This window comes from Kitasatospora sp. NPDC057965 (genome assembly GCF_042887135.1).
Lineage (GTDB): Bacteria > Actinomycetota > Actinomycetes > Streptomycetales > Streptomycetaceae > Kitasatospora.
This window is the reverse complement of the sequence record NZ_JBHVPZ010000026.1, coordinates 1-113,609: the sequence shown is the minus strand read 5'-3', so window position 1 is coordinate 113,609 and position 113,609 is coordinate 1. Positions and strand designations below refer to the sequence as shown.

The 113,609-nt window shown below is 73.9% G+C and carries 95 protein-coding genes, 1 tRNA gene, 1 other RNA gene, 2 pseudogenes and 1 riboswitch (1 of these 100 running past the window's edge); of the genes and pseudogenes, 54 read left to right on the top strand and 45 right to left on the bottom strand.

Annotated features, from left to right (window positions below; all coding sequences use genetic code 11):
• The 3 genes from ACFVVU_RS29190 to ACFVVU_RS29180 form a co-directional block, all read left to right on the top strand.
• A protein-coding gene (locus ACFVVU_RS29190) for a TerD family protein (protein ID WP_355371002.1) crosses the window boundary here: on the top strand, window positions 1-70 show its final stretch. It extends 506 nt beyond the left edge of the window; 70 of the gene's 576 nt are visible here — the last part of the coding sequence; the start codon falls outside the window, past its left edge; its stop codon occupies window positions 68-70.
• A 217-nt stretch (window positions 71-287) separates the two neighbouring features.
• Entirely contained in the window at window positions 288-863 is a 576-nt protein-coding gene (locus tag ACFVVU_RS29185) for a TerD family protein (RefSeq protein WP_380690177.1), read from the top strand.
• A 54-nt stretch (window positions 864-917) separates the two neighbouring features.
• Entirely contained in the window at window positions 918-2,027 is a 1,110-nt protein-coding gene (locus tag ACFVVU_RS29180) for a DUF475 domain-containing protein (RefSeq protein WP_380690179.1), read from the top strand.
• Between the two features lie 85 nt (window positions 2,028-2,112).
• Here the strand turns inward: ACFVVU_RS29180 and ACFVVU_RS29175 are convergent, their stop codons facing one another.
• Window positions 2,113-3,231 carry a DUF2637 domain-containing protein gene (locus ACFVVU_RS29175; RefSeq protein ID WP_387793239.1) on the bottom strand — a complete coding sequence of 373 codons (1,119 nt, stop codon included), beginning with the start codon at window positions 3,229-3,231 and terminating at the stop codon, window positions 2,113-2,115.
• A 345-nt stretch (window positions 3,232-3,576) separates the two neighbouring features.
• Here ACFVVU_RS29175 and ACFVVU_RS29170 point away from each other — a divergent pair, with 345 nt between their 5' ends.
• The gene (locus ACFVVU_RS29170; RefSeq protein WP_380681807.1) at window positions 3,577-4,305 is read left to right on the top strand and encodes a Tellurium resistance; all 729 of its coding nucleotides are present in this window, start codon (window positions 3,577-3,579) and stop codon (window positions 4,303-4,305) included.
• Window positions 4,306-4,371: 66 nt separating this feature from the next.
• On the opposite strand, the gene ACFVVU_RS29165 is transcribed toward ACFVVU_RS29170, so the two are convergent.
• Window positions 4,372-5,427 (bottom strand): TerD family protein, encoded by a 1,056-nt coding sequence (locus ACFVVU_RS29165; RefSeq protein WP_387793237.1) that lies wholly within the window; start codon window positions 5,425-5,427, stop codon window positions 4,372-4,374.
• A gap of 321 nt (window positions 5,428-5,748) precedes the next feature.
• Here ACFVVU_RS29165 and ACFVVU_RS29160 point away from each other — a divergent pair, with 321 nt between their 5' ends.
• The 3 genes from ACFVVU_RS29160 to ACFVVU_RS29150 all read left to right on the top strand — a co-directional run bounded on the left by ACFVVU_RS29160 (window position 5,749) and on the right by ACFVVU_RS29150 (window position 10,459).
• Window positions 5,749-6,960 carry an HpcH/HpaI aldolase/citrate lyase family protein gene (locus ACFVVU_RS29160; RefSeq protein WP_380681805.1) on the top strand — a complete coding sequence of 404 codons (1,212 nt, stop codon included), beginning with the start codon at window positions 5,749-5,751 and terminating at the stop codon, window positions 6,958-6,960.
• Between the two features lie 64 nt (window positions 6,961-7,024).
• Window positions 7,025-9,538, top strand: coding sequence for a phosphoribosyltransferase (locus ACFVVU_RS29155; RefSeq protein ID WP_387793235.1), 2,514 nt, complete (start codon window positions 7,025-7,027; stop codon window positions 9,536-9,538).
• A 6-nt stretch (window positions 9,539-9,544) separates the two neighbouring features.
• Window positions 9,545-10,459, top strand: a complete 915-nt coding sequence (locus ACFVVU_RS29150) for an HAD family hydrolase (RefSeq protein WP_387793233.1) — start codon at window positions 9,545-9,547, stop codon at window positions 10,457-10,459.
• 69 nt (window positions 10,460-10,528) lie between these two features.
• On the opposite strand, the gene ACFVVU_RS29145 is transcribed toward ACFVVU_RS29150, so the two are convergent.
• Together ACFVVU_RS29145 and ACFVVU_RS29140 are read right to left on the bottom strand one after the other, a co-directional pair.
• A complete protein-coding gene (locus ACFVVU_RS29145; RefSeq protein ID WP_387793231.1) occupies window positions 10,529-10,756 on the bottom strand; it encodes a zinc ribbon domain-containing protein in 228 nt (75 codons plus the stop codon).
• 70 nt (window positions 10,757-10,826) lie between these two features.
• Complete coding sequence (locus ACFVVU_RS29140; RefSeq protein ID WP_380681802.1) at window positions 10,827-12,239, bottom strand: hypothetical protein; 1,413 nt, start codon at window positions 12,237-12,239, stop codon at window positions 10,827-10,829.
• A gap of 126 nt (window positions 12,240-12,365) precedes the next feature.
• Between ACFVVU_RS29140 and ACFVVU_RS29135 the strand changes: the two genes are divergently transcribed.
• Window positions 12,366-12,440: transfer RNA gene (locus ACFVVU_RS29135), tRNA-Val, on the top strand.
• A gap of 68 nt (window positions 12,441-12,508) precedes the next feature.
• Here ACFVVU_RS29135 and ACFVVU_RS29130 read toward each other — a convergent pair.
• A pseudogene (locus ACFVVU_RS29130) lies at window positions 12,509-13,119 on the bottom strand (site-specific integrase); the annotation flags it as partial.
• 572 nt (window positions 13,120-13,691) lie between these two features.
• On the opposite strand from ACFVVU_RS29130, the gene ACFVVU_RS29125 reads away from it, so the two are divergent.
• The 3 genes from ACFVVU_RS29125 to ACFVVU_RS29115 all read left to right on the top strand — a co-directional run bounded on the left by ACFVVU_RS29125 (window position 13,692) and on the right by ACFVVU_RS29115 (window position 18,001).
• On the top strand, window positions 13,692-14,975 hold the full coding sequence (locus tag ACFVVU_RS29125; protein WP_387793228.1) for a restriction endonuclease: 1,284 nt from the start codon (window positions 13,692-13,694) through the stop codon (window positions 14,973-14,975).
• A 241-nt stretch (window positions 14,976-15,216) separates the two neighbouring features.
• Window positions 15,217-15,372, top strand: coding sequence for a hypothetical protein (locus ACFVVU_RS29120; RefSeq protein WP_387793226.1), 156 nt, complete (start codon window positions 15,217-15,219; stop codon window positions 15,370-15,372).
• Window positions 15,373-15,454: 82 nt separating this feature from the next.
• The gene (locus ACFVVU_RS29115) at window positions 15,455-18,001 is read left to right on the top strand and encodes an ATP-dependent Clp protease ATP-binding subunit (protein WP_387793248.1); all 2,547 of its coding nucleotides are present in this window, start codon (window positions 15,455-15,457) and stop codon (window positions 17,999-18,001) included.
• A gap of 13 nt (window positions 18,002-18,014) precedes the next feature.
• Here the strand turns inward: ACFVVU_RS29115 and ACFVVU_RS29110 are convergent, their stop codons facing one another.
• Window positions 18,015-18,887, bottom strand: a complete 873-nt coding sequence (locus ACFVVU_RS29110) for a metallophosphoesterase family protein (RefSeq protein WP_387793224.1) — start codon at window positions 18,885-18,887, stop codon at window positions 18,015-18,017.
• 156 nt (window positions 18,888-19,043) lie between these two features.
• Here ACFVVU_RS29110 and ACFVVU_RS29105 point away from each other — a divergent pair, with 156 nt between their 5' ends.
• From ACFVVU_RS29105 to ACFVVU_RS29080, 6 genes and pseudogenes are all read left to right on the top strand, one after another.
• The gene (locus ACFVVU_RS29105; RefSeq protein ID WP_380681798.1) at window positions 19,044-19,913 is read left to right on the top strand and encodes a serine protease; all 870 of its coding nucleotides are present in this window, start codon (window positions 19,044-19,046) and stop codon (window positions 19,911-19,913) included.
• 239 nt (window positions 19,914-20,152) lie between these two features.
• Entirely contained in the window at window positions 20,153-21,610 is a 1,458-nt protein-coding gene (locus tag ACFVVU_RS29100) for a S28 family serine protease (RefSeq protein WP_380681797.1), read from the top strand.
• A gap of 196 nt (window positions 21,611-21,806) precedes the next feature.
• Entirely contained in the window at window positions 21,807-22,436 is a 630-nt protein-coding gene (locus ACFVVU_RS29095; RefSeq protein WP_387793221.1) for a TetR/AcrR family transcriptional regulator, read from the top strand.
• The gene (locus ACFVVU_RS29090) at window positions 22,420-24,057 is read left to right on the top strand and encodes an acyl-CoA dehydrogenase family protein (protein ID WP_380681794.1); all 1,638 of its coding nucleotides are present in this window, start codon (window positions 22,420-22,422) and stop codon (window positions 24,055-24,057) included. Before ACFVVU_RS29095 ends, ACFVVU_RS29090 begins: the two co-directional genes overlap by 17 nt.
• Before the next feature lie 2 nt (window positions 24,058-24,059).
• Window positions 24,060-24,540, top strand: a pseudogene (locus ACFVVU_RS29085) (amidohydrolase family protein).
• A gap of 104 nt (window positions 24,541-24,644) precedes the next feature.
• Window positions 24,645-25,064: a hypothetical protein gene (locus ACFVVU_RS29080; RefSeq protein WP_387793219.1), complete on the top strand. Its 420-nt coding sequence runs from the start codon at window positions 24,645-24,647 to the stop codon at window positions 25,062-25,064.
• A 57-nt stretch (window positions 25,065-25,121) separates the two neighbouring features.
• Here the strand turns inward: ACFVVU_RS29080 and ACFVVU_RS29075 are convergent, their stop codons facing one another.
• The 3 genes from ACFVVU_RS29075 to ACFVVU_RS29065 form a co-directional block, all read right to left on the bottom strand.
• The gene (locus tag ACFVVU_RS29075) at window positions 25,122-25,961 is read right to left on the bottom strand and encodes a helix-turn-helix domain-containing protein (protein ID WP_387793217.1); all 840 of its coding nucleotides are present in this window, start codon (window positions 25,959-25,961) and stop codon (window positions 25,122-25,124) included.
• A gap of 45 nt (window positions 25,962-26,006) precedes the next feature.
• A complete protein-coding gene (locus ACFVVU_RS29070; RefSeq protein WP_355362061.1) occupies window positions 26,007-26,489 on the bottom strand; it encodes a DUF2269 family protein in 483 nt (160 codons plus the stop codon).
• A gap of 141 nt (window positions 26,490-26,630) precedes the next feature.
• Complete coding sequence (locus ACFVVU_RS29065; RefSeq protein WP_387793214.1) at window positions 26,631-27,317, bottom strand: 4'-phosphopantetheinyl transferase family protein; 687 nt, start codon at window positions 27,315-27,317, stop codon at window positions 26,631-26,633.
• Between the two features lie 336 nt (window positions 27,318-27,653).
• On the opposite strand from ACFVVU_RS29065, the gene ACFVVU_RS29060 reads away from it, so the two are divergent.
• Window positions 27,654-29,102, top strand: a complete 1,449-nt coding sequence (locus tag ACFVVU_RS29060) for a choice-of-anchor A family protein (RefSeq protein ID WP_387793213.1) — start codon at window positions 27,654-27,656, stop codon at window positions 29,100-29,102.
• A gap of 75 nt (window positions 29,103-29,177) precedes the next feature.
• On the opposite strand, the gene kynU is transcribed toward ACFVVU_RS29060, so the two are convergent.
• On the bottom strand, window positions 29,178-30,404 hold the full coding sequence (gene kynU, locus ACFVVU_RS29055; protein ID WP_380681783.1) for a kynureninase: 1,227 nt from the start codon (window positions 30,402-30,404) through the stop codon (window positions 29,178-29,180).
• Between the two features lie 68 nt (window positions 30,405-30,472).
• Window positions 30,473-31,303, bottom strand: coding sequence for a tryptophan 2,3-dioxygenase (locus ACFVVU_RS29050; RefSeq protein WP_387793211.1), 831 nt, complete (start codon window positions 31,301-31,303; stop codon window positions 30,473-30,475).
• 236 nt (window positions 31,304-31,539) lie between these two features.
• On the opposite strand from ACFVVU_RS29050, the gene ACFVVU_RS29045 reads away from it, so the two are divergent.
• Both ACFVVU_RS29045 and ACFVVU_RS29040 read left to right on the top strand, forming a co-directional pair.
• Window positions 31,540-31,974, top strand: a complete 435-nt coding sequence (locus tag ACFVVU_RS29045) for an Lrp/AsnC family transcriptional regulator (RefSeq protein ID WP_355362051.1) — start codon at window positions 31,540-31,542, stop codon at window positions 31,972-31,974.
• A gap of 22 nt (window positions 31,975-31,996) precedes the next feature.
• The gene (locus tag ACFVVU_RS29040; RefSeq protein WP_380681778.1) at window positions 31,997-32,539 is read left to right on the top strand and encodes an NADPH-dependent FMN reductase; all 543 of its coding nucleotides are present in this window, start codon (window positions 31,997-31,999) and stop codon (window positions 32,537-32,539) included.
• Between the two features lie 89 nt (window positions 32,540-32,628).
• Here the strand turns inward: ACFVVU_RS29040 and ACFVVU_RS29035 are convergent, their stop codons facing one another.
• Window positions 32,629-33,264, bottom strand: a complete 636-nt coding sequence (locus ACFVVU_RS29035) for a MarC family protein (RefSeq protein ID WP_380681776.1) — start codon at window positions 33,262-33,264, stop codon at window positions 32,629-32,631.
• 180 nt (window positions 33,265-33,444) lie between these two features.
• Here ACFVVU_RS29035 and ACFVVU_RS29030 point away from each other — a divergent pair, with 180 nt between their 5' ends.
• From ACFVVU_RS29030 to ACFVVU_RS29020, 3 genes are all read left to right on the top strand, one after another.
• On the top strand, window positions 33,445-34,005 hold the full coding sequence (locus ACFVVU_RS29030) for a DoxX family protein (protein ID WP_380681774.1): 561 nt from the start codon (window positions 33,445-33,447) through the stop codon (window positions 34,003-34,005).
• A 156-nt stretch (window positions 34,006-34,161) separates the two neighbouring features.
• A complete protein-coding gene (locus tag ACFVVU_RS29025) occupies window positions 34,162-34,788 on the top strand; it encodes an FxLYD domain-containing protein (protein ID WP_380715280.1) in 627 nt (208 codons plus the stop codon).
• 339 nt (window positions 34,789-35,127) lie between these two features.
• The gene (locus ACFVVU_RS29020; protein ID WP_380688642.1) at window positions 35,128-36,927 is read left to right on the top strand and encodes a glycosyl hydrolase family 18 protein; all 1,800 of its coding nucleotides are present in this window, start codon (window positions 35,128-35,130) and stop codon (window positions 36,925-36,927) included.
• Window positions 36,928-37,034: 107 nt separating this feature from the next.
• On the opposite strand, the gene ACFVVU_RS29015 is transcribed toward ACFVVU_RS29020, so the two are convergent.
• Window positions 37,035-37,595, bottom strand: a complete 561-nt coding sequence (locus ACFVVU_RS29015) for a MarR family winged helix-turn-helix transcriptional regulator (RefSeq protein ID WP_380688644.1) — start codon at window positions 37,593-37,595, stop codon at window positions 37,035-37,037.
• A 170-nt stretch (window positions 37,596-37,765) separates the two neighbouring features.
• Here ACFVVU_RS29015 and ACFVVU_RS29010 point away from each other — a divergent pair, with 170 nt between their 5' ends.
• The 4 genes from ACFVVU_RS29010 (at window position 37,766) to ACFVVU_RS28995 (ending at window position 42,537) form a co-directional block, all read left to right on the top strand.
• On the top strand, window positions 37,766-39,106 hold the full coding sequence (locus tag ACFVVU_RS29010; RefSeq protein ID WP_387793207.1) for an MFS transporter: 1,341 nt from the start codon (window positions 37,766-37,768) through the stop codon (window positions 39,104-39,106).
• A 184-nt stretch (window positions 39,107-39,290) separates the two neighbouring features.
• Entirely contained in the window at window positions 39,291-40,898 is a 1,608-nt protein-coding gene (locus ACFVVU_RS29005) for a dolichyl-phosphate-mannose--protein mannosyltransferase (protein ID WP_387793205.1), read from the top strand.
• Window positions 40,899-40,901: 3 nt separating this feature from the next.
• A complete protein-coding gene (locus tag ACFVVU_RS29000; RefSeq protein ID WP_387793203.1) occupies window positions 40,902-41,705 on the top strand; it encodes an ABC transporter permease in 804 nt (267 codons plus the stop codon).
• 244 nt (window positions 41,706-41,949) lie between these two features.
• A complete protein-coding gene (locus ACFVVU_RS28995; protein ID WP_355362031.1) occupies window positions 41,950-42,537 on the top strand; it encodes a TMEM165/GDT1 family protein in 588 nt (195 codons plus the stop codon).
• A 31-nt stretch (window positions 42,538-42,568) separates the two neighbouring features.
• Here the strand turns inward: ACFVVU_RS28995 and ACFVVU_RS28990 are convergent, their stop codons facing one another.
• A complete protein-coding gene (locus tag ACFVVU_RS28990) occupies window positions 42,569-43,738 on the bottom strand; it encodes a peptidoglycan-binding protein (RefSeq protein ID WP_387793201.1) in 1,170 nt (389 codons plus the stop codon).
• A 331-nt stretch (window positions 43,739-44,069) separates the two neighbouring features.
• On the opposite strand from ACFVVU_RS28990, the gene ACFVVU_RS28985 reads away from it, so the two are divergent.
• The 3 genes from ACFVVU_RS28985 to ACFVVU_RS28975 are packed head-to-tail and all read left to right on the top strand — an operon-like array spanning window position 44,070 to window position 46,671.
• Window positions 44,070-46,142: a DHA2 family efflux MFS transporter permease subunit gene (locus ACFVVU_RS28985; RefSeq protein ID WP_387793199.1), complete on the top strand. Its 2,073-nt coding sequence runs from the start codon at window positions 44,070-44,072 to the stop codon at window positions 46,140-46,142.
• A 25-nt stretch (window positions 46,143-46,167) separates the two neighbouring features.
• Window positions 46,168-46,299: a hypothetical protein gene (locus ACFVVU_RS28980; RefSeq protein WP_380682801.1), complete on the top strand. Its 132-nt coding sequence runs from the start codon at window positions 46,168-46,170 to the stop codon at window positions 46,297-46,299.
• Between the two features lie 45 nt (window positions 46,300-46,344).
• A complete protein-coding gene (locus ACFVVU_RS28975) occupies window positions 46,345-46,671 on the top strand; it encodes an antibiotic biosynthesis monooxygenase family protein (RefSeq protein ID WP_387793197.1) in 327 nt (108 codons plus the stop codon).
• 85 nt (window positions 46,672-46,756) lie between these two features.
• Here the strand turns inward: ACFVVU_RS28975 and ACFVVU_RS28970 are convergent, their stop codons facing one another.
• The 7 genes from ACFVVU_RS28970 to ACFVVU_RS28940 all read right to left on the bottom strand — a co-directional run bounded on the left by ACFVVU_RS28970 (window position 46,757) and on the right by ACFVVU_RS28940 (window position 56,148).
• Window positions 46,757-49,204: an LPXTG cell wall anchor domain-containing protein gene (locus ACFVVU_RS28970; RefSeq protein ID WP_387793195.1), complete on the bottom strand. Its 2,448-nt coding sequence runs from the start codon at window positions 49,202-49,204 to the stop codon at window positions 46,757-46,759.
• Window positions 49,205-49,325: 121 nt separating this feature from the next.
• Entirely contained in the window at window positions 49,326-50,231 is a 906-nt protein-coding gene (locus ACFVVU_RS28965) for an ECF transporter S component (protein ID WP_380682798.1), read from the bottom strand.
• Window positions 50,228-51,841, bottom strand: coding sequence for an ABC transporter ATP-binding protein (locus ACFVVU_RS28960; protein ID WP_387793192.1), 1,614 nt, complete (start codon window positions 51,839-51,841; stop codon window positions 50,228-50,230). The genes ACFVVU_RS28965 and ACFVVU_RS28960 overlap by 4 nt, the downstream gene beginning before the upstream one ends.
• A complete protein-coding gene (locus ACFVVU_RS28955; RefSeq protein ID WP_387793189.1) occupies window positions 51,838-53,022 on the bottom strand; it encodes a CbiQ family ECF transporter T component in 1,185 nt (394 codons plus the stop codon). Before ACFVVU_RS28955 ends, ACFVVU_RS28960 begins: the two co-directional genes overlap by 4 nt.
• Before the next feature lie 144 nt (window positions 53,023-53,166).
• Window positions 53,167-53,820, bottom strand: coding sequence for an SCO2322 family protein (locus ACFVVU_RS28950; RefSeq protein ID WP_387793187.1), 654 nt, complete (start codon window positions 53,818-53,820; stop codon window positions 53,167-53,169).
• Between the two features lie 101 nt (window positions 53,821-53,921).
• Complete coding sequence (locus ACFVVU_RS28945; protein WP_387793185.1) at window positions 53,922-55,199, bottom strand: prenyltransferase/squalene oxidase repeat-containing protein; 1,278 nt, start codon at window positions 55,197-55,199, stop codon at window positions 53,922-53,924.
• A gap of 116 nt (window positions 55,200-55,315) precedes the next feature.
• Window positions 55,316-55,381, bottom strand: a riboswitch (cobalamin riboswitch).
• Between the two features lie 131 nt (window positions 55,382-55,512).
• Entirely contained in the window at window positions 55,513-56,148 is a 636-nt protein-coding gene (locus tag ACFVVU_RS28940) for a TetR family transcriptional regulator (RefSeq protein WP_380682793.1), read from the bottom strand.
• 175 nt (window positions 56,149-56,323) lie between these two features.
• Here ACFVVU_RS28940 and ACFVVU_RS28935 point away from each other — a divergent pair, with 175 nt between their 5' ends.
• From ACFVVU_RS28935 to ACFVVU_RS28925, 3 genes are all read left to right on the top strand, one after another.
• Window positions 56,324-57,634, top strand: coding sequence for a glycosyltransferase family 4 protein (locus tag ACFVVU_RS28935; RefSeq protein ID WP_380682792.1), 1,311 nt, complete (start codon window positions 56,324-56,326; stop codon window positions 57,632-57,634).
• 155 nt (window positions 57,635-57,789) lie between these two features.
• Window positions 57,790-58,563: a methyltransferase domain-containing protein gene (locus tag ACFVVU_RS28930; RefSeq protein WP_355362005.1), complete on the top strand. Its 774-nt coding sequence runs from the start codon at window positions 57,790-57,792 to the stop codon at window positions 58,561-58,563.
• A complete protein-coding gene (locus ACFVVU_RS28925; RefSeq protein WP_380682790.1) occupies window positions 58,560-59,642 on the top strand; it encodes a prenyltransferase in 1,083 nt (360 codons plus the stop codon). The genes ACFVVU_RS28930 and ACFVVU_RS28925 overlap by 4 nt, the downstream gene beginning before the upstream one ends.
• Before the next feature lie 94 nt (window positions 59,643-59,736).
• On the opposite strand, the gene ACFVVU_RS28920 is transcribed toward ACFVVU_RS28925, so the two are convergent.
• The 5 genes from ACFVVU_RS28920 to ACFVVU_RS28900 all read right to left on the bottom strand — a co-directional run bounded on the left by ACFVVU_RS28920 (window position 59,737) and on the right by ACFVVU_RS28900 (window position 65,845).
• Window positions 59,737-60,696 carry a hypothetical protein gene (locus tag ACFVVU_RS28920; protein ID WP_380688675.1) on the bottom strand — a complete coding sequence of 320 codons (960 nt, stop codon included), beginning with the start codon at window positions 60,694-60,696 and terminating at the stop codon, window positions 59,737-59,739.
• A gap of 222 nt (window positions 60,697-60,918) precedes the next feature.
• Window positions 60,919-61,914, bottom strand: coding sequence for an N-acetylmuramoyl-L-alanine amidase (locus ACFVVU_RS28915; RefSeq protein ID WP_387793246.1), 996 nt, complete (start codon window positions 61,912-61,914; stop codon window positions 60,919-60,921).
• 94 nt (window positions 61,915-62,008) lie between these two features.
• Window positions 62,009-63,343, bottom strand: coding sequence for a hypothetical protein (locus ACFVVU_RS28910; protein WP_380688677.1), 1,335 nt, complete (start codon window positions 63,341-63,343; stop codon window positions 62,009-62,011).
• Between the two features lie 232 nt (window positions 63,344-63,575).
• Window positions 63,576-64,235 carry a class I SAM-dependent methyltransferase gene (locus ACFVVU_RS28905; RefSeq protein ID WP_355361996.1) on the bottom strand — a complete coding sequence of 220 codons (660 nt, stop codon included), beginning with the start codon at window positions 64,233-64,235 and terminating at the stop codon, window positions 63,576-63,578.
• Between the two features lie 239 nt (window positions 64,236-64,474).
• Window positions 64,475-65,845, bottom strand: coding sequence for a M48 family metalloprotease (locus ACFVVU_RS28900; RefSeq protein ID WP_387793181.1), 1,371 nt, complete (start codon window positions 65,843-65,845; stop codon window positions 64,475-64,477).
• A gap of 172 nt (window positions 65,846-66,017) precedes the next feature.
• Here ACFVVU_RS28900 and ACFVVU_RS28895 point away from each other — a divergent pair, with 172 nt between their 5' ends.
• Entirely contained in the window at window positions 66,018-67,109 is a 1,092-nt protein-coding gene (locus ACFVVU_RS28895) for an alcohol dehydrogenase catalytic domain-containing protein (RefSeq protein ID WP_387793179.1), read from the top strand.
• 73 nt (window positions 67,110-67,182) lie between these two features.
• Here the strand turns inward: ACFVVU_RS28895 and ACFVVU_RS28890 are convergent, their stop codons facing one another.
• The 3 genes from ACFVVU_RS28890 to ACFVVU_RS28880 form a co-directional block, all read right to left on the bottom strand.
• The gene (locus ACFVVU_RS28890; RefSeq protein ID WP_380687499.1) at window positions 67,183-67,356 is read right to left on the bottom strand and encodes a hypothetical protein; all 174 of its coding nucleotides are present in this window, start codon (window positions 67,354-67,356) and stop codon (window positions 67,183-67,185) included.
• 292 nt (window positions 67,357-67,648) lie between these two features.
• Entirely contained in the window at window positions 67,649-69,664 is a 2,016-nt protein-coding gene (locus ACFVVU_RS28885; RefSeq protein WP_387793177.1) for an alpha/beta fold hydrolase, read from the bottom strand.
• Window positions 69,661-70,614 carry a hypothetical protein gene (locus ACFVVU_RS28880; RefSeq protein ID WP_387793175.1) on the bottom strand — a complete coding sequence of 318 codons (954 nt, stop codon included), beginning with the start codon at window positions 70,612-70,614 and terminating at the stop codon, window positions 69,661-69,663. The genes ACFVVU_RS28885 and ACFVVU_RS28880 overlap by 4 nt, the downstream gene beginning before the upstream one ends.
• Window positions 70,615-71,172: 558 nt before the next feature.
• Here ACFVVU_RS28880 and ACFVVU_RS28875 point away from each other — a divergent pair.
• Genes ACFVVU_RS28875 through ACFVVU_RS28865 form a run of 3 tightly spaced genes read left to right on the top strand, consistent with a single transcriptional unit; the run spans window position 71,173 to window position 73,938 of the window.
• A complete protein-coding gene (locus ACFVVU_RS28875) occupies window positions 71,173-72,009 on the top strand; it encodes a Nif3-like dinuclear metal center hexameric protein (protein WP_380687493.1) in 837 nt (278 codons plus the stop codon).
• Between the two features lie 23 nt (window positions 72,010-72,032).
• On the top strand, window positions 72,033-72,776 hold the full coding sequence (locus ACFVVU_RS28870) for a zinc ribbon domain-containing protein (RefSeq protein ID WP_380687491.1): 744 nt from the start codon (window positions 72,033-72,035) through the stop codon (window positions 72,774-72,776).
• 4 nt (window positions 72,777-72,780) lie between these two features.
• Window positions 72,781-73,938: a bifunctional RNase H/acid phosphatase gene (locus tag ACFVVU_RS28865; protein ID WP_387793173.1), complete on the top strand. Its 1,158-nt coding sequence runs from the start codon at window positions 72,781-72,783 to the stop codon at window positions 73,936-73,938.
• 106 nt (window positions 73,939-74,044) lie between these two features.
• Here ACFVVU_RS28865 and yaaA read toward each other — a convergent pair whose 3' ends face one another.
• Window positions 74,045-74,830 carry a peroxide stress protein YaaA gene (gene yaaA, locus ACFVVU_RS28860; protein ID WP_387793171.1) on the bottom strand — a complete coding sequence of 262 codons (786 nt, stop codon included), beginning with the start codon at window positions 74,828-74,830 and terminating at the stop codon, window positions 74,045-74,047.
• Window positions 74,831-75,103: 273 nt separating this feature from the next.
• Between yaaA and ACFVVU_RS28855 the strand changes: the two genes are divergently transcribed.
• Window positions 75,104-76,585 (top strand): MFS transporter, encoded by a 1,482-nt coding sequence (locus tag ACFVVU_RS28855; RefSeq protein ID WP_387793244.1) that lies wholly within the window; start codon window positions 75,104-75,106, stop codon window positions 76,583-76,585.
• A gap of 13 nt (window positions 76,586-76,598) precedes the next feature.
• Window positions 76,599-76,996, top strand: an RNA gene (gene rnpB / locus ACFVVU_RS28850) — RNase P RNA component class A.
• A gap of 66 nt (window positions 76,997-77,062) precedes the next feature.
• Here rnpB and ACFVVU_RS28845 read toward each other — a convergent pair.
• Both ACFVVU_RS28845 and ACFVVU_RS28840 read right to left on the bottom strand, forming a co-directional pair.
• Entirely contained in the window at window positions 77,063-77,320 is a 258-nt protein-coding gene (locus ACFVVU_RS28845) for a Prokaryotic metallothionein (protein WP_355361978.1), read from the bottom strand.
• Window positions 77,321-77,416: 96 nt separating this feature from the next.
• Window positions 77,417-77,803, bottom strand: a complete 387-nt coding sequence (locus tag ACFVVU_RS28840) for an ACT domain-containing protein (protein ID WP_387793169.1) — start codon at window positions 77,801-77,803, stop codon at window positions 77,417-77,419.
• Between the two features lie 180 nt (window positions 77,804-77,983).
• Between ACFVVU_RS28840 and ACFVVU_RS28835 the strand changes: the two genes are divergently transcribed.
• Complete coding sequence (locus ACFVVU_RS28835) at window positions 77,984-78,640, top strand: PadR family transcriptional regulator (protein WP_380684729.1); 657 nt, start codon at window positions 77,984-77,986, stop codon at window positions 78,638-78,640.
• Between the two features lie 28 nt (window positions 78,641-78,668).
• Here ACFVVU_RS28835 and ACFVVU_RS28830 read toward each other — a convergent pair whose 3' ends face one another.
• A complete protein-coding gene (locus ACFVVU_RS28830; RefSeq protein ID WP_380684728.1) occupies window positions 78,669-78,866 on the bottom strand; it encodes a hypothetical protein in 198 nt (65 codons plus the stop codon).
• A gap of 29 nt (window positions 78,867-78,895) precedes the next feature.
• Window positions 78,896-79,126 (bottom strand): hypothetical protein, encoded by a 231-nt coding sequence (locus ACFVVU_RS28825; protein ID WP_380684727.1) that lies wholly within the window; start codon window positions 79,124-79,126, stop codon window positions 78,896-78,898.
• Window positions 79,127-79,531: 405 nt separating this feature from the next.
• On the opposite strand from ACFVVU_RS28825, the gene ACFVVU_RS28820 reads away from it, so the two are divergent.
• Window positions 79,532-80,233, top strand: a complete 702-nt coding sequence (locus ACFVVU_RS28820; protein WP_355361968.1) for a bifunctional DNA primase/polymerase — start codon at window positions 79,532-79,534, stop codon at window positions 80,231-80,233.
• A gap of 27 nt (window positions 80,234-80,260) precedes the next feature.
• Here ACFVVU_RS28820 and map read toward each other — a convergent pair whose 3' ends face one another.
• Entirely contained in the window at window positions 80,261-81,106 is an 846-nt protein-coding gene (gene map / locus ACFVVU_RS28815; protein WP_380684726.1) for a type I methionyl aminopeptidase, read from the bottom strand.
• 167 nt (window positions 81,107-81,273) lie between these two features.
• On the opposite strand from map, the gene ACFVVU_RS28810 reads away from it, so the two are divergent.
• Window positions 81,274-81,507, top strand: a complete 234-nt coding sequence (locus ACFVVU_RS28810; protein ID WP_380684725.1) for a hypothetical protein — start codon at window positions 81,274-81,276, stop codon at window positions 81,505-81,507.
• 37 nt (window positions 81,508-81,544) lie between these two features.
• Here ACFVVU_RS28810 and ACFVVU_RS28805 read toward each other — a convergent pair whose 3' ends face one another.
• Together ACFVVU_RS28805 and ACFVVU_RS28800 are read right to left on the bottom strand one after the other, a co-directional pair.
• The gene (locus ACFVVU_RS28805) at window positions 81,545-82,906 is read right to left on the bottom strand and encodes an MFS transporter (protein WP_380684724.1); all 1,362 of its coding nucleotides are present in this window, start codon (window positions 82,904-82,906) and stop codon (window positions 81,545-81,547) included.
• An 84-nt stretch (window positions 82,907-82,990) separates the two neighbouring features.
• Window positions 82,991-83,680: a hypothetical protein gene (locus tag ACFVVU_RS28800; protein WP_380684723.1), complete on the bottom strand. Its 690-nt coding sequence runs from the start codon at window positions 83,678-83,680 to the stop codon at window positions 82,991-82,993.
• A gap of 47 nt (window positions 83,681-83,727) precedes the next feature.
• On the opposite strand from ACFVVU_RS28800, the gene npdG reads away from it, so the two are divergent.
• Window positions 83,728-84,420, top strand: coding sequence for an NADPH-dependent F420 reductase (gene npdG / locus ACFVVU_RS28795; protein WP_380684722.1), 693 nt, complete (start codon window positions 83,728-83,730; stop codon window positions 84,418-84,420).
• 139 nt (window positions 84,421-84,559) lie between these two features.
• Window positions 84,560-84,745 carry a hypothetical protein gene (locus ACFVVU_RS28790; RefSeq protein ID WP_380684721.1) on the top strand — a complete coding sequence of 62 codons (186 nt, stop codon included), beginning with the start codon at window positions 84,560-84,562 and terminating at the stop codon, window positions 84,743-84,745.
• Between the two features lie 19 nt (window positions 84,746-84,764).
• Here ACFVVU_RS28790 and ACFVVU_RS28785 read toward each other — a convergent pair whose 3' ends face one another.
• A complete protein-coding gene (locus ACFVVU_RS28785) occupies window positions 84,765-85,580 on the bottom strand; it encodes a site-2 protease family protein (protein ID WP_380684731.1) in 816 nt (271 codons plus the stop codon).
• 215 nt (window positions 85,581-85,795) lie between these two features.
• On the opposite strand from ACFVVU_RS28785, the gene ACFVVU_RS28780 reads away from it, so the two are divergent.
• Window positions 85,796-89,188 carry a BTAD domain-containing putative transcriptional regulator gene (locus ACFVVU_RS28780; RefSeq protein ID WP_387793164.1) on the top strand — a complete coding sequence of 1,131 codons (3,393 nt, stop codon included), beginning with the start codon at window positions 85,796-85,798 and terminating at the stop codon, window positions 89,186-89,188.
• Between the two features lie 77 nt (window positions 89,189-89,265).
• Here ACFVVU_RS28780 and ACFVVU_RS28775 read toward each other — a convergent pair whose 3' ends face one another.
• From ACFVVU_RS28775 to panB, 3 genes are all read right to left on the bottom strand, one after another.
• Window positions 89,266-90,078, bottom strand: a complete 813-nt coding sequence (locus ACFVVU_RS28775; RefSeq protein ID WP_380682150.1) for an ABC transporter permease — start codon at window positions 90,076-90,078, stop codon at window positions 89,266-89,268.
• The gene (locus tag ACFVVU_RS28770) at window positions 90,075-91,103 is read right to left on the bottom strand and encodes an ATP-binding cassette domain-containing protein (protein WP_380682149.1); all 1,029 of its coding nucleotides are present in this window, start codon (window positions 91,101-91,103) and stop codon (window positions 90,075-90,077) included. Before ACFVVU_RS28770 ends, ACFVVU_RS28775 begins: the two co-directional genes overlap by 4 nt.
• A gap of 168 nt (window positions 91,104-91,271) precedes the next feature.
• On the bottom strand, window positions 91,272-92,144 hold the full coding sequence (gene panB / locus ACFVVU_RS28765) for a 3-methyl-2-oxobutanoate hydroxymethyltransferase (RefSeq protein WP_380682148.1): 873 nt from the start codon (window positions 92,142-92,144) through the stop codon (window positions 91,272-91,274).
• Window positions 92,145-92,417: 273 nt separating this feature from the next.
• Between panB and ACFVVU_RS28760 the strand changes: the two genes are divergently transcribed.
• The 3 genes from ACFVVU_RS28760 (at window position 92,418) to ACFVVU_RS28750 (ending at window position 96,145) form a co-directional block, all read left to right on the top strand.
• Window positions 92,418-94,043, top strand: a complete 1,626-nt coding sequence (locus ACFVVU_RS28760) for an MFS transporter (protein WP_387793161.1) — start codon at window positions 92,418-92,420, stop codon at window positions 94,041-94,043.
• A 121-nt stretch (window positions 94,044-94,164) separates the two neighbouring features.
• Complete coding sequence (locus ACFVVU_RS28755; RefSeq protein WP_355361943.1) at window positions 94,165-94,803, top strand: TetR/AcrR family transcriptional regulator; 639 nt, start codon at window positions 94,165-94,167, stop codon at window positions 94,801-94,803.
• A 292-nt stretch (window positions 94,804-95,095) separates the two neighbouring features.
• A complete protein-coding gene (locus ACFVVU_RS28750) occupies window positions 95,096-96,145 on the top strand; it encodes an endonuclease/exonuclease/phosphatase family protein (RefSeq protein WP_380682146.1) in 1,050 nt (349 codons plus the stop codon).
• 15 nt (window positions 96,146-96,160) lie between these two features.
• Here the strand turns inward: ACFVVU_RS28750 and ACFVVU_RS28745 are convergent, their stop codons facing one another.
• A complete protein-coding gene (locus tag ACFVVU_RS28745) occupies window positions 96,161-97,915 on the bottom strand; it encodes an NAD+ synthase (protein ID WP_387793158.1) in 1,755 nt (584 codons plus the stop codon).
• Window positions 97,916-98,140: 225 nt separating this feature from the next.
• On the opposite strand from ACFVVU_RS28745, the gene ACFVVU_RS28740 reads away from it, so the two are divergent.
• Together ACFVVU_RS28740 and ACFVVU_RS28735 are read left to right on the top strand one after the other, a co-directional pair.
• Window positions 98,141-99,502, top strand: coding sequence for a glutamine synthetase family protein (locus ACFVVU_RS28740; RefSeq protein WP_380682144.1), 1,362 nt, complete (start codon window positions 98,141-98,143; stop codon window positions 99,500-99,502).
• A gap of 162 nt (window positions 99,503-99,664) precedes the next feature.
• Window positions 99,665-100,915, top strand: a complete 1,251-nt coding sequence (locus ACFVVU_RS28735; protein ID WP_387793156.1) for a hypothetical protein — start codon at window positions 99,665-99,667, stop codon at window positions 100,913-100,915.
• A gap of 120 nt (window positions 100,916-101,035) precedes the next feature.
• Here the strand turns inward: ACFVVU_RS28735 and ACFVVU_RS28730 are convergent, their stop codons facing one another.
• Entirely contained in the window at window positions 101,036-101,785 is a 750-nt protein-coding gene (locus tag ACFVVU_RS28730; protein ID WP_387793154.1) for a class E sortase, read from the bottom strand.
• Between the two features lie 162 nt (window positions 101,786-101,947).
• Between ACFVVU_RS28730 and ACFVVU_RS28725 the strand changes: the two genes are divergently transcribed.
• Window positions 101,948-104,980, top strand: a complete 3,033-nt coding sequence (locus ACFVVU_RS28725; RefSeq protein ID WP_387793152.1) for a bifunctional [glutamine synthetase] adenylyltransferase/[glutamine synthetase]-adenylyl-L-tyrosine phosphorylase — start codon at window positions 101,948-101,950, stop codon at window positions 104,978-104,980.
• A gap of 72 nt (window positions 104,981-105,052) precedes the next feature.
• Here ACFVVU_RS28725 and ACFVVU_RS28720 read toward each other — a convergent pair whose 3' ends face one another.
• A complete protein-coding gene (locus tag ACFVVU_RS28720; RefSeq protein ID WP_380682140.1) occupies window positions 105,053-105,964 on the bottom strand; it encodes a phosphatase PAP2 family protein in 912 nt (303 codons plus the stop codon).
• Between the two features lie 813 nt (window positions 105,965-106,777).
• On the opposite strand from ACFVVU_RS28720, the gene ACFVVU_RS28715 reads away from it, so the two are divergent.
• Both ACFVVU_RS28715 and ACFVVU_RS28710 read left to right on the top strand, forming a co-directional pair.
• Window positions 106,778-109,114 (top strand): M4 family metallopeptidase, encoded by a 2,337-nt coding sequence (locus tag ACFVVU_RS28715; RefSeq protein ID WP_387793150.1) that lies wholly within the window; start codon window positions 106,778-106,780, stop codon window positions 109,112-109,114.
• Window positions 109,115-109,325: 211 nt separating this feature from the next.
• On the top strand, window positions 109,326-111,050 hold the full coding sequence (locus ACFVVU_RS28710; RefSeq protein WP_387793148.1) for a carbohydrate-binding module family 20 domain-containing protein: 1,725 nt from the start codon (window positions 109,326-109,328) through the stop codon (window positions 111,048-111,050).
• A 63-nt stretch (window positions 111,051-111,113) separates the two neighbouring features.
• Here the strand turns inward: ACFVVU_RS28710 and ACFVVU_RS28705 are convergent, their stop codons facing one another.
• A complete protein-coding gene (locus tag ACFVVU_RS28705) occupies window positions 111,114-111,860 on the bottom strand; it encodes an SDR family oxidoreductase (protein ID WP_380682137.1) in 747 nt (248 codons plus the stop codon).
• Between the two features lie 493 nt (window positions 111,861-112,353).
• Here ACFVVU_RS28705 and ACFVVU_RS28700 point away from each other — a divergent pair, with 493 nt between their 5' ends.
• Entirely contained in the window at window positions 112,354-113,451 is a 1,098-nt protein-coding gene (locus ACFVVU_RS28700) for an alpha/beta hydrolase (protein WP_380682136.1), read from the top strand.
• Window positions 113,452-113,609 lie beyond the last annotated feature (158 nt).

Sequence of the window (113,609 nt, the reverse complement as noted above, 5' to 3'; positions counted from 1 at the left end):
CCGCGCGATCGGCCAGGGCTACGCCTCCGGCCTGCGCGGCATCGCCCAGGACTTCGGCGTCAACGTCTGAGTCGGGCGGGGCCGGTGACGGCCCGCAGCAGTGGTACGAACGGCCGGGGCGGCCGCGGACGCGAGGGCGTCGGCGGCCGCCCCGGCCGTTCCGTCGTTCCCGGACCACTGGAAGGATGGGAGTTCAGGAAAGTTCAGCCGGCCGGAAGGGGCCGGCCGGGGCCGCGGGGGAATAGACCTGAGATGCGCCCCGGGAGGCATGGGAGGAAGGACAAGCCATGAGTGTCACGCTCGCCAAGGGTGGCAACGTCTCGCTGACGAAGGCCGCACCGAACCTGACGCAGGTGCAGATCGGTCTCGGCTGGGACGCCCGGTCGACGACCGGCGCGCCCTTCGACCTCGACGCGAGTGCGCTGCTCTGCTCGAACAACCGGGTTCTGGGTGACGAGTACTTCGTCTTCTACAACAACCTCAAGAGCCCCGAGGGCTCGGTCGAGCACACCGGCGACAACCTCACCGGTGACGGCGACGGCGACGACGAGGTGGTCCTGGTGAACCTGGACCTCGTGCCGCCGCAGGTCGACAAGGTCGTCTTCCCGGTGTCCATCTACGACGCCGAGAACCGGTCGCAGAACTTCGGCCAGGTCCGCAACGCGTACATCCGGGTGGTCAACTCGGTCGACGGCCAGGAGATCGCCCGCTACGACCTCACCGAGGACGCGTCCAGCGAGACCGCGATGATCTTCGGAGAGCTGTACCGGTACGCGGGCGAGTGGAAGTTCCGCGCGGTGGGCCAGGGCTACGCGTCCGGTCTGCGGGGCATTGCTCTCGATTTCGGCGTAAACGTACAGTAATGGCCGCGATCGCCATGATCGTCGCGCCCTGAATCCGAAAGGTAACCAAGTCCCGTGTTCCTCCGCACATTCGGCTGGTCATTCGCGATCACCGTTCTCGGACTGATCGCCGCAGGCCTGCTCTGGGGGGCGGAGGGATTCGGCATCGTGCTGATCCTCTCCATCCTGGAGATCTCCCTCTCGTTCGACAACGCGGTGGTCAACGCCACGGTGTTGAAGCGGATGAACCAGTACTGGCAGAAGATCTTCCTCACCGTCGGTGTGCTGATCGCCGTGTTCGGCATGCGGCTGATCTTCCCGCTGCTGGTCGTCGGCCTCACCGCGCACCTCAACCCGGCGACGGTCATCGACCTCGCGCTGAACAGCGACAAGACCTACAACGGCTCCACGTACGGCCAGTACCTGGAGGCCGCCAACCCGGCCATCGCGGCCTTCGGCGGCGTCTTCCTGCTGATGATCTTCCTCGACTTCATCTTCGAGGAGAAGGACTACAACTGGCTGGCCTGGATCGAGCGCCCGCTGGAGAAGGTCGGCAAGCTGGAGGCCTTCTCGACGGTCGTCGCCCTGGTCACCCTGCTGCTGGCGTCCAACTTCTTCGCGGGTGAGCACGCCGAAACGGTCCTGCTCGCCGGTGTGCTCGGCCTCGTGACCTACCTCGCGGTCAACGGGCTCTCCTCGATCTTCGAGTCGGGCCTGGAGGAGGAGGCCGAGAAGGAGGAGGCGGCGGAGAAGTCCGGCAAGTCGATCGTCCAGGTCGGCGGCAAGGCCGCGTTCTTCCTCTTCCTCTACCTGGAGGTCCTGGACGCGTCGTTCTCCTTCGACGGCGTGGTCGGCGCGTTCGCGATCTCCAGCGACATCTTCCAGATCACCCTGGGCCTGGGCATCGGCGCGATGTACATCCGCTCGCTGACCGTCTTCCTGGTCCGCAAGGGCACCCTGGACGACTACGTCTACCTGGAGCACGGCGCGCACTACGCGATCGGCGCGCTCTCGGTGATCCTGCTGGTCGGCATCGAGTACCACATCCCGGAGATCGTCACCGGCCTGATCGGCGTCGCCTTCATCGGCCTCGCGCTCGGCTCCTCGATCCTGCGCAACCGCCGCGAGGGTACCGGCGGGGGCGACGGCGACGGCGAACGGGAGCTGGTGGGCAGCGCCCAGTAGCCCCGCAGGACGTCACAGCACAACGCCGAACGGCCGTTCCCTCCGAGTGGGGAACGGCCGTTCGGCGTCGAGCGGGGGCGGGTGCTCAGCCGAGCTGCTGCTCGATGGCGCGCAGCTTGCGCTCCAGCGAGTCCAGCTTGGGCATCGACAGGGTGTCGTCGTCCGGCGTCAGGTCGATGGTCGAGCTGCTGCGGTAGGACGACGAGGAGGCCGAGGAGGCCGAGGAGGAAGCCGAGGCGGTGGTGCTGCCGGCCGTGCCGCGCGGGCGGCGGGTGGTCTCCAGGGAGCCCGGCGCGGAGGCGGTGGTGGTGGAGAAAGCGTCTGCCTCGGCGGCTAGGGCAGGCTCCGTAGCGCTCGGGCCGTCTCCGGCGGAGGCGAGGGCGGGCACCTGGCGTCCGCTGCGGTTGCGGGACAGCATGCCGCCGGACTGCCGGGAGATGGCCTTCAGCTCGGCACGCTCGCGGCGGTCGGCGCTGCGGGCCCGGACCTTGGCGTCCAGCTTGGCCTGGCGCTCCTCGCGCACCTCCTCGACCGCCTCGTCCAGGCTGCGGACGTTCTCCAGCAGCATCAGCGACCAGGCGGCGTAGGTCTCGCGGGGCGCGCGCAGCCAGCGGACGATGCGGATCTGCGGCAGCGGGCGCGGCACCAGGCCCTGCTCGCGCAGCGCGGCCTTGCGGGTCTGCTTCAGCGCGCGGTCGAAGAGGATCGCGGCCGAGATCGACATGCCGGAGAAGAACTCCGGGGCGCCGTCGTGGGACATCCCGCGCGGGGCGTGCACCCAGTTGAACCAGGCCGAGGCGATGGCGAACACCCAGACCAGCAGGCGCGAGCCGAGCGCCGCGTCACCGTGGCTGGCCTCGCGGACGGCGAGCACCGAGCAGAACATCGCGGCGCCGTCCAGGCCGAACGGGACGAGGTACTCCCAGCCGTTCGACAGGCCGAGGTTCTCCTTGCCGAAGCCGACCAGGCCGTGGAAGGAGAGCGCGGCCGCGACGCCGGCGCAGCAGAACAGCAGCACGTAGGAGGAGATCCCGTAGATCATCTCCTTGCGCCGGCGCCGCTCCTCGCTGCGCTCCCAGGAGTCGCCGGAATCCTGCTTCCGGTTGTTGTTCTTGAAGCGCAGCGTCGCCACCAGGATGGCGGTGAACAGCAGGGCTGCGCCGCCGATGACGGTCCAGACCAGCTGTATGGAGGTCAGGTTCATTGCGGGTCGGGCCTCGGGTTTCCGCAGGGGACAGGTCACAGTGCGACACGGTGGTCAGGATCCGTCCCCGGGACCGGGCCTGACGAAGCGTCGTGATCGAACGGGTGGCCCGGCGCGCCCGGGACAGGGACGGGCGGGACACCTGTGCGGCTAGACGATATCGCGTCCGAGGGGGCGGCATGGTACGGGAGGTGGCCTTCGCCCCGCCAATCGACCCGCCGGTGTCCCGCCGGTGTCCGCGGAGCGGCGGTGGGTAGGGGAGTTCGGGTACCCGGCGGGCGGGTTGATGCCCGATCATGGAGCGGCGGACCGTCAGAGCGACTGGCGGGGCTGGGGGAGGACGGCATGGCCTCGATTTGGGAGTACCTGCGCGGGGAACGGAACAGCCTCGACACGGGCGGCCAGTTCAAGGTCACCCTGACCAAGTCGTCCCCGCAGCACGCGATCACCGGGGCGGCGGCGACCACCGGCTACCTCTACGTCAACCTGCACTGGACCACCAGGGCCGGGGCCCCGCGGGCGTCCACCCGGGACACCGTGCGACGGTTCTTCAGCCCCCGGATCCTCAGCCCGATGGAGCCGGACTCCGCACAGAACGCGCAGGTCAACGTGGACCTCGACCTGGCCTGCATGTACGAGCTGACGGACGGCAAGCGGGGGGTGGTGCAGCCGCTCGGCGGCTTCCTGGGGGACCTCCAGCACGCGCCGTACGTCAAGCTCAGCGGTGACGACCAGTACGGCGCGCCCTCCGGCGAGACGATGTACATCAACCTGGAGAAGAAGGACCAGTTCAAGCGGCTGCTGGTCTTCGTGTACATCTACGACGGCACGCCCGCCTTCGACCAGACCAACGCGGTGGTGACGATCGTGCCGCAGTCCGGACCGCGGATCGAGGTCAAACTGGAGGAGCGGGCCCCGGCGGCGCGGTCCTGCGCGGTGGTGCTGATCGAGAACTCCGGGGACAACACGCTCACCGTGCGGCGCGAGGTGCGCTACGTGAACGGGTTCCAGGCGGACATCGACCGGCTGTACGGCTTCGGGATGCAGTGGCAGCGCGGGTACAAGCCCGAGTGAGCCCCCGGCCCGGGGGACCGGGTCGTGCGGGTTCGGGTCGACCGGGGGCGGGGCGGGGGCGCCGGCTCAGCGCGGCTGGAACTGCGGGCCCTGCGGGGGCAGGGCGAACTCCTCGGCGGCGGGGGACGGCGGCTGCGGCGGCGGCTGCGCCGGGGGAGCGGTGTTCGGCGGCGGGTAGCCGTAGCCGCCCTGCTGCGGCGCCTGGGGGTAGCCGTAGGCCGGTGCGGCGGGCGGCTGCTGGGGGTAGCCGTAGCCGCCCTGCTGCGGGGCCGGCGGCGGGTACCCGTAGCCGGGCTGCCGGGTCGGCGGCGCGCTCGGAGCCGGCGGGAGGTTCGGCGGCACCGTCGGCGGGTTGGGCGGCGGCGGAGGCGTGTTGGCCGGGACGCCGGTCGGGGCCGGGGCGGCCTGGGCGGCGGCTTGCGGCTGAGGGACGGTCTGGGGCTGCGGGACGGCCGGGGCCAGGGTGAAGGTGCCCGGCTCGGGGCGGCCGGCCGGCCGGGGGTCGGGCAGCGCGGCCCGGGGGTCCGTCGGGGCGGGCTGGGCGGGCGCCGCCGCCCGGGTGCCCCCGTCGCCCTCGTCCTCGACGGTGATGCCGAAGTCGGTGGCCAGGCCGATCAGCCCCGAGGCGTACCCCTGGCCGACGGCGCGGAACTTCCAGACGCCCGCCCGGCGGTAGAGCTCGCCCGCGACCAGCGCGGTCACCTCGTCGCCGTCGGCCATCGCGAACTCGGCCAGGGCCGGTGCGCCCTCGCCGGCCGCGGCGTCGAACAGCTGCAGGCGCAGCCCGCCCACCGCGCGGAACGAGCCGCCCTCGGAGGAGCCGGCCAGCACCACCCGGTCGACGTCGGCCGGCAGCTTGCCGAGCTCGGCCTCGACGGTGTCGGTGATCTCGCCGCCGTCGGCGGTCTGCTGCTTGGGCAGGTGGCGCACCAGTCCGGACGGGTGGCGCGGCTGGTTGTAGAAGACGAAGTCGGCATCCGAACGGACCTTGCCGCCCGGGCCGAGCAGCAGTGCGGAGGCGTCCACGTCCGGCGCACCGGGCGTGGCGCTCCAGCGCAGCACGGCGCGGACCGCCGCCACCGGCAGTGCGATGTTGGCGCCCTTGGCCATCACGTGCGTCATAGCCGACCATCCTGCCTGTTCGCCACCCCTTCGGACAACGTGACCGGGGGAGGCGCCGTGGTGGGACTTTGCCAACGCTTGCGGTTTGTGAAGTGGAGGGTAACCTTCCGAGAATTCGCCATTGCGGAACCGGCGTGTGCCCGGAGCCGTCCGTACGATGGGCGGACGGGAGGCGCCGGGGAGCGGCCGAGGGTGACCGGCCGGAACCGGGCCGGGAACCACCACGGCCGTCGAGCGGGTTGAACGGGTGTTGCACCGGGGCTCGTCACCGCCCCTCCCCGCCCCCGCCGGACCGGCGGCCGAACTCCTGAGGAGAGCACCTTGCGCCACTTCGGCCACCTTGCCGACGACGTCCGCGACCGGCTCTTTCTCGCGGCCCCCGGGGCGTTCACCCCGGACGGCGACCCGGCCGTGCTGGCCACCGCGCTGGGTGCCACGCTCTACAGTCCGGCGACCCGGCCCACCCTGCGCGCGGACATCCGCAAACAGGCCGCGCAGGGGGTCGTCTCGATGGTCCTCTGCCTGGAGGACGCCATCGCCGACCACGAGGTGCCGGACGCCGAGGCCAACCTGGTGGCCCGGCTCGGCGAGCTGTGGGCGGAGGTCACGGAGGGTGTCGACGCGGCCGAATCCTCCACCGGCTGCACACAGGATCTTCCCCTCCTCTTCATCAGAGTGCGGACCGCCGCCCAGCTCACCGACCTCGCCGAGCGGCTCGGACCGGCGATCGGCCTGCTCACCGGCTTCGTCCTGCCCAAGTTCACCGAGGAGAGCGGCGGGGACTTCCTGGAGGCGCTCGCCGAGGCCGCCACCGTCACCGGGCACCGGCTGTTCGCCATGCCCGTCCTGGAGTCCCCCGAACTCGCCCACCTGGAGACCCGCCGGGACCAGCTGTTCGGCATAGCGCGTCTGCTCGACAAGCACCGCGAGCGGATCCTCGCCGTCCGCCTCGGCGTCACCGACCTCTGCTCCGCCTACGGCCTGCGCCGCTCGCCCGACCTGACCGCCTACGACGTCTCCCTGGTCGCCTCGGTGATCGGCGACGTGGTCAATGTGCTCGGCCGCGCCGACGGCACCGGCTTCACCGTCACCGGCCCGGTCTGGGAGTACTTCCCGGTCCAGGAGCGGATGTTCAAGCCGCAGCTGCGCCGCACCCCGTTCGCCGAGGCCGAGCCCTCCCGCGAGGCGGTCCGCCGGCGGATCATCGAGCACGACCTCGACGGGCTGATCCGCGAGATCGAACTCGACCGTGCCAACGGCCTGTTGGGCAAGACCTGCATCCACCCCAGCCACGTCCCCGCGGTGCACGCGCTCTCCGTCGTCACGCACGAGGAGTACAGCGACGCCCGGGACATCCTCCAGCAGGAGCGCGGCGGCGGCGGGGTGCTGCGCTCGGCGTACACCAACAAGATGAACGAGGCCAAGCCGCACCGGGCCTGGGCGGAGCGGGTGATGCTGCGCGCCGAGGTGTTCGGGGTGGCCCGCGAGGACGTCAGCTTCGCGGAGCTGCTGTCGGCCTGTCTCTGCCGCTGACCGGCCCGCCCCCTCCTTCCGAACGTTGCCCACCGCACCGCACCACCGAAAGCAGGACCCCTTCGTGACAGCAGCAGAGCAGGAGCGCACCGCAGCGCAGGAGTGGACCGGCCGCTGGGTCGCCGAGCGGGCCGGCGTCGCGCTGACCGGCTCCGAGCGCCTTCCCGAGCTGGTCGGCCTCGCCCTGCGGGAGAACCGCAAGCGCGCCCACCTGCTGGTCTCCACCGTGCTCGGCAAGCACGTCCCGCAGCGTCCCGCCGTGGTGCACGGCGCCGGCCTCGAACTCGGCCGCCGGGTGCGCGAACTGCTCGGCCCGCTCGACGGGCAGGCCCTCGCGCGCGCCGTCGTGCTCGGCTACGCGGAGACCGCCACCGGCCTCGGCCACAGCGTCGCCGACGGCCTGGACGCCCCCTACCTGCACTCCACCCGTCGCCCGGTGCCCGGCCTCGCCCCGCTCGGCGGCTTCGAGGAGGAGCACTCGCACGCCACCTCGCACCTGCTGCTGCCCGCCGACCCCGGGCTGCTCGCCGGCGACGGGCCGCTCGTCCTGGTGGACGACGAGTTCTCCACCGGCACCACCGTGCTCAACACCATCCGCGCCCTGCACGCCCGCCACCCGCGCGCGCACTACGTGGTGGTCGCCCTGGTCGACCTGCGCGGCGAGGCCGACCGGCGGCGCCTCGCCGACACCGCCGCCGAACTCGGCGTCCGGCTCGACCTGGTGGCGCTGGCCGACGGCGGCGTCGAACTGCCCGCGGACATCCTGGACCGGGCCGAGCGGCTGATCGCCGAGGCCGGACCGGCGTGCGAACCGCCGGCCGCCCCGGCCGCGCCGCTGGTGCGGGTCGACCTGGCCTGGCCGGACGGGCTGCCCGACGGCGGACGGCACGGCTTCACCCCCGAGCACCGGGCGCGGCTGGAGGAGGCGCTGCCGGCCCTCGCCGAGCAATTGGCCCACGCCGTCGAGGCGGTCGCGGACGGGAGTTCCGGCGAGGGCTCCGACGGGGGCTCCGGTGGCGGCGGGCGCGTGCTGGTGCTCGGCTTCGAGGAGCTGATGTACGCGCCGCTGCGGCTGGCCGGCGCCCTCGCCGAACGGCTCCCCGGCGGCGCCGACCGCGTCCACAGCTCGACCACCACCCGCTCGCCCGTCCTCGCCGTCGACGACCCCGGCTACGCCGTCCGCACCCGGCTGGCCTTCCCCGCCCACGACGACCCGGCCGACGACTCCTCGCGCGAGCGCTACGCCTACAACGTCGCCCCCGGCGCCGACCCGGCCCGCCGCTTCGACACCGTGGTCCTGGTGGTCGACGACGTCGCCGACACCCCGGCCCTGCACCTCGGCGAGCGCGCCCTGCTCGGCCAGCTGCGCCGCGTCACCGACCGCGTGGTGCTCGCCGTGCTGCCCTCCCACCGGCCGGGCGCGCTGCCGGCCCCGCTGTACGGCCCGGCGTTCTCCTCCTACCGGGCCGACGAGGTGGCCTGGCTGCTCAAGGACCTCTCCGAGGTCGCCCTGGAGGCCCCCACCGAGGAGCGCGAGGAGGCCGTGCAGAGCGGCGGCGCCCACTACGCCGAGTCGCTGCCGGTCGAGTACCAGCCGAGCCCCGAGTACCAGGAGCTGTTCCACCAGGCCCTGCGGACCTCCGCCCGCCGGATCGCGCTCGCCGTCGGCACCGTCGCCGAGACCCTGCTGCGCGAACGCGGCCCCGGCCTGGTGCTCGCCTCGCTGGCCCGCGCCGGCACGCCCGTCGGCATCCTGATCCGCCGCTGGCTCGCCGCCGGACACGGCGTCGACGCCCCGCACTACGCCGTCTCCATCGTCCGCGGCCGCGGCATCGACCCGGTCGCCCTGCGCTACCTGGACGCCCACCACCGGGCGGCCGACGTGGTGTTCGTCGACGGCTGGACCGGCAAGGGCGCGATCACCCGCGAACTCGCCGAGGCGCTCGCCGGAACCGGCTTCGACCCCGGCCTCGCCGTCCTCGCCGACCCCGGCCGCTGCGTGTCCACCTTCGGCACCCGGGACGACTTCCTGATCCCCTCCGCCTGCCTCAACTCGACCGTCTCCGGCCTGGTCTCGCGCACCGTGCTGCGCGCCGGACTGATCGGCCCGGACGACTTCCACGGCGCCAAGCACTACACCGAGCTGGCCGGCGCCGACGTCTCCGGTGCCTTCCTGGACACCGTCGCCGACCACTTCGCGGACGTCCGGGCCGAGGCCGTCGCGGCGGCCGGACGCTTCCTCGCCCCCGAGCACGCCGCCGAGCGCGCCCCCGACTGGGCCGGCTGGGCCGCCGTCGAGCGGATCAGCACCGAGTTCGGCATCGATGACGTCAACCTGGTCAAGCCCGGCGTCGGCGAGACCACCCGGGTCATGCTGCGCCGCGTCCCCTGGCGGGTGCTGGCCCGTCGCGGCGCCGGCGCCGACCTCGACCACGTCCGGCTGCTCGCCGCCCAGCGGGGGGTCCCGGTCGAGGAGGTGGACGACCTGCCGTACTCCTGCGTCGGCCTCATCCACCCCCGCTACACCCGGGGTGCCACCGGCGCCTCCGGTACGGCCGTCCTGGTGAAGGAGTCCTGAGCCCCGATGACTGGATACCTGAGCGGTGGCATGAACGGCGGCGCCGCGGGCCGCTTCGTCGTCGCGAGCGACCTCGACCGCACCCTGATCTACTCCAACCGGGCCCTCGCCCTCGACGTGCCGGACCGGCTCGCGCCGCGCCTGCTCTCGGTCGAGGTGCACGACGGCAAGGCGCTGTCGTTCATGACCGAGCAGGCCGCCGAACTGCTCGTCGAACTCGCCCGGGAAGCGGTGCTCGTCCCCGCCACCACCCGCACCCGGGCCCAGTACGAGCGGGTCAACCTGCCCGGCCCGACGCCCGGCTGGGTCCCGCCGTACGCCATCTGCGCCAACGGGGGGCGGCTGCTCGTCGACGGCGTGCCGGACGCCGACTGGCAGGACGAGATGGCCGCCCGGCTGGCCGGCGGGGCGGCCCCGCTGGCCGAGGTGGTCGAGCACCTGGCGCTCTGCGCCGACCCCGAGTGGACGCACAAGCGGCGGGTCGCCGACGAACTCTTCGCCTACCTGGTCGTCGAGCGCGCCGAGCTGCCGCAGGGCTGGCTCGCCGAGCTCACCGGCTGGTGCGCGGAGCGCGGGTGGGGCGTCTCGCTGCAGGGGCGCAAGGTGTACGCGGTGCCGGCGCCGCTCAGCAAGAGCGCGGCGCTGGCCGAGGTCGTGCGGCGGGTGGGCGGGGGCACCGTGCTCTCCGCCGGGGACTCGCTGCTCGACGCCGACCTGCTGCGCGCCGCCGACGCCGCCTGGCGCCCCGGCCACGGCGAACTGGCCGACAACGGGTGGACGGCGCCCGGCGTCACCGCCCTCGACGAGGTGGGCGTGGCGGCGGGCGAGGAGATCGTCCGCCGCTTCCTGGCCCGGGTGCGCGGCGAGGCCGTCGAGCCGGACGCCGCCGTTGCCGGGGTGTCCCAGGCCGGGGCGTCCTGACCTTATCGGCCTCTTGGCCTACTGGCCTACTGGCTTCCTGGCCTACTGACCTGCCGGCCTCTCGGCCGATCAGCCGCAGCAACCGCCGCCGCAGCAGCCCCCGCCGCCACCGGCCGAGGGGGCCTGCTGCGGCGCGCCGCCGGCGGAGGCCGCGCCCGTGACGGCGACGGTCGACAGCAGCTTCACGGTGTCCTGGTGGCCCTGCGGGCAGATGGCGGGGTCGTTGGCCTGCGCCATCGCACGGCGCAGCTCGAAGGTGGCGCCACAGGCGCGGCAGCGGAAGTCATAACGAGGCATGCCCGCCAGCGTATCCGCGATGCCGCCCGCCGTGGAGGCCGTGTGGCCGTGTGGCCGTGCGGTGCTCCGGTCAGCGGTGGCCGCTGCCCAGCTCGCCGCGGATCAGCTCCACGACGTTCGCCGCCGTCTCCCGCACCGCGGCCAGCTCGGTCAGGAACCGCCAGTAGTCCGGATGCCGCCCCGCCGACTCCAGCTCCGCCACCGCGCGGTCCAGCCGGGCCACGGCGGCGTCCAACGGTGCGGCGTGCCGCGGATCCGGCGCGTGCCGCCCCGCCATCGCCAGCCGCTGGGCGTCCCGCAGGGCGAACCGGGCCCGCTCGACCTCCTTGTTCGGGTCGATCTGCACCTCGTTCAGCTGCCGCAGCCGGTCGTTCACCGCGACCACCGAACCGTCCGCGGTGTCCAGCAGCGCGCGCACCGTGCCCAGCGCGCCCGTGGCATCCGCCCAGCGCTGCTCGTCCCGGGCCCGGGCGGCCTCGGCGAGCTTGCCCTCGGCGGCCCGCCCGGTCTCCGCGACCTGGTCCGGTACCCGCTGGAGGTCCTGCCAGCACGCCGTGGAGAACCGCCGGCGCAGCTCGCTCAGCGCCGGCTCCACCGTGGCGGCCTTCGTCTCCAGCGCCTGGATCCTGGTCCGCAGACTGGCCACCCGACGGTCGATCTCCCGGGCCCGCTCCGGCAGGTGCCCGACCTCCGCCGCGATCGCCTCGGCGCGCTCCCGCACCCGCTCCGCGCGCTCCAGCGTGCCCGGCACCCCGTGCTGCGCCACACCCTCGTTGAGCCGCCCCAGCTCCGGCGCCAGCTCCGCCAGCCGCGCCGCCGGCCCGTCCGCCCGCAACCCGGCGCCGCGCGCCGCGTCCAGCGCGTTGCTGGCGTCCAGCAGCGCCCGCTTGGCCTGCTCGATCGCCGGGGTCACCCGCATCAGCTGCTGCTCGGCCCGCTCCAGCGTCGGCTGCAGCTTGCGCAGGAAGTCGTTCAGCTCCGCGAGCGCAGAGCCGAGCTGCCCCTTCACGTCGTCCAACTGGTGCTTGGCGCGGGCCGCCGCCCCGGACTCCAGGTCCTCCGCGTCCAGGTCGTGCGCGTCCAGGGCGGCCAGGTAGTTCACGGTCACCTGGTCGACCCGGCCGGAGATCGCCTCGAAGTCCGCCACCGCCCGCCGCGCCGTCGCCCCGTCCCCGGCGGAGCGCACCGTCTCCACCGCCAGCCGCACATCGCGCTGGGCGGAGTCCACGTCGTAGAACGCCTGCTGCGCCGCGTCCCGCGCCGCCCGGGCGTCCGCCCGCATGCCCTCCCCGCCGCGCCGCCCCCACCAGCCCCCGCCGGTCCCGAACGACGCCGCCCCCGCGGCTCCCAACGCCCCCGCGACGACCAGCGGCAGCACCAGCGCCTCGGCCACCGCACTTCCCGGCCACCGCCGCCCCCGCCCGCCTCCGCCGGCCACCCTCACTGCGCGCTCCCTGGTTCCGACCGTTGATCCACCGACCATTGTTCCCGATCACCCCACCCCACCGGCACCCCACCCGTCCCACCCCCCGACCACCCGCACCACAGCACCCCCCGGACCAGGTACCCTAAGCATTCGTCGTGCGCCCGAACGGGCCCGCACGACCGGGGGCGCGTAGCTCAGCGGTAGAGCGCTGCTCTTACAAAGCAGATGTCGGCGGTTCGAAACCGTCCGCGCCCACCAGCAGAAATGGCCCGCAGCGATCACGCTGCGGGCCTTTTGACTGCACCGACTGACGGCAACCGCTGATGTCAGCCTGCTGGCCGCCTCCGCTTCAGCAGGCGGTCCATGTGACCCAGTGCCGCCCGTCGGGTGTCCTCGAAGACGTGGGTGTAGACGTTCATGGTGACGGCGATCTGCGAGTGTCCCAGGATCTCCATCACCACCCGCGGCGCGACTCCGGCGGCGAACAGGATGGTCGCGCAGCCGTGCCGCGCGTCGTGGAGCCGGATGCGCGGCAGGTCGGCATCGGCGCTGATCCGCTCGAACGACCGGCTCCGGTTCCGGGGCTCGACCGGTCGGCCGGTCCGTGTGGTGAACACGTATCCGGTCTCCTGCCAGTCCGTTCCGGCGGCGGTGCGCTGCTCGGCCTGCTGGATCCGGCGCCAGCGGAGCGGTGCGATGCACATCGCCGGCAGGGGACCACCCGGGTCCGACGGTTCTTCGTGCTGTCGGCGTACAGCTCCTTCTGAACGCGCTGCAGCTGGTTCCGCACCGTGAGGCTGCGGCGGCCGAGGTCGATGTCGGTCCAGCGCAGCCCCAGGACCTCACGGCGCCGCAGCCCCAGCGTCACGGCCAGGACGAACGCCGTGTACAGCGGGTCCGGGCGGGCCGTCTCCAGGAAGGAGACCGTCTGGTCGAGGCGGGCACTGGACGTCTTCGAAGGAGACACCCAAGATGAGTCTGACCCATCATGCACGCCCACTGTCAATCCCCGAGCCTCGCCGGCTGACAGCGGCCGTGATCGTCATCGTCGTAGCGGTGTTGAAGATCCCTGCGGACCTCCTGCCTACCGTCCTCTCCGCCATTGCCGGGGTTACGACTTCACTCGTCGTCCCCTCGCGAGAGGCACCGTCCAGGCGCGGTGCTGGCCCGAGCGCGGTTGGGTAGTGACGCTCACAGCTGAGTGTCTAACTGCGCTACAACGGGTGTGCACTTCGGCGGACGGCCACGGACGACCAGGTACCGTTCGAGCAGGTCAACAACACTGATCGCCGAGGTCGGGCGGGTGCCCGGGTTGCTTCGGGACGAAGGGGCCGCGGGTTAATGACCACCTGATCTGGTCAAGCAGAGGCCCCATCGGAGACAACCGGTGGGGTCTCTGCTGTGGCACCGAACAGGCGGAACGGCGGTCCTAATGTCGTATTAGCGTGCCAAGATCGCGGGCAGACCGTTCTGTTCGTTGAAGGGGGCGCTGTGGGGCGTTCGTTGCGTGTGGGTGAGGTGCTGCGGTACACGGCTTCGAAGGATACGGCGCCAGCGACAGTCGATGGCTTCGGCAACTTCTACTTCGTCACGGACAGCCCCGGTCAGAAGCGGGCGCAGCTCGAAGCGGGGATCAACGCGATGGCCAAGGTCAAAGTGAGCGATGGGATGCGGCGGCCAGCGGTGATGATCCGGTCGAGTCCGTGGAAGGCAGGATCGGAGCAGACACCGTGGCACGACGTGTTCGACATCGACAACGGGCACGTTCGTTACTTCGGTGACCACAAGCCGGAGATGACGAAGCCGGTCGGTACCACCACAGGCAACGCGGCGTTGCTGGAGGCGTTCGGTAGCCACCAGGCGCCCACAGCCGAGGGGAGGGTTGGTGCGGCGCCGCTGCTGCTGTTCAAATCCGTGTCGAAGAACGGCAAGGTCAAGGGACATGTCCAGTTCTGCGGCGTTGCTCTGATCGAGCGGGCGGAGCGCGTGGTGCAGTGGGGTGGGCCAGCGCGGTCGACGTTCACCAACTACGTCTTTGATCTCGTGGTGATCGACCTCACCGCGGAGGACGACAAACTGGACTGGGACTGGATCACTGCGCGGCGTGACCCGGATCGGACCGATGCCGAAGTCCTGAATCTGGCGCCCGCCGCATGGCGGGAGTGGGTGAAGCACGGTCACTCGGTGCTGCCGAAGGTGCGCCGGCGGGTGGCACGCTCGCAGGTCGTCAAGGTTCGCGATCAGAGGCCGACTCCGGGCAGTTCTCTCGAAGCGGACCTTCAGGCGGTTTACAAGCGGTTCGACAACGACAAGCACGCCTTCGAGGTGTTGGCCGCGGTCATCGCTGCGAAGGTGATGCGGGCGTCCGGTCACAAATACAACGAGGGTTGGCTGACCCGCCGGTCGGGGGACGGCGGGGCGGACTTTGTCGGTCGGTTGGATCTCGGCAATGGTCTGGCCGGTACCAAACTGGTCGTTTTGGGGCAGGCGAAGTGCATCAAGCCGGACAGCCTGGTATCTGCTGAGCAGATTGCCCGAGTCGTGGCCAGGCTCAGGCGCGGGTGGATCGGCGTGTACGTCACCACCGGTTCCTACTCGGAGCCGGCGCAGTTGGAGATGGTCGAAGACCAGTACCCAGTGGTGCTGATCAACGGGCAGGATCTGATCAAGGAGCTCTACGAAATAGCGGGCAAGGATCACGGCGGCGACCTCACGGCCTGCGTTGATGCTCTGTTGCGCAGTCGCTCGCTCGAAGTGTTCAACCGCAGGCCCGAGGAGATCCTTCTCGACTGAGCTGAGCGTGCCACAGGCGTGCCAGAACGGACGGTACGTGGCGGTGCGTCGCGGGCGTCGGCGGTGTGGCGGCCAGGAAACGAGAAAGCCGGGCGGGGTGCAGGTCAGAGCGGGTGCCGCACGCCAAGCCTTACAAAGCAGATGTCGGCGGTTCGAAACCGTCCGCGCCCACCCTGTGAAAGCTGGACCGAGGCCGTGGCCCGGGCCGGGACGGATGTTCCCGGTCCGGGCCACGGTCGTTGTGCGGCGGAGCGGGGAGCGGGCCTGGTACCGCAACATCACCGGGAATCCGGTGGTCTCGGTGGCCGTCAGCGGTCCCGATCGGCGCTACCGCTGCCCGGAGGTCCGCGGCACGGTCGAGTGCGTCGGCCTGGATCCGGCCGAGCGGGAGCAGTAGGCGGTGACCGTCGGGAGGCGGGCGGTGGCGGGGTGTGTTTGGGTGGGCACCAACCGCTTGGGAGAGGTGAGCCTCCGTGACCATGCCGCCGTTCGGTTCGAACGACCCTTTCTCCGATCTGCTCAGCCGGTTCTTCGGGATGAGCCCGCTGGCCTCCCCGCCCGCCGTGCAGCGGGTGCCGATCGGGCGGCTGCTCAGCGAGTCGGCGCAGGAGCTGCTCGCCACCGCCGCGCAGCGGGCCGCCGAGGACGGGAGCAGCGATCTCGACACCGCCCATCTGGTCTGGGCGGCCACCCGGGTGGAGCCGTCGCGCCGGATGCTGGAGCGGGCCGGGATCGACCCGGACCGGCTGGCGGGTGATCTGGCCGAGGCGCTGCCGTCCGGGGACGGGGCGCCGGAGGTCGACGGGCGGCCCGCGCTGACGCCGGCCGCCAAACGGGCGCTGCTGGCCGCGCACGCCCGGTCGCAGGGGGCCGGGGCCTCGTACATCGGGCCGGAGCACATCCTCGGCGCGCTGCTGGAGGAGGAGCGCTCGGGCGGCGGCGCCGCGCTGCGCAACGTCGCGCCGTCGCAGGAGGCGCTGCGCACCGTGCTGGACGGGCGCGGCGTGGGCGGCGAGCGCAGCCAGGGCGGAGCGCACCCCAGTCGGACGCCGACGCTCGACGAGTACGGGCGGGACCTCACCGAGGAGGCCCAGGCGGGCCGGCTGGACCCGGTGGTCGGCCGTGCCGAGGAGATCGAGCAGACCGTCGAGATCCTCTCCCGCCGGACCAAGAACAACCCGGTGCTGATCGGCGAGCCCGGGGTCGGCAAGACGGCGATCGTGGAGGGGCTGGCGCAGCGGATCGTCTCCGGGGACGTGCCGCAGAGCCTCAAGGAGAAGCGGGTGGTCACCCTGGACCTCACCGCGCTGGTGGCCGGCTCCAAGTACCGGGGCGAGTTCGAGGAACGGCTGAAGAGCGTGATCGACGAGGTCACCGAGGCCGAGCAGGGGGTGATCCTGTTCCTCGACGAGCTGCACACCGTGGTCGGCGCGGGCAGTGGCGGCGAGGGTTCGATGGACGCGGGCAACATCCTCAAGCCGGCACTGGCGCGCGGCGAGCTGAGCGTGGTCGGCGCGACCACCCTGGACGAGTACCGCAAGCACGTGGAGAAGGACGCCGCGCTGGAGCGCCGCTTCCAGCCGGTGCTGGTGCCGGAGCCGAGCGTCGAGGAGACGATCGAGATCCTCCACGGCCTGCGCGACGCCTACGAGGCGCACCACCAGGTGCGGTTCGCCGACGAGGCGCTGGACGCCGCCGCCGCCCTCTCCGACCGCTACGTCAGCGACCGCTTCCTGCCGGACAAGGCGATCGATCTGCTGGACCAGGCCGGCGCCCGGGTGCGGCTGCGCAGCCTGAGCGGCTCCACGGTCGCGATGCCGGTACAGGACCGGATCACCAAGCTGCGCCGCGAGCTGGAGGAGGCGGTGGCGGACGAGGAGTTCGTGCGGGCCGCCAACCTGAAGAGCGAGCTGCGGCAGACCGAGGACGAGCTGGCCGCGATCGCCGAGTCCCGCGAGGAGGTCGTGGCGGTCACCGCGGACGACATCGCCCAGGTGCTCTCCAGCCGCACCGGCATCCCGGTCGCCGAGCTGAACGCGACCGAGCGCGAGCGGCTGCTGAAGCTGGAGGAGCACCTGCACGAGAAGGTGATCGGCCAGGACCAGGCGGTCACCGCGGTCGCCCAGGCGGTGCGCCGCGGCCGGGCCGGGATGGGCGACCCGGACCGGCCGACCGGCTCGTTCCTGTTCCTCGGCCCGACCGGGGTCGGCAAGACCGAGCTGGCGAAGGCGCTGGCCGCGCTGCTGTTCGGTGACCCGGACCGGATGATCCGCTTCGACATGAGCGAGTTCCAGGAGAAGCACACCGTCTCCCGGCTGGTCGGATCCCCGCCCGGGTACGTCGGCTACGACGAGGCGGGCCAGCTCACCGAGGCGGTGCGCCGCAAGCCGTACAGCGTGCTGCTCTTCGACGAGGTGGAGAAGGCCCACCCGGACGTCTTCAACCTGCTGCTGCAGGTGCTGGACGACGGCCGGCTGACGGACGCCCAGGGCCGTACGGTCGACTTCCGCAACACCGTGGTGATCATGACGAGCAACATCGGCTCGCAGCGGATCCTCGACCACGCGGGCGACGTCGACGAGATCCGCGACGAGCTGATGCGGGACCTGCGCGGGCAGTTCCGCCCGGAGTTCCTCAACCGGATCGACGAGGTGATCGTCTTCCACGCGCTCACCCGCCGGGACCTGCTCCAGGTGGTGGACCTGCTGCTGGACCGCTCCCGGCGCCGGCTCAAGGCCCAGGACGTCGAGCTGGAGGTGACCGAGGGTGCGAAGGAGTGGCTGGTGAACCGCGGCTACCAGCCGGAGTTCGGGGCCAGGCCGCTGCGCCGGACGATCCAGCAGGAGCTGGACAACCGGATCTCCAACCTGCTGCTGGACGGCACCGTGCAGGAGGGGGACACCCTGCTCGCCGAGGTGTCGGACGGTGAGCTGACGGTGGTGCTGGCGCGGCCGGAGCGCTCGGCGACCTTCGCGGAGGCGGAGGCCAAGGCGGAGGCCAAGGCGGAGGCCGAGGCGGGGGAGTAGCCGCCCGCTCCGGTCAGGCGCCCGGGAACACCTCGCGCAGCAGCGGGTCCGGCAGTCCGCGCTTGCCCCACTCGCGCGGGTAGCCGAGTGACACCTCCTCGAACGGGACCCCGTCGTAGGCGGTGCGCCGGGGGATGTGCAGGTGCCCGTAGATCATCGTGGCGGTGTTGAACCGGCGGTGCCAGTCCGCGGTCAGCTCGGTGCCGCACCACTGGGCGAACTCGGGGTACCAGAGGACCTCGGTGGGCTGCCGGACCAGCGGGTAGTGGTTCACCAGTACGAGCGGCACCTGCGGGTCGTGCTCGGTGAGCCGCTTCTCGGTCAGCCGGACGCGCTCGCGGCACCAGGAGTCGCGGTCCGGGAACGGGTCCGGGTGCAGGAAGCGCTCGTCCGCGCAGACCACGCCGGACTCGTAGGCGGCGGCCAGTGACTCCTCCTTGGTGGTGGTGCCGGGGGCCCGGAAGGAGTAGTCGTACAGCAGGAACAGCGGGGCGACGGCGACCGGGCCGCCCGCGCCGGTCCACACCGGGTAGGGGTCCTCGGGGGTCACCACGCCGAGCTCGCGGCAGATGTCCAGCAGGTGCTCGTAGCGCTCGACGCCGCGCAGCTGGACCGGGTCGTTGGGGTGGGTCCACAGCTCGTGGTTGCCGGGGGCCCAGATCACCTTGGCGAACCGTTCGGCGAGCAGACCCAGGGCCCAGCGGATGGTGACGGTGGACTCGGCCACGTCACCGGCGACGATCAGCCAGTCCTCCGGCGAGCCGGGCCGCAACTGTTCGACCAGGTCGCGGTTCTGCTGGTAGGAGACGTGCAGATCGCTCACCGCGAGCAGCCGGCCCCCGGCCGTGCCCCGTCGCGTGCTGTCCGCGTGGTTCTCACCGGCCATGTCGGCCCCCCAGATGGTCGTCGCTGCCGTCCCGGCCACAGTACCGGGGTCCGGCGGCCGGAACAGGGTGTCGGGAGTCGTACCCGCTGCCGAATCCCTTGACAGGGCGTCATGTCCGCGACAGCTTTGGGGCACCCCCACACCGAGAGGTCTCTCATGAAGAAGCCGCTCATAGGCACGCTGGCCGCGCTCCTGACCGCCGGGGCGACCGCCCTCGCCGGAGCCCCCGCCGCGACCGCCACCACCACGGCCGCGCCCGGTGCCGCGGAATCGGTGCAGGCCGGCAAGGTCGCCGCCGTCAACTTCGCCGGCACCGTGGCCCTCAGCAACTGTTCCGGCTCGCTCGTCCGGTTCCCCGCCTCGACGGCGAGCGACCCGGCGCTGGTGCTCTCCAACGGCCACTGCCTGGAGACCGGTATGCCCGGCCCCGGCCAGGTGGTCGTCAACCAGGCCTCCAGCCGCACCTTCACGCTGCTGAACGCGAGCGGCGGCTCGGCCGGCACCCTGCGTGCCACCAAGATGGTCTACGGCACCATGACCGACACCGATGTGTCGATCTACCAACTGAACACCACCTATGCCGCGATCCAGTCCTCCTACGGCATCGCCCCGCTGACCGTCGCGGCCACCCACCCCGTCCAGGGCACCGCGATCAAGGTCGTCTCCGGGTACTGGAAGAGGATCTACTCCTGCTCGGCCGACGGCTTCGCCTACCGGCTCAAGGAAGCGGACTGGACCTTCAAGGACTCCCTCCGCTACACCTCCACCTGCAACGTCATCGGCGGCACCTCCGGCTCTCCGGTCGTCGACGCCGCCAGCGGCCAGGTCGTCGCGGTGAACAACACCATCAACGAGAGCGGCCAGCGCTGCACCCTGAACAACCCCTGCGAGGTGGACCAGAACGGCGTGGTGACGGTCCGCGCGGGCATCGGCTACGCGCAGGAGACGTACATCATCCCCGCCTGCTTCGGCCCCGGGAACAAGCTCGACCTGACCCGGGTCGGCTGCACCCTGCCCCGCCCCTGACCGGCACGTTCGTCCCCGATGGGCCATCCGCGACCGGCGGGTGGCCCATTCGGTCGTCCGCCGGACGGCCGGTCCGTCCGGCGGTGGCGTGCCGGCGGTCGCATGCCCGAGGCCGCGCACCGGCGGCCGCGCACCGGCGGCCGCACACCGGCGGCCGCGCACCGAAGGCCGCATACCGACGGCCGGAGCGTGGTACGGACCATGGCAACACCCAGTTCCGTTGACCCGATGGAGAGTTGATGACCACGACGATGAGAAGGCTGCTGGTCGCCGCCCTGCTGATACCCCTGCTCGGCCTCGGCCTCGCCCCGACGGCGTTCGCCCGCGGGACGGACGCGCCCGCGGCGGCCTCCGTCGCCGACGACCCGTCGGCCGACGTCAAGGACCGCCTGGCGGCGATCCGCGGCATGACGGTCACCGAGGAGCAGCCCACCACCACCGGCCACCGCTACTTCCTGCTCACCTACACCCAGCCGATCGACCACAACCGCCCCTGGCTGGGCACCTTCCAGCAGCGGCTCAGCGTGCTGCACCGCGGCTACGACCGGCCGACCGTGTTCTTCACCAACGGCTACACGCTGCGCACCACACCCAGCCGCACCGAGCCGGCCCGGCTGGTCGACGGCAACCAGGTCTCCATCGAGTACCGCTACTTCACGCCCTCCCGGCCCGAGCCGGCCGACTGGTCCAAGGCCGGCATCGAGCAGGCGGCCACCGACGCGCACCGGCTGATCACCGCGCTGAAGCGGATCTACCACCAGGAGTGGCTCTCCACCGGCGGCTCCAAGGGCGGCATGTCCTCCACCTACCACCGCCGCTTCTTCCCGGACGACGTGGCCGGCACCATCGCCTACGTCGCGCCGAACGACGTCAACGACCGCGAGGACTCCGCGTACAGTCGGTTCTTCGAGAACGTCGGCACCCCCGAGTGCCGGGCCGCGCTGAACGGCACCCAGCGTGAACTGCTGGCCCGCCGCGACCGCCTGGAGCCCCGCTACGCCGCCGACAACGCCGCCGCCGGCTCCACCTTCACCACCGTCGGCAGCGCCGACCGCGCCTACGAGCTCGCCGTACTGGACTCGGTCTGGACGTTCTGGCAGTACAGCCTGGAGGCCGACTGCGTGAACGTCCCGGGCGCCGCCGGCACCGACGACGCGCTGTACGCCTGGCTCGACTCGCAGTCCGGCATCACCGGCAACAGCGACCAGGCGCTCGCCGGGTACACCGCGTACTACTACCAGGCCGGCACTCAGCTGGGCTCGCCCTCCTTCGACGTCTCCCGGCTCAAGGGCCTGCTGCACTACGACTACAAGGAGCTGTACGCGCCGCGCACCTACGTGCCGCGCAGCATCCCGATGCGGTTCGACCCGTCCGCGATGCGCGACATCGACCGCTGGGTGCGCAACGACGCCGAGCGGATCATCTTCGTCTACGGCCAGAACGACCCGTGGGGTGCCGAGCCGTTCCGCCTCGGCCGGGGCAGTGAGGACAGCTACGTCTACACCGTGCCCGGCGGCAACCACGGCTCGAACATCACCAGGCTGCCGGCCGCCGAGTCCGCGGCGGCCACCGCCAAGGTGCTGGAGTGGGCCGGTCTCGGCTCCGCCTCCGCCCGCGGGCTGAGCGGCGGGTACCAGGTGCCGCCGATCGGGCCGCTGGACGAGGAGGGGCTGAAGCAGGACCGCGTCCGGCTGTAGTGGCCTACCGCACGACAGCCGTCCTGCACGACAGCCGTCCTGCACGACAGCCGTTCCGCACGACAGCCGTTCCGCACGGCGTGACGAGGGCCGCCCGGCAACCGGGCGGCCCTCCGGCGTTCCCGGGGACGGCGAGGCCCGGGCGGCGGGCCCGCACCCCCTCCCCGAAGCAGTGAATCAGTGCTTCAATGCTTGCATGGCCTACCGACGCACCCCCGCCGTGCAAGCCCGTCTGGACGCCCAGCGCGAGGCGGTGCTCCAGGCCGCGGTCGGCCTGCTCGCCGAGCGCGGCTACGGCGGCTGCAGCATGGCCGCCGTCGCCGAGCACGCCGGGATCGCCACCGGCTCCGTGTACCGGCACTTCGCGAGCAAGGCCGAGCTGTCCGTCGAACTCTTCCGCCGGGTGGTCACCCGGGAGGTCGCCGCCGTGCACGAGGCCGTCGCCCGCCACGACACCCCCCGGGAGCGGATCGCGGCCGTCGTCGAGACCTTCGCCGCCCGCGCCCTGCGCGCCCCCAGGCTCGCCCACGCCCTGCTGGTCGAGCCGGCCGACACCGTGGTGGACGCCGAACGGCTGGTCTTCCGCCGCACCTTCCGCGACGTGCTCGCCGCCGAGATCGCCGCCGCCCTCGCCGTCGGCGAGCTGCCGCCCCAGGACCCGCAGCTGACCGCCGCCGCGATCGTCGGCGCCACCGCCGAGGCGCTCACCGGCCCGCTCGCCGCCGCACCCCCGCCCGGCCCCAGGACCGCCCCCGACGCGGTGGTCCCCGCCCTGGTCTCCTTCACCCTCCGTTCTCTGGGAGTACCCGATGACAGCGACGCATGAGGTCACCAACCAGGTCCCGCTCCCGTACGGGCACGACACCGCGGCCGACCCCGGGCTGCTCGCCGCCCTGCACCGGGCCGGCGCCGGCTGGGCCGAGCCCGAGCTGCGCGAACTCGGCCGGCTGGCCGGCTCCGAGCAGGCCGCCGAGTGGGGCCGGCTGGCCAACGAGAACCCGCCGCTGCTGCGCACCCACGACCGCTTCGGCCACCGGATCGACGAGGTCGAGTTCCATCCGGCCTGGCACGAGCTGATGCGCACCGCCGTCGGCCACGGCCTGCACGCCGCCCCCTGGCGGGACGACCGCCCCGGCGCGCACACCGCCCGCGCCGCCAAGTTCTACGTCTGGGGCCAGGTCGAGGCCGGCCACACCTGCCCGGTCTCGATGACCTACGCCGCCGTCCCGGCCCTGCGCGCCACCCCGGGGCTGGCCGCCGAGTTCGAGCCGCTGCTCGCCGCCACCGCGTACGACTTCGGCCTGCGCGAGCCGCACGGCAAGCGCGGGCTGATCGCCGGCATGTCGATGACCGAGAAGCAGGGCGGCTCCGACGTCCGCACCAACACCACCACCGCCGTCCCGCGGCCGGACGGAAGCTACCGGCTGACCGGCCACAAGTGGTTCACCTCGGCGCCGATGTCCGACCTCTTCCTCACCCTCGCCCAGGCACCCGGCGGACTCAGCTGCTTCCTGCTGCCGCGCGTCCTGCCGGACGGCACCCGCAACCGGCTCCGGCTGCAGCGGCTCAAGGACAAGCTGGGCAACAAGTCCAACGCCTCCGCCGAGATCGAGTACGACGAGGCGTACGGCCTGCTGGTCGGCGAGGAGGGCCGGGGCGTGCGGACCATCATCGAGATGGTCAACATGACCCGCCTGGACTGCACCATCGGCGCCGCCTCCGGCATGAGGCTCGGCGCCACCCGGGCCGTCCAGCACGCCCTGCACCGGCGCGCCTTCGGCAAGGCGCTGGTCGACCAGCCGCTGATGCGCAACGTGCTCGCCGACCTGGTCGTCGAGTCCGAGGCGGCCACCGCGGTGGCGATGCGGCTCGCCGAGGCCACCGACGCCGCGATCGCCGGGGACGAGCAGGAGACGCTGGTGCGCCGGCTCGGCCTGGCCGTCGCCAAGTACTGGGTCTGCAAGCGCGGCCCGGCGCACGCCGCCGAGGCCCTGGAGTGCCTGGGCGGCAACGGCTACGTCGAGGAGTCCGGGATGCCCCGGCTCTACCGCGAGGCGCCGCTGGTCTCCATCTGGGAGGGCTCCGGCAACGTCGCCGCCCTGGACGCGCTGCGCGCCATGGCCAAGCGCCCGGAGACCGTCGAGGCCTTCCTCGGCGAGCTGGACGCCGCCGCGGGCGCCGACCGCCGGCTCGACGCGGCCGTCGCCGGCCTGCGCAAGCAGCTCACCGACCTCGACCAGCTGGAGTACCGCACCCGCCGGCTGGTGGAGGCGATGGCGCTGGCCTTCCAGGGCTCGCTGCTCGTCCGGTACGGCGACCCGGCGGTGGCCGACGCGTTCTGCGCCTCCCGGCTCGGCGGCGACCACGGCGCGGCCTTCGGCACCCTGCCGCCCGGCCCGGACGCCGGGGCGATCATCGACCGCGCCCGCCCGGTGCCCGCCGCGTGAGCCTGCCCGAGCCGGTGGCCGAGGCGGACGGGGCGCGGGCCTTCTGGCAGCACCTCGGCCTCCCCGGCCTGATCGACGTCCACACGCTCCCTCCTTGCCCGCCCTCGGGCAGGAGGGGCCCACCATGCCGCAGAACGTCCTCGACAAGGTGTGGGCGTACTTCGACGCGGCCGGGCCGCTGACCGGCCGCCCCTGGCCGATCACCTACCGCGAGGCGGAGCATCGGCGCGTCGTCCGACTGCGGGAGTTCGGCGTCCGGGCGTTCACCGCGATGCTCTACCCGCACAAGCCCGGGACGGCCGGGTGGCTGAACGCCTGGGGCGCGGACGGGCGCTGGGCGAGCGCGTCCTGCTCGGCAGCGACCTCCCCGACATCCCCTACCCGTACGGGCACCAGCTGGAGGCGCTGGACCGGCTCGGGCTGGGGGAGGAGTGGCTGCGCGCCGTCTGCCACGACAACGCGGCCGCCCTGTTCGGGATATGACCTCGGAGGTCATCGACGCCCGCGCCGCGCCCCGGCACAGTGGTGGGCACCCGGCGGCGGCAGCGCCGACCGGGATCCCACCCACGTCCGGAGGCCGATCCGCCATGTCCGCGCACACCCTGAACACCGCCCGCCGCACCGCCCCCGCCTCCGTCAAGGCGCTGCGGGGCTTCCTCGCCCTCGACGCCGTGGTCAGCGGCGGCAACGGCCTCGCCTATCTGGCCTTCCCCGGCCCGCTCGGCGAGCTGCTGGGCGTCGGCCGCTCGACCCTGCTCGAACTCGGCGCCGTGCTGGCGGTGTTCGGCCTCGCGGTCGGGCTGCTGGCGGCCCGCCCGCAGCCGCCGGGACTCGCGGTGCGGGCGGTGATCGACGTCAACCTGGTCTGGACGGTGCTCAGCGTGGTGGCGATGGAGCTGTGGTTGGAGCCGACCACCGCCGGCTACGTCTGGATCCCGCTCCAGGCCGCGACGGTGGCCCTCTTCGCCGCGCTCCAGTTCACCGCCCTGCGCCGGCTGCCCGTGTGACCGGGTGAGCGTGTGACCCGCGTGACCGGGTGGGCGTGTGGCGGCCCGCCCGGGTGACTACCGGGCCGTCCCCACGGCCTCCTGCAGGAACGCGACGGTCTCCGGGTCGGCCGGGAGGAAGGTCTCCATGGCCAGCTCGGAGACGGTCACGTCCATCGGCGTGTTGAAGGTCGCGATGGTCGACAGGAAGGACAGCACCCGCCCCTCGTGGGCGACCCGCAGCGGCAGGGCGAACGGGAACAGCTCGGTGATGTCCTCCTCCCCGTCACCGTCCGCCGCCGTGCCGGGCGGCTCGGGGTAGGCCCGGACCTCCTCCAGCAGGGCCCGCAGCGGCTCCGAACGGACCAGCCCGAGCTGCTGCTCCATCCGCTCCAGCAGGTGCCGCCGCCACTGCCGCAGGTTGAGGATCCGCGGTGCGAGGCCCTCCGGGTGCAGGGTGATCCGCATCGCGTTGAGCGGAGGCTCCAGCAGGTGCGGCGCGACTCCGGAGAGCAGCAGCCCGAGGGCCCGGTTGGCCGCGAGGACCTGGAAGGTCCCGTCGACGACCAGCGCCGGGTACGGGTCGTGCGAGGCGAGCAGCCGCTCCATCCCGGAGCGCAGGGCCGCCATCGCCGGGTCGTCCAGCCGCTTCTCCGGGTAGTGCGGCGCGTACCCGGCGGCCAGCAGCAGCGCGTTGCGCTCGCGGACCGGGACGTCGAGGTGCTCGGCGAGCCTGAGCACCATCTCCTGGCTGGGCCGGGCGCGGCCGTTCTCGATGAAGCTGATGTGCCGGGCCGAGGAGTCGGCCAGCAGGGCCAGCTGCAGCTGGCTGAGCCGGCGCCGCTCCCGCCAGCCGCGCAGCAGCGCGCCCACGCCCCGGCCGGCCGCTTCCGGTCCCATCCCCACCGTGATCGTCATGGCGGGGACAGTACTACCGCGGACACGTGGGCGGACGCGGGGGCGTCAGGCGCCGGTGGTGGAACCCGGCCGGACGATCATCAGCACCACGACGACCGCCCAGAGCAGGTTGAAGACGCCCGCCGTCATCGGCAGCAGCTTGAGCCCGTTGACCGCCTTGCCGTGCTCCGCCGAGCCGCCGTCCAGGGCGAGCGCGTCCACCGCGGCCTGCTGCGCGGGCAGGACGAACAGCAGCAGCGACAGGGCCGCGACGGCGGTCAGCACCATCGAGGCGATCATCCAGGACTGGCCGAGCACGTCCATCACCTGGGCGAGTCCGATGCCGAGGACCGGAACGGCGATCCCGAGCAGCGCGTAGACCTGGGTGATCCGGTGCAGCAGCCGCAGCATGCCGGCGTCGGCGGCCTGCTCGGGCCCGCCCGCCAGCGCGGCCTTCGCCCGGCGCGGGAACATGCTGACGGCCACGGCCACCGGGCCGATGAACAGCACCGAGGCGAGGACGTGCAGGCTCAGCAGGAACTTGGCCATGGCGGGGCACCCTTGTGACTCAACGGGGGCGGCCCGTCGGCGGTCGCGGCGCGGGCAGCCGGGGCGGACGGTTCTCCTCGCCCCGCCCAGGACGCTAACACCGCTTATCCGACCGTCCGACCGGCCCCCACCTGGGCAGCTCTAGAGAGCACTCAGCTCCACGGCCCGCGGCGGCAGCTCGCAGACTGCCGCGACGGCCGCCCCGTGCGCCTCGTCCACCCAGTCGAGCAGCCGGAGCCCCTCGAAGGTGCTGAGCAGCGGCCGGCCGTCGGGCAGGTCGAGCGGGAGCCCGGAGAGGTCGACGGCGGCGAGGCCGTCCAGGGTGGTGCGGCCGATCTTGATCAGGGCCTCCTTGCGGACCCAGAGCCGCAGGAAGGCCCGCGCCGGGTCGGGGTGCTCCCGCACCAGCCGCAGCTCCGCCTCGGTGAGCACCCGGGGCGCGACGTCCAGCAGGCTGCCGCCGCGGTCGGTCAGCTCGACGTCGACGCCGATCGGCCGGTGCCCGGCGGCGGCCGCGACCACGCCCTTGGTGTGCGAGAGGCTGACCGCGACCCCGGGGTGGTCGGGCAGGTAGGGCTTGCCGTGGTCGCCCTTGCCGCAGTCGGGGCAGTGCTGGGCGAGGGTCAGCGCGGTGGCCGGGACGCCGAGCAGGCGGGCGGCGCAGAGCCGGACCAGGGCGTGCGCGGCGATGAAGTCGACCCGTCCCGACTCGTGCCGGAACCGGGCGGCGCGCTCCTTCTCCACGCCGGTGAGCAGGTGCTCGCCGGCCCCGGGGTGGCGCAGCACGTCGGCGCTGGTGGCGACGGTGGCGATGGCGTCGGAAGTCATGCCTCCAACCTAGCGGGGCCGCGGGTGGCCAGGGAGGACACGGTCGATCCTTCCGTTCGGAAGATTTTCCGATTGGCGCTGATGGTCTGTAGGGTGCCGATTGCCCGATTTGATGCCCGATATCCAAAATCTCTGGATTCTCTAGGTATCGGCCGGGATGATGCAGGATCAACCGGAACGAGGCGGGTGCCCTTCCACCTGCCTCTCTCTTCGCGGAGGAATGTGCAGATGAGTCAGGGAACCGGTACACCCGGTCACAGAAGAGCCACCGCGGGACGGGTCCCCCGCCCCCGCGGGCGCCGCAACGTCAGGATCGCGGCGGCGACGGCCACGGCCGTGCTGCCGCTCGCGGCGGTGCTGACGGTCGGTTCGGCCGCCCCGCTGGCCCCGCCGCTGGGCGCGTGCAGCGGACCGGACTGCCCGGCCACCTGGCCGGGCGTCAACAACGGCGACTTCCCGGGCCGGGACGCCGCCATCAACGTCTTCACCGGCGGCAACTACACGGTCGCCGGCCGGGCGGCCGAGGCCGAGGGCAGGATCGTCACCCTCGGCGACTTCACCGTCGACAAGAACGGCGGCGGCATCTTCAACGCGGGCGTGGTCGGTGTCGGTTCGCGGGTCGTCCCGCCGAACGGCAGCGACTTCCTCACGGTCGGCGGCAAGGTCACCGTCCAGCCCGACAACAGCCTGCTGATCGGCGGCATCGACTCCAAGGGCCAGGCCTTCGGCAACCTGCGGCACGCGGGCACGCTCACCGGCTCGGTCTCCATCGACCCGACCGGCGAGGCGATACAGGACGCCGGCGCCGCCGCGCCGTACCGCTCGGTGCTCACCCAGATCGAGGACGTCTCCGCCTGTGTCGGCCGCACCGCCGCCACCGGTACCGTCGCGCTCACCGGCAGCGAGGCGACCTTCACCGGTGACGGGACCAGCATGAAGCAGGTCTTCAACGTCCCCGGGAACCTCACCTCGCCGACCGGCGGGCAGATCGGCCTGGTGTTCGCGAACATCCCGGCCGGCGCGACCGTCGTGGTCAACATGCAGTCGGCCGACCCGGTCATCAACACCTACACCGGTACCGGCCTGCCGGGCGACCAGACCACCGAGATGCGCTCCAAGCTGCTGTGGAACTTCCCCACGGCCACGGCGGCGCAGATCAACGGCAGCGCGCAGTTCCAGGGCGCGGTGATGGCGGGCAACCCGGCCGGCACCACGACCATCGACATGCCGGGCATGAACGGCCGGGTCTACCTGGCGGGCAACCTGATACAGACCGGCAACGGCGGCTACGAGATCCACAGCTACCCGTTCGACGGGGACCTGCCGGACTGCGCGGTCGAGCCGACCCCGACGCCCACCTCGCCGACCCCGACCCCGACCCCCACCACCCCCACGCCGACCGGAACCACCACCTCGCCGACGCCGACCGGCCCGTCGCCGACGTCGACGGAGACGTCCACCACGCCGGCCCCGACGGAGACCGCGACCTCGCCGGCCCCGACGGAGACGGCCACCTCGCCGGCGCCGACCGGGACCACCACCTCGGCGGCCCCGACCGGCCCGACCGCCACGTCCAGCTCGTCCGCCGCCGCACCCACCGGCGACGGGCCCACGAGCCAGGGCCCGACCGGGCAGCAGCCCGCGCCCAGTAGCGGCGGAGGCGGCGGTTCGCTGGCCTCGACCGGTTCGGGCAACGCCGTGACCTTCGGCCTCGTCGGGGGCGTCCTGCTCATCCTCGGCGGGCTCGCCGTCCTGGCCGCCCGGCGCCGGGGCCGCCACGGCTAGCCGCTCGCGGTAGGCACCGCACAGCCGGGGGCCGCCCGGTCCTCCGACCGGGCGGCCCCGTTGCGTTCGCCGGCCTCAGGTCACCTCGCCGCGCCGGGAGAAGCGCTCGTCCTTCCACTCGCCGCTCTCCAGCACCTGGGCCAGGTGCCGCGCCGCGTCCCACACCTCGGTGTGCGAGAGGTAGAGCGGGGTGAAGCCGAAGCGCATGAGGTCCGGGGCCCGGAAGTCCCCGATCACACCGCGGGCGATCAGCGCCTGCACCACCGGGTAGCCGTCGGCGTGCCGCAGCGCCACCTGGCTGCCGCGCCGGGCGTGCTCGCGCGGGGTCACCACCTCGATGCCGTCCAGGCCCTCCACCAGACCGATGAACAGATCGGTCAGCGCCAGGCTCTTGGCCCGGACGGCGGCCCGGTCGGCCCGCTCCCAGACGTCCAGCGAGGCCTCCAGCGCGGCCTGGCCGAGCAGCGACGGCGAGCTGGTGAGGAAGCGGCCGATGCCGTCCTTCGGGTCGTAGCCGGGCTCGAAGGCGAACGGACGGGCGTGCCCGAACCAGCCGCTCAGCGGCTGCGGCGCCCCGGCCGCCAGATGCCGCTCGGCGACGTACAGGAAGGCCGGTGAGCCGGGGCCGCCGTTGAGGTACTTGTAGGTGCAGCCGACCGCGAAGTCGGCGCCACTGGCGGAGAGTTCGACCGGCAGCGCGCCCACCGAGTGGCAGACGTCCCAGATCATCAGCGCCCCGGCGGCCCGCACCCGGGCGGTGATCCCGGGCATGTCCAGCAGCTCGCCGGTCCGGTAGTCGACGTGCGAGAGGACGACCGCGGCGACGTCCCCGTCCAGGTGCGCGTCCAGCTCGGCCGGGTCGATCAGCACGCTGCGGGCGCCCGGGACCAGCCCGGTCACGCCCTCGGCGATGTAGAGGTCGGTCGGGAAGGCCGCGCGGTCGCCCAGGACGGCGGAGCGGCCCGGACGCAGCCGCAGCGCCGCCGCCAGCACCTTGAACAGGTTGACCGAGGTGGTGTCGCAGACCACCAGCTCCTGCGGGGCGGCCCCGACCAGCGGGGCGATCCGCCGGCCCAGCCGGTACGGCTGCTCGAACCAGCCCGCGTCGTTCCAGCTGCGGATCAGCTCCCGGCCCCACTCCCGCTCGACCACCGTCCGCACCCGCTCGGGGGTGCGGACCGGCAGCGCGCCGAGCGAGTTGCCGTCCAGGTAGATCACCCCCGGTGGCAGGGCGAACTCCCCGCGGAACGCCGCCAGCGGGTCGGCGGCGTCCAGCGCCGCGCACTCCTCGCGCGTGATCATGCCCAGCCCTTCCCTCGCCCTGTCCTCTTCCACTGCCCGTTCACGCCCGCCGGGACGCTGCGGGGTCGTCACAGCCCGTCCCGGATCGCCCACAGCTCGGGGAAGACGTCCTGCTCGGCGGAGCGGCGCAGCCAGGTCAGACCGCTGGAGCCGCCGGAGCCGGGCTTGCCGCCCATCGCCCGCTTGACCGCCGCCAGGTGGCGCTGGCGCCAGCGGGTCACCCGCTCGGCGACGTCCAGCAGCGCCTCGGCCAGCGGCAGCAGCGCCGCGTGCTCCGGCTCGGTGTAGACCCGCCGCCAGGCGTCCGCGACCGCCTCGTCGGCCTGGTGGCGCTGCTCGGAGACGGTCTGCGGCACGGCCAGGCCGCGGTGGGCCAGCAGCGCGAGCGCGTCGTCGTAGAGGGTGGGGGAGCGCAGGGCGGCGGTCAGCTCGGCGTGCGTGCGCGGGCTGTCGCGGTACATGTTCAGCAGCGCGGCGTTCTTGTTGCCGAGCAGGAACTCCAGCTGCAGGAAGGCCGAGGACTGGAAGCCGGAGGCCTCGCCGAACAGCGGGCGGAAGGCGTTGAACTCCTGCGGGGTGAGTGTGGCCAGCAGGTCCCAGGACTCCACCAGCACGTCCTGGACGTGCGTGCCGCGGCGCAGCGCGGCCAGGGCGCCCGGCAGGTCGTCCGCGCGCAGGGCCCGCTGGGCGAGCGTCCACTCGTGCCGCAGCAGGCCGAACAGCAGTTCCATCACCTGGGTGGTGACGATGAACGACAGCTCCGCGGGCTCCTCGCTGAGCGGGTGCTGCAGGCCGTGCAGTTCGTCCAGCCGCACGTAGCGCGCGTACGGGGTGCCCCGCTCCGGCTCCCCGGCCCGGTCGAACGACAGGTTGGGCCTCTCCACCGTGTCGTGCCCCATAGCCGATCCCTCCAGAAGTCGTCGGCGAACCGAACCGCCGGACGGGCCCGGGATCCGCGCCGGTCGCCCCGGTCGTCGCCGGAGCCCCATTGTGCGGCGGCCCGTCCCGCATTTGAATGGGCGGCGGGCACGGCAACCGCGGCCGCGCCTGTCGTACGAGAGGTGTTTTCCCGATCCTCTTCACGATCGCAAAGCAGCGGTTTCCAGCCAACCGGACCACACCCTCAGGAGCCGCCGTGGACGCCGTCGACCGCCGCCTGCTGGCCGAGCTGCAGGCCGACGCCCGGCTCTCCTACAACGAACTCTCGCGCCGGGTGAGCCTGTCCGCACCCGCCGTGGCCGAACGGGTCCGCCGCCTGGAGGCCGACGGGGTGATCTCCGGCTACCACGCCCACGTCGACCTCACCCGCTCCGGCCTGCCGATCACCGCGCTGGTGCAGCTCCAGTGCTACGGCCCGCGCTGCGTGCTGCGCGACCCGGAGGTGGCCGGCTGGCCGGAGGTGCTCCAGTTGCACCGGGTCACCGGCGGCGCCTGCTGCGTGCTGCTGGTCGCCGTTCCGGCGATGGCCGATTTCGAGGCCCTGATCGACCGCCTCGGCGGCTACGGCCAGCCGGCCAGCTCGATGATCCTCTCCAGCCCCGTTCCCTGGCGGCCGGTGGTCGTGCCCTGAACCGGCCGATAGGTTCCTGCCCATGCCGATCGACCGTCACATCCTGCTGCTCCCCGGCAGCCTGCGCGCCGGGTCCGTCAACGAGACCGTGCTGCGCACCGCCGCCGCCGTGGCGCTCGCCACCGAGGGCATCGCGACCAGCTACTACACCGGGCTGGCGGGACTGCCGCACTTCAACCCGGACCTCGACACCGACCCGCTGCCGGAGCCGGTCACCGCGCTGCGGGCGGCGATCGAGGCCGCCGACGCCCTGCTGATCTGTACGCCCGAGTACGCCGGGACCCTGCCGGGTGCCTTCAAGAACCTGTTGGACTGGACGGTCGGCGGCATCGAGATCGCGGACAAGCCGGCCGCCTGGATCAACGCCGCCGGGACCGGGCGCGGCCTGGGGGCCGAGGCGACGCTGGGCACGGTGCTGCGCTACACGGGGGCGACCGTGGTGGAGGGCGCCTGCGTGCGGTTGCCGCTGGTGCGCGGGGACGTCGGGGCGGACGGGCTGGTCGCCGATCCGCTGGTGCGCGACCGGATCGGGGAGGCGCTGGTCCGGCTGGCCGCGGCCGCCTGAGCCGTCCTGCCGCCCGAGCCGCCCCGCCGGAACCGCTCTGCCGCGCTGCGCCCCGTGTCGCAGCGCGGCTCAGTACCCCTCGGCGCCCCTCAGTGCCCCTCGGGCAGGTGCACGCCGAGCCCGGCCAGCCCTTCGAGGAACAGCTCGGCGCCGACCGCCGCGAGCAGCAGGCCGAGCAGCCGGGCGATCACCTCCAGCGAGGTCCGGTGGGTGCGCTGCATCAGCGGGGCCAGGACGGCGACGCTGATGAAGTTGATCACCACCACGGCGACGTACGCGCCGGCCACGGTGGCGTGCCAGCCCCAGTCGTCCTTGGCGAGCGAACCGACCAGGACCGCGGTGACGGCGAGCGGGCTGGCCAGGTACGGCAGCAACAGCTCGCGGATGCCGTCCACCAGCGGGCCGGCCAGGTGCTCGTCCGCCTCGTCGGCGCCGGCGCCGAGGTGCACGCCGAAGACCAGCGCGACCGCGTAGACGAAGAAGATCAGTCCGCCGGCGAGCTGCAACGACTGGTCGCTGATGTGGAACAGTGAGGTGACGAAGTCGGCGCTGAAGGCGAGGCCCGTCCCGATCACGGCCGAGATGACCGAGCTCCAGGCCGCCAGCCGCCGCAGCTCCCCGGTGCTCCGGGTGCCGGCCAGCCGGGCGAAGGACAGCAGGACCTTCGGCGGGCCGACCACGGCGAAGAAGGCGATGAAGGCGCTGCTCAGATCGAAGACGAACATGCGCCAAGCATGGCCGCGGCGATCGGTCCCGCCCGGGTGCCACGCCTGTCCGAATTATTCCCGTTCGCGCCCTGATTCGCCCGAACGGCCGCCCCGGGTCGAGCCGACCGGCGGTTTCCGCTGCGATGGAAGCCGGACCACCCCTCCGCGCGGCGGAGGGCTCCCGAAGGGGACTTCGACATGGCTCTGAACCGTAGCGACCTGGGCCTGCTGGCCCTGCGCGGTGCCGTCGGCGGGGTGCTGATCGCCCACGGCACCCAGAAACTGTTCGGCTGGTTCGGCGGTGGCGGCCTGGACGGCACCGCCAAGGCGATGGAGGCGATGGGCTTCCACCCGCCGCGACAGAGCGCCCTGGCCGCGGGCCTCGGTGAGGCCGGTGGCGGCGCGATGCTGGTGGCCGGGCTGGCCACACCCGCGGCCGGCGCGGTGGTGGCCGGGACGATGGCGGGCGCCGTCGCGGTGCACGCCCCGGCGGGCTTCTTCGCGATGGGCGGCGGCTACGAGTACCCGGCGTTCCTCGGCGCGGCCGGTCTGGCGCTGGGCCTGGCCGGCCCGGGCCGGTACTCGCTGGACCATCTGACCGGGCACGCCTTCAACCAGCCGTGGGTCGGTCTGCTGGCCTTCGCGGCGAGCGCGGCCTCGGCGTACGGGGTGGTGGCCCGCCGCCGGCACGCGCTGCGGCTGGCGGAGGAGCGCGCGGCGGTGGAGTCGGAGACCCAGGAGGGCTCGGGGCTCTCCTGACCCGGCTCGCTTCCCGGGGCCGGGTCACCCGAACGCCCCGGCCCTGGTGGCGAACGCCGCGCGCTCCCCGGAACGTGGGCGGGGAGGCCCGCCGGGCAGCCCGGCGCCGGCCGGACCCGACGGCCGGAACCCCGACGGCCAGAATCGAGGACCCCGATGGACCGCCAATCGATCCGCCGCCCCGCGGCCCCGTCCCGGCCGACCGCCGCCGACCCGTACGCCCCCGTCGTCCGCCGCCCGCACCGCGTGCTGGCCGCGGCGGCGGTCGCCGCCCTGGTCGGCGGGGCGGCGCTGGCGGGCTGCTCCTCGTCCAGTGAGGGCAAGACCGGCAGCGCGGCCACCTCGGCCGCCGCGCAGGCGGGTTCGGCGATCGCCGGCGCCGCCTCCGCCGCGGCCTCGGCCGCGAGTTCGGTGCTGGCCTCGGCGGCCGGCGGGCTTCCCTCGGCGGCGGCCTCCGCGGTCTCCTCGGCGCAGGCGAAGGCCTCCTCCGCGATCGCCGGTATCAAGGGCGGGCTGGACGCGAAGGGCGACGTCGCGCCCGGGGCGGTCTCGTTCGCGAACGGCAAGGCCGAGACGACGCTGACCGTCACCAACCACGGGCAGGACACCAGCCGGTACGTGATCCAGGTCAACTTCACCGACGACAGCGGCAATCTGCTGGACGTGACGGCGGTGACCGTGCCGGACCTGGCGGCGGGTCAGAAGACCGACGCGAAGGCGACCAGCAACCGGGACCTCTCGGGCTCGGTGAAGGCCGTAGTCGCCAATGCCGTTCGGTACTGACCGCGTACCGACCGCCCGCCGCGCCCCGGCCACCCCCGCTGATCCGCAGGTCAGCGGGGGTGCTTCGGTTCCCGGCGAACCTTAAGGGCGGCTCAAGCGTCAACATCACCCCTTGACGGGGTAGTTGGTCTAGTCCATTTTAGTGCCCAGGTGCAGGGAGCCCCTGAGCCGGCGTCAGCGGTCCGCCGCTGACGCCGGTTCGGCTTATCCCGGCGTCCGTCAAGGCATGTTCCGCTCGATTCCCCCATCCTGTTCTGTCATGTCCCGGTCGTACGGCCCCACCCCGTACCTGCGCCCCGGGGCGCGTCGGAATCCCCCACACCCAGGAGTCACGCACCCATGCTCCGTTCACGCATCGAAAGGGCCGGGGCCCCGGTTCAGGAGGGCGGCCGCCGCAAGCGGTCCAAGTCCCTGACCGCGATCGCCGCCGGTACCACGGCCTCCCTGCTGCTCGGCGCGGGCCTCGCGCTCAGCGGCGGCGCCACCGCCAACGCCGCCGTCGGCAACAGCACCGGCGCGCCCGCCACCAGCGGTGGCATCAAGGTCGCCTACTTCGACCAGTGGTCGATCTACTCGAACGCGTACTACCCCAAGACGATCCAGGACACCGGCGTCGCCGGGAAGCTGGACTACCTGATCTACTCGTTCGCCAACATCCACCCCACCAACGGCACCTGTTTCCAGGCCACCAAGGCCGCGAGCCAGGACGAGAACAACCCGAGCGCGGGTGACGGTGCGGCGGACGCGTTCGCCGACTACCAGAAGAGCTTCGGCCCGGACATCTCGGTCGACGGCGTCGGCGACGTCTGGGGCCAGCCGATCGCGGGCAACTTCAACCAGCTGAAGAAGCTGAAGGCGAAGAACCCGAACCTCAAGATCCTGATCTCGCTGGGTGGCTGGACGTACTCCAAGTACTTCTCGTCGGCGGCCGCCACGGACGCCTCGCGCAAGAAGCTGGTCTCGTCCTGCATCGACATGTTCATCAAGGGCAACCTGCCGGTCGACGCCGGCTACGGCGGCCCGGGCTCGGCGGCCGGCATCTTCGACGGCATCGACATCGACTGGGAGTACCCGGGCGGCGGCGGCCACCTCGGCAACCAGGAGAGCCCGAACGACAAGCAGAACTTCACCCTGCTGCTGAAGGAGCTGCGTGAGCAGCTCGACGCGCAGGGCAAGGCCGACGGCAAGACCTACCACACCGCGGCCGCGGTGGGCGCCGGCCAGGACAAGATCAAGAACGTCGAGACCGACAAGATCGGTCAGTACCTGTCGTTCCTCGACATCATGACGTACGACATGCACGGCGGCTGGGAGGCCAAGGGCCCGACCAACCACCAGGCCCCGATCTACAGCGGCCCGAACGACCCGATGAACCCGGTCCCCGGTGGCACCGGCAAGTACTCGGTCGACAACGCCGTCAAGGCCTACACCGTGGGTGACCCGCAGTACGGCATCCCCGGTGGCTTCCCGGCCAAGAAGATCAACGTCGGCGTGCCGTTCTACTACCGCGGCTGGACCGGCGTCCAGAACAACGGCAAGAACGGTCTGTTCCAGGCCGCCACCGCCCCGGCCCCGGGTGCCCCGCTCTCGGGCGGCGTCGCCGGCATCCAGATGTACAAGGAGCTGGCCGGCTTCGTCGACAACCCGGCGAAGACCTACTGGGACGAGGACGCCAAGGCGACCTACTTCTACGACGGCAACGTCTTCTGGTCCGGTGAGGACGCCCGCTCGATCCAGGCCAAGCTGGACTACGCGCACTGCAACGGCCTCGGCGGCTCCTTCGCCTTCTCGCTGTACGACCTGGGCAACAAGACCGCCCTGTTCGACAAGATGGTCGAGGCCACCAACGGTTCGGCCGCCGGCTGCCCGGCCCCGCCGGTGACCACCCCGCCGACCACCCCGCCGACCACGCCCCCCACCACGCCGCCGACCACCCCGCCCACGACTCCGCCGACCACGCCGCCGACCACCCCGGCCGGCTGCGCGGGCGCCCCGAGCTGGGACGCGGCCACCACCTACGCGACCTCGACCAAGGTTTCGTGGAAGGGCCACTACTACACCAACAAGTGGTGGACCAAGGGCGACGACCCGTCGCTCGCCGGCCAGTGGGGCGTCTGGACCGACAACGGCCCCTGCTGATCCACCTCTGATCGGATGAGGGCCTGACGGACCCTCGCACCACCGCACGAACGGTCCGGCCCGCCGGGGGAGTCCCCCCGGCGGGCCGGACTGCTGTCCGCGCGCCCTCAGTTCAGGTCGGCGGTGCGCCCGAGCGCGTCCGGCCGGCTCTCCTCGATCCGGCGCAGCATCCGGGCGAGCATCCCGGAGAGCACGGTGCGGTCCTCGCCGACGAGGTCCTGGAGCAGTTCCTCCTCGAAGACCGCGGCCATCCGCATCGACTCCAGCCACTTGTCCCGGCCGAGCTCGGTGAGCTCGATGATCACCCGGACCCGGTTGGACTCGTCCCGCTCCCGGGTGACCAGCCCCTCGGTGACCATCCGGTCGATCCGGTGGGTCATCGCGGCGGGGGTGAGCCCGAGCCGCTTGGCCAGCTCGCCGGGCCCGAGCCGGTAGGGGTCGCCGGCGACCACCAGCGCCTTGAGCACCTCCCACTCGGCGGAGGTGATTCCGAGCACAGTCAGCTGCCGGTCGTAGGCGACGGTCATCCGCCGGGCGACCCGGGAGAGCGTCTGCACGATGGTCTCCACCTGCGGGTCGACGGTGGGGAATTCCCGCTGGTAGAGGGCCACCTGCTCGGCGATGCCCAGCTCGCGGGGGGTGGCCGGCGCGGGCTTCTCTGCAGTCATGCGGACCAGTCTCCCATGTGAAGTGCACTCCTTAAGCCTTTGACTCGACACTCTTCGGGTGCTAAGACTTTAGAGTCAAACTTTAGCTCTTAAGTCTTCTTCCCTTAAGAGTACGCAGCGAAACTGATGGAGCCCTGACGGGGCCCGTCCGCAATGAAGGGGTGTGCACGGTGACCGGCACGGTGAAGCAGCAGAGGCAGCAGCGACGCGGGGCGGGCGGCCCGCTGCGCCGCGTCCAGATCGGAAACGCGCTCAGCGCGTTCGGCAGCGGATTCACGATGCCGTACATGTTCGTGTACGTGGACCAGGTCCGCGGGCTCGGTTCGCTCGCCGCCGGGATGGTGTTCACCGTCTTCGCGCTGGCCGCGCTGGCCGTCCTGCCGTTCACCGGCCGCGGCATCGACCGGTACGGGCCGCGCCCGGTGCTGCTGGCCGGCACCGCGCTGGCCGCCACCGGCGCCTTCGCCTTCGGCCACGCCACCGGCACCCCGGCGCTGCTGGTCTCCTCGTTCCTGTTCGGCGCGGGTGTCACCACCTGCCAGCCGGCGCTCGCCACGATGATCGTCCGCTGCTCCACCGCGGCGACCCGCTCGCACGCCTTCGCGCTGCAGTTCACCCTGGTCAACCTGGGCATGGGCATCGGCGCGCTGGTCGGCGGGCAGATCGTGAACGTCGCCGACCCGGCCAGCCTGACCCGGCTGTTCACCATCGAGGCCGCGACCTTCCTCGGCCTCGCCCTGGTGACCGGCACCGCCCGGATCCCCAAGGCCGCCCCGCTGCTCGTCCAGGAGCAGAACGACGGCCCGCAGGGTCTGCGCGCCCTGCTCGCGGACAAGGCCATGCTCCGGCTCAGCATCCTCGCCGGGCTGATCTTCTTCACCTGCTACGGCCAGTTCGAGTCCGGCGTCGCCGCCTTCGCCACCGACACCGTCGGCACCGCCCCGTCCACCCTGGGCATCGCCATCGGCGCCAACGCGCTGACCATCGTGGTGCTGCAGATGTTCGTGGTGCGGATCACCGCCCGCCGTCGGCGCACCACCGCGATGGCCGCCGCCGCCGTGGTCTGGCTGGGCGCCTGGACGATGGCCCTGGTGGCCGGGCTGATCCGGACCGAGGCGATGGCCGCCACGGTCGCGATCGTCTCGATCTACGCCCTGTTCGGTGTCGGCGAGTCGCTGCTCGCCCCCACCATGGGCCCGATGGTCGCCGACCTCGCCCCGGCCCGGCTGCTCGGCACCTACAACGCCGGGTACGCCCTGGTGAAGCAGATCGCGATCGCGGTCGGCCCAGCGGTCGGTGTGCTGCTGGTCGGCTCCGGCACCTGGCCGCTCTACCTGGCGGCGATGGCCGGCAGCACCGTGCTGATCGTCGTCCTGGCGCTGCGCCTGCGGCCGTACCTCACCGCCGCCCAGGACAACGCGGCCGACGGCCCGGCCGGCGAGGAGCAGGCCCCCGCGGCCCCGGTCCGCGCCCCGGCCCGGCCGGTCCGGGAGCTCCAGGCCGCCGCCTGATCCCCGGGCGGCACCGCCCCGACGGGCGCCGGACAGGTCACCTGTCCGGCGCCCGTCGCGCTTGGTTTCACGCTCGGCGGCACATAGTGTCAGTGGCTGTCGACCGTCCGGCCGGCCCGGGGGGCACCGGCCGGCCACGACCGGCACAGGCGAGACAGGCGAAATCGGCGAGGCTATCCACACCATGATCCAAGCGGCGCTCACCCACCCCCCGGCGGAAGCGGCACCCGCCGACCCGGCACCGGAGCGGCGGGGGCTGCTGCGCCGGGCGGCGGACCGCTCCGACTGGCTCGGACCGATCGCCGTGGCGGTCTTCGCCGGGCTGCTGCGGTTCTGGAACCTCGGCTACCCCAACGCCTTCGTCTTCGACGAGACCTACTACCCCAAGGACGCCTGGTCCCTGCTCCAGCAGGGCTACGAGGGCACCTGGCCGGAGCACGCCAACGAGCAGATCCTGGCCGTCCCGCAGCAGGTCCCGCTGACCCCCGCGCCCGAGTTCATCGCCCACCCGCCGCTCGGCAAATGGGTGATGTCCCTCGGCGAGTGGGCCTTCGGCCTGCACCCCTTCGGCTGGCGCTTCATGACCGCGCTGCTCGGCACCGTCACCGTGCTGATGCTCGCCAGGATCGGCCGCCGGCTCTTCGGCTCCACCCTGATCGGCTGCACCGCCGCCCTGCTGATGGCCGTCGACGGCCTCCAGCTGGTGATGAGCCGGGTGGGCCTGCTCGACGGCGTCCAGATGTTCTTCGTCCTGGCCGCCTTCGGGGCGCTGCTGATCGACCGCGACCGCACCCGCGCCCGGCTCGCCGCCGTCCTGCCCGAGCGCGGCGGCGACACCGTGCGGCTCGGGTGGCGGCCCTGGCGGATCACCGCCGGGCTCTGCCTGGGCGCCGCCGCCGGGGTCAAGTGGAACGGCGCCATGGTGCTCGCCGCCTTCGGCCTGCTCACCGTGCTGTGGGACCAGTCGGGCCGCCGCTGGGCCGGCGCCCGCCGCCCCTGGCGCGCGATGCTCCGCCTCGACGCGCTGCCCGCCTTCCTCGCCATGGTCGGCTCCGCGTTCCTCGTCTACCTCGGCGGCTGGTCCGGCTGGCTGTTCACCCGCGGCGGCTTCGACCGCCAGTGGGCCGACGGCCGGGCCGGGCTCTCCCCGGACAGCGTGCTCGGCATCGGGCTGCCGCAGGTGTCGATGAGCTGGGTGCCCGCGCCGCTGCGCAGCCTCTGGCACTACCACGCCCAGATGTACGACTTCAATACCGGCCTGAGCAGCCCGCACACCTACCAGTCCAACCCGTTCAGCTGGCTGGTCCAGGGCCGGCCGGTCTCCATGTACTGGGAGCAGGTGCCGGCCGGCCAGCGCGGCTGCACCGACTCCGGCGGCTGCGCGGCGCAGATCCTCGGCCTCGGCACCCCGCTGCTCTGGTGGACGGCCTGCATCGCGCTGGTCTACCTGCTCTGGCGCTGGGTCTTCCGCCGGGACTGGCGCTCCGGCGCGGTGCTGTGCGGCGTGGCCGGCGTCTACCTGCCGTGGTTCCAGTACCAGGAGCGGACGGTCTTCTCCTTCTACATGGTGGTGCTCGTCCCCTTCCTCTGCCTGGCCGTGGCGCAGATGCTGGGAGCGATGCTGGGGCCGCAGGGGTGCCCGCCCGAACGGCGCCGGATCGGTGCGATCGGCGCCGGGCTGATCGTGCTGGCGATCATGGCCTGCTTCGCCTTCTTCTACCCGCTGTACACGGCGGAGGTGATCCCGATGTCGTCCTGGCAGGACCGGATGTGGTTCACCAGCTGGATCTGACCGGTGCCCGGCCGGTCGGGCACGTCGTCGCTCGCCGCCGCGGGGCAGCTGCTGCCGGTCACCCCGGGGCTGGGCGTGGTCACCGCCGTGCTGCTGCTGGCCGGCGTGGCCGTCGCCGGGTGGGGGCGGCTCGGCCAGGGGCACGCCGTCCTGCGGGCCGGGCTGCGCGCGGTGGTGCAGCTCGCCGCCGTCGCGCTGGTGATCACCTGGGTGGTCGGATCGCGCTGGTGGTCGGCGCTCTTCGTGCTGCTGATGTTCACGGTCGCGGTGCGCACCGCCGGGCGGCGGATGGTGCCGGCCCCCGGGCGCGGCTGGCTGTGGGCGGCCGCGCCGATCGGGGCCGGGGTGCTGCCGGTGCTCCTGCTGCTGCTCGGCAGCGGGCTGCTGCCGTTCGAGGGCCTGTCGGTCATCCCGGTCGCCGGCATCCTGATCGGCGGCGCGCTCACCGCCACCTCGCTGTCCGGGCGGCGCGCCCTGGACGAGCTGCGCCAGCGGCACGGTGAGGTCGAGGCGGCGCTGGCGCTCGGTTTCGAGGACCGGGACGCCCGGATGGAGATCTGCCGCACCGCCGCCGCCACCTCGCTCGTCCCGGCGCTCGACCAGACCCGCACGGTGGGCCTGGTCACCCTGCCGGGCGCCTTCGTCGGCATGCTGCTCGGCGGGGCCTCGCCGGTCCAGGCGGGCGCGGTGCAGCTGTTCGTGCTGGTCGGGCTGCTGGCGGTGGAGTCGGTGGCGGTCGTGGTGGTGCTGGAGCTGGTCGGCCGGGGGCTGGTGAGCGCCGGGCGGCCGGGGGACGTGATCGGGTAGGCTGGGCGGCGTTGAAGGGGAGTAGCCCTCCACCGGACCGTCGACATACTGGCCCCTCGGGCCCGGCGCCCGGGGCACCCGCGGTTCTGCGACCGGTGCCGGCGAGACCTTCGGCCGCAGTGCTGTGTGGACGGACGCGCGTCGTGCGCGTGCCGTGGAATGCCAACCAGTGCTGTCGGGCCGGAGCGACCCCTGACGGAGCTGCTGCGGGCCGGCAGCCCGAACCCGAGGGACACCACCCCCGATGAGTCTGACCGTTGCCGTGATCACCTTCGGCATCATTTTCCTGTCCGAACTGCCGGACAAGACCGCCCTGGCCAGCCTGATGCTCGGCGCCAAGTACCGGGCGAGCTACGTCTTCGCCGGCATCGCCGCGGCCTTCGCCCTGCAGGTGGGCATCGCGCTGGTCGCCGGGCACCTGCTCTCGCTGCTGCCGCACCGCTGGGTGGAGGGCGTCACCGGTGTGCTGTTCCTGGCCGGCGCGGCGATGCTGCTGTTCCACGGCGGGGGTGACGAGGAGGACGGTCACGCCGCCAAGGAGCCGTCCGCCAACAGCTTCTGGAAGGTCGCCGGGGCCAGCTTCGTGGTCGTGGCGATCGCCGAGTTCGGCGACCTGACCCAGATCATGACCGCCAACCTGGCCGCCAAGTACGCCGACCCGCTCGCGGTGGGCCTGGGTGCCTGGCTGGCGCTGTGCGCGGTGGCGGGGATCGCGATCCTGGGCGGGCAGAAGCTGCTGAAGCACGTGCCGATGAAGATGATCATCCGGTTCGCGGCGGGTGTGATGGTGCTGATGGCCGCGTTCAGCATCTTCCAGGCGATCAAGGGCTGACGCGGCGGGCGGTCCGGTGCGCCCCGTCCGTTCAGCAGCCGGTGCGGGCCTCCAGGGCGGCGCGGGTGCTCGGGCCGTAGACACCACGGGCGTCGCCCCGGATGCCGTTGATGTCCTGGAAGTACATGACGATGAGCTTGGTGCGGTCGTCGTACTTTCCGGTCGGGGGCACCTTCTCCCAGCAGATCACGACGGCGAGTTGCCGCTGGAGCGCCTGGACGTCGGGCCCCTCCATCCCGTACTCCAGGACCCGGATCGTCGGGGTCGGCGCCGGTGTCGGGGAGGCGGTGGGGGAGGGGGCGGCCGGGGTGGGCGGTGCGGTGCTGAGCGCGGGCGGCGGGGCGGTGGGGAGCGGCGCCGGTGGTGCGGGTGGGGCGGTGGCGGCCGGGTTCGGCTCCGGCGCCTTCACCGGCGGGGCGGCGGCCACCGTGGTGGCGGGGGCGTCCGGCGGCGGGGTGCCGGTCGGGGACTTGCTCGGCGACGCCTTGGCGGTCGTCCGGGACGGGGTCGGCGTCGGCGTCGGGGTGTCCTCGGTGGGCGGCGGCGCGCTCGGGCTCGGCTGGGCCGGCGTGGTCGGGTCCACCGGCGCCAGGCCGAGCGTGGCGGTCGGCACGGGGGCCGCCCCGTCGGGCGGTGCGGGGGAGGGGGTGAGCGCGTAGGCGAGGCCCACGGTGACGGCCAGCAGGCCGGCGCCGGCCGCGATCAGCAGGCCCTTGCGGCGGGCGAGCGGTCCGCGGGCGCTCTCCTGCTCCGCCGCGCGCCGGGCGGCCCGGCCGCCGCCGGTCGGGGCCTCGGGCGCGGCGTGGGCGAACGGGAACACACCGAGCTCGTCCTCGGCGGGCGCGGCCGGAGCGCCGTGCGGCGGCCGGCCCAGCGGCGGGAACTGCGGGGTGGCGGCGACGGGCGGCAGCACGGTGGTCGCGTAGGCGTCGGCGTCCGGGCCCAGCGGGGGAGCGGCGGGCGGCAGCACGGTGGTGCCGAACGGGTCGGTGACCGGGGGCGGCGGCACCGCTTCGTAGGCCGCCCCGGGCGGCGGGCCGTCGATGACCTGGCCGACGGCCTGCGGCACGTACGGGCGGACCAGCGGCGGGCCTTCCAGGTGCGGCAGGACGGTGGTCTCGTCGAGGCTGCCGTCCGGGACGAGGCAGCCGCACCCGGTGGAGCGTGCGGTGCCGCACGTCGGGCAGTGCTGGTCCGGCATCGGCCGGCCCTCCTGGGTATCTCGGTCGGTGGCGGTCTCGGACCCGGGCTCTGGTCGGACTCGTGTGCGGACGTCGGACGGGCCTGATTATGCAGGACGTCCCCGAGGGGGGACAGGGGCGTCCGGCGCGTTGTGGGGGTCTTGTGCCGGTTGGTGGTGGTTTGCGGCCGATGGACGGTCGATGTGTCGACGTGGAGGTCGCGACGGCGTCCCGCCCAGCGGGCGCCCTTACGCTCGGCTCAACCGAAAAAGTGCGAATCGGTGCATTTCTGACAGCATGGTGAGCCGGGAGTGATCACCGCAGAGCTGCTGCTACGGATACGGAGACGCCATGACGGATCCGATCGCCGCGTCCGACCGGGTCCCGGCGGGCGAACCGGGCCCGCCCCAGCCTGCCCCCGGCAACCTGTGGGTGCCGATCGGGGCCCTGCTGCTGGCGATGCTGCTCGCGGCGCTCGACCAGACCATCGTCTCCACCGCCCTGCCCACCATCGTCAGCGACCTCGGCGGCCTGGAGCACCTCTCCTGGGTGGTCACCGCGTACCTGCTCGCCTCCACCGCGGCCACCCCGCTCTGGGGCAAGCTCGGCGACATGTACGGCCGGAAGGTCTTCTTCCAGGCGTCCATCGTGATCTTCCTGCTGGGCTCGGTGCTGTGCGGCATCGCCCAGAACATGGGCGAGTTGATCGCCTTCCGCGCCCTGCAGGGCCTGGGCGGCGGCGGGCTGATCGTGCTCTCCCAGGCCATCGTCGGGGACCTCGTCGCCCCCCGGGACCGCGGCAAGTACCAGGGCGTCTTCGGTGCCGTCTTCGGCGTCACCAGCGTGCTCGGCCCGCTGCTCGGCGGACTGTTCGTCGACAACCTCAGCTGGCGCTGGGTGTTCTACGTCAACCTGCCGATCGGCGTGGTCGCGCTCGCCGTGATCGCGGCCGTGCTGCACGGCACGCAGACCCGGCGCCGGCACCGGATCGACTACCTCGGCACCACGCTGATCGCGGCCGTCGCCACCTGCGTGGTGCTGGTGACCTCGCTCGGCGGCACCACCTGGGCGTGGGGCTCCTGGCAGATCGTCGGCCTGGGCGTGCTCGGCCTGGTCCTGCTGGGCGCCTTCGTCCTGGTGGAGCGGACCGCCGTCGAACCCGTTCTGCCGCTGCGGCTGTTCCGCTCCCGGACGTTCAGCCTGGTGGCCGTCATCTCCTTCGTGGTCGGCTTCGCGATGTTCGGCGCGCTCACCTACCTGCCGACCTTCCTCCAGATCGTGATGGGCGTCTCGCCGACGATGTCCGGCATCCACATGCTGCCGATGGTGATCGGCATGCTGATCACCTCGATCGGATCCGGGCAGATCGTGGCCCGCACCGGTCGCTACCGGGTCTTTCCGATCGCCGGAACGGCCATCACCGTCGTCGGCCTGCTGCTGCTCTCCACGCTCGACGAACACACCAGCACCTTTGTGATGAGCTGCTGGTTCCTGGTCTTCGGCCTCGGCCTCGGTCTGGTGATGCAGGTGCTGGTACTGATCGTGCAGAACTCGGTCGGCTACCAGGACCTCGGCGTCGCCACCGCCGGCGCCACCTTCTTCCGCTCCATCGGCGCCTCGGTCGGGGTCTCCGTCTTCGGCACGGTCTTCGCCTCCGGGCTCAACCGCCGCCTGCGTGACGCGCTGGCCGGAATCCCGCTGCCGCCCGGCTTCGAGCCGGGGACCATCGCCTCCGATCCGCGCGTCATCGGACAGCTGCCCGCCGCCGCCCAGGCCGGGATCCACCACGCCTACGCCGAGTCGATCACCCGGGTCTTCCTCTACGCGGTGCCGGTGGCCGTGGTCGCCTTCGTCCTCTCGCTGTTCCTGCGGGAGCAGAAGCTGCGCAGCACCGTGACCGCCCCCGACCTGAGCGAGTCGATCGGCGTCAACCCGGTGGAGCGCTCCTCGCTGGACGAGATCAGCCGTGCCCTGTCGGTGCTGAGCACCCGTGAGGCGCGGCGCGACCTGTTCAAACGGATCACCGCCACCGCCGGCCTCGACCTCAAGCCCGCCTCCAGCTGGCTGCTGCTCCAGATGCACCACCACGGTTCCGTGGAGCCGGCCGAACTGGCGGAGCGCCGGATCATCCCGTTCCCGGTGGTGGAGGAGGCGGTGCGCGAGGTCGAGGGCCGCGGTCTGGCCGCCCGCGCCGGCGGGCTGCCGCTGCGCCTCACCGAACCGGGCGAGGCGGTGGCCCTCCAGCTGGTCGCCGCCCGGCGCACGCAGCTGGCCGAACTGCTCGGTGACTGGGACGAGAAGCAGTACACCGATCTCGCCGACCTGCTCACCCGGATGGCCTCCACCCTCTGCGCCGACGCCCGCGACCGCCCCGACCCGCCCGGCCACGAGCCCCCGTACCACGGGGAGGGCCGCTCCTTCTGACGTCGTCGCCGCCGGCGACACCCTCGTGCTGCCCGCCGGAGCCCCGCGCCGGCTGCGCTCCGACGAGGGCTTCACCGCCGTGGTCGCCTCCCTGGCGCCGTCCACCGCGCACAACCTGGAGACCGGGGACAGGGTCGCCCCGCCGTGGATCGTGTGAGGTGTAGCAGACTGCCTTCTCAGAACAACCCCGAGGAGGTACGGCGTGTCCGTCGTCAAGATCAATGTCCTGACCGTCCCCGCTGAGCAGCGGGAGGAGCTGGAGAAGCGTTTCGCCGCCCGGGCCGGCGCGGTGGAGAACTCGGACGGCTTCGAGTACTTCGAGCTGCTGCGCCCGGTCGAGGGCACCGACCAGTACCTCGTGTACACCCGCTGGCGCGACGAGGAGTCCTTCCAGGCCTGGCTCACCGGCCCGATGCGCTCGGCCCACCGCCCCGCCACCCCCGAGGGCGAGGCCCCGCAGCGCCCCGCCGCCACCGGCTCGACCCTCTGGTCCTTCGACGTCGTCCAGGCCACCGGCCCCAAGGCTTGAGCCCGACACACACGAGGCCGCGCCCACGCGGGGAGCGTGGGCGCGGCCGTCGGTGTCCGCCGTGCGGGCGTCGTCCCTAGGGGACTCAGCGGGTGCGGCGGGCCCGGATCACCAGGAGCGCGCCGGCCGCGACGGTGCCGAGCGCGGCGAGCCCGACGAGGGGCAGCAGCCGGCTGTCGCTACCGGTCTCGGGGAGGTGGCCGCCGTGGTGCGGGGGACCGTTCGGGCCGGGCTCCGGGCTGTGGCCGGGGTTCGGGTTCGAACTGTGACTGTGGGTCGGGCTCGGGCTGGGGCTGGGGCTCGAACTGTGGCTGTGGGTCGGACTGGGGCTCGGGCTCGGGCTCGGACCATGGCTGTGGGTCGGGCTGGGGCTCGGGCTGTGGGTCGGACGAGGGCTGTGGGTCGGACTGTGGCTGTGGCTCGGGCTCGGGCTCGGGCTCGGGCTGGGGCTGGGCACGGTGACCGGAACCTCGGCGCGGCAGCGCGGGTCGGTCGATCCCGGCGGGCAGTTGTTCGGGAAGGTGCCGGAGGTGACGGCGTTGCGCAGTACCGCGTCGGCGGCCAGCGGGGAGTGCACGGTGACGGAGTAGTCGATCGTCGCGTTGGCCCCGGCGGGCAGATCACCGGTCCAGGTCAGCGTGGTGCCCGCGAAGGTGACGCTCCCGCGGTCCGCGACGGCGTCGTTGTTGTACGCGGCCGAGTTCAGCAGACCCGACAGGTCGTCGGTCAGGGTGACGCCCGGGGCGTCGACCTGGCTGGTGTTGGTGACCTGGATCCGGTAGCGGACGGTGTCACCGGGCCGGGCGCTACCGGGGGTGGCGGTCTTGACGATGGTGTAGCCGGGGACCTCGGCGACGGTGTTGCGCACGGTGTTGCTGGTGCGCTCCTGCTCCCGCTGGGTCTGGCTGCCCCGGAAGTGGAGCGTGGCCGTGTCGTCGAGGTGGGTGCCGACGGCGGCCGAGTCGTCGACGGTGACCTGGAAGGCGACCGTGGCCTCGGCGCCGGGTGCCAGGTCGGCGACCGTGCAGGTGACGGTCTGTCCGGAGGCCTGGCAGGCGGGGTTGGACCCGGCGACGAAGGTGGTGCCGACCGGGATCCGGTCGGTCACGGTGACGCCGGTCGCGGTGTCGAGGTCGGTGGCGCTGCCGTCCTGGTGGCGGTTGGCCACCGTGAACGAGTAGGTGATGGTCTGACCGGGGCCGACCAGGCCGGGCGGGTTGTCGTCGGGGCTGCCGGGCGGATTGTTGGCCTTCGAGATCTGGAGGTCGGGTTCGAGGGCGTCCAGGGCCAGCCAGAGCGCCTGGGGCTCCAGCGCGTCACCGGCGCCGCTGATGCGGACCAGGGCCTGGTGGCTGCCGGCCGGGATCTTGCCGGTGACGTCGATCATCCGGGCGTCGTAGCCGTAGTTGTTGACCGGGTCCGGATCGCGGGTGGTGATGTTGGTGCCGGTCCCGTCCGTCGCGACGTGGTCGATCCGGCTGGTGAAGGCGTTGTCCGTGCCGATACCGGTGGGGCCGGGCATCGGCAGCAGGGTCAGGTTGTCCGTCGCGGAGCCGACCGCCAGGGTGTCGCCGGCGATCGGGGCGTCACCGTCGCCCACGGTGATCCCCATGATCGCCTTCGGGGCCGTGGTGGCGGGGGTGCGGATGCCCCCGAGCGTGATCGTCGTCTCGTTGTCCGGGTCGCGCAGCAGCTGGTAGCCGTCCCAGACCTGGAGGTAGCGCAGCGGCTCCGCCGGGTTCTCGTAGGCGACGACCAGGGACCAGCCGCCCCAGCAGCCGACGTTGTTGCCGCCGAAGTTCTGCGCGGAGGAACGTCCGGCGCACGCCTGGATGTCCGCGACGGTGTAGCTGCCCGGGCCGGCGGCCTTCACCTCCGCGGTCACGTCCTTGACCGCCCCGGCGGCCAGCAGCGGCTCCGGCGGGGTGCCACCGACCATCTGGTCGAACCAGTCGTAGGTGTCCGCAGTCACCTGCTCGTAGCCGCTCGCCCCGGGGACCTTCCAGAAGACCTGGTTGCCGGTGTTGATGTCCCCGGAGGTGCCGCCCATGGTGCTGGTGTTGGTCGGGTTGAACTGCCAGTACAGCCGGGCCGACAGGACGTTGGCGCCGGCCGGCAGCAGCAGCTGCGCGGAAGAGGCGTTGGGCCCCGGCGCGTTCGGGTCGACCTTGACGAACTTGGTCCGGCCGTTGTTCGACCCCTCGGTGTCCGAGCAGACCGTGCCGTCGCTGTCGTCGCAGGTCAGCACCGAGTTGGACGCCATGGTGAGGTTGCCGTGCGCCAGGAGGTCGACCACCGGGTCCGGGCCGATCGGACGCTGCGTCCCGGCCCCCCTCGGTTTCGGCTGGGCGGCCTTGGCCTTGGCCTTGGCCACAGGTTCCGCGGCCGGCCGGACGTGGTCGGCGCTCGCCGCCTCCGCCTGGGCCGCCGGGGCCGGATCGGTCAGTGCGGCGGCGCCCGCACCGAGCACCACCGCCAGCAACGCGGACAGGACGTACCGCGGCCGCGGCCGCAGTCTTCGGACAGGGGACACGGGAACCTCGCTGTCGGGGGGTGACGCTGACAGCAGAACCTCGTACCTGGATCGACCGGCGCCGAATCCCGACCGGCGGGACCTTCATACGGCTGGGGCAGCCGAAGACGGCGGACCGTCGTCAGGGGCGGGCGGTGTGGTTCACCCCTTCGGTCGGCGGGGTGCTGCCGGGCGGGTGAGCCGGTGGGCGGAAGGCGACCGGGGCGGTGAAGGCGGCGCGGCGGGTGGCGCGGCGCAGGGCGCGCAGCAGCGGGGTGCCGAGGGTCAGGCAGAGGACGACGGTGAGCGCGGCGCGCGGGAGGTCCCAGCCGAGCGAGGTGGTCAGGCAGTAGGCGGCGAAGCGGACCAGGTTGTCGGAGAGCGGATCGCCCGGGACGAAGGAGATCGAGCTCGCCAGGCCCGCGATGTAGGGCCAGCCCTGGAGGTTCATGACCACGCCGTAGAGGAGGGAGGCCGCGGCTCCGTAGCCGGCGAGGACGACGAGTTCGCGGCGGCCGCGCAGCCGGGCCGGGCCGGGCAGGAGACCGGCCCCGAGGCTCACCCAGCCCATCGCGAGCATCTGGAACGGCAGCCAGGGCCCGACGCCGCCGGTCAGCAGGGCGGAGGCGAACATCGACAGCGCGCCGAGCACGAAGCCGAAGCCCGGCCCGAGCACCCGGCCGGCCAGCACCATCAGGAAGAACATCGGCTCCAGCCCGGCGGTGCCCGCGCCGAGCGGGCGCAGCGCGGCGCCGGCGGCGGCCAGCACGCCGAGCAGGGCCACCGACTTGGCGTCCAGGCCGGGCGCGCCGCCGCCCGCCGCGCGGCCCTCGGAGATCTGGGCGACGAGCACGGCGAGCAGCAGCGGGAGCAGCAGGGCGAACAGCCAGGGGGCGTCGGCGGAGTGGCCGACCAGGGCGGAGTCCGTGGCGGCGAGCAGCGGCCAGCCGAAGCCCGCCACGCCGACCAGGGAGACCAGGGCGAGGGCGAGCACCGAGCGGCGGCCGAGCGGGACGGGGCGGGCCAGCGGGGCGTGCGGCGGGTTCACTCGGCGGCCTCGGCGAGGGCGTCGGCCACCTGGTGGACGGTCAGCCACGGGCCCGGCGCCAGGATCTTGGCGACCTGCGGGGCGAAGGCCGGTGAGCCGAGCACCACCTCAGGCGTCGGCCCGTCCGCGACGATCTCGCCGTCGGCCAGGACGGCGGTGCGGTGGGAGAGTTCGGCCGCGAGTTCGACGTCGTGGGTGGCGAGCAGTACCGCGTGGCCCGCGGCGGCGAGGTCGCGCAGGATCTCCACCAGCCGGGCCTTGGCCGCGTAGTCGAGGCCCCGGGTGGGCTCGTCGAGCAGGATCAGCGGAGGGCGGGCGGTGAGCACCACCGCCAGGGCGAGGGTGAGGCGCTGGCCCTCGGAGAGGTCGCGCGGGTGGGCGGTGTCGGCGAGGCCGGGCAGCAGGCGTTCGACCAGGGTCCGGCAGGTGCCCAGCTCGGCGCCCGCGTCGCGGTCGGCGGACGCGCACTCGGCGCTGACGCTCTCGCCGTACAGCAGGTCGCGCGGGTCCTGCGGGACGAGCCCGACCTGGCGGATCAGCTCGGCGGGCCGGGTGCGGTGCGGGGTGCGGCCGCCGACGGTGACCGAGCCGGCGGTGGGCGGGTGCAGGCCGACCAGGGTGCCGAGCAGGGTGGACTTGCCGGCGCCGTTGCGGCCCATCAGGGCGGTGACCTCGCCCGGGTGGAGGGTCAGGTCGACCCCGCGCAGGGCGGGGACGGGGCCGCGGCGGACCACCAGCCGGGCGGCGGTGGCGAGCGGCTCGCCGGGCCGGACGGCGGGCGGGGCGGGCGGGCGGTGCTCCGCCAGGCGGTCGCGCAGCCCGGCGGCCCGGCGGCGGGCGTCGCGGACGGTGAGCGGCAGCGGGCGCCAGCCGGCCAGCCGCCCGAGTCCGACCACCGGGGGGTGGACCGGCGCGTGCGCCATCACCTCGGCCGGCTCACCGAGCACCGGCGGCGCGCCGGGGGTCAGCAGCAGGACCCGGTCGGCGTACTGGACCACGCGCTCCAGCCGGTGCTCCGCCATCAGCACGGTGGTGCCGAGGTCGTGGACCAGCCGCTGGAGCACGGCCAGCACCTCCTCGGCGGCGCCCGGGTCCAGCGCGGAGGTGGGCTCGTCCAGCACCAGCACGCGCGGGTGGACGGTGAGCACCGAGCCGATCGCGACCCGCTGCTGCTGGCCGCCGGAGAGCGAGGCGAGGGCGCGGCGGCGCAGGTCGGCCAGGCCGAGCAGATCGAGGGTCTCCTCGACGCGGCGCCGCATCACGTCCGGCGGCAGGCCCAACGACTCCATGCCGTAGGCGAGTTCGTCCTCGACGGTGTCGGTGACGAAGTGCGCGCGGGGGTCCTGGCCCACCGTGCCGACCAGGTCGGCGAGGTCGCGCGGGCGGTGCTCACGGGTGTCGCGCCCGCCGACGGTGACCCGGCCGTGCAGCACGCCGCCGGTGAAGTGCGGGACGAGGCCGCTCACCGTGCCCAGCAGGGTGGACTTGCCGGAGCCCGACGGGCCGACGAGCAGGCAGAGTTCGCCCTCGGGGATCGTCAGGTCGACGCCGCTGAGCGCGGGGGCCGCGGCGTCGGCGTAGTGGACGCCGACCTGTTCGAAGGTGATCACGAGGTCCTCCGGGGCTGGGCCGGGTCGGTGTCGGTGGTGTCGGCGGTATCGGTCTTGGCGTCGGTGCCGGTGTCGGCCGTGGCGGCCGGCGGGGGCGGGGCCGCGAACGCGGGGACCAGTCCGAGCAGGACGGCCGCCGCGGCGGCGACCGGCAGGACGGGCGCGGTCGGCGGGACGACGGTGGGGGCGAAGGCGAGCGGGTCGAGCCCGGCGAGCCAGGCCGTCGACGCGGCGACCGCGACCCCGGACCCGGCGGTGAGCCACTCCGGCAGCGCCCACGGATCCGGCCGGTAGCGGGTGCGGACGGAACGTCGGCCGCCGAGCAGGAGCCCGGCGAAGGCGGCGGCCAGGCCGATCACGAGCACCGGCGGCGCCCACCCGGCGCCGCCCGCCGTCAGCAGTCCGTACGCGGCCAGGCAGACGCCGAGCAGCCCGGACAGCGTGAGCACGGCGGTGAGCACCGCCATCCGGCGCGGCACCGCGGCGGTCCGGCCGAAGCCGCGGGTGTCCATCGCGGCCGCCAGCGCCACCGAGCGCTCCAGCGCGCCCTCCAGGACGGGCAGGCCGACGCTGAGCACGGCGGCGATCCCGCGGTCGGTGCGTCCGCGCAGCCGGCGGGCGGCGCGCAGCCGCTGCACGTCGGCGACCAGGTTCGGGGCGAAGGTCATCGCGACCACGACGGCGACGCCCGCCTCGTAGAGCGCGCCGGGGAGCGTGCGCAGCAGGCGGGCCGGGCTGGCGAGGGCGTTCGCCGCGCCGACGCAGACCAGCAGGGTGGCCAGCCGCAGCCCGTCGTACAGCGCGGCGAGCAGGCCCTCGGCGGTGACCCGGCCGCCGATCCGCACACCCTGCGCCCAGACGGGCAGCGGGACTTCGGGGAGGGTGAACAGGACGTGGGTGCCGGGGACCGGCGAGCCGAGGAGGACGGCGAAGAGCAGGCGGATGCCGAGCACGAGGAGGCCCAGGCGCAGGAACGCGCCGTAGGAGCGCGACCAGGGGGCGTCGCCGCGCCGGGCGGCGACGACGTAACCGGCGACGGCGGCGAGCAGCAGCAGGACCAGCGGGTTGGTGGTGCGGGTGGCGGCCGCGCCCAGGCCGAGCGCCCACAGCCACCAGGCACCGGGGTGCAGGTGGCGCGGGCCGGCGGGGGGCCGGCGGCGGGCGGCGCGAGGTGTGGGCACGGTGGGGTCCAGGGGTGGGACGGTCGGTGGGGAGCGGGAAGTCGGACGGGCCGACTTTCCGTGCCCGGCTTACTGCGGCGGGGCTTTCTGCGCGGGGGCTGCTGCCACGCCGGGCCGCGGGGGCGGGGCCGGGCGGCGTGGTGCTCATCGGCGGTGGCGCACCTGCCAGGCGGCGCCCGCGCCGAGCACGACGACGAGCGCGAGGCCGGCGCCCACCCCGAGGGCGGGCCCGCTCGGGGAGGTCCGGGCGGCGCTCGCGCTATCCGCGGGGCGCTCGCCGCCGGCGGGCGCGCCGGCCGCGCCGAGCTGGTCGGCACACCCGGCGCGCGGGAACCCGGCGATGGCGCAGAGCAGGCCGTTGGTGTCGTACCGCAGCGGCGGCGCGACGGTGGCCAGCACCTCGGCCGAGCCGGCACGGGGCGCGACGACGGCACACGCGGTCCGCGGCGCGGGCGGGCTCTCGCCGCCCGGCGCGTCGGCGGCGCCGCCGAAGTCCAGGACCACGGCCACCCGCTTGCGCCCGTCCTGCGCCGGGGTGCCGGCGCAGAGGGCGGCGAAGTCCCCGGCCGCGGCGGGCCGGGCGGCGTCCCGCCCGCCGTCCGGGCTGACGGCGAACCGCCAGCCCTCCACCGCGCCGTCCGCCGGGACGTGCACGGCGGGCCCCTGCTGCTGGTACGCCCAGCCCCCGTCGGACCACTGCCAGAACGACCAGTACCGGTACCCGGCGGCCTGGGCCGGGGCAGCCGCGAGCACCAGCAGGATCAGCAGCCCGGTGATCACCCCGGCCGCGAACCGCACGGCCGCCCGCACCACCCGCCGCCGCGTCTCGGACCCGGGTCCGGACGCGGCGGGGTCCGGCGGGGCCGGCGGCTCCGGCCGCGGGGCCCGGCCGGGGGCGGTCACAGCTTCGCGCCGCGCTTGCGCTGGAGGCTCAGCAGGAGGCCGCCGCCGACGCCGATCAGCAGGCCGATGCCGAGCGGCCAGTACTTGTCGAGGCTGTCCTTGTCCTCCTTCTTCGCCGGCGCGCTCGCCGGGGCGGACGCGGCGGCGGTGGCCTTCGGCGCCGGGCCGAGCGCGGTCAGCTGCTTGACCAGGTCGGTCCCGCCGAAGGCGGCCGGGTCGCGCTGCGCCGCCTGGGCGACCAGCAGCAGCGTGGCGGTGGCGGCGGCGTCGGTGCCGCCCTTGGTCCAGCTGCCGCCCTCCTTGGCCAGCCAGTCGACGGCGCCCGCGGCCTGCTGCGGGTGGCCGCCCTGGACCAGGCCCAGCGCGCCCCAGGCGGTGGCCGCGTAGTCGGGGGCGGGCGCGGCGCCGGGCAGGGTCAGCGTCAGGTGCTGCCCGCCCGCCGCGAGCTGCGCGGTGAGGTACGCGCTCGCCGCCTCGCCGGAGTCGGCGCGCGGGACGGCCGTGGCGGTGGCACCGCCGTCCGGGCAGGCCAGGGCCTTGGGGGCGGCGTCGGAGCGGGTGGTGCCCACGACCGGCAGCCGGCCGCCGGTCGCGGCGAGCGAGGCCTGTCCGCCGGCCAGCCCGTTGGCCTCGGCGGGGGTGCCGTCCGGCGAGGTCTGGTAGACGAAGCCGCCGCGCTGCTCGGCGGGGGCGGCGCAGCCGAGCTGGAAGACGGCGAGCCCGTCGAAGGCGCTCCGGCCGGCCTTGGTGACGGTCGCGGGGTCGGCCTTGGCGGCGAGCAGCGCGTTGACGGCGAGGGCGGTGGAGTTGGCGTCGCCCGGGTTGCCGGGGTTGTAGGCCCAGCTGCCGTCCGGGTTCTGGTTGGCCCTGAACCACTGGACGCCCTTGTCCACCGCCTCCTGGTGGCCGCCGAGCGCGACCAGCGCCTGCACCGCGACGGCGGTCGCGTTGCTGTCCTCCGTCCTGGCGTCGCACGCGGCCGAGGCGTCGGCCCGGTACGAGGGCCAGCCGCCGTCCGCGCACTGCTGGCCGGTGAGCCAGGCGACGGCGGAGTCGGCCGGGGTCACCTTGGCGGTGGTGAGCGCGGTCAGGGCGAGCGCCTGCCGCCAGACGCCGTCGTAGGTCGGGTCGCCCTTGCCGTACAGGCCGTCGGGGACCGCGGCGGCGGGCGCCGTTCCGGCGCCGGGGGTGTCGGCCAGGGCCGGGGCGGCGGCGGTGCCGGTGAGCAGCGCGGCGGTCAGGGCGGCGGCGCCCAGACGGGCGGCGGTCAGCATGATCGGAGGTGTGCCTTTCGATGAGCGGTGCCGGCCCGGGCGGGCCGTCCCGTAGTCCTCGACGGTGCCCGGCGGCGGTGCGCCGGGCGTGGGGCCGCTCGCCCCTCCCCGGGCACTCCGGCTCGCCCGGCGGGCGGGCGCCGGGCTCACGGTTGCGGGGTCAGCGCCGGATTCGCACCGGCTTTCCCCGGAGGAGGAACGGATGGAGTTTGTCCTGCCCGTCGACTTTAGCCGCCGGTCCGGGCAGGCCGGAGCGGGCCGGGTGAGAACAGGTTCCAGTTCGGCCGGTCCCGGGGCGGCGGGAGCGCCGGTCTCAGGGCAGCGTGAGCAGCCGGGCCGCCGTGTGCAGGTCGGCCCGCACCTCGGCGAGCGAGGCGCGGCCGGAGAGCCAGGCGACCAGCGCCGCGTGCCAGGTGTGCTCGATCACCCGGACGGCGGCGCGCTGCGCCTCGGTGGGCGGTCCGGACTGCCCGATGGCGTCCAGGATGAGCTGCCCGGTGGCGGCGGAGACCTGGTCCACCTCGGCGCCCACCGAGCGGTCGGCGAAGGACAGCGCGCGGACCATCGCCTCGGCCAGCAGTGGTTCGCGCTGCAGCGCGTGGAACGCCCGGGTGAGCGTCTCGGCGACCCGCGGCGCCGGCTCGGACTCGACCGGCGGGTGCCGCCGGACCTGCTCCTGGAGGCCGCGCAACTGTTCCAGCATCACCGCCACCAGCAGGTGCACCTTGGACGGGAAGTAGCGGTAGAGCGTGCCCAGGGCCACCTGGGCACCTTCCGCGACCTCCCGCATCTGGACGGCGTCGTACCCGCCGCGCGCCGCCAGCGCGGTCGCGGTCCGCAGGATCCGCCGCCGCCGCTCCGCCTGCCGGGCGGTGAGCGGCGGCTCCGGCTGCCGCGCCGGCAGGGGCGGCAGGGGCGGGGGTGAGGGTGGTGACGACGGTGACGGCAAGGACACTCCCGGGCGTGGCGCGAATCACCAGCCCTGGATCCTGAGCGGAAGCTACGGGCCGGTATCTTCGAGGTCTCTCATTGTTCACATGGTCACCGGTGGACTCCGCACCCACTGAAACCTGATCTACTTTACCGACCGGCAGCACAGACAGCAGCAGAGATGAGGGCCGACGATGACCGCGCAGCCGCTGCGGATTGCCCTGCTCTCGTACCGCGGCGACCCGTTCTGCGGCGGCCAGGGCGTGTACGTACGGCACCTCTCCCGTGAGCTGGCCCGCCTCGGCCACCACGTGGACGTGATCGGCGCCCAGCCGTACCCCGTCCTGGACGAGGTCGAGGGGCCGGGCTCGGTCCGGCTGGTCGAACTGCCCAGCCTGGACCTCTACCGGGCCGACGACCCCTTCCGCACCCCGGCGCGCGAGGAGTACCGGGGGCCGGTGGACGTCCTGGAGTACCTGACGATGCGCACCGGCGGCTTCCCCGAGCCGCTGACCTTCTCGCTGCGGGCCCGTCAGTACCTGGCCGCCCACCGCGGCCGCTACGACGTCGTGCACGACAACCAGACGCTCGGCTACGGCCTGCTCGGCCTGGAGCGCCACGGCTTCCCGCTGGTCACCACGATCCACCACCCGATCACCGTGGACCGCAAGGTCGAACTGGACGCGGCCACCGGCCGGCTCAAGCGGCTGTCGCTGCGCCGCTGGTACGCCTTCACCCGGATGCAGCGCCGGGTCGCCGCCCGGCTGGACCACATCATCACCGTCTCCGGCACCTCCAAGCGCGAGATCGCCGAGCACCTGGGCGCCGCGCCGCACACCGTCTCGGTGGTGCCGATCGGCGCCGACACCCGGCTGTGGTCGCCGTCGGACGAGGTGGCGCGGGTGCCCGGACGGATCGTCACCACCTCCAGCGCGGACGTCCCGCTGAAGGGCCTGGTGCACCTGGTCGGGGCGCTCGCCAAGGTCCGCACCGAGCGGGACGCGCACCTGGTCGTGGTCGGCAAGCCGCAGAAGGAGGACGGGCCGATCGCCCGCGCCGTGCGCGCCTTCGGGCTGGAGCGGCACATCGAGTTCCGGCACGGCCTGACCGACCGTGAGCTGGTGGACCTCTACCGCTCGGCCGAGGTGGCCTGCGTCCCCTCGCTGTACGAGGGCTTCTCGCTGCCCGCCGCCGAGGCGATGGCCACCGGCACCCCGCTGGTCGCCACCACCGGCGGGGCGATCCCGGAGGTCGCCGGCCCGGACGGCGAGAGCTGCCTGGCGGTGCCCCCGGGCGACCCGGACGCGCTGGCGTCGGCGCTCGGCCGGCTGCTGGACGACCCGGAGCTGCGCGCGACGCTCGGCGCGGCGGGCCGGGAGCGGGTGCTGGCGCGGTTCACCTGGGAGCGCGCCGCCGAGCTGACCGTCGAGGGCTACCGGGCCGCGATCGCCACCGGGGCCGGGAGCGCGGCCCGCTCCGGCCCGGGCTGGCGCTACGTGGCCTGACGGCGCGTGCCGGCGTGCGGCCGGACGGCGGTCGGCCGCACCCGCTCGGACGGCGCGCGCCGCCCTGCCCCCGCCCCGTACGCGCGCCGTACGCCCCCGCGATGTCTCTGACCCGGCGTCAGGAACCTTGGGTACCGAAGGAATGGGAGTCCGCAGTGCTGACCGTTGATTTCTCGCGCTTCCCGCTCGCCCCCGGCGACCGGGTGCTCGACCTGGGCTGCGGCGGGGGGCGGCACGCGTTCGAGTGCTACCGGCGCGGGGCCAATGTGGTCGCCCTCGACCAGAACGCCGAGGAGATCGCCGAGGTCAGGAAGTGGTTCGCCGCCATGGAGCAGGCCGGCGAGGCGCCCGAGGGCGCGTCCGCGGTCGCGATGGAGGGCAACGCGCTGGCCCTGCCGTTCGAGGACGACCACTTCGACAAGATCATCATCTCCGAGGTGATGGAGCACATCCCGGACGACAAGGGCGTGCTCGCCGAGATGTTCCGGGTCCTCAAGCCCGGCGGCCTGCTCGCCGTCACCGTGCCGCGCTGGCTCCCCGAGAAGATCTGCTGGGCGCTCTCCGACGAGTACCACGAGGTCGAGGGCGGCCACATCCGGATCTACCGGGGCGACGAACTGCTCGACAAGCTCAAGGACGCCGGCCTGGAGCCGTACGGCACCCACCACGCGCACGCGCTGCACTCGCCGTACTGGTGGATCAAGTGCGCGGTCGGCGTCGACAACGACAAGGCGCTGCCGGTCAAGGCCTACCACCAGCTGCTGGTCTGGGACATCGTCGGCACCCCCGTCATCAGCACCCTCACCAAGGCCGCCGAGCGGGCGCTCAACCCGGTCATCGGCAAGAGCTTCGTCGCCTACGCCGCCAAGCCCCACCGGGCCGGGGCGTCGCGCGGCACCGCCGACCGGGCAGCGGGCGGGGCGGAGTGACCGCCGCCGTCCCGGAGGTCCTGCTGCTGGAAGGGGTGCTGGACGCCGAACAGGCCGCCGACACCGTCCGCAGCATCCTCGCCGAGCAGCAGCCCGACGGCGCCGTACCGTGGTTCCGCGGCCACCACCTCGACCCCTGGGACCACACCGAGGCGGCCATGGCGCTGGACACCGCCGGCGAGCACGCCGCCGCCGAGGCCGCCTACCGCTGGCTGGCCGGGAGTCAGAACCCGGACGGCTCCTGGTACGCCGCCTACGCCTACGGCCGGCCGGACCACGCCGACGGCGAGGTGTGCAACGCGGCCAAGGAGACCAACTTCTGCGCCTACGTGGCCGTCGGCGTCTGGCACCACCACCTCTCCACCGGCGACGACGCCTTCCTGGACTGGATGTGGCCGACCGTCCGGCGCGCGCTGGACTTCATCGTCGCCCAGCGGCTGCCCGGCGGGCCGATCGCCTGGCGGGTCGACGAGCACGGCGCGGCCACCGGCGAGGCGCTGCTCACCGGCTCCTCCAGCATCCTGCACGCGCTGCGCTGCGGACTGGCCGTCGCCGACTACCTGGAGGAGCCGCAGCCCGACTGGGAGCTCGCGGCCGGCCGGCTGCGGCACGCCGTCACCCACCACCCCGAGCGGTTCCTGGACAAGGACCGCTACTCGATGGACTGGTACTACCCGGTGCTCGGCACCGCGCTGCGCGGCCCGGCCGCGCTGGAGCGGATCGCCCGGGACTGGGACCGCTTCGTCGTCCCCGGCCTGGGCGTGCGCTGCGTCAGCGACCGCCCCTGGGTCACCGGCGGCGAGAGCGCCGAGCTGGCCATGGCGCTGTGGGCGGTCGGCGAGTCCGACCGCGCGGTCGACATCCTGCGCTGGATGCAGAAGCACCTGCGGCACGTCGACGGCTCGTACTGGACCGGGTACGTCTTCGAGGACGACGCGATCTGGCCCGAGGAACGCACCACCTGGACGGCGGGGGCGCTGCTGCTGGCGGTCGCGGCGCTCGGCGGCCACCCGGCGACGGTCTCGGTCTTCGGTGGCGAGGAGCTGCCGGCCGGGCTGGTGGTCCAGGACTGCTGCTGACCGCCCGGCGGCACCGACGCCGAAGGGGCGGGACCGGAGGGATCCGGTCCCGCCCCTTCCGGTGCGGCGGTACGGGCGTCGCGCGCTCCGCGGGTCAGCCGCGCTGGATGCCCGAGGTGTCGGCCAGCACGCCCTGGGTGCCGTCCTGCAGCTGGGCGACCAGCGCGGTGCCGCGCTGCTCGACCGCCAGGTACCAGGTGCCCGGCACGAGTTCGCCGACCGGCGCGCCGGCCGGGTTGTCCTTCGGGGCCAGCTGGCGCGGCGCCGGGACGGCGAACCAGAACGGCGCGAAGTCGGCCGCCGGGGCCGGCTGCGGCTGCGCGGCCTGCTGCGCGGCGGCCTGACGGGCGGCCTCGGCCTCGGCGGCCTGCGCGGCCGCGGCCTGCTGGGCGGCGACGTCCTGCGGCTGGCCCTGCACCGGCTGACCGGGCTGGCCGGCCTGCGGGGCCGGGTAGCCGTAGCCGCCGGGCTGGCCGCCGAACGCCGGGGCCGGCGCCTGGCCCGGGTCCTGGCCCGGGCCGGGGTAGCCGTACTGGCCGGGCTGTCCGGGCTGGCCCGGGGCCGGGTAGCCGCCGGGCGGGAAGGCGGCCGGGGCGGCCGGACGGTCGGTGACCAGCGGGGTCTTGAGCACGGGGAGCAGCTGGCCGCCCGCGGCCGCACCGGCCAGCACGATCAGCGCGATGACGGCGAGCCAGGCGCCGATGCCGTGGCCGATGCCCTTCAGGCCGCCGCCGAGCGACCACAGCGCCGCCCAGAGCGCGGCCACCGAGAAGGCGATGCCCCACTGGTCCAGGCGCAGGCCGAGGATCTGACGGTTCGCGGCCGCCTGGCCCTGGAAGCGCTGGACCAGGATGAGGGCGGCGGCGAGGATGCCGAGCAGGAAGACCGAGGGCAGGACGGGGAACAGGACGCTGTCCCAGGCGTTCGTCGAGGTGTCGCCGCAGTACTTGCCCTTGCAGTCGACGGTCCAGTACGGCAGGAAGGAGGCGATGAAGAGCAGGACGGCCGCACCTGCGACGGCGGCGTCTCCCTTGGTGAGAGCGCGCAGATTCACTAACGTTCCCCTCGTTGGTGTGTCGTGGTCGGCGGTTTTCGATTCGGCGCTGGGCCGGTGTGGTGTCGGCGCCCGCCGGTCGGCTGACCGGCCGGAAAACCCCGAACGGACCAGAAGCCTAGGGCCAACGGCCGCGCAGGTGCACGGCAGGGCTCGGGAATGGGGCGAAGTCGTTGCAAACTGCGCGCTTCCGGCCCTCGGCCACCGCGCCCCGGCGGGCTCCTACCGGGCGGTCAGGAACGCCGTCAGCGCGTCGGCGATCCCCTGGGCGGCCTGCTGGCGCCACTGAGGATCCGTCATCCGGCGGGCGTCCGTCGGGTTGCGCATGTTACCGCACTCGACGAACACCTTGGGCACGGTCGAGAGGTTGAGCCCGCCCAGGTCGGAGCGGGTGTCCAGGCCCTGGCTCGCGGTGTAGTCGGCGTACGGCTCGCCGGTCGCCGCGTGGAAGCTCTCGCGCAGCAGCAGGCCCAGCCGGTGCGAGGGGTCGACGATCGCCGAGGTGTTCGCCTTTCCGGCGACCACCTTGGCGGGCATGATCACGTGGAAGCCGCTGCCGTTCGCCGGCCCGCCGTCGCCGTGGACGGAGACCGCCGCGTCGGCGCGGGCGGTGTTGCCGATCCGGGCGCGCTCGTCGATGCACGGCCCCCAGGGGCGGTCGCCGTCGTGGACCAGCACCACGGTGGCGCCGCGGGCGACGAGGAGCGCGCGGGTCCGGCGGACCACGTCCAGCGAGTACTCGGCCTCGGTGTAGCCGGCGTTGGTGCTGGTGCCGGTGGTGTCGCACTCCTTGCGGGCGTTGCCGATGTCGACCTGGCGGTTGATCTCGGAGGTGTGGGCGGAGTTCCCGGTGTTGTGGCCGGGGTCGAGCAGGACGGTGCGGCCGGTCAGGGTGGTGGCCGCCGGGGCGGCGGGGAGCGCGGGGAGCGCGGGGTCGGTGGGGGTGGTGGACGCCGTCGCGCTCGGGGTACCGGTCGTACCGGTCGTGTCGGTGGGGTCGGTCGGGCCGGTGCTCGCCGGGCCGACGGCCTGCGGGGCGGCGTCCGGTGCGCTTCGGTCGGGGTCGCCGACGGCCTGCCAGCCCAGCCAGCCGGCCACGCCGAGCGGAGCCAGCACGCCGACCACGGTCACCGTGCGCAGCAGCGCGGACCGGCGCCGGGGCCGGGGCCCGTCCTGCTCCGCCGGGCGGGGCGGGGCGGCGGGCGCGGGGTCGTCGATCGGCTCGATCGGCTCGGCCGCTTCGAAAGGTTCGGCCGCTTCGGTCGGTTCGAGGGGCTCGGTGGGGTGCTGGGTGGTGCGCGTCACGGGTGGGTCAGATCCGGTCCTGGGTACGGGCGGTGAGTCCGAACTGGTCGGCGATCGTCTTCCACTTCGCCACGAAGTCCTTCTTCGCCTGGGTGGCCTGCGGGTTGAGCTCGTCGGCGCGCTTCTTGTCGGCGGTGTTCGGGGCGCTGCCCGAGCAGCCCTGGGCGGCGACGGTCCGGGCCCAGCTCGCGTACGCCCGGTCGATGTCGGCGGACAGCTGCCAGGCGGACTTCAGCGACTGTACGGCGTCCGCGCCGCCCGGCAGGTCGGTGACACTCAGGGTGGCCAGCTTGGTGAGCAGCTGGTCGCGCTGCTTGGCGCCGCTGTCGAAGACCTGAGCGGCGGTGTCGATCTCCGGCTTGGCCGGGCAGCTGTTCACCTTGGCGACCGCGTTGCCGATCGGGGCCTTGGCGCTCTCGCCCTGGCTGAGCAGCTCGTCCAGCGCCTTCGCCTGGGACTGCGCGTTGGGCCCGCCGGCGGAGTCGGTCGGGCTGGGCGTCGCGCTCGCCGCCGCGGTGTCGGAGGCGGCCGGGGTCGGCGCACCGGCGGAGCCGTTGGGGGCCGGCGCGGGCGGCGGGTTCCCGGAGGCGTCGGCGCCGGCCGTGGCGGAGGCGGACGGGGCCGCGGGGCCGGCCTGGTCGGTGCTGGAACCCTTGTCGCGGACCGCCCAGAGGATGCCGCCGCCCAGGGCCAGGACGAAGAGCAGGGCGAAGGCGATCAGCAGCGGTGCGCGCTTGCCGCCGCCGTCGTCGTCGGGCTCCGCGTAGTCGGTCGGGTAGTCGTGCTGCGGGTAGGTCTGCTGAGGATAGGGGTGCTGGGGGTAGTCGGGCTGGGCGTAATCGGGCTGCGGGTAGCCGGGCTGGCCGTAGCCGGGCTGGCTGGGGGCGGGCTGGCTGGGGGCCGCGTGGCCGGGGTGGCCGGGGTGCCCGTACGGGGCCTGGCCGCCGTAGCCCCGCTGGGGCGGGGGCAGGAACGGGGGCTGCTGCGGGGCCTGCGCCTGCTGCTGCGGGTGGGGCGCGCCGTAGGATGCGCCGGCGCCCGGGGTGGCCTGCGGGAACGCCGGGACGGTCGGGGGCGGCAGCGAGCCGGGGGCGGCGGGCCGCGGCGGCACCGGCTGCGGGATGACGGCCGTCGGGGCGTCGTCGGCGGGCGGCCCGGCCGGCGACTGCGCGGGGTGCGGCGGTGCCGGCTGCGGCGGCGCGGCGGGGGCGGTCGGCGGCGCGGCGGGAGCGGTGGAGGCGCTCGGGGCGGGGGACTGCTGGGGACCGCGCACCCAGCCGCCCGCACCGCCCCGGGCGGTCGGGTCCCAGACCGCCGGTGCGGTGTTCTGCTGGTCCGTCATCTGTGCTGGCCCCCACGGTCGGCCCGGGTGCGCTCCGCCCGGATGTTCTGCTGGTGTCATGCGGCCGTGCCGCGACGCGGGCGTCCGCGATCGCGCGGACACCGTACCGTTCGCGCTCCCGCCCGGCAGCCCCGGCACGACGTTAGAGCATCCGTGATCGCCCGTGGGGCCGGTCGGCCGATTCCGGACACCCGTGCGGGGGCGGCGGGCGGAGCGCGGTCGGGGCCGGGGATCAGCCGGTGGTGGCGCGGCGGCGCAGGACGCGCAGCGACCCGGTCACCGAGACCTCCTCGAAGCCCTCGGCCAGCGCCCGCAGGTACACCCGGTACGGCGCCTGGCCGCCGTCGGCCGGGTCGGGGAAGACGTCGTGCACCACCAGCAGGCCCTCCGGAGCCAGGTGCGGCGCCCAGCCCTCGTAGTCGCCGGTGGCGTGCTCGTCGGTGTGGCCGCCGTCGATGAAGACCAGGGCGAGCCGGCCGCCCCACAGGGCCGCGATCTGCGGCGAGCGCCCGACCAGGGCGACCACGTGCTCCTCCAGACCGGCCGCGTGCAGGGTACGGCGGAACCGGGGGAGGGTGTCCATCCGGCCGACCTCCGGGTCGACCAGGGTCGGGTCGTGGTACTCCCAGCCGGGCTGCTGCTCCTCGGAGCCGCGGTGGTGGTCGACGGTCAGCGCCACGGTGCCGGCCTCCCGCGCGGCGGCGGCCAGCAGGATCGCGGAGCGGCCGCAGTAGGTGCCGATCTCCAGGACGGGCAGCCCGGTCCGGCGCGCGGCGGTCACCGCGGCGGCGTACAGCGCGAGGCCCTCGTCGACGGGCATGAACCCGGTCGCGCCCTCGAACGCGGCCAGCACCTCGGGCTGCGGGCGCGTGGTCTCCAGGAGGTCGGACATGGTGCTGCTCCTCGACGGGTGGTCTGGTGTTCCTGCTCGCCGTCGGACCCTACTCGACGGTACGCCCCCGCCCCACCCCGTGGCCCCGCCCGGCCCCGGGCCCCTCTTCCCGCCCGGGCCCCGCCATCAGTGGACCGGTCGACCTGTCTCCGCCTCGCGACAGTGCGCTGCGGAGAGGAGCGCGGAGCAGGAAGTCGGACCGGCCGACTTCCTGCTCCGCGCGGTAGCGGTAGCGGCGGTCAGCCGGCGAGGAGGGCGCGGGCGATGCGGGTGCGGTGCGGGGCGAGCTCGGCGGCGACGGCGGCGGCCTCGTGCGGCGCGCAGGTGACGGCCGCCGGGAGCGTCGCACGCCGGGTGAGGAGCGCCAGCCGCAGATGGGTCGGCGGGTGCGAGGCGTCCACGGTGTGGCCGTCCCGCCGTGAGCGGCGGAGCAGCCGCTCGCGCTCCAGCGGCGGGATCGCCGCCAGGTGCTCGCGCAGCTGCGGCCAGAGCTCGGTGACGTCCGGCCCCGGAGCGGCGTCCCGCCGGCCGGAGCGGGGCCGCGACTGGATCTCGGCGCGCAGCCGCATGGTCACCGTCGCGGTCGCCGGCCCGAGCAGCAGCGCCCCCAGCATCCCGCGCGCCGCCGCGGTGGACGCGACCCGGGCGCCGAGTTCGTCGGCCCGGTACTCGGCCTGCTGCCCGGCGCGCGCCGTCAGTCGGTCGAGCAACAGGTAGGCCCGGTAGGGAAGTTGGCTGACAAGATGCAGGAAGGCGTTGCCCATGAAGTCCCCGATCAGCGACAGCAGCGCGATCACGCCGTACCCTCCCCGGGACCGGTCGGCGGGCCGGGCGAGCTCGTACCAGTGCGCCAGCGCCCGCATCGCCGAGCCGAGCCACAGGCCGCGCCGGTTGTCGCCGTTGACCTGGTGGGCGAGTTCGTGCCCGAGCAGCGCGAGCCGCTGCCCGTCGTCCAGCGCCTCCCAGAGCGGCAGGCCCAGGGTGAGCACCGACGTCCGGCGCAGCCCGACCACCGCCATGCTCGCGTTGAAGTCCTCGGTGACCCGGATCACCCCGACCGGCGGCGCCCCGAGCTCGGCGGCGACCCGGTCGGCCAGCCCGTACAGCGCGGGGGCCTCGGAGCGGCTCAGCACGCCCGCGCCGCTCGGCACCCGGCCGAGCCGCGGACGGAGCAGGAAGGCGACGGCGAGGAGGAGGGCGCCGAGGCAGCGCACCGTCGTATTGCCGGTGACGAGCAGCAGGCCGGCCGCCCCCGCGACGACGACGGTGACCGCGTGGACGGGGAGGGCCAGCGCCGAGGCGGTGAGCCAGTCCCGCCGGGTGGTGTCGGTGCGGCCGTCGGCGACCTCCTCGAACAGCCGCTCGGTCCGCTCGGCCGCCGCCCGTTCCCGGGCCAGCTCCTTCGTGGACCTGGCGCAGTCCTCGGCGGCCTCCTCGGCGGGGACGAGGTTCCACTCGCACGCCGGGCACCAGGCGGTGAACCGGGGGTCGGGGTCGATCGGCCCGGAGCACGTCGGGCAGGAGAGCGGGCGCACGGCGGAGGCGGTCGGCGCCGGCGCCGACGTCGTCGGTGCTGCCGACGACGGTGGGGGAGCGGTGGGGTTGGGCACGGCGGATGATCATGCCAGGCGCCACGGACCCGGGGAACCCTTGGATTCCGTTGGGATTCCGCAGCGTTCCACCGGCCGGGGAGACGTGGTGGAACGTGTTCCACCCACCCCTTGGACGCCGTGTCAGAATCTGCCGGACCAGCGATCCGAGACGGACCCGGGAGCAGCCCCCATGCGCGCAGCCATCCTGCACGAGACCGGCCAGGAGACGCTCGACGTCCGCGACGACGTCGAGGCCGTGGGCTTCGGCCCCGGCAAGGTGCGGGTCCGGCTGCGCGCCGCCAGCCTCTGCCACTCCGACCTGTCCGCGATGAGCGGTGTCCTGCCCCAGCCCGCACCGTTCGTGCCCGGGCACGAGGGGGCCGGGGACGTCGTCGAGGTCGGCGAGGGCGTGACGGACATCGCCGTCGGCGACCGCGTCGTGCTCTGCTGGATGGCGCCCTGCGGCCGGTGCGCGCACTGCGAGCGCGGCCGCTCGCACCTCTGCGTGGCCAGCCTGCGGCGGCTCGGCGCGCCCGGCTTCCGCTACGGCGCGGACGGTGGCGGGCGCGGCGAGGCGTCCGGCTTCTACGGCACCGGCACCTTCGCCGAGGAGGTCGTGGTCGAGCGCGACGCGGTTCTCCCGGTGCCCGCCGACCTCCCCTACGACCTGGCCGCGCTGATCGGCTGCGGCGTCACCACCGGCATCGGCGCGGCCGTCCACACCGCGCGGGTCGAGCCGGGCGCGTCGGTCGCGGTGATCGGCGCCGGCGGTGTCGGCGTCGCCGCGGTGCAGGGCGCCCGGGTCTGCGGCGCGGGCCGGATCGCCGTGGTCGACCCGGTGGTCTCCCGCCGGGAGCGGGCACTGGCCTTCGGCGCGACCGAGGCGCTCGCCCCCGAGGAGCTCAAGGCGGTGGCGAAGGGCCTGCCGGGCGGCGGCTTCGACTACGTCTTCGAGGCGGTCGGCCGCTCGGCCACCGTCCGGGCCGGGTACGGCGCGGCCCGGCGCGGCGGCGCCGTCGTGGTGATCGGCGCCGGGGCGCAGGACGACCTCGCGAGCTTCAGCATGGGTGAGCTGTTCTTCAACGAGAAGCGGCTGCTGCCCTCGCTGTACGGCGGCGCGCCGCTGACGAGCACCGTCGCGCTGGTGGTCGACCTGTGGCGGGCCGGGCGGATCGACCTGGCGGGGATGATCACCCACCGGGTCGCGCTGGCCGACGTCAACGACGCGCTCGCGCAGATGCGCGGCGGCGAGGCGCTGCGGACGGTCGTGACGCCGGGCTGAGCGCCCCGCCCGGGGCCGGGTGCGCGACGAGGCCCGCCGGAGGGCTCCGGCGGGCCTCGTCGGGTGGTGGGGCTCAGCCCCGGTCGTCTCCGGCGGCACGGTGGCGGCCGTGCGGATCGGCCTCGGGGCTGTCGTCGGCTGCGGACCGGCCGCGGTGACGGCCGTGCGACGCGGTGTCCTCGGCCGTGGTCTCGTCGGCGTCGGTCCCGCTGGCGGGTCCGGTGGTGTCGGTGAGGGTGTCGGACATCAGAATCGTCTTTTCCTTGCGAGGGTGCAGGTGTATCGGCGCCCGGCCGGCACATCGCGGGCGCGGTCGGGGCATGGCCGGTGATCGCGCCCGCACCCCGGCCGCCACCCTAACCGCCGGACCGGGCGAGATCCTATCGAGATCATGACGGCCATCCGGGGAACGGCACGGCCCCGAACGGTCCCGAACACGCACCGGGCACGGCACTGCGACACCCGGGCGGTGGGGCGCTGCGGAGTGGGAAGTCGGCGGATCCGACTTCCTGGGCGGGGGAGATGCCGGGGTGGAATGCTCAGCCCGGGCGGCCGGTGCGCAGGAAGGTGGCGAGCAGCTCGTGCAGGACCGCTCCGCCCTCCTCGGCCAGGACCTCGTGTCCGGCGCCCGCCGCCTCGACGTAGCGGAAGTCGGTGCCCTCCGTGCGTCCGATGCGCAGCAACTCGTGGCGCAGTGAACGCGATTGGCTCACCGGGACGACCTCGTCGCGGTCGCCGTGCACGATCAGCAGCGGTGCGCCGATCCGGTGCGCCAGCTGGAGCACGTCGCGCGGTCCCCGGGCGTCCGCGATCGGCTCGCCGCCGCCCAGCCGGGTGGTCAACGCCCGGACGGAGGAGGACGCTTCGGCCAGGAGCCGGCCGCCGGAGAGGAACGGTGCGACGACCGCGCAGCGCGTCACCTGGCCGGCCGGCGCGTGTGCGGCGGCGAGCAGGGCGAGGAACGCGCCGTAGCTGACCCCGAACAGGGCCGGCGGCTCCAGGCCGAGCGCCGCGCGCTGACCGGCGACGGCCTCCAGCAGGTGCAGCACGTCGTCGAGGTCGGGCCCGCCCCAGGTGCCCCGGATGGCCATCGCGTGCGCCAACCCGTAGCCCGTGGAACCGCGTTGGTTCGGCGCGAGCACCGCCAGGCCCTCGGCCGCCATCCGCTGCAGGGCCGGATCGAACTCCAGTCGCCAGGCGTCCGCCGGGCCGCCGTGCAGGGCCAGCACCAGGTGCGGACTGCTCAGCCAGGCGTCCCCGCCGTACACCACGGCCTCCAACGGTCCTTCCGGTCCCGCGAGTTCGATGCTCTGGGCGGGGCGCCACCGGCCGCCGTCACTCGGCTCGGCGGACCCGTCAAGACGCCAGCCGGGCGGCGGCGCCGAGGTGTTGGCGCGTCCGACGGCGCCGGGCCGCCAGGGTGGCACGGTGTCCCGCCACGGTCCGGGCAGGCCGGAGCCGAGCGGCGCCAGTTGCAGCGGGAGCGGCACCGGCACGGGGCCGGACGCGGCTCCGGCCGGGACGTGCGCCAGCAGCGCGTCCACGTCCAGCGTGGCGAGTGCGGTCGGGTGGTCGGGCGCCGAGTACGGCACCCGCAGCCCGCCCGCCGACCAGTGCCCCACCGCGCCGAGCCGCCCCGGCGGGACGGGCAGCGGGTCCAGCCGTCCGGCGGTCGGCCGCCACAGGGCGAGCGAGCAGCCCGCGCCGTGGTCGACCTGGACGGCCACCCGGGGCCCGTCCGCGTCCGGTCGCAGCGCCACCGGTCGCAGGAACATGCCCGCGACGTGCAGGGCTTCCGGGAACCGCAGCGGTTCGCCGCCGCCCAGCACGCCCCAGCCGATCCGGTCGGTGCCGGGTGCGTCGCTGCGCACCATCGCGAACCGGCTGTCCGGGTCGAACAGCACCAGCCGGTCGTTGCTGTGGCCGCCGATCTCCAGCAGCGGGGTGACGGTGCCGCTGCGCAGGTCGAGCACCACGGTGCGGACCAGGCCGTCGCGCACCCGGTCGAGCGCCAGCAGCGCGCCGGTGCGGTCCAGCCAGACGCCGCCGCCGTGCAGGCCCGGGATCTCGGCGACCTGCTGCGGCGCGGATCCGTCGGCCCTCACCAGCCAGACGGTGGTGGCCGGCCGGGTGTCGCTGCCCAGGGCCACCGCGACCGGTGCGCCGGGGCCGGACGGCGCGCCCTCCGGGAGCGGCAGCAGGCGCAGGCCGGGCATCCTCAGTGTGGTCAACGGCCGCTCAGCGGTGACGGCTTGACCGCTGGGGTCGGTGTCGGGGCGGAGCGTCACCAGCTGCTGTCGTTCGCCGTCGTGCCGGCAGACCAGCGCCGAACCGTCCGGCAGGGCAACCAGTTGTGAGCGGAAGCTCTCGAAGCGGTTGCCCGGCAGTCGCAGGCCGGTCGGGACGGCGGGTCCGTCCAGCGGGAGGCGCCAACTCTCCACGTACCAGCCGCCGTCGGCGGCGGAGGCCAGGCAGGCGGCGTGGCTGCCGTCGGCGGCGAAGGTGAAGCCGAGCCGGCGCAGTGCCTGGGTGGCGGCGCGGGCGGCCACGGTCATGCCGCCACCGTCCCGGTCGGGTCCGGGGCGGCGGCGAGCCGCTCCAGGCCCTGCTCGGGGGCACGGCAGCCGGGGGTGCCGGCCGCATCGGCGCGGCTGCCGGCCCGGCTGCCCAGCGGCTCTCCGGCGATTCGTTCCTGCACGAGGTGGAGCGCGTCGTCCTGTTCGACGGGTTCGACCGGGCGCGGCGCCGGTTCCCGGCCCTCCGGGCGGGCGAGCGGGTCGGCCTCGTGCCGCAGCGCGGCGCGCGCGTCCGCGCCGGCGTGGTCCACCTCGATGTGCGCGCGGGTCTGCCTGACCACGACCTCGGCGCCGCCGTCGGTCTCCCGGCCGCGGAGGACGCCGCCCTTGGCGCCGTGCCGGATCGCCCCGGTGACCACGTACCGCCCGGCCGGCAGCACCCCGCCGCTGCCGCGCCGCCGCGGCGTCGCCCGGCCCGCGCCCGGCCGGTACGGGCGGTCGGAGAGCACCGCAGGACCGGGCAGGCCGTCGGTGGCCCGGTGCAGCGCGGCGGCCGGCCGCCGGAGCCGCGGTTCGCCCCCCGGATGGACGGTGATGCACCTTCCGGCCGAACCCCGTGCGCTGTCGCGCGAGTTGAGTCGGTGCAGCTGCGCCGGGCCGGCCGCGGACCTGAACGCGCACGGGTCCTCGGCGAGCACCTCGGTGACGGTCGCGAGCACCGCGCCGCCGACCGCCGAGGCGGCGCTGACGTGCGGCTTCCAGCCCTCGTCGGGGAGCTCGCCCGCGGACGGCCCGGCCGTGCACCAGAAGCCCTCGACGGTGACCCGCCAGTCGGCCTGCCCGCCGACCCGCGCGTCCCCGCCGCCTCCCCGGCCTCCGGTGACGGCCGGCGCCGTCCGCGTCGGCTCGGGCCACCGGTCGGCCGCATCCGGCCCGTGGCCCGCCGAGTCCGTTCCTCCGGCCGTACGAAACGATGTGCTCGCCACCATTCGCCACCACATCCCTTCGTCCGGTGCCGGCGCGCCCCGTCGGTGCCCACTGCTCCGGCACCGGGGCGCGCGGCCACGGCCTGACATCGGTTCCTCGGAACTGCCCGGGTGTGCTGCCCCGGCGGCGGCCGACACCGTCGGCACCGCCCCGGCCGCGTCCGCCGCGCGGCCCGGACAGCCCTGCCTCACCCGGGCCCGTCCCTCCGGCGGAGCGCCTCGCCGACCCCCTGGTCGGGCAACTCCCGTTCGCAGAGGAGAAGTTACTTTCGGTAGCGAGGGATGCTCAATCCGAAGCCGGTCACTTCACTCGTAAGGGTGATCCCGGTGCTGTTTCGAATTCGTGCGAACGGCCCGGTGTGCCCGGCGCACGCCCCGCCGTCCCGTGCGCACCGCCCCCGCGCGCCGGTCGAACGGGGCCGCGCCGGCCGCCCGCGCACGCCGTAGCGCGGGTTGACGCGCATCCGTACGCCCCGCCCACCGAGGGGCACCGCCCCGGCGCGGGCCGTGGCGGCGAACCGGGCGGACCGCCGCCGCCCCCGCGCACGGTAGTCTCGACAGGTGCCGAAACTGTCCGACGTCATCACCGCCCTCGAAGAGCTGTACCCGCCGCGGTGGGCGGAGTCCTGGGACGCCGTCGGCCTGGTCTGCGGAGACCCTCAGGCCGAGGTCCGCCGCGTCCTCTTCGCCGTCGACCCCGTGCAGGCGGTCGTCGACGAGGCCGTCGAGTGGGGGGCCGACCTGGTGGTCACCCACCACCCGCTGTACCTGCGGGGCACCACCACCGTCGCCGCGACCACCTTCAAGGGCCGCGTCGTGCACACCCTGATCCGCAACGGGATCGCCCTGCACGTGGCGCACACCAACGCCGACCACGCCGACCCGGGCGTCTCGGACGCGCTCGCCGAGGCGGTCGGCCTGAGCGTCACCGGACCGCTGGTGCCGGACCCGACCGACCCGCTGGGCCGGCGCGGCACCGGGCGGATCGGCCTGCTGGAGCCCCCGCTGACCCTCGCGGCGTTCGCCGCGAACGTCGCCAAGGGGCTGCCGGCCACCGCCGCCGGTGTACGGGTCTCCGGCGATCCGAACCGTCTGGTCAGCCGGGTCGCGGTGTGCGGCGGCTCGGGCGACAGCCTGTTCGCCGAGGTGCGCGCGGCGGGCGTGGACGCCTACCTGACCGCCGACCTGCGCCACCACCCCGCCTCCGAGGCCGCCGAGGCGGCGCCGGTCGCCCTGGTCGACGCCGCGCACTGGGCCACCGAGTGGCCCTGGCTGCCGCTGGCCGAGCGGGCGCTGCACGGCGCCGTCGAGAAGCACGGCTGGACCGTGGAGACCCGGGTCTCCCGCACGGTCACCGACCCGTGGACCGCGCACGCCCCCATGTCCTTCCCCGCCTGACCCGATTCACAGGAGCTCTCCGCTTGAACGCCGCGCCCGCCGACCAGATCCGCCTGCTCGACCTCCAGGCCATCGACTCCAAGCTCGACCAGCTGGCCCACCGGCGGCGCAGCCTGCCCGAGCACGCGGAGATCGACAAGGTCAACGCCGACCACACCGCCCTCAAGGACTTGGTGGTCGCCGCCGAGGCCCAGCACGGCGACACCACCCGCGAGCTCACCAAGGCCGAAGCGGACGTGGAGCAGGTCCGTACCCGGGCCGCCCGCAACCAGCAGCGCCTGGACTCCGGTGCGATCACCTCGCCCAAGGACCTGGAGAACCTCCAGCACGAGATCGGGTCGCTGGCCAAGCGCCAGGGCGACCTGGAGGAGGTCGTGCTGGAGATCATGGAGCGGCTGGAGTCCGCCCAGACCCGTACCACCGAGCTGTCCGCCCGCCTGGAGCACTCCACCGTCGTGCTGACCGAGGCCGAGGGCCGCCGGGACGCCGCGTACGCCGAGATCGACGCCGAGGTGGAGAAGGTCAAGCGTGACCGCGAGGCCGTCGCCGCCGTCATCCCGGCCGACCTCATGAAGGTCTACAGCAAGCTGCGCGAGACCCAGGGCGGCGTCGGCGCGGCCCGGCTCTACCAGCGCCGCTGCGAGGGCTGCCGCACCGAGTTCTCGATCACCGAGCTCAACTCCATCAAGGCCGAGCCGGCCGACAAGGTGGTCCGCTGCGAGAACTGCTCGCGGATCCTGGTCCGCACCGCCGACTCCGGCGTCTGAGCCGGTGGCGGCGCGCAGGTTCGTCGTCGAGGCGGACGGCGGCTCCCGGGGCAACCCGGGGCCGGCCGGCTACGGCGCGGTGGTCCGCGACGGCGACACCGGGCAGCTCCTCGCCGAGGCGGCCGAGTTCATCGGGCACGCGACCAACAACGTGGCCGAGTACAAGGGGCTGATCGCCGGGCTGCGCGCGGCCCGGGAGATCGACCCGGGTGCCTCGGTGGACGTCCGGATGGACTCCAAGCTGGTCGTCGAGCAGATGTCCGGCCGCTGGAAGATCAAGCACCCGGACATGCAGCCGCTCGCCGCCGAGGCCCGCGAGGTCTTCCCGCGCGGGCGGGTCCGGTACACCTGGATCCCGCGCGAGCAGAACAAGGACGCCGACCGGCTCGCCAACGAGGCGATGGACGCGGGCAAGGCCGGCCGCCAGTGGGAGCCCCGGCCCGTGGCCGCCTCCGCGCCCTCCCCGGTGGAGCCGCCGGAGACCGAGCCGCTGGAGACCGCCGCGCCCAAGACGGGCTGGGCGGACACGGCGGACCTCGGCACCCCGACCACCTTCGTCCTGCTCCGGCACGGCGAGACCCACCTGACCCCGGAGAAGCGGTTCTCCGGCAGCGGCGGCACCGATCCGGAGCTCTCCGAGAAGGGCCGCTGGCAGGCCGAGCGGGTGGCCGAGGCGCTCGCCGCGCGCGGCTCGGTCCAGGCCGTGGTGGCCTCGCCGATGCGGCGTGCCCGGCAGACCGCGGAGACCGTCGCCGCCCGGCTGGGCCTGGAGGTCCGGTACGAGGAGGGGCTGCGCGAGGTCGACTTCGGCGCCTGGGAGGGGCTGACCTTCGCCGAGGCGCGGGAGCGGTACCCCGACGACCTCACCGCCTGGCTCGGCTCCACCAAGGTGCGGCCGACCGGCGGCGGCGAGAGCTTCGCCACGCTCACCCACCGGGTCGGGGTAGCCCGGGACAAGATCCTCGCCCGCCACCCCGGACGGACCGTGCTGGTGGTCTCGCACGTCAGCCCGATCAAGACGCTGGTCCGGTTGGCGCTCGGCGCCCCGCCGGACTCGCTGTACCGGATGGAGCTGTCCGCCGCCTCGCTCTGCGCCGTCCAGTACTACGCGGACGGCAACGCCTCGCTACGGCTGCTCAACGACACCGGGCACCTGCGCTGAGAAACGCCGGGGGCCGGTCGGCCGATCCGACCGGCCCCCGGCGCGCGTTCCCGTCGGTGCACCTGTCCGTGCACTTGTTCGCGCGTCCGCCCGTACGCCTGTCCGCTCAGTGCACCTCGGTGACCACCACGTCCAGCTGCCAGGGCTTGCGCGCGGTGCCCTCGGCGGCGACCTCCACCCGGTGGCCCAGCCCGGTCAGCGCGTCCAGCAGCTCACCCGGCGTCTTCGGCTCGGCGCCCGCCACCAGCAGATCGCGGACCAGCCGCCCCTTGGTGGCCTTGTTGAAGTGGCTGACGACGGTCCGCCGGCCGTCCCGCTCCTGGAGCACCCGCACGGTCGCCGTCCGGGCGATCACCTCGCCGGCCGGCTTCCACGCCGCCGCGTAGGCGGAGGAGCGCAGGTCCAGCACCAGGCCGTCGGCGACCTCCGGCAGCACATCGGCCATCGCACGCCGCCAGTACGCGCCGAGCGCCCCCGGCCCGGGAAGCTTCACACCCATCGAGCAGCGGTAGGGCGGGATCCGGTCGCCGATCCGCACCGCGCCCCAGAGGCCGGAGAAGACCAGCAGGCTCCGCTCGGCCCGGCCGTATGCGGCCTCGTCCAGCGTCGCCAGCCCGAGGTTGTCGAACAGCACCCCGGTGTACACCTGCCCGGCCGGGAGCGCCCCCGCCGTCGGCAGCCCCGCGTTGCGCGCCACCTCGCCGCGCAGGCCCGGGCTCAGCCCCAGCACCCCCGCGGCGGCGTCCTCGTCCCCGCGGCAGAGCGAGACCAGCGCCTCCAGCACCTCCGCCCGCGCCGCCGTCAGCCCGGGCAGCGACAGCCCGTCGAGCGCCACCGGCACACCGTCCCCGGACGCGGCCTTCCCCTCCGAGGGCGGCAACAGCACCAGCACGACGGACTCCTCCACACTCCACGGCCACCGACCACGCCACCCTACGCAACCCGCCCCCGCCCCGGGAAACGGCTGGTCACCCCACCCCGCCGGCCCGCGCGCGCCGCCCGGGCGCCGAAGCGCCCGGCGCGCGGCCCACTGCCCGGCCCACCGCCCGGCGCGCGGTCCGGCGCTCGGCTCGCGGTGGCCGGCCTCGCCACCCGGACGGGTCGCTTCGTCGCCCGTCGACGCCCGCCCGGGTGGGAGGATCGACGCGTGCGCGAAGCGACCCCCATGAGTCCGCCGTCCGCCGATCCCGGGCGGCGCCGCCGGCAGCTCATCCTGGCGATCTGCTGCCTGAGCCTGTTCATCGTCGGGCTCGACAACACCGTCGTGAACATCGCCCTCCCGCAGATCCAGCGGGACCTGGAGGCCCCCGCCTCCGGGCTGCAGTGGATCATCGACGCCTACACCCTGGTACTGGCCTCGCTGCTGATGCTGTTCGGCTCGCTGGCCGACCGCTTCGGGCGCCGCCGGGTGTTCCAGACCGGCCTGCTGGTCTTCGTGCTCGGCTCGCTGCTCTGCAGCCTGGCGCCCGGCCTGGGGTGGCTGGTGGCGTTCCGGGCGGTGCAGGCGATCGGCGGCTCGATGCTCAACCCGGTGGCGATGTCGATCATCACCAACACCTTCACCGAGCCGCGCGAACGGGCCCGGGCGATCGGCGTCTGGGGCGGTGTGGTCGGCATCTCGATGGCGCTCGGACCGCTGCTCGGCGGCTTCCTGGTGCACGCCGCGGGCTGGCCGGCGATCTTCCTGATCAACGTTCCGGTCGGTCTGCTGGCCTGTCTGCTGACCGCCCGTTACGTCCCCGAGTCGCGTGCGCCCCGGGCCCGCCGGCTGGACCCGGTCGGGCAGCTGCTGATGATGGTGCTGCTCGGCTGCGGCACCGGCGCGATCATCGAGGGCCCCGCGCACGGCTGGACGTCCCCGCTGATCCTCGGCCTGGCCGCGGCGGCGCTCGCCGCGCTGGTGGCCTTCCCGCTCTGGGAGCGCCGGGTCGCCGAGCCGCTGGTCGACCCGCGGTTCTTCGGCAGCGCGCCGTTCACCGGCGCCACCGTGACGGCCGTCTGCGCCTTCGCCTCGCTCGGCGGCTTCCTCTTCCTGAACACCATCTACCTGCAGGACGTCCGCGGCTACAGCCCGGTGGAGGCCGGCCTGTGGACGCTGCCGATGGCCGGGATGATGCTGGTCTGCGCGCCGCTGTCGGGCCGGATCGTCGGCGCCCGCGGCCCACGGGTGCCGCTGGTGCTGGCCGGCCTCGGCCTGGTCGCCAGCGGCCTGCTGCTCACCCGGCTGGCCGCGGACTCCCCACCGGGCCTGCTGCTGGCCGCGTACGGACTGTTCGGCTTCGGCTTCGGCTTCGTGAACGCGCCGATCACCAACGCCGCCGTCTCCGGCATGCCGCGCGCCCAGGCGGGGGTGGCGGCGGCCGTCGCGTCCACCAGCCGGCAGGTCGGCCAGTCGCTCGGCGTCGCGGTGATCGGCACCGTGGTCACCTCGGCGGTGCTCGGCACGGTCGCCTCCGGCTTCGCCCCGGCCAGCCACGCGGGCTGGTACATCGTCGCCGGCCTGGGCGCCACGATCGGGCTGCTCGGCCTGGTCACCACCTCCGCCTGGGGCACCGCCACCGCCACCCGGGTCGCCGCCCGTCTCGGCGGTGACCCGCCGCTGACCCGCCCCGGGGTTCGGGAGGCCCCGCCCGAGCGGCTACCATGACCACTACGGCGGAAGAGCCGGCCGGGCGGTCGCGACGGGTCCTAGGGCCCGCCGAGGAACGTCCGGGCTCCACAGAGCAGGGTGGTGGGTAACGCCCACCCGGGGTGACCCGCGGGACAGTGCCACAGAAAACAGACCGCCCGCCGCTTCGGCGACGGGTAAGGGTGAAACGGTGGTGTAAGAGACCACCAGCGACCGGGGTGACCCGGCCGGCTCGGTAAACCCCACCTGGAGCAAGGTCAAGATCGGTGCCTCACGGCGCCGTGCGCGGATGCTTGAGGGCTGCTCGCCCGAGTCCGCGGGTGGACCGCACGAGGCTGTCGGCAACGGCAGCCCTAGATGGATGGCCGTCTCCCCGGGCCGCGCGAGCAGCCCGGGTGACAGAACCCGGCGTACAGGCCGACTCTTCCGCCCCCTTCCCCCTTCGACCGGGCCAACCGCCCGGTCAGGGGGGTTCTTCGTACCGCGACGACCGGGTCAGCCCGGGTGGGTGCCGACGGCGTCGCGGACCTGGGCGCCGAGCCCGCCGTTGACGCGGGCGCAGTGGGCGCCGCAGAAGAACATGCCGGCCACTTCGACGCCGTGGCCGACGATCCGGACGTTGCACTGCTCGCAGTGCGGCGCGAGCTTCTCCATCGCGCACTCGAAGCTGTCGAAGGTGTAGACGTCGCCGGTGACCGTCTTGATCTCGAAGGCGAGCCAGTAGTCGTTGCCGCAGGTGATGCAGATGGCCATGGCGGCGTACTTCCTTCCGGGCGCGGGGGACGGGCCGGGCCGGTGCCCGGCCCCTCCAGTCTCCGAGGCCTCCGGCTGGGCGGCCACCCGGACGCGTCAGGCGCGGGCCTCCAGGACGCGGACGGCCCGGTCGGCGTCGTCGGCGGCGACGAACAGGTGGTCGTGGTGGTAGCTGGCGACCACGTTGCAGCTGATCCCCTCCTCGGCCAGCCGGGTGGCGACGACGGCGGTCAGGCCGACGGCCTCCAGCGCCGAGTGGACCCGCAGGGTGATCCAGGCGGCGACGTACTCGTAGGGCAGGCCGAGGGCGTCGGCCTCCTCCTGGGCGACCACCACCGTCACCCCCTCGGGTTCGGCGACGGTGGCCACCGGCCGCAGTCCGGCGGGCACCTTGGTGGGCAGTGTGCAGTAGACGTACCGCCCCGGGTTGAGCTGGGGGCGCAGGTCGCGCAGCAGTGTCGTGAGGTCTCGTTCTCCGGCCATGCCCCGCACCGTATCGGCCGGGTACCGCGCGGTGGTGGACGGTGTATCGGAAAGCGTTGACGGTCGACAGTCACCGATATATCGTCGAGATATCGGGACAGTGACTCGACTGCCTCGAACGATCGTCTGGTGATCGACTAGTGGGCCGCCCCGGAGCGGCCCGATCGGGAGGTGGGTGCGATGCGCCCAGGACGATTCCGTGGAGAGGGAGGCCCCGGCGGTTGCCGCGGGCCGGAGTTCGCCGGGATGCCCGGTGAGCGCCCCGAGGGCCGGGGGGCGTTCGGCCCCTTCGGGCCGCCGCCGTTCGGCGGTGGGCCGGGTGGACGGCCGGGTCCGCCGTGGGCCCGGGGCGGTTTCGGCGGGCCGCCGCCGTGGGTCCGCGGCCGGCGCGGTGGCCGGGCCCGGCGCGGGGACGTGCGCGCCTCGCTGCTGGCGCTGCTCAAGGAGCGGCCGATGCACGGCTACGAGATGATCGCCGAGATCGCCGAGCGGTCCGGCGGGGCGTGGCGGCCGAGCCCCGGCTCGGTCTACCCGACCCTCCAGCTGCTGGAGGAGGAGGGCCTGGTCACGGCGGAGGAGACCGGCGGCAAGCGGCTGGTCTCGCTCACCGAGGCGGGCCGCGCCGAGGCCGATGCCGGGCCGGACGAGCCGTGGGCCGAGGCCGGCCAGGAGATCGACTGGGCCGCGGTCCAGGAGGTCGGCCAGGCGCTCGGCGCCGTGGAGCACGCCGTCCGGCAGGTCATGGCGACGGGCACCGAGGCGCAGCGCGCCAAGGGCCTGGAGGTGCTCAACGAGGCCCGCAAGAAGCTCTACCTGATCCTGGCCGAGGACGCCTGACCGGCGCGGACGCGCAGGGTGCTGCTGCTCAGGGGTGGACGACGAACAGCGCCACGCACGCGAGCAGCAGCACCGCCCAGCCGAACCAGAGCCAGCCGTTGGAGCCGAGCACCGCGCTGTAGACGCTGATCACCACCAGCAGGCCGACCGTGACCCCGGCCACCTGCCGGTTGTGGTGCGCCACCGCCTCGGCGCGGGTCCTCGGGTGCCGTACGGTCCTCGCCATCGCCGTCCTCCCGCGCGGGGAGGCGGCCGTCACCCGGAAGCGCGGACGGTGGCCGCCTCGTCGTACTCGTAGCGCCAGTACCAGCGGGCGCCCCGCTGCTGCTTGGCCCGGACGTACACCAGTGTGCGCGCCGGGGTGTCCCCGTGCGAGGGGACCGGCACGGTGTACTTCTTGGGCACGCCGTACATCGGCCCCAGCGGGATGGGGAGGATCCGGCCGTCCAGGGGGCCGCCGACGAATTCGGTGTCCGCGCTCTTCACCCCACCAGGGTCTCACCCCGCGGCGGTGCGGCGGAGACGGTGTGGCGGCCGGGTGCCGGGAGTGTGACCGGAGAGGCACCGCCCCCGGTCATCCACAGGGCCCGCGCACCCTTATCCTTCCTGTTACGCCCTCGGGGTCCACCCGGGTCAGCGGGCCCGTACGGGCCGGGCGAGGCGCACCTCACCGTGCCCGCCGGGCCGCCGAGCCGCAGCCGTCGTGCCGCAGTGACTCCGTACCGTGACCCCGGCGTCGGCCGCCCGGTTACCCCGGCTCCGGCCGGCAGGGCGCGGGACTGCAGGGCCGAGCACCACCCGGGGAAGCAGCGGGGGGCGCCGTGCGTTGCGTCGGAGTGGTACGTCGAACGCTGTGTCACACCAGGCACGGCAATGCGCGGAAGGGGCCCGATGGAATCCGGCGGCAGGTGGACGGCCTGGTGGCAGAAGCGTGATCGTGAGCGGGGCCGGTCGGCGGCCACCGACAGCCCTGCGGCCAGACTGGACCAGCTGCTCGGCGCGGTCCGCGCCGGGTTCCCGCTCGCTCCCGCCGCCCATCCGGCCGGTTACCGCTGTTCCTGTGACCGGGTGGCCTGTCCGGCCCCCGCCCAGCACCCGGTGTCCTTCGCCTGGCAGACCCAGGCCACCACCGATCCCGAGCAGCTCGCCCGCTGGCTCTCCCGCGACCCGCTGGCCAACTTCGTCACCGCCACCGGCCGCGTCCACGACGTGCTGGACGTACCGACCGAGGCCGGGCGGCTCGCCCTGGAGCGGCTGACCGCGCTCGGCGTCGAGGGTCCGGTGGCCGCCGTCGGCGAGGACCGCTACCTGTTCTTCACCGCCACCCGCGGCACCCCGGTGGACGAGGACGAGTGGTGGCCGAGCGCCCTCGACTCCACCCCGGACACCATGTCCGAGCACCCCGGCCTGCGCTGGCACTGCCGCGGCTCGTACACCCTGCTGCCGCCGGCCGCGCTGCCGGACGGTTCCGAGGTGCGGTGGCTGCGCGGGCCCGAGCAGCCGCTGCCGGACCCGCTGCGCGTCCTGGACGTGCTGACCGACGCCTGCACCGAGGTGGGCGCCGTCGCCGAGGAGCAGTGGCTCATCGGCTGACGGCGCCCCCAGGGCCCGGCCCCGCCGCTACGGCAGGGTGAGGATCTCCGCACCGTCCGCCGTGACGACCAGGGTGTGCTCGAACTGGGCGGTGCGCTTGCGGTCCTTGGTGACGACGGTCCAGCCGTCCGGCCAGACCTCGTAGTCGTAGGTGCCCAGGGTGAGCATCGGCTCGATGGTGAAGGTCATCCCCGGCTTGATCACCTCGGTGGCCCGCTCGCTGTCGTAGTGCGGGACGATCAGGCCGGAGTGGAACGACGTGTTGATGCCGTGCCCGGTGAAGTCCCGTACCACGCCGTAGTCGAAGCGCTTGGCGTAGGACTCGATGACCCGCCCGATGACGTTGATCCGGCGGCCGGGCTTGACCGCCTTGATCGCCCGGTCGAGCGACTCGCGGGTCCGCTCGACCAGCAGCCGGGACTCCTCGTCCACATCGCCGACCAGGTAGGTGGCGTTGAGGTCGCCGTGCACCCCGTGGATGAACGCGGTGGCGTCGATGTTGACGATGTCGCCGTCCTGGAGGACGGTCGAGTCCGGGATGCCGTGGCAGATGACCTCGTTGATCGAGGTGCAGACCGACTTCGGGAAGCCCCGGTAGCCGAGGTCGGACGGGTAGGCGCCGTGGTCGCACATGTACTCGTGGGCGACCGCGTCCAGCGCGTCCGTGGTGACGCCGGGCGCGATCAGCTCGGCCGCCGCGGCCATCGCCCGGGCGGCGATCCCACCGGCGATCCGCATCTTCTCGATGGTCTCGGCGGTCTGCACCTCGGGCCCGGTGTACGCCGCCGGGGCGGGCTTGCCGACGTACTCGGGGCGCGCGATGTGCGCCGGGACCTTGCGGGTGGGGGACTGGATGCCGGGAACGAGTGCCATGGCGGCGAGTCTAGTTGGCGGGGCTGCGGCGCCGTGGCCGGTACCGCGGCGGGCGCCGGCGCGGGGTCCGGGTGTGCGGACGGCGCCGGGGCGGGGAATGATCGGGACGACGCGGCGCCGCACCGGGAACGCGGAGCCGCGACCGCAGACACGGAGGTGACCGCACCATGCCCCTGGGATTCCGCCGCAACAAGCCGACCGGCCTGCCCGGCGAGTGGTTCTACTGCATCAAGCACGGCAAGGTCGAGGAGGGCCCGGAGTGCCCGGCGAAGGACCGCCTCGGCCCGTACGCCACCCGCGAGGAGGCGGCGCACGCGCTGGAGACCGCCGAGCTGCGCAACCGGGAGTGGACGAACGACCCGCGCTGGAGCGACAAGCCCGAGGACGAGCGGGGGGAGTGAGCGGGGGAGCAGGGGCGGTGACGGGGGGAGCGGCGGGTCAGGACGCGCCCGCCGCCTGCTCCGCCGCGGCCTCCTCGGCGGCCTCCCGCTCCGCCGCCGCCCGCTCGTGCTGGGCGCGGACGGCGGCCGCGTTCGGGTCGGTGCGGTCGTCGTAGGAGAGCAGCCGCGGCAGCGCGGTGGCCAGGGCCAGCACGCCCACCACGCAGGCGACGCCGCCGATCCACACCGAGGCCCGGACGCCGACCACTCCGGCCATGCCGCCCGCCCGGACCTGGCCGAGCTGCGGCCCGACCGAGTAGCTGAGCAGCTCGACGCCGGCCATCCGGCCGCGCAGCTCGTCCGGGATCGACTGGTTCCACAGCGTGGAGCGGGCGATGCCGCTGACCTCGTCGGCGCCGCCGGCCAGTGCCAGGCAGAACAGCACCGGCCAGACCGAGTCGGCCAGGCCCGCCAGCGCGATCGCGGCGCCCCAGCCGAGCGCGGCGGCCAGCAGCAGCCGGCCGTGGCGGTGCACCCGGGACGTCCAGCCGCTGGTCATCGAGACGACGATGGCGCCGACCGCCGAGGCGGCGTACATCGGGCCGAGCGCCCAGTCGGCGTGCAACTCGGAGGCCAGGAACGGAAAGATCGCGACCGGGAAGGCGAACAGCATCGCGCACAGGTCGATCGCGTAGGTGCCCAGCAGGTCCTTGCGGCTCCAGGCGTACCGGATGCCGGTGAGCACGGCCCGCACCGAGGGCTTCTCGGCGCCGGTCGGCGGCGGTACGGCGCGGATCCGGGCGAGCAGCAGCAGCGAGGCGCCGAAGGTGGCGACGTCCAGCGCGTAGGCGGTCTGCACCCCGGCGAACGTCACCACGACGCCCGCCAGCGCCGGGCCGGCCACCGAACCGACGTTGCGGTAGAGCGAGTTGAGGGCAAATGCGGCGGCCAGCTGATCGTGCCGCACGACCCGCGGGGTGAGCGCGTCCAGTGACGGGCGCTGGAGGCCGTCGGCGGCGGCGACGAGGGCGGCGACCAGGTAGACCGGCCACAGCACGGGCGTCGGCAGCAGCGCGTTGGCCAGCAGCAGCACGCTCAGCAGGCCGAGGGCGGCCTCGGCGAACAGCACCAGCCGGCGGCGGTCCAGGGCGTCGGCGAGGGCGCCGCCCCAGAGGCCGAAGACGATCAGCGGGACCAGCTCGAAGGCACCGACCAGGCCGACCGCGAGGGAGGAGCCGGTCAGGTCCTTGATCTGCAGCGGCACGGCGACGTAGGTGAGGAAGCTGCCGAAGCTGGTGACACAGCCGGAGAGCCAGAGCAGGCGGAAGTCCCGCGAGGAGCGCCAGGGGGAGAGGTCGGGGATGACCGCGCGCAGCAGGGAGCTCGCCCGACCGTTCGGGGGTGGGTCGGCGTCGTTCACGAGCGACCATCCTGACGGGGCGTTCGGCCGGGCCGCAACGCATTTTCGCGGCCGGGCCCCGGTGGCCGTGCCCGTCGCGGTGCCCTACCAGCGGTTGATCGTCGGCCCCGCCGTGAGCCGACCGGCCAGCGCCGCCAGCCGTTCCAGCGCGACCGAGCGCCGTGCGGGCCGCTGCCCGGCGGCGGCGCTGACCAGGTGCTGGGCCAGGTCGAACGGTTCCTCCTCGGCCGTGCCGACGGCCAGCCGCCGGTGCGCGAGCCCGGCCAGCTCACCGAGCCCGGCCGGCTCACCGACTCCGCCCGGCTCACCGGGCCCGCCCAACTCGCTGAACCCGCCCAACGTGCCGAACCCGGCCGGGCCGCCGGGCCCGGCGCCGTCCAGCGCCAGCACCGTCGCGCCGTGCCGGCGGGCGTCGTGCACCCGCTCCAGCAGCACCTCCCCGGCCGCCGCCGGGGCGACCACCAGGACGGTCGCCCCCCGCCCGGCCTCGGTCAGCCGGCGCAGGCCGTGCGCCAGATGGGCCGGTGCCTGCGCCGGGACCCGGTGTCGCAGCAGGGTCGGGGCCAGCCGGGGCACGGCCGACCAGATCGCCTCGTCCTGCAAGTGGGCGGCCAGGTGCCACGGTTCGTACGCCTCGGTGCCGACCAGCAGCAGCCCGTCCGCGCCCCGCCGGGAGACCGCCCGCCGCAGCTCACCGGCGAAGCCGCCGACGGCCTCCAGCCAGCCCGTCCCGGCCAGTTGCTCCCGTAGTGCCGAAACTCTCACCGCGTCCATGGCGGACAGGATGACGCGAGGGGCCCCGGGTTTGACAGGATCAGCCCATGACTTCCCTCGATTCAGCGACAAACCCGGCCCATGACCTGCCGGACGTCTCGCAGCTCGTGGTCGGCGTGCTCGGCGGCACCGGCGACCAGGGGCGGGGGCTGGCCCTGCGGCTGGCCAAGGCCGGCCAGCAGGTGATCATCGGATCGCGCGACGCTGCCCGCGCGCAGGCCTCCGCGGAGGCGATCGGCCACGGCGTGCGCGGCGCGGACAACGCCGCCACCGCCCGGGAGAGCGACGTCGTGATCGTCGCGGTGCCCTGGGACGGCCACGCCGCCACGCTCACCGCGCTGCGCGAGGAGCTGGCCGGCAAGATCGTGGTGGACTGCGTCAACCCGCTGGGCTTCGACAAGCAGGGTGCCTACGCGCTCGTCCCGGAGGAGGGCAGCGCCGCCCAGCAGGCCGCCGCCCTGCTGCCGGACTCCCGGGTGACCGCGGCCTTCCACCACCTGTCGGCGGTGCTGCTCCAGGACGAGTCGATCGAGCGGATCGACACCGACGTGATGGTGCTCGGCGAGGAGCGGGCCGCCACCGACATCGTGCAGGCGCTGGCCGGCCGGATCCCCGGCATGCGCGGCGTCTTCGCCGGCCGGCTGCGCAACGCGCACCAGGTGGAGTCGCTGGTGGCCAACCTGATCTCGGTCAACCGCCGCTACAAGGCCCACGCGGGTCTGCGGATCACCGACGTCTGATCCACCGGCGTCCGATCCACCGGCGTCCGATCACGGGCGTCCGACCACCGGCTCGCCGGCCTCACCCCTGGACCCGGTCCGGAGGTGAGGTCGGCGACAATGGAGGCCGTCCGTCCACCGGCCCCAGGAGTCTGCCGCCATGCCCCGCACGTCCGTCCTCGCCTCGATCGTCGCCGTTCTCGCGCTGGCCGCCGCCGTGGTCTCCGCGGTCCAGGGCTGGTGGATCGGCCTCATCTGGCTCCCGATGGCGGGCATCGCCAGCAATGTGCTCTGGATGAACCTGCGCCGCGAGAAGCTGACCCGGGCCGCCGCCGAGCAGTCCTGAGCCCCGGTCCCGACCCCGGTCAGTTCTTCCAGAACGTGAACAGCTCGTGGCCCACCTGCGCGTAGGCGCGGTCGACGCCCAGCAGTTCCATCACGCCGTACACGGCCTCGAAGAACCAGTGGTTCACCTCCGGCTGCCAGAGCAGCGCGAAGACGGCCAGCATGCCGTACGGCGCGAACGGCTCGATCGCCCGCCGGGTCTTGAGCGACAGCCAGGGCTCGACGATCCCGTAGCCGTCCAGGCCGGGCACCGGCAGCAGGTTGAGCAGGGTCGCGCTCAGCTGCAGCATGCCGAGGAAGCCCAGCGCCAGCGCGAACGGCGAGACATTCAGCTCGATGCCGTTCCACTCCGCGCGCACCGAGGGGTTGTCGAGCCAGCCCGCCCCGACCGGGACCAGCAGCAGCACGGCCGCCAGCAGGTTCACCAGCGGTCCGGCGGCCGAGATCAGGCTGTGCTTGAGCCGCCCCCGCACCCGGTGCCGCTCGATCCAGACCGCGCCGCCGGGCAGGCCGATGCCGCCGAGCAGTACGAAGACGATCGGCAGCACGAAGCTGAGCAGCGCGTTGGCGTACTTGAAGGGGTTGAGGGTCAGGTACCCCTTGGCGCCGACCGAGATGTCGCCGCCGTGCAGCGCGGTGCGCGCGTGCGCGTACTCGTGCAGGCAGAGCGAGACCATCCAGCCCGCCACCACGAACAGGAAGATCCCGAACCGCATGTTGCCGTAACCCTGGTGGACGGCCACGGCGGAGGTGACGAGGATCGCGAGCAGTGCCCAGAACACCGGACTGATCCGGCGGTCCTCGCTGCGGGAGCGCTGCGTGGCGGCGAAGGTCATGGTGTGGGTGCTCCGGTGGTCGGTGTCGCGTGGGACGGGGCAGAGGCCGATCATGCCGGGCGCGCCCGCGGCGGACAAGCCGCCCAGGGTGAACGTGGGAAACCGCGCACCGGTTCCTGCGCGGCCGTGGAATCAGGGGCCGGTCAGGGTCGGATCAGGGTACGGGACCGGACAAATCCGAGTGGGCGGCGCCGCCGATCCACCAGAATGGTGCAGTGCACTACGGCATCCTCGGTACCACCACCGCCCACCACGACGACGGAACCCCGGTCCCGCTCGGCGGCGCCCGGCTGCGCGCGCTGCTCGCCGCGCTGGCCCTGCGGCAGGGGCGGCCGGTGCCGGCCGACCTGCTGGCGGACGAGGTGTGGGACGCCGAGCCGCCGCAGGACTCCTCCGCGGCGCTGCAGACCCTGGTCGGCCGGCTGCGCCGCACCATCGGCCGCGACCGGGTGGGCTCCGGCCCGGCCGGCTACTGGCTGACCGACCCGGTGACCGACCTCGCCGAGTTCCAGCGGCTGGCCACCGAGGGCCGCGGGGCACTGGACCGGGGCGACCACGGCGAGGCCGCCGAGCGGCTGCGGGCCGCGCTCGCGCTGTGGCGCGGCCCGGCGCTCGCCGACCTGCCGGACCGCACCGGCCCGGCCACCCGGCTGGAGGCCCAGCGCGAGGAGGTCCGCCGGCACCGGATCACCGCCGACCTCGGCCTCGGCCGGGCCGCCGACCTGGTGGCCGAGCTCGCCGAGCTGTGCGAGCGGCAGCCGCTGGACGAGCCGCTGCAGTACCTGATGGTGCGGGCGCTGCACGAGAGCGACCGGACGGCGGAGGCGCTGCGCCACTACGAGCGCACCCGGCGCGCGCTGGCGGAGGAGCTCGGCGTCGACCCGGGCCGCCCGCTGCAGTCCCTCCACGCCGAGCTGCTCTCCCCTGTCGAGGCCCCCGCCCCGACCCTCGCCCCGGCGTCCGTCCGGGCCCCCGCACCGCCCGCCTCCCCACCGGTCGCCACCGCGCCCGCGCCCTCCGCCCCGGTGCCGCCGGCCCGCGTCGCGGGCAACCTGCGTGGCCGGCTCACCAGCTTCGTCGGCCGGGAGAGCGACCTGGCCGCCCTGCGCTCGACGCTGGCCGCCAGCCGACTGGTCACCCTCACCGGCCCCGGTGGCTCCGGCAAGACCAGGCTCTCGGTCGAGGCCGGCCGTCTGGAGCAGGGCGCCGGGCACTGGCCGGACGGCGTCTGGCTGGCCGAGCTGGCCCCGCTGGAGCGCCCGGACGCGGTGCCCGGCGCGGTGGTCTCGGCGCTCGGCCTGCGCGAGACCGTCCTGCACACCAGCGGCAGCATGGTCGCCGACGTGATCGACTCCCGCACCGACGACCCGGTGCGCCGGCTGGTCGAGTTCTGCGGGCGCCGCCGGATGCTGATCGTCCTGGACAACTGCGAGCACCTGATCCAGTCCGCCGCCGACCTGGCCGAGACCCTGCTCACCGAGTGCCCCGGCCTGACCGTGCTGGCCACCAGCCGCGAACCGCTGGGCGTGCCGGGGGAGACCGTGCTGCCGGTGGAGCCGCTGCCCGACCCGGTGGCGCTGCGGCTGCTGGCCGAGCGGGCCGCCGCCGCCCGCCCCGGCTTCGACCCGCGCGTCGACCCGGAGGCCTGCGCCGAGATCTGCCGCCGGCTGGACGGCCTGCCGCTCGCCATCGAACTGGCCGCCGCCCGGCTGCGGGTGATGACGGCCCGGCAGATCGCCGACCGGCTGGACGGCCGGTTCGCCCTGCTCACCGCCGGCAGCCGCACCCTGCTGCCGCGTCAGCAGACGCTGCGCGCGGTGGTCGACTGGAGCTGGGACCTGCTGGGCAAGCAGGAGCGCGCGGTGCTGCGCCGGCTGGCGGTGTTCGCCGGCGGCTGGACGCTGGAGTCGGCCGAGCCGGTCTGCGCGGACGGCACCGAGGTGCCCGGTGAGGAGGTCGCCGACCTGCTGCTCTCGCTGGTCGACAAGTCCCTGCTGGTCGCCGACCTGGACGGGGACGGCCCGCCACGCTACCGGATGCTGGAGACGATCCACGAGTACGCGGTCGAGCGGCTGGCCGAGGCGGGGGAGACCGGGGAGACCGAGGGACGGCACGTCCGGTACTTCCGCGAGCTGGTCCGCACCGCCGAGCTGAACGTGCACGGCCCGGCGCAGCTGCACTGGCTGGCGGTGCTGGAGCGGGAGCACGACAACATCCGGACCGCGCTGCGCCGCGCCGTCGACCACCGGGACGAGGACGAGGCCCTGGTGCTGGCGCTGGGCATGAGCTGGTACTGGTCGCTGCGCGGCTACAGCCGGGAGGCCCGCCGCTGGTACGAGGCGGTGCTGGAGATAGGCCCGGACCCGTTCGATCCGGACGCCCTCGCGGTGCCGCTGGACCGGCGGGTGCTGGAGTACCCGTCGCCGATGCCGCCGGAGGTGGCCGCCGAGGCCCGCCGGGCGGTGGTCATCTTCCGGCTGGTCAGCCTGTTCGAGGGCAACCTGGACGTGCTGGCCGATCCGGACGCGGTCGCCACCGCCCGGAAGGTCATCGCGGCCTACACCCCGGACCTGCCGCAGGCCTATCGCTTCCCCGGGCTGATGAGGGTCTTCGGCACCTTCCTGGTCGGGGAGCTGGACGGCGTGAAGGACCTGATGGACGAGGCGGTGGAGGGCTGCCGGCGGCACGGCAGCCCCAGCGACCTGGCGTTCATCCTCCAGATCCGGGCCAAGATGATGAACGACTGGCCGGACGGCGCGGAGCAGAGCACCGTGGACGGCGAGGAGTCGCTGGAGCTCTACCGGCGCTCCGGCGACCTGTGGGGGATGTCCCAGGCGCTGGCCGCGCGCGGCGAGTCGCTGGCCAACCAGGGGCGTTCGGCGGAGGCGGTCGAGGCGTACCGGCGGGCGATCGAGCTGGCCGAGGAGCTGGGGGCGCCGCAGGAGGTGCCGATGCTTCGGGTGCACCTGGGCCTGGCGATGCTGGACGAGGACCTGGACGGGGGGGAGCGCCGGATCCGCGAGGCGCTGGCGGAGATCCGGCCGGGCGAGAACCAGGCGACCAACGGCGCGCTGCTCTTCGGGCACCTGATGCTCTGCGGCATCCGGGCCCAGCGCGGCGAGCACGCGGCGGCGCTGGCCGAGCTGGACGCGCTGCGCTGGACGCGGGTCGGCGGGTTCGCCCCGGACGTGGTGGGCGGGATGCTGACCGTCACCCGGGGCTGGGTCACCGCACGCGGCGGCGATCCGGAGCGCGGGCTCGAACTGGTCGACGAGGGGCGGGAGCTGCTGCGCGCGATGCCGCACAGCGCGAGCGGGTTCATCGAGCAGATGTCGGTGATGCTGCTGCCGCCGGTGATCGGGGTGCTGGAGGCCTTCGCCCTGCGCGACGGGGACCTGGACGCGGCCCGCCGGGCCGCCGTGCTGTTCGGCGCGCACGCCGGGATGAACGGGCCGCGCGGCGGCTACCTCGACCGGGTGGAACGCGAGCGGGCCGAGGAGAGCCTGCGCGGTCTGCTCGGTGACGCGGTGTTCGAGGCGGCCCTCACCGAGGGGCGCGGGCTGTCCGTGCTGGAGGCCAGCGCGCTGCTCGACCGGCTGCTCGACTGACCGGGGCCCGGCCGCCCGGACCCGGCAGATCCCGGGACGCCCCCCGCGCGCCCCGGGATCCGCCGTGCGGCCACGGCTCAGGTCCGCTTGCGGAAGCGGGCGACGGCGAGCGGTGCGAAGACCGCGGTGACGCCGACCGACCAGGCCAGCACGACGAGCGTCGGGTGCGCGACGGCGCCCTGGCCGTTCATCAGCGCCCGGCAGGCGTCGGCCAGCGCGGACAGCGGGTTCACCTTGGTGAAGGCCTGCAGCCAGCCGGGCATGGTGTCGGTCGGGGCGAAGATCGAGCTGCCGAACTGCATCGGCATCAGCACCAGCATGGCGACTCCCTGGACGGCCTGGGCGCTGCGCAGGGCCATGCCGAGCAGCATCGAGATCCATACGATCGACATGCCGAACACCAGGGACAGGCCGATCGCCGCCAGCAGCTCCAGCACGCCGCCCTTCAGCTCGAAGCCGAGGATCAGCGAGAAGACGATCAGGATGCTGAAGGACAGCATGGCCCGGCAGGTCTCCGCCGCGATCTTGGACAGCAGCACCGAGGAGCGGCCGATCGGCAGGGTGCGGAAGCGGTCCATCACGCCGGTCTGGAAGTCGCTGTTGAGGCCGGTGCCGACGGCCATCGCCAGGGTGAGCCCGGTCTGCCCGAGCAGGCCGGGGATCATGTACTGCTTGTAGGCGTCCTGGCCGCCGGAGATGGCTCCGCCGAAGACGTAGACGAACAGCACCGTGAAGATGATCGGCATCAGGATGGCGTCGAACATCGACTCCGGGTCGGCCTTGATCCGCATCAGGTTGCGGCGGGTCAGCGCGCCGACGTGCCGCAGGTGGCCGGCCAGGCCGATCCCGGTGTCCTCGGCCCGGACGGGGGCGAGCGTGGCGGTGGTCATGCGACGGGCTCCTTGGCGAGGCTGGGGGCGGCGTCCGCGGTCGCGGGGCGGTCCGCGGGCTTGCCGGTGATGGCGAGGAAGACCTCGTCGAGGCTGGGCAGCTTGGTGTCGATGCCGGCGACCGCGAAGCCGCGGGTGCCGAGCACGCCGATCACGGTGGTCAGCTGCTCGTCGGCGGTGATCGGCACCGAGAGCAGGCCGGTGTCGGCGGAGAAGGTCGCGCCGACGCCGGTGTCCTGCAGGCAGCGGGCCATCTCGGGCAGCTCGGCCGGGCGCACCGGGCGGACCTGCAGGGTCCGGCCGCCGACCTGGGCCTTGAGCTCGGACACGCCGCCGGCCGCGATGACCCGGCCGCGGTCGATGACGGTCAGCTCGCCGGCGAGCTGCTCGGCCTCCTCCATGTACTGGGTGGTGAGCAGCACGGTGGAGCCCTCGGCGACCATCCGCTGCACCTCGTCCCAGACCTCGTTGCGGGTGCGCGGGTCGAGGCCGGTGGTGGGCTCGTCCAGGTAGAGCACCCGGGGGCGGCCGATCATCGAGGCGGCCAGGTCGAGGCGCCGGCGCATGCCGCCGGAGTAGGTCTTGGCGGGCCGCTTGGCGGCCTCGGTGAGCGAGAAGCGCTCCAGCAGCTCGGTGGCGCGGGCCTTGGCGTCCCGGCGGGAGAGGTCGAGCAGCCGGCCGATGAGGTAGAGGTTCTCGTAGCCGGAGAGCAGTTCGTCGACCGAGGCGTACTGGCCGGTGAGGCCGATGGTGCGGCGCAGCTGCTTGGGCTGGCGCAGCACGTCGTAGCCGCCGACGAAGGCGGTGCCGGCGTCGGGCTTGATGAGCGTGGACAGGACGCGGACCAGGGTGGTCTTGCCCGCGCCGTTGGGGCCGAGCACTCCGAGGACGGTTCCTTCGCGCACGGTGAGGTCGACCCCGTCGAGCGCCTTGGTGGTGCCGAAGTGCTTGACGATGCCGTGGACCTCGACGGCGTTCCCCGCGGCGGGCCCCCGGTCGTTCGGGGCGGTGGAGATTCGTGTCATGCCCCACAGACTGTCCGACCCGGCTGTCAGCCCGCTGTCAGGGGGCGGGCCGGTACGGGGCCGGCCGGCGGGGCGCTGTCACGCGGCTGTCGGGCCGCTGTCACGCGGGCTGTCACGCGGGCTGTCGTCGGGGTCCGGCCGCGGTCCGGGCCCCGACGACGGTGCGCGTCAGTGGAAGGTGTGCTCCGGCGCGGGGAAGGCCCCGCCGCGCACGTCCTCGGCGAACGCGCGGGCGGCGCCGCCGAGGACGGCCCGCAGGTCGGCGTACTGCTTGACGAACTTGGGCACCCGGCCGGCGGTCATCCCGGCGAAGTCGGTCCAGACCAGCACCTGGGCGTCGCAGTCCGCACCGGCGCCGATGCCGACGGTGGGGATGGCGAGCTGCTCGGTGACCTGCTGGGCCAGCTCGGCGGGCACCGCCTCCAGGACGACGGCGAAGGCACCGGCCTGCTGCACCGCCTTGGCGTCGCGCAGCAGCTGGTGGGCGGCCTCGTCGCCGCGGCCCTGGACGGGGTAGCCGCCGAGCGCGTGCACGGACTGCGGGGTGAGCCCGACGTGGGCCATCACCGGGACGCCGGCCTCGACCAGCAGCTCGATCGAGCGGGCGCTGCGCTCGCCGCCCTCCAGCTTGACCGCGCCGACCCCGGCCTCCTTCATCAGCCGGGCCGCGTTGCGCATCGCCTGGGCCGGGGACTCCTGGTACGAGCCGAACGGCAGGTCGGCGACGATCATGGCCCGCTCGGTGCCGCGGACGACGGCGGCGGCGAGCATCACCATCTGATCCATGGTCACCGGCACGGTGGTCTCGTAGCCGAGGTGGCAGTTGCCGGCGGAGTCGCCGACCAGCAGGACGGGGGTGCCGGCCTCGTCGAAGACGCCGGCGGTGAGGGCGTCGTAGGCGGTCAGCATCGACCACTTCTCCCCGCGCTGCTTGGCGGCGGCGAGGTCGCGGACGGTGACGCGGCGGTTGGTGACCCCACCGTAGAGGGTGGCGGTCGTCGCCGCCCGGTTCTGGGCAGGCGAAGGCGAAGAAGCGTTCATCGAACGGGCTCCTGAAGGGTTGTCGTCTCGTGGCGCCGTGCGGCGTCCCCGGATCACCTCCATGCTTGCACGGCCCGGCGCGGGTGCAAAAGGGGCGGGGGCCGTTCCGCTTGCCCGGACGGCCCCGGTGGGCCGGGCGGTCTTTGCCGCGACTTTACGATACGGATTCGTCTCGTATCGAAAATGCCGCTACCCTGACCGCAGGGGGGTTACGAGACGACCGCGGCTCGAAATTCCCGCCAGTGCCACGCCGTACCACGACGGGAAGAACCCATGACCACCGCCGCCGCGCCACCCCGTGTGCCGGAAGCCATCCACCGCCGCCGCTGGGCGATCCTGTGCACCCTGGTGCTCGCCCTGCTCGTCGTCGTGCTCGACAACTCGATCCTCAACGTCGCGATGAAGACCATCGCGTCCCCGGCGCCCACCGGCATCGGCGCCAGCCAGAGCGACCTGGAATGGTCGATCAACTCCTACACCCTGGTGTTCGCCGGGCTGCTCTTCACCTCCGGTCTGCTCGGCGATCGGTTCGGCCGCAAGCGGGCGCTGCTGGCCGGCATGGCCGTCTTCGGCCTCGCCTCGCTGCTCTCCGCGCTCGCGAGCACACCGGGCGAGCTGATCGGCTACCGCGCGCTGATGGGCGTCGGCGGCGCGCTGGCCATGCCGGCCACGCTCGCCATCATCATGAACGTCTTCGAGCGCTCCGAGCAGCCCAAGGCGATCGGCGTCTGGGCCGGCGCCGTCGGCCTGGCCATCGCGATCGGCCCGATCACCGGGGGCCTGCTGATCGAGCACTTCTGGTGGGGCTCGATCTTCCTGGTCAACGTGCCGATCGTGGTCGTGGCGCTGATCGCGATGGCGGTGCTGGTCCCCGAGTCCAAGGACCCCAACCCGGGCCGGATGGACCCGGTCGGCGTGCTGCTGTCCATCATCGGCCTGGTCGCGCTGATCTTCGGCATCATCAAGGGCGGCGAGCTGGCCGACTTCACCGCCGTCGAGGCCTGGGGCCCGGTACTGGTCGGCCTGGCCGCGCTGACCGCCTTCGTGCTCTTCGAGCGCCGCACCGCCCACCCCGCGCTGGACATCGGCTGGTTCCGCAACAAGGTGTTCAGCGCCTCGGTGGTCGTGGTCGGCGTGGTCTTCTTCGCGCTGATGGGCGTCTCGTTTTTCGGCGTCTTCTACACCCAGAGCGTGCGCGGCTACAGCGCGCTGCAGGCCGGTGTGCTGATGCTGCCGCTGGCCGCTGCCCAGCTGGTGTTCGCCCCGCGCGCCCGGCTGGTGGTCGACCGCTTCGGCATCCGCGCCACCTGCGCCGTCGGCATGCTGTTCATCGCGGTCGGCTTCCTCGGCTACCTGCTGCTGGACGCCACCACCCCGATCTGGGTGCTGGTCGCGCTCGGCCTGCTGATGGGCACCGGCATGGCGCACGTCATGCCGCCGATCACCGTCGCGATCATGGGCTCGCTGCCCCGCGAGAAGGCGGGCGCAGGCTCGGCGGTCAACAACACCTTCCGCCAGGTCGGCGGCTCGCTGGGCGTCGCGGTGCTCGGCGCGGTGCTCTCCACCGTCTACCGCGACGGGATGTCCGACAAGCTCGCCCAGCTGCCCGTCCCGGAGCTGCGGGAGAAGGCCGGCGAGTCGCTGGAGGCCACCCTGGCCGTCGCCGCCCGGCTCGGCGACCGCGGCAAGGAGCTGATCGGCCCGGCCAACGACTCCTTCCTCGACGCCATGCACGTGGTGGCCGGGCTCTCCGCCGCGATCACCGTGGGCGGCGCGCTGATCGCCTGGTTCCTGCTGCCCGGCAAGGCCCCGGCCGACGGTTCCGCCGGCGGCTCCGCCGCGGCGCCGGGCGGGCGGGCGGACACGGCGGCGCGCAAGACGGCGGCCGCGGAAGCCTGACCCGCGACCGCGCTGAGCGAGAATGGGGCCCTGGCACCGGGAACCCGCCGGTGACGGGGCCCACGAGCGCGTGCGACCCCCGCCCTCCCTCGGGCGGGGGCCCACAACCGGGAGACGTGAGATGAAGACCGAGCCGACGGCCGTGCCGTCCTGCACCGGCCCGCGCCGGGGCAGGCCCCGCAGCGAGGCCGCCGAGCAGGCGATCTTCGCCGCCGTCGAGGAGCTGATGACGGACGGCACCAGCCTGTCCGAGCTGACCATCGAGGGCATCGCCACCGCCGCCGGCGTGGGCAAGGCCACCATCTACCGGCGCTGGCCCAACAAGGAGGCGCTGCTGGTCGACATGGTCAGCAGGCTGGAGGAGCCGCTGCCCGCCGCCACCGGCTCGATCCGCGGCGACCTGGTCGCGATGATCGAGTACATGCGGCTGCGCGGGCTCGCCAAGCGCTCCCGCTGGGTGCTCAAGGCGGCGCTCGGCCAGATGCAGAGCTGGCCCGAGCTGAACGCCGCCTACCGCGAACGGGTGATCCTGCCGCGCCGGGAGGCCGCCCGGGACGTCATCCGCCGGGGCGTCGCCGAGGGCGAGCTGCGCGCCGACCTCGACGAGGAACTGCTCGGCGACCTGCTGATCGGCCCCATCCTGGCCCGCAGCATCCTGTGGGACGACTCCGACCTGGACGACCCGGAGCTGGCCGAGCGGATGGTCGACGCGCTGCTGGCCGGCCTGGCCGGCCCGGCCCTGCGCCCCGTGCCCGCCTGACGCCTCGTGCCCGCCTGACGTCCCGTGCCCGCCTGACGTCCCGACAACCCGGCCTTCGCCTCCCCGGCCGCCCGACCTCCCCTCTTTCCGGCCGCCCCGTGCAGTGGCCTGGCTCACCAACCGGGCCACGCCGGAACCCCGGTCCACCGACCGGACGTCTGTCCCGGCATAGGCTGAGCCGGGAATCCGACCAAACCCGCCCCGGTCCGGCATGTCCTCCGCCCGCCCGGCGGTGGCCCGCGCCGGACCGGCGGCGGCACCGGCGGACGGCGCGAACGACGGGAGCCACGGCATGGCGCAGGCGGACAGGGCGGACCGGGTGTCCACGGCGGAGGCCGGCGACCCGGGATCCGGCCGGCGCCCCGCGGCCGGGTTCCTCGGCGTGCGGGGCTGGGGCCGGGACGCCCGCGGCGCCACCGCCTGGCGGCGCGGTCTGCTGATCGCCGTGGCGGCCCTGCTCGTCGGCGCCCTGATGGCCTTCCACGCCGAGGTGCCCAACAGCACCGGCAACCTCGGCAGCCTGCTGGAGACCTTCCTGCCGTGGGTGGGCCTGGCCCTGCCGGTGCTGCTGGTGCCCGCCCTGCTGCGCCGCTCCGCCACCGCGCTGCTCGCGCTGCTGGTGCCGGTGGTGATCTGGACCGACATGTTCGGCGGCGCGCTCACCGACAAGAGCGGCGGCACCGGCGACTTCACGGTGGTCAGCCACAACGTGGCCGCCGCCAACGAGGACCCGCAGGGCACCGTCCGGATGCTGGAGAAGTCCGGCGCGCAGATCGTCGCGCTCCAGGAGCTGGCCGGCCGGCCGCTGCGCGCCTACGAGTCCGGGCTGGCCGACAGCTACCCGTACCACGCGGTGGAGGGCACCGTCGGGCTCTGGTCCAAGTACCCGATCGGCGACGTCCGGGTGGTGGACATCAAGATGGGCTGGACCAGGGCGTTCCGGGCCGAGGTCGGCACTCCGCAGGGCCCCGTCGCGGTGTACGTCGCGCACCTGCCGTCGGTCCGGCTCAGGGCCGAGGGCGGCTTCACCGTCGACCAGCGGGGCGTCAGCGCCCAGGCGCTCGGCGACGCGATCGAGGCCGAGCCGGTGAAGAAGGTGCTGCTGCTCGGCGACCTCAACGGCACCATGAACGACCGCAGCCTGGCGCCGGTCACCTCGCAGATGCGCTCGGCCCAGGGCGCGGCCGGCGACGGCTTCGGCTTCAGCTGGCCGGCGACCTTCCCGATGGCCCGGATCGACCACATCATGAGCAAGGGCGGACTGCGGCCCACCGACTCGCGGACCCTGGAGCGGGACGGCAGCGACCACCTCGCGGTGGCCGCCACCTACCGCTACCAGTGACGGCGTGGGCTCCGGTCAGCCGCGGCGCCACCGGTTGGTGATCGGCAGCCGGCGGTCCCGGCCGAAGCCCTTGACCGAGATCTTCGGACCCGGCGGGTACTGCCGCCGCTTGTACTCGGCGGTGTCCACCAGCCGCACCACCCGGTCCACCACGGCCGGGTCGAAGCCCGCCGCCACGATCGCGTCCCGGCCCTGGTCGCCCTCGACGTACAGGTCGAGCACGGTGTCCAGCAGGTCGTAGTCGGGCAGCGAGTCGGTGTCCTTCTGGTCCGGCCGCAGCTCGGCGGACGGCGGCTTGGAGATGGTGTTCTCCGGGATCGGCGGCACCTCGCCGAGCCGCTCGGCCTCCTCGTTGCGCCAGCGGGCCAGCCGGAAGATCAGCGACTTGTAGACGTCCTTGATCGGGCCGTACGCGCCGACCGAGTCGCCGTACAGGGTCGAGTAGCCGACCGCCAGCTCGCTCTTGTTGCCGGGCGCGAGCACGATGTGCCCCTCCTGGTTGGAGATCGCCATCAGCAGGGTGCCGCGCAGTCGGGACTGCAGGTTCTCCTCGGCCAGGCCGGTCAGCTCGGTGGCCGCCATGTAGGCGTCGAACATCGGGGCGATCGGCACGGTGCGGAAGTTCAGCCCGGTGCGGTGGGCCAGCTCGGCCGCGTCGTCCCGGGAGTGCTGCGAGGAGTAGCGGCTCGGCATCGAGACGCAGTACACGTTCCCGGCGCCCAGCGCGTCCACCGCGAGGGCGGCCACCACGGCCGAGTCGATGCCGCCGGACAGGCCGATCAGCACCGAGCGGAAGCCGTTCTTGCGGACGTAGGCCCGGGTGCCGGAGACCAGCGCCGACCAGATCTCCGCCTCGTCGCTCAGCCGCGGCGCGACCCCGGCGGACAGCGGAGCGGCGGGGGCCGGGCCCGGCTCGCCGCCCAGCTCGGCGCGGACCAGGTGCAGGCCGTCGGCGAGCAGCAGCCCGTCGGTGTGGTCGCTGCTGGCGGCCGGCAGGTCGAGGTCCAGCACCAGCAGGTGCTCCTCGAACTGCGGCGAGCGGGCCAGCACCTCGCCGTCCGGGGCGACCACGATCGAGTCGCCGTCGAAGACCAGCTCGTCCTGGCCGCCGACCATGTTGACGTACGCGAGCGCGCAGCCCGCCTCGGCGGCCCGGCGGCGGACCAGCTCCAGCCGGGCGTCGTCCTTGTTCCGCTCGTACGGCGACCCGTTGATCACCAGCAGCAGGCCGGCCTCGGCCTCGCGGGCGGCGGTCACCCGGCCGCCGTCCTGCCAGATGTCCTCGCAGATCGCCAGCGCGACGTCCACCCCGTTCAGCCGCAGCACCGGCAGCTGGTCGCCGGGGACGAACCAGCGGTACTCGTCGAACACGCCGTAGTTCGGCAGGTGGTGCTTGGCGAACCGGGTGGCCACCTCGCCGCCGAACAGCACCGCGGCGCAGTTCTGCGGGGAGCCGGCCGGTCGGCCGAACCGCGGCGAGGCCTGCTCCGAACGGCCGAGGTAACCGACCACGACGGGCACCCCGCCGAGCCCCTCCGCGGCGAGCCGCGCGGCCAGCTCGACCAGCCCGGCCCGCGACGCCTCGACGAAGGAGCGACGCAGCGCGAGGTCCTCGACCGGGTACCCGGTCAGGGCCATCTCGGGGAACGCGACCAGCTGGGCACCGGCCTCGATGGCCTGCTTGGTCCAGTGCACCACCTCATCGCTGTTGCGTGCGATGTCACCGACCCACGGGTCGGTCTGGCAGAGGGCGAGACGGAGATTGGGCATGCCACCGAGTCTAATCGTCGATCTGACGCAATGTCTCGGCCGGGGGGTGCGCTGCGCCGGTCGGTGGTCCCTTCCCCGGGCTCCCGGTGGCCGGAGGGATCCACCGGGGCCGGTGGTGACCCCTCCGGGCCGGAGGGGTGAGGCCGTCCCCCGCGGGGCATCCCCGGCTCGATCCGCCATGATGGGCGTAACACGGGCGTAAAGAGCAGAGGTGAGACTGTCCCCATGGGCAAGCAGCAGGAGTTCGTGCTTCGAACGCTCGAAGAGCGTGACATCCGGTTCGTCCGGCTCTGGTTCAGCGATGTCCTGGGGTTCCTGAAGTCGGTCGCGGTGGCGCCGGCCGAGCTGGAGCAGGCGTTCGAGGAGGGCATCGGCTTCGACGGCTCGGCGATCGAGGGTTTCGCCCGGGTCTACGAGTCCGACATGATCGCCAAGCCGGACCCGACCACCTTCCAGATCCTGCCGTGGCGCTCGGAGACCCCGGGCACCGCCCGGATGTTCTGCGACATCCTGATGCCGGACGGCTCGCCCTCCTACGCCGACCCGCGGTTCGTGCTGAAGCGCACCCTGGAGAAGGCCTCCGCCCAGGGCTTCACCTTCTACACCCACCCCGAGATCGAGTTCTTCCTGCTGAAGAACCTGCCCGGCGACGGCACCCCGCCGATCCCCGCCGACCAGTCCGGCTACTTCGACCACACCCCGCGCGGGGTGGGCCACGACTTCCGCCGCCAGGCGATCACCATGCTGGAGTCGATGGGCATCTCGGTGGAGTTCTCCCACCACGAGGGCGCCCCGGGCCAGCAGGAGATCGACCTGCGGTACGCCGACGCGCTGTCCACCGCCGACAACATCATGACCTTCCGGCTGGTCATGAAGGAGGTCGCGCTGGAGCAGGGCGTCCACGCCAGCTTCATGCCCAAGCCCTTCTCCGACCACCCCGGCTCGGGCATGCACACCCACCTGTCGCTGTTCGAGGGCGACCGCAACGCCTTCCACGAGTCCGGCGCCGAGTACCAGCTCTCCAAGGTCGGCCGCTCCTTCATCGCCGGCCTGCTGCGCCACGCCGCCGAGACCGCCGCCGTCACCAACCAGTGGGTCAACTCCTACAAGCGGATCTGGGGCGGCTCGCAGCGCACCGCCGGCGCCGGCGGCGAGGCCCCGTCCTACATCTGCTGGGGCCACAACAACCGCTCCGCGCTGATCCGCGTCCCGATGTACAAGCCGGGCAAGCAGGGCTCCACCCGGATCGAGGTCCGCTCCCTCGACACCGGCTGCAACCCCTACCTCGCCTACGCCGTCACCCTGGCCGCCGGTCTCAAGGGCATCGAGGAGGGCTACGAGCTCCCGCCCGGCGCCGACGACGACGTCTGGGCCCTCACCGACGCCGAGCGCCGCGCCCTCGGCATCCAGCCGATGCCGCAGAACCTCGGCGAGGCCATCGACCTCATGCAGCGCAGCGAACTCGTCGCCGAGACCCTCGGCGAGCACGTCTTCGACTTCTTCCTGCGCAACAAGAAGCAGGAGTGGGAGGAGTACCGCTCCGAGGTGACGCCGTTCGAGCTGCGCAAGAACCTCCAGGTGCTCTGACGGTTCTGACGATCGGTCAACCGTAGTGGACGGTGCGGCCGGTGTCCCCCGGGCATGGTAATCCGTTGGGCCAATGCGGCTAATCCGCAGCGGTGCGAGCCGTCGCGGGGTGACGAGCAGGCGTATTCAGAAGATCCGTTTTGCGGATCACCCTGGAGTGTCATGCGTACTCGAATCACCACCCTGGCCCTGTCCGGACTGACCTCGGCCGCCCTCGTGTGTGGGGCCGCCTCGGCGGCCTACGCCTCGCCCTCCGCCGACCACCGTGCAGCCGCCGAATCGGCCGAGGCCCAGGGTGAATGGGTCGACGGTCTCCTCCGTCAGGCCGCGGAGGACAGCGGCGACGCCATTCACGCCCGGACCTTCGGCAACCGTGACTCGCGGCCGGCGAAGCTGGTGGTCCGGCAGTACGACCGGACGGACGGCGTCACCGGGACGGTCGCGGTCGACCCGGCCGAGGCGGCCCCGGCCGACGCCGTCCCGGCCGAGGCGGCGCCGGCCGTCGCCGCCGAGCAGGGCGTGGTGGCCCGGGAGGGCGACGAGGGGGACGAGCAGGGGGTCGCGGCCCAGCCGGGCGAGGAGGGAACCGATCAGGGCGCGGAGGAGCAGCCGGGCGAGGAGGAGCGCGGGCTGCTCGGTGTCCGGCCGTCGGGGCCCGGGTTCCCCGACGGACTGAAGGGGGAGTCGTCGGCCCCCACCGGCAAGCACTGCCACCACGAGGAGCCCGTCTGCCCCTGCCACCACGAGCACGGTGGGCACGAGGAGCACGGCGGCCACGGCGGGCACGGCGGGCATGGGGGGCATGGGGGGAACGGCGGGAACGGTGGGCATGGGGGGAACGGCGGGAACGGCGGGAACGGGAACCAGCCCACCCCGGCCTCGCTGGGCCAGTCCGAGAACCAGTCCGAGAGCCAGTCCGAGAGCCAGAACCAGGCGCAGGGCCAGTCCCAGGGCCAGTCCCAGAACGGCCAGCAGAGCCAGGACTCGCAGGTCAACGTGACGGTCGTCGTGCAGAACCACATCCACAACGACGTCAACAACAGCGCGAACACCAGCGTCGCCAGCCACGTGAACAACTCCTCGAACAGCTCGGCCAACAACTCCCTGAACAACTCCGCCCAGAACACGGCGAACAACAGCAACAGCAACAGCAACAGTCAGAGCCAGAACCAGACGGCCTCGCAGAGCAACACCGTCACCAACGTGAACAAGTCCAAGTCCGTCGAGGTGGAGCACCCGACCCCCAAGCCGCCCCACCACGGCGAGGAGCACAACTGGCACCACGGGGAGCTGGCCGAGACGGGCAGCGGGAGCTCGCCGGCCCTGGCCGGCCTCTCGGCGGCGTTCCTCGTTGCGGGCGCGGCGGCCATGCGGATCGGCCGGCGGTCCACGCGGTCCACGCGCTCCTCGTGACCCGGTCCGGCCCGCAGGGCGCCGGGTGAGCGCCGGCCGCGGCGGCCGGAGCAGGCAGTGACGGACGGGCGGTGCGCGATACGGCGCACCGCCCGTCCGTCGTGTGCCCGCCGGCCCGGCTCAGCGCAGTTCGGCGGGCGGGGTGCGGACCGGGTCCATCGGCTCCTCCCGCAGCAGGCTGCCCCAGACGACCATCCGGTAGCGCGAGGTGTAGACCGGCGTGCAGGTCGTCAGGGTGATGTAGCGGCCGGGTCCCCCGTACGGGGAGCCGGCGGGCACCGGGGCGATGACGCCGGTGTCGTCCTTGGTGGTCTCGGGCAGCGTGGCGTCGACGCGGTAGACGTACCAGCGGTCCCGGGTCTCCACCACCAGCGGGTCTCCCGGCTTCAGCCGGTCCAGGTCGTGGAACTTCGCGCCGTGCCCGTCGCGGTGGGCGGCCAGGGCGAAGTTGCCCTGCGGCTCCCAGGGCATGGCCGAGCGGTACGGCGCCGTGTAGGCCCCGGCGACCCCGTCCGCGAGGGTGTCCGGGTCGGCGCCGACCTCGATCAGCACCTGGTAGCCGGCGCCGAGGGCCGGGACGCGGAGGAAACCGATGGCGTCGCCCAGGGCGAACGGCGGCGGGGCGGGGGAGTCCGGCGGGGCGGCGGCGGTCGGCGGGGCGGCGGCCGGGGCCTCCCAGGACCGTCGCAGCCGCTCGCCGGAGAGGTCCGCGTGCCGGCCGGCCGTGAGGTTCGTCCACCACAGCGAGTGGACGAGCAGCAGGGCGAACAGCACGCCGACGGTGAACAGCAGATCGCCGGACACGCCGATCGCGACCCGCAGGGGGTGCCGGCGCCGGACGTTCCGTCCGGTTGGGTACTCGCTCGCCACGGGTCGTCCCTTCGGATGGGCGTGGGGGAGAGCCACGGGTCGGCCGGTCCGGCGTCCCGGGCGGCCATGCGTACTCCACCGCGCCGCCGAGCCGACGGGCAAGGCGACACGCCCCGCGGCCCCCGGGCGCGTAGCCTGCTGGGGCGGACCGACGGAGGGACGATGGCGGTGGAGGAACAGCGGGCCGGAAGCCGGGTCAGCCGGCCGGAGATCCGGCTGGTGCGGCGGGGGTTCACCGATCCGGAGCGGGCGTTGCGGCTGCTCGCCGAACCGGCGCTGACCGGTCTGGCCGCCGACCCGCTGCTGCTCGACGCACTCGCCGCCACGGCCGACCCGGACCTTGCCCTGCTCGGCCTGGCCCGGCTGCTGGAGGCCGCCGACCCGGCCGACCGGCAGACCCTGCGGGACACCCTCACCACCTCCAAGCCGCTGCGCGACCGGCTGCTCGGCGTGCTCGGCGCCTCCACCGCGCTCGCCGACCACCTGGCCCGGCACCCGCACGACTGGCACGCCCTGGTCACCTTCGAGCTGCGTGACATGCACCCCGGCCCGGAGGACTTCCGCCGCGCGCTCGCCGAGGGCGTCGCCGCCGACGCGGCCGACCCCGCCGGCCGCCCGGCCGACGCGCTGCGCGTCGCCTACCGCCGCTGCCTGCTGGCCATCGCCGCCCGCGACCTCACCGGTACCACCGACCTCGCCCAGACCGCCGCCGAACTCGCCGACCTGGCCGGCGCCACCCTGCAGACCGCCCTCGACCTCGCCGCCGCCCAGGACCCGCAGGCCGCCGCGGCCTGCCGGCTCGCCGTCATCGGCATGGGCAAGTGCGGCGGGCGCGAACTCAACTACGTCTCCGACGTCGACGTCGTCTACGTCGCCGAGCCGCGCGAGGGCGTCGGCGAGCAGGAGGCGCTCCAGGGCGCCACCCGGCTGGCCGCCGCCCTCACCCGGCTGTGCGCCGACACCACCGGCGAGGGCACCATCTGGCCGGTCGACGCCAACCTGCGCCCCGAGGGCCGCAACGGCCCGCTGGTCCGCACCCTGGCCAGCCACCTCGCCTACTACCAGCGCTGGGCCAAGACCTGGGAGTTCCAGGCGCTGCTCAAGGCCCGCCCGGTGGCCGGCGACCCGGAGCTCGGCGAGGCGTACACCGCCGCGCTGGCGCCGATGGTCTGGCAGGCCGCGGCCCGGGAGAACTTCGTCGCCGACGTGCAGCAGATGCGCCGCCGGGTGATCGACTCGATCCCGGCCACCGAGCTGGACCGCCAGCTCAAGCTCGGCCCCGGCGGGCTGCGCGACGTCGAGTTCTCCGTCCAGCTGCTCCAGCTGGTGCACGGCCGCACCGACGAGGCGCTGCGCAGCGGCAACACCCTGGAGGCGCTGGCCGCGCTCTCCCGCGGCGGCTACGTGGGCCGCGCCGACGCCGCCTCGCTGGACACCGCCTACCGGTTCCTGCGCTCACTGGAGCACCGGATCCAGCTGCACCGGCTGCGCCGCACCCACCTGATGCCCACCGGTGAGGAGGACCAGCGCCGGCTTGCCCGCTCGCTCGCCCCGCTGATCAACGACGACACCCGCTCCGACCCGGTCGCCGCGCTCCAGCGGGAGTGGAAGCGGCACGCGGTCGAGGTGCGCCGGCTGCACGAGAAGCTGTTCTACCGGCCGCTGCTGGACGCCGTCGCCGAACTGCCGACCGGTGCGGCCGGCCTGCGCCCCGAGGCCGCCCGGGCCCGGCTGGAGGCACTCGGCTACGCCGACCCGGCGGCCGCGCTGCGCCACCTCACCGCGCTCGCCTCCGGGGTCAGCCGCAAGGCCGCCATCCAGCGCACCCTGCTGCCGGTGCTGCTCGGCTGGTTCGCCGACTCCGCCGACCCGGACGCCGGGCTGCTCAACTTCCGCCAGGTCTCCGACGCCCTCGGCCGCACCCCCTGGTACCTGCGGCTGCTGCGGGACGAGAGCGCCGCCGCCGAGCAGCTGGCGCGGGTGCTGTCGGCCGGCCGGCTCGCCCCGGACCTGCTGCTGCGCGCGCCCGAGGCGGTCGCGATGCTCGGCGACCCGCAGGGCCTGGTGCCGCGCGGGCGGGACGCCCTGGAGCGGGAGGTGCTGGCCGCCGTCGGCCGGGCCGACTCGACCGGGGCCGCGGTGGCCGCCGTCCGCTCGGTGCGCCGCCGGGAGCTGTTCCGCACCGCCGCCGCCGATGTGCTCGGCCGGCTCGGCGAGGACCCGGCGCAGGCGCTGGACACCGCCGGCGAGGCGCTCACCGCGCTGAACGCCGCCACCCTGCAGGGCGCGCTGCGGGCCTGCGTGGCCGGCTGGGAGGCCCGCAACGGCGCGCTGCCGACCCGGCTCGCGGTGATCGCGATGGGCCGGTTCGGCGGGCACGAGCTGGGCTACGGCTCGGACGCGGACGTGCTCTTCGTGCACGAGCCGCTGCTCGGCTCGCTGGAGGACGAGGCGGCCCGGGCCGCGCAGGCGGTCTGCCTCGAACTGCGCGCGCTGCTCGCCGCGCCGTCCACCGAGCCGCCGCTGGAGGTGGACGCCGACCTGCGGCCGGAGGGGCGCAACGGCCCGCTGGCGCGCTCGCTCGCCTCGTACGAGGCGTACTACCGGCGCTGGTCGCACGCCTGGGAGAGCCAGGCGCTGCTGCGGGCCGAGCCGGTGGCGGGCGACCCGGAGCTGGGCGAGCGCTTCCGGCGGCTGATCGACCCGCTGCGCTACCCGGGCACCGGGGTGCCGGAGCGGGACCTGCTGGAGATCCGCCGGATCAAGGCCCGGATCGAGGCGGAGCGGCTGCCGCGCGGCGCCGACCCGACCACCCACACCAAGATCGGCCGGGGCGGGCTGGCGGACGTCGAGTGGACCGTCCAGCTGCTCCAGCTCCAGCACGGGCACGGGCTGCCGGGTCTGCGCACCACCCGGACGAGGAACGCGCTGGCGGCCGCGGCCGGGGCCGGGCTGGTCGGGGCCGAGGACGCGGAGGTGCTGGACGCGGCCTGGGTGCTGGCCTCCCGGGTGCGTTCGGCGGTGATGCTGGTGCGCGGCCGGGCGGGCGACTCCTTCCCGACGGACGCCCGGGAGCTGGCGGGGGTGGCGCGCTACCTGGGCTACGGGGCCGGGCACAGCGGCGAACTGGTGGACGACTACCGGCGCACCACCCGGCGGGCCCGGTCGGTGGTGGAGCGGCTGTTCTACGGGTGAGCGGGCGGACGGGGCGCGCAGCCGAGAGGGGCCCCGGAGAACCGGGGCCCCTCTATGCGTCCTGCGTGGGCGCTAGCGGCGGGCGCTGCTCACCGCGGGCTCGCTCCACTGCTCCGGGACGGTGACCGGCCGGGCCGGCTCCTCCTCCCGGGCGGGCACCTGCGGGAGCCTGTAGACCCAGGAATGGTAGAACCAGCGGGCGGCGAGGAAGCCCACCAGCAGGCAGATCTCGCCGCCGACGGCGTCCATCCAGAAGTGGTTGGCGGTCGCGACGATCACCACCAGGGTGGCCGCGGGGTAGAGCAGGCCGAGCGCCCGGACCCAGGTGCGGCGGGCCAGGAAGAAGATGGTCAGCCCGCACCACATCGACCAGCCGATGTGCATCGAGGGCATCGCGGCGAACTGGTTGGAGACGTGGGTGGCCGGGCCGGAGGCCATCGAGCCCCAGGTGCCGTGCGACTTCACGGTGTCGATGAAGCCGCCGTCGGTCATCAGCCGGGGCGGCGCCAGCGGGAAGAAGTAGAAGCCGACCAGCGCGATCGCGGTGGTGACGAACAGCACCGTGCGCACCGCGACGTAGCGGCCCGGGTGCCGGCGGTAGAGCCAGACCAGGACGCCGATGGTCACGATGAAGTGCAGCGTCGCGTAGTAGTAGTTCATCCCGGTGATCAGCCAGCCGACGCTGTCGACCGCGTGGTTGATCGAGCGCTCGACGGCGATGCCCAGGGAGTGTTCGAGGTCCCAGATCCAGCTCGCGTGCTTCTGCGCGACCGACTCCTGCTCGGGGACGGCGTTGCGCACCAGCGAGTAGATCCAGTAGCTGAGACCGATCAGTGCCAGCTCGAACCAGATCCGCGGGCGGGCCGGCGAACGGCGTTGCTCGCGGACGCGGGCGCGCAGCGCGGCCGTCCGGGTCTGGGCCGCGCTGGTGGCTCCGTCGGGCATGCGGCCGCCGTTCTGCTGGATCTCGGTCGGTTCCCCCATGGACGAGAAGTCTGCCAGACGTCCCGTAGCCGTCCGCTCATCCTCCGGAAGTGGATTCTTCACCGGCTGTCCCCCTTGAGTGGTAGGGGGTGGCTCCCACCGGGGGAGGGGGTGCGGGCGGGTCTGGTGCGGACCGGTGGGACGGGCATACGTCCCATTGTCATGCCGGGAGGGTCGGGGGGCGCAATCGGGGGTGGGCGGCCGGCGGGGTGAGGCATTGTGCCCGCCCGTACGACTTTCCGCAGCTTGCTGAAATTTCTTGCAGGCCTGCAGGCCCGGTGCCGTGCGGGATCTGACCGTTTCGGGCGCCTTCCGGTTCCGTTCAATGAATGGGGTTGACCGAAAACCGCCCGTGGCACGGCTGGAAAGGTGACGTGCCGCGCCCGTCCGGCGCTGTCCGCCGCCGCTCGGGCCGGGGGTGGGCCCTGAGTGCTGGTCAGTGCCTGCCGGGGGTGAGCAAACCTTTTCGGCGGGAATGAAAACGATCTTCGGAAGTTCTTGCCGCCGTAACACTGCCAGGTGTCCACCGGATCTACGGGCCGGTAGCTAATCGGCCAATCCATGGCATGCATCTGTCATTAACGGCTCGTTTGCTGCCACGATTCCTCCTGCTGCAGCCGAGGGGACCCCACCCCCCGGTGCAGCGGTCCGAGGTGAGGAACGGCGCGTCCCCTGCCGGAAAACGCTCGACCACCTTGCTCCGCAACCGCACCCGCGCCGCGTATCGGCGGCGGGGGCCCCCACTGAGTCGCAACCGCGGCCAGGTTCTCTCCACCGTCCGCGAACCCCGCGGCGGTCGGAAAAGGAGTCCGCATGTCCCGTTACGCCCACGCCCGGAAGGCCGCGGTTGTCATGGCCGCATCCACCGCGCTGCTGGTGACCGGCATCCCGGTCATCGCGCAGGCGGCAACCCCTGACGCGCCGGCGGTCGTCGCCGCGCAGCAGGCGAGCCGGGCGGAGCTGATCGCCTCCGCGAACCAGCAGACCGCCGGCATCGCCCAGACGCTGGGCCTGACCGGCAACGAGAAGCTGGTCACCAAGGACGTCGTCCAGGACACCAACGGCGCCCGCCACCTGCGCTACGAGCGCACCTACGCCGGCCTGCCGGTGCTCGGCGGCGACCTGATCGTCCACCAGGACGCCACCGGTGCCACCACGGGCGTGACCAAGGCCAGCGAGGCCGTGCTGAGCGGCGTCGACACCACGCCGAAGCTCGCCGCGCCCAAGGCCCAGGAGGCCGCGCTGGCCGCCGAGGCCGGCTCCGCGGTCGACACCGCCCCGCGCCTGGTCGTCTGGGCCGCCGACGGCACCCCGAAGCTCGCCTGGGAGACCGTCGTCTCCGGCCGGGAGTCGGACGGCACCCCGAGCCGGCTGCACGTCGTCACCGACGCCACCACCGGCGCGGTCCTGAGCAAGGCCGACGGCATCAAGACCGGCACCGGCACCGGCGTCTTCGTCGGCAACGTGCCGCTGACCACCACCCAGAGCGGGTCCAGCTACCAGCTCAAGGACGGCACCCGCGGCGGCCAGTACACCACCAACATGAACCACGGCACGTCGGGCAACGGCACGCTGTACAGCAAGACCAGCGACACCTGGGGCAACGGCCAGGCCAGCAACGGCGAGTCCGCCGCCGTCGACGCCCAGTACGGCGCCGCCGCCACCTGGGACTTCTACAAGAACACCTTCGGCCGCAACGGCATCCGCAACGACGGCGTCGGCGCCTTCAGCCGGGTCCACTACTCGACCGGCTACGTCAACGCGTTCTGGGACGACAGCTGCTTCTGCATGACCTACGGCGACGGTTCGGGCGACACCCACCCGCTGACCGAGCTGGACGTGGCCGGCCACGAGATGAGCCACGGCGTCACCTCGGCGACCGCCAACCTCACCTACTCCGGTGAGTCCGGCGGCCTCAACGAGGCCACCTCGGACATCTTCGGCAACGCGGTCGAGTTCTACGCGAACCTGCCCTCCGACAACCCGGACTACCTGGTCGGCGAGCTCATCAACATCAACGGCAACGGCACGCCGCTGCGCTACATGGACAAGCCCTCCAAGGACGGCTCCTCGGCCGACTCCTGGTACTCGGGCGTCGGCAACCTGGACGTGCACTACTCGTCCGGCGTCGCCAACCACTTCTTCTACCTGCTGGCCGAGGGCAGCGGCGCCAAGGTGATCAACGGCGTCAGCTACAACAGCCCGACCGTCAACAGCATCAGCCTCTCCGGCATCGGCCGGGACAAGGCGCTGCAGGTCTGGTACAAGGCGCTGACCACGTACATGACCTCCACCACCAACTACGCCGCGGCCCGCACCGCGACCGAGAACGCCGCCAGGGACCTCTACGGGGCGGGTAGCCCCGAGGTGATCGCGGTCGGCACCGCGTGGGCCGCCGTCAACGTCGGCACCCTGCCGCCGGACCCGGGCGGCGTCACCGTCACCAACCCGGGCAACCAGAGCACCAAGGCCGGCACCGCGGTCAGCCTGTCCGTCAAGGCGAACGGCGGGACCGGCGCGCTGACCTACACCGCCACGGGGCTGCCGGCCGGCCTGTCGATCAACGCCTCCACCGGCGTGATCAGCGGCACCCCGACCACCGTCGGCAACTCCAGCGTCACCGTGACGGCCAAGGACTCGGCGGGCAAGACCGGGACCACCAGCTTCACCTGGGCGGTCACCGACCCCAACAGCACCTGCACCCCGGCGCAGCTGCTCGGCAACGCGGGCTTCGAGACGGGTACGGCCGCGCCGTGGACCGCCTCCAGCGGCGTGGTCGACAACTCGTCCTCGCAGGCGCCGCACGGCGGTACCTGGAAGGCGTGGCTGAACGGCTACGGCTCGACCCACACCGACACGCTGTCCCAGACGGTGAGCATCCCGGCGGGCTGCTCGGCGACGCTGAGCTTCTACCTGCACATCGACACCGGTGAGTCTGGCACGACGGCGTACGACAAGCTGGCCGTCCAGGTCAACGGCACCACGCTGAAGACCTACTCGAACGTCGACGCGGCCGCCGGCTACCAGCTGCGGACCTTCGACCTGTCGGCCTACGCGGGCCAGACGGTGACCCTCAAGTTCACCGGCACCGAGGACGTCTCGCTGCAGACCAGCTTCGTGATCGACGACACCTCGATCGCGACGAGCTGACCCTGCGCCGGTGACGCCGGCGGTAACCAGGTGAGACAGGGGCAGGGCCCGGCGGGTGCGACCGCCGGGCCCTGTGTCGTGCGCGGGGTATTGACGGCCTCCGGCCGGGCCCCTAGGTTCAGCGCTGCAAGTTTCTGAAACGTTTCAGCAAGCTTTCGCGCGTGCTCCCCGGACTTCCCCCACCCGGCCACCCCCCCCCACAGGAGACAACGTGGTCACCACCGCCCGCGCAGCCGGCGCGCTCACCGCCTCGGCGGGTCTCGCGCTCTCCCTCACCGTCGCCTTCGGCGCGGCCCCCGCCGCCCAGGCCGCCCCGCCCGGCGGCGGCAAGGACGTCACGGCGACGCTCTTCGAATGGCGCTTCGACTCGGTCGCCAAGGCCTGCACCGACACCCTCGGCCCCAAGGGCTACGGCTTCGTCGAGGTCTCGCCGCCCCAGGAACACATCCAGGGCGGCCAGTGGTGGACCTCCTACCAGCCCGTCGGCTACCGGATCGCCGGGCGGCTCGGCGACCGGGCGTCCTTCAAGCGCATGATCGACACCTGCCACGCGGCCGGCGTCAAGGTGCTCGCCGACTCGGTGATCAACCACATGTCCGCGGGCTCCGGCACCGGCACCGGCGGCACCGTCCACAGCAAGTACGCCTACCCCGGCTACTACCAGGACCAGGACTTCCACACCTGCCGGACGGCGATCGGCAACAACTACGGCGACCGCTCCAACGTGCAGAACTGCGAGCTGGTCGACCTCGCCGACCTGGACACCGGCAGCACCTACGTCCGGCAGACCATCGCCCGCTACCTCGACGACCTGGCCTCGCTCGGCGTCGACGGCTACCGGATCGACGCCGCCAAGCACATCGCCGCCACCGACCTCGCCGCCATCAAGGCCGCGACGGCCAACCCCCAGGCGTACTGGGTGCAGGAGGTCATCTACGGCGCGGGCGAGCCGATCCAGCCCTCCGAGTACACCGGCACCGGCGACGTCGACGAGTTCCGCTCCGGCACCTGGCTGAAGAGCGCCTTCCAGGGCGGCAGGCTCGCCGACCTGTCCGGCTGGGGGAACGGCCTGCTGCCCACCGCCAAGGCCCGCACCTTCGTCGACAACTGGGACACCGAGCGCAACGGCTCCACGCTCACCTACCGGGACGGCTCGACGTACACCCTGGCCAACGTCTTCATGCTGGCCCACCCGTACGGCTCGCCGAACGTGTACTCCGGCTACGCCTTCACCGGCCACGACGACGGCCCGCCGAACGGCGGCACCGTCAACGCCTGCTACCAGGACGGCTGGAACTGCACCCACGCCTGGCGGCAGGTGGCCAACATGGTCGGCTTCCGCAACGCGGTGGCCGGCACCGCGCTCACCGACTGGTGGACCGACGGCGCCAACGCGATCGCCTTCGGCCGCGGGAACAAGGGCTTCGTGGCCATCAACCGGGAGGGCGGCCCGGTCACCCAGACCTTCCGGACCTCGCTGACCGCCGGCTCCTACTGCGACGTCCAGCACGGCGACCCGGCGTCCGGCGGCTGCACCGGCCCGTCCTACACCGTCGGCACGGACGGGCGCTTCACCGCGACCGTCGGCGCGGGCGACGCCGTCGCGCTGTACGCCGGCGCGCCCGGCAGCGGCACGACGGTGACCGGCGGCGCGTCCTTCGCCGTCAACGCGACCACCGTCTACGGGCAGAACGTCTACGTGGTCGGTGACAACGCCGCTCTCGGCAGCTGGAACACGGCCGCCGCGCTGCCGCTCTCCTCGGCCGCGTACCCGGTCTGGAAGACGGACGTGACGATGCCCGCCGGTACCGCCTTCTCCTACAAGTACCTCCGCAAGGACGCCTCGGGCGCCGTCACCTGGGAGTCCGGTGCCAACCGGACCGCCACCGTGCCGGCGTCGGGCAAGGTGACGCTGAACGACACCTGGCGCCCGTAGCGGCCCCCTTGGACCGGGACCCTCGTCTCCGGCGGGACGAGGGTCCTGCTTCCTGTCGGGGGGTCAGCCGCGGCCGATGTACGGCATGGCGCTCGCCATCACCGTCGCGAACTGCACATTGGCCTCCAGCGGCAGCTCCGCCATGTGCCGCACCGTGCGCGCCACATCGGCGACGTCCATCGTCGGCTCCACCGCGACCCGCCCGTCCGCCTGCGGCACTCCGCTGCTCATCGCGGCCGTCATCTCGGTGGCGGCGTTGCCGATGTCGATCTGCCCGCAGGCGATCCGGTACGGACGGCCGTCCAGGGAGAGGGACTTGGTCAGCCCGGTGACGGCGTGCTTGGTCGCCGTGTACGCGGCCGAGCGCGGCCGCGGGGCGTGCGCGGAGATCGAACCGTTGTTGATGATCCGGCCGCCCTGCGGCTGCTGCGCCCGCATCTGCCGGAACGCGGCGCGGGCGCAGAGGAAGGCGCCGGTGAGGTTGACGTCGACCACGGCCCGCCACGCGTCGACATCGAGTTCGTCCACGGTGCCGGCGGGGCCGAACGCCCCGGCGTTGTTGAACAGCAGATCCACCCGCCCGAACCGCTCGACCGCCGCTCCGAACAGCGCGTCCACGGCCCGCGGGTCGGTGACGTCGGTCGGCACCGCGAACGCGTCATCCCCCCCACTCAACCGCGCGCTCTCCCGCAACGCCTCCTCCCGCCGCCCGGCCAGTACCACCCGCCACCCCCCGACCACGAGCTCGACCGCCACGGCCCGCCCGATCCCGCTCCCGGCTCCGGTGACGACGGCGATGCGTTCCAACATGGCGGACTCCTGGTCAGGTTGCTGTGGGCGCGGACGGACTGCTCGATCCTCTCGAAGATGTCAGCGCCCGTCTCCCGGCTGATCGCTGCCGCCGCGCGGATCGAGGTGGGGGAACGGTCGGAACCGGCCCCCGCGTGCTGTCCCGGCGAGCGCTCTGTTCGGCGTGTGCGCTCGCTCGTTCGGGGGGTTTGTCGGGTTCCGGTGGACGGGTGGCGGTTGGGGCCCGCCGGTCGGCGGGGGTTGGGTCCCCGCCGGTTGGGAGGGGTGGCCGGGGGCTTTACCGGATCGGGAACAAACATTGGATCGGTGCTGGCCAACGCGCAACCGGGGCACAGCGGCCCACGTCATAAGATCGCAGGACGGCGCGCTCCCGTGCGGGCGGCCTCCCGGGGGTCCCGCACAGTGTCGCGGCCCCGGGCCTGTCCGGCCCCACCCGGGGGCCACCGCCCGGCTCCGTGGGAGCGGGCGCGACACCGGTCGGAGAGTTCTCACCGTGCAGCCGCAGTCCTTCCGTTTCCGCGCCGTGCTGACCGGCGCCACCGTGTTCACCCTGGCCGCCGCGCTGGCGGCCTGCGGCAGCTCGGACGGCGGGAGCGCCGGGAAGGCGGGGGACGCGGCGAAGGGTGGCCACTCCTCGGCGGCGGCCACCGGTTCCTCCTCGGTGCCAGGGTCCCCGACGGCGGCGGGGTCGAGCTCGTCGGCGGCCGCTCCGGCCACGACCGCGGCGCCCGGGACCCCCGCGTCGTCCGGCAAGGTGCTGATGCCCACCGGCCCGCAGGCCGCGTTCAGCAAGGCCAGGGACACCGCGGCCGGCCAGATCACGGTGACCACGCTGACCGGCGCCAAGTCCGGGGTCACCGGAAAGGTCTGGGTCTGGCTCCCGCCCGAGTACAACGACCCCAAGTACGCGAAGACCGGCTTCCCGGTGCTCACCCTGTACGCGGGCGGCCAGAGCGCCGGCTACAACACCTGGACCGACAACCAGCTGCCGATCCAGGAGGTCGACGCCGATCTCGCCAAGCAGGGCAAGGCGCACCCGTTCATCATGATCATGCCGGTGCAGAACCTGGACTCCAACGAGGCCAAGGCCCTGGAGTGCGCCGACATCCCCGGCCAGCCCAAGATGGGCACCTGGATGGCCGAGGACGTCCCCGACTTCGTCCGTGCCAACTTCCGCACCGTGAAGGGCCGCGACGGCTGGGGCCTGATGGGTGCCTCCACCGGCGCGTTCTGCAGCGCCAAGCTGGCCCTGCAGCACCCGGACAAGTTCAAGGCGGCCGTCCCGATCGACGGCTACTTCACCCCGGACTCGCCGCTCTGGAAGGGCTACGAGAACGACCGCCAGGCCAACAGCCCCGACCTGCTGGTCACCCAGGGCAAGGCCGACGTGCGGATGCTGGCCACCGCCGGCGGCGCCAACGCGTACGAGAACAAGCTGGTCAAGGCCTGGGTCGCCAAGGCCGCTCCGCCGCTCACCGTCGAGTACTACGAGCAGCCCGGCGGCAAGCACCTGACCAGCGACTTCAAGAAGATGATCCCGGACACCCTGCAGTGGCTCAGCAAGAACCTCGCGGGGCCGGAGAGCGACTGAGCCCTGCGCGGCTGTGACGGGAACGGGGCCGGGGGGGGCCCCCCGGGCGCCCGGGCCCCCCCCCCCCCCCCCCCCCCCCCCCCCCCCCCCCCCCCCCGGAAGTTTTGCCCCCCCTTTTCCGCCCCCCCCGCCCGAACCCCCCCACCGCCCCCGCGCAG

Bases quoted from the DNA above. Each gene is read 5' to 3' on its own strand.
- ACFVVU_RS29185 (WP_380690177.1), top strand. From the start codon at position 288: ATGAGTGTCACGCTCGCCAAGGGTGGCAACGTCTCGCTGACGAAGGCC.
- ACFVVU_RS29175 (WP_387793239.1), bottom strand. From the start codon at position 3,231: ATGAACCTGACCTCCATACAGCTGGTCTGGACCGTCATCGGCGGCGCA.
- ACFVVU_RS29170 (WP_380681807.1), top strand. From the start codon at position 3,577: ATGGCCTCGATTTGGGAGTACCTGCGCGGGGAACGGAACAGCCTCGAC.
- ACFVVU_RS29165 (WP_387793237.1), bottom strand. From the start codon at position 5,427: ATGACGCACGTGATGGCCAAGGGCGCCAACATCGCACTGCCGGTGGCG.
- ACFVVU_RS29150 (WP_387793233.1), top strand. From the start codon at position 9,545: ATGACTGGATACCTGAGCGGTGGCATGAACGGCGGCGCCGCGGGCCGC.
- ACFVVU_RS29145 (WP_387793231.1), bottom strand. From the start codon at position 10,756: ATGCCTCGTTATGACTTCCGCTGCCGCGCCTGTGGCGCCACCTTCGAG.
- ACFVVU_RS29140 (WP_380681802.1), bottom strand. From the start codon at position 12,239: ATGGTCGGTGGATCAACGGTCGGAACCAGGGAGCGCGCAGTGAGGGTG.
- ACFVVU_RS29115 (WP_387793248.1), top strand. From the start codon at position 15,455: ATGCCGCCGTTCGGTTCGAACGACCCTTTCTCCGATCTGCTCAGCCGG.
- ACFVVU_RS29110 (WP_387793224.1), bottom strand. From the start codon at position 18,887: ATGGCCGGTGAGAACCACGCGGACAGCACGCGACGGGGCACGGCCGGG.
- ACFVVU_RS29105 (WP_380681798.1), top strand. From the start codon at position 19,044: ATGAAGAAGCCGCTCATAGGCACGCTGGCCGCGCTCCTGACCGCCGGG.
- ACFVVU_RS29100 (WP_380681797.1), top strand. From the start codon at position 20,153: ATGACCACGACGATGAGAAGGCTGCTGGTCGCCGCCCTGCTGATACCC.
- ACFVVU_RS29095 (WP_387793221.1), top strand. From the start codon at position 21,807: ATGGCCTACCGACGCACCCCCGCCGTGCAAGCCCGTCTGGACGCCCAG.
- ACFVVU_RS29090 (WP_380681794.1), top strand. From the start codon at position 22,420: ATGACAGCGACGCATGAGGTCACCAACCAGGTCCCGCTCCCGTACGGG.
- ACFVVU_RS29080 (WP_387793219.1), top strand. From the start codon at position 24,645: ATGTCCGCGCACACCCTGAACACCGCCCGCCGCACCGCCCCCGCCTCC.
- ACFVVU_RS29075 (WP_387793217.1), bottom strand. From the start codon at position 25,961: ATGACGATCACGGTGGGGATGGGACCGGAAGCGGCCGGCCGGGGCGTG.
- ACFVVU_RS29070 (WP_355362061.1), bottom strand. From the start codon at position 26,489: ATGGCCAAGTTCCTGCTGAGCCTGCACGTCCTCGCCTCGGTGCTGTTC.
- ACFVVU_RS29065 (WP_387793214.1), bottom strand. From the start codon at position 27,317: ATGACTTCCGACGCCATCGCCACCGTCGCCACCAGCGCCGACGTGCTG.
- kynU (WP_380681783.1), bottom strand. From the start codon at position 30,404: ATGATCACGCGCGAGGAGTGCGCGGCGCTGGACGCCGCCGACCCGCTG.
- ACFVVU_RS29050 (WP_387793211.1), bottom strand. From the start codon at position 31,303: ATGGGGCACGACACGGTGGAGAGGCCCAACCTGTCGTTCGACCGGGCC.
- ACFVVU_RS29040 (WP_380681778.1), top strand. From the start codon at position 31,997: ATGCCGATCGACCGTCACATCCTGCTGCTCCCCGGCAGCCTGCGCGCC.
- ACFVVU_RS29035 (WP_380681776.1), bottom strand. From the start codon at position 33,264: ATGTTCGTCTTCGATCTGAGCAGCGCCTTCATCGCCTTCTTCGCCGTG.
- ACFVVU_RS29030 (WP_380681774.1), top strand. From the start codon at position 33,445: ATGGCTCTGAACCGTAGCGACCTGGGCCTGCTGGCCCTGCGCGGTGCC.
- ACFVVU_RS29025 (WP_380715280.1), top strand. From the start codon at position 34,162: ATGGACCGCCAATCGATCCGCCGCCCCGCGGCCCCGTCCCGGCCGACC.
- ACFVVU_RS29020 (WP_380688642.1), top strand. From the start codon at position 35,128: ATGCTCCGTTCACGCATCGAAAGGGCCGGGGCCCCGGTTCAGGAGGGC.
- ACFVVU_RS29015 (WP_380688644.1), bottom strand. From the start codon at position 37,595: ATGACTGCAGAGAAGCCCGCGCCGGCCACCCCCCGCGAGCTGGGCATC.
- ACFVVU_RS29005 (WP_387793205.1), top strand. From the start codon at position 39,291: ATGATCCAAGCGGCGCTCACCCACCCCCCGGCGGAAGCGGCACCCGCC.
- ACFVVU_RS28995 (WP_355362031.1), top strand. From the start codon at position 41,950: ATGAGTCTGACCGTTGCCGTGATCACCTTCGGCATCATTTTCCTGTCC.
- ACFVVU_RS28990 (WP_387793201.1), bottom strand. From the start codon at position 43,738: ATGCCGGACCAGCACTGCCCGACGTGCGGCACCGCACGCTCCACCGGG.
- ACFVVU_RS28985 (WP_387793199.1), top strand. From the start codon at position 44,070: ATGACGGATCCGATCGCCGCGTCCGACCGGGTCCCGGCGGGCGAACCG.
- ACFVVU_RS28945 (WP_387793185.1), bottom strand. From the start codon at position 55,199: ATGCTGACCGCCGCCCGTCTGGGCGCCGCCGCCCTGACCGCCGCGCTG.
- ACFVVU_RS28935 (WP_380682792.1), top strand. From the start codon at position 56,324: ATGACCGCGCAGCCGCTGCGGATTGCCCTGCTCTCGTACCGCGGCGAC.
- ACFVVU_RS28910 (WP_380688677.1), bottom strand. From the start codon at position 63,343: ATGACGGACCAGCAGAACACCGCACCGGCGGTCTGGGACCCGACCGCC.
- ACFVVU_RS28905 (WP_355361996.1), bottom strand. From the start codon at position 64,235: ATGTCCGACCTCCTGGAGACCACGCGCCCGCAGCCCGAGGTGCTGGCC.
- ACFVVU_RS28895 (WP_387793179.1), top strand. From the start codon at position 66,018: ATGCGCGCAGCCATCCTGCACGAGACCGGCCAGGAGACGCTCGACGTC.
- ACFVVU_RS28890 (WP_380687499.1), bottom strand. From the start codon at position 67,356: ATGTCCGACACCCTCACCGACACCACCGGACCCGCCAGCGGGACCGAC.
- ACFVVU_RS28885 (WP_387793177.1), bottom strand. From the start codon at position 69,664: ATGACCGTGGCCGCCCGCGCCGCCACCCAGGCACTGCGCCGGCTCGGC.
- ACFVVU_RS28880 (WP_387793175.1), bottom strand. From the start codon at position 70,614: ATGGTGGCGAGCACATCGTTTCGTACGGCCGGAGGAACGGACTCGGCG.
- ACFVVU_RS28855 (WP_387793244.1), top strand. From the start codon at position 75,104: ATGAGTCCGCCGTCCGCCGATCCCGGGCGGCGCCGCCGGCAGCTCATC.
- ACFVVU_RS28845 (WP_355361978.1), bottom strand. From the start codon at position 77,320: ATGGCCATCTGCATCACCTGCGGCAACGACTACTGGCTCGCCTTCGAG.
- ACFVVU_RS28840 (WP_387793169.1), bottom strand. From the start codon at position 77,803: ATGGCCGGAGAACGAGACCTCACGACACTGCTGCGCGACCTGCGCCCC.
- ACFVVU_RS28835 (WP_380684729.1), top strand. From the start codon at position 77,984: ATGCGCCCAGGACGATTCCGTGGAGAGGGAGGCCCCGGCGGTTGCCGC.
- ACFVVU_RS28830 (WP_380684728.1), bottom strand. From the start codon at position 78,866: ATGGCGAGGACCGTACGGCACCCGAGGACCCGCGCCGAGGCGGTGGCG.
- ACFVVU_RS28820 (WP_355361968.1), top strand. From the start codon at position 79,532: ATGGAATCCGGCGGCAGGTGGACGGCCTGGTGGCAGAAGCGTGATCGT.
- map (WP_380684726.1), bottom strand. From the start codon at position 81,106: ATGGCACTCGTTCCCGGCATCCAGTCCCCCACCCGCAAGGTCCCGGCG.
- ACFVVU_RS28810 (WP_380684725.1), top strand. From the start codon at position 81,274: ATGCCCCTGGGATTCCGCCGCAACAAGCCGACCGGCCTGCCCGGCGAG.
- ACFVVU_RS28800 (WP_380684723.1), bottom strand. From the start codon at position 83,680: ATGGACGCGGTGAGAGTTTCGGCACTACGGGAGCAACTGGCCGGGACG.
- npdG (WP_380684722.1), top strand. From the start codon at position 83,728: ATGACTTCCCTCGATTCAGCGACAAACCCGGCCCATGACCTGCCGGAC.
- ACFVVU_RS28790 (WP_380684721.1), top strand. From the start codon at position 84,560: ATGCCCCGCACGTCCGTCCTCGCCTCGATCGTCGCCGTTCTCGCGCTG.
- ACFVVU_RS28785 (WP_380684731.1), bottom strand. From the start codon at position 85,580: ATGACCTTCGCCGCCACGCAGCGCTCCCGCAGCGAGGACCGCCGGATC.
- ACFVVU_RS28775 (WP_380682150.1), bottom strand. From the start codon at position 90,078: ATGACCACCGCCACGCTCGCCCCCGTCCGGGCCGAGGACACCGGGATC.
- ACFVVU_RS28770 (WP_380682149.1), bottom strand. From the start codon at position 91,103: ATGACACGAATCTCCACCGCCCCGAACGACCGGGGGCCCGCCGCGGGG.
- panB (WP_380682148.1), bottom strand. From the start codon at position 92,144: ATGAACGCTTCTTCGCCTTCGCCTGCCCAGAACCGGGCGGCGACGACC.
- ACFVVU_RS28760 (WP_387793161.1), top strand. From the start codon at position 92,418: ATGACCACCGCCGCCGCGCCACCCCGTGTGCCGGAAGCCATCCACCGC.
- ACFVVU_RS28755 (WP_355361943.1), top strand. From the start codon at position 94,165: ATGAAGACCGAGCCGACGGCCGTGCCGTCCTGCACCGGCCCGCGCCGG.
- ACFVVU_RS28750 (WP_380682146.1), top strand. From the start codon at position 95,096: ATGGCGCAGGCGGACAGGGCGGACCGGGTGTCCACGGCGGAGGCCGGC.
- ACFVVU_RS28745 (WP_387793158.1), bottom strand. From the start codon at position 97,915: ATGCCCAATCTCCGTCTCGCCCTCTGCCAGACCGACCCGTGGGTCGGT.
- ACFVVU_RS28740 (WP_380682144.1), top strand. From the start codon at position 98,141: ATGGGCAAGCAGCAGGAGTTCGTGCTTCGAACGCTCGAAGAGCGTGAC.
- ACFVVU_RS28735 (WP_387793156.1), top strand. From the start codon at position 99,665: ATGCGTACTCGAATCACCACCCTGGCCCTGTCCGGACTGACCTCGGCC.
- ACFVVU_RS28725 (WP_387793152.1), top strand. From the start codon at position 101,948: ATGGCGGTGGAGGAACAGCGGGCCGGAAGCCGGGTCAGCCGGCCGGAG.
- ACFVVU_RS28720 (WP_380682140.1), bottom strand. From the start codon at position 105,964: ATGGGGGAACCGACCGAGATCCAGCAGAACGGCGGCCGCATGCCCGAC.
- ACFVVU_RS28715 (WP_387793150.1), top strand. From the start codon at position 106,778: ATGTCCCGTTACGCCCACGCCCGGAAGGCCGCGGTTGTCATGGCCGCA.
- ACFVVU_RS28705 (WP_380682137.1), bottom strand. From the start codon at position 111,860: ATGTTGGAACGCATCGCCGTCGTCACCGGAGCCGGGAGCGGGATCGGG.